The organism is Paenibacillus sp. FSL W8-0194 (assembly GCF_037969745.1).
GTDB lineage: Bacteria > Bacillota > Bacilli > Paenibacillales > Paenibacillaceae > Paenibacillus_AQ > Paenibacillus_AQ cookii.
Map to the genome: position 1 here is coordinate 115,344 of NZ_CP150205.1, position 115,343 is coordinate 230,686.

A 115,343-nucleotide genomic window follows, 5' to 3' on the forward strand; every position below is an offset into this window, starting at 1 on the left:
AGCTTGGCCACCTGCGGATCATCGTTGATTTCCGCCAGCATGCGGATCGATTCCAGGGTGTTGTAGATGAAGTGAGGATTGATCTGGCTTTGCAGCGCCCGCATGTCGGCCAATTGCTTCCGCTTTTCCGTGGCCTTGATTTCGTTCAACAGTTCTTTGACCCGCAAAATCATCCGGTTAAAATGGCTTCCGAGCATGCCGATTTCGTCCTCGTACCGGGTGGTGATCCAAACGTTCAGGTTCCCGTGCTGCACCTGCCTCATATAACGCACCATCGACTTCAGCGGCTTGGTCAGCGCATGGGAGAAGAAGGTGGCGGCAATCAGCGCAATGCTGAGCAGCAGCAGCGTCGTAACGATCAGCGTGGTGCTGTTTTGCTTGACCTTATACAAAATTTTGGCGAGCGGAATCGAAACCGACGTGGTCCAGCCCGTCTGCTCCGACACCACATAAACGGTCAAATAGCTTTTTCCGTCGATTTCCGATTCGAAATAGCCGGTTTGCCGGCTTAGCCTCATCGACATCAGTTCCGACTGCCGCGCGTTGACGGTCCCGGGATCCCCGCTGGCATAGACCAGCTTGCCCTGTTCATCCAGGATTAAGGAGGAGCCTTGCGTGACCCGGTCCATCGGCTCCGCGATGTCTTTGAAAAGCTCGATGTCGATGTCGAATACGATAATCCCGATATCCTGAAGGGTGCTCGCCGATTTCACCGTGCGCAGCACGCTGAAAACGGCCTTTTCCTTGTTGCCGTTCACCCGGATCGAATGCCTTCCCATCAGAATGGGGTGCGCCCCGGACTGCTGGTCAACGAGCCTTTTCCAGGTGCCCAGCTGATCTTTCGTGGACAGCTCCGTAATATCCGGCCTTTTGTCGAAAAAGATATGCTCGTAACGGTCGACCAGATAAACGGCGGCGATCTCTTTTTTGGTGTGGCTCAAATAGCTGAGGAACATCCCCATGGCAACGTTTTTTCCCCAGTCGGTCGTCTCCTGCTCCAAATAATATTGGACGTCGGAATTGTAAAGGGGAAGGGCGGTCGAACGCTTCAGGTCGGCAACGTACCTGTCGGTCGTGTTCGACGCGTTGACGGCCATTTGGATCGCATTGTTCGTGGCGTTTTGCAAAACCGAATCGAAGGTGGAGCGCGCCGAAAGATAGCTGACGTAGGTGATGGGCAGCGACAGCAGAAAAACGAAAATAAGAATCAGCTTTTTCTCCAGTGAAAGGTTGGCAAGAAATACCCATCCCTTGCGTATCATCCGGCCGATCCGACGAATCATGCGAGTTCTCCCCCTGATGCTTTGATTTATTTCACCGCTCCGCTGGTGACTCCTTCAAAGATATACCGCTGAAGGAAAATGTACAATATGACCGTCGGCAGCAAAATAAGCAAAATGGCGGCGCAGATCAAATTCCAGTCGGCCGTGTTGACACCCTGGAACCGCATGAGGACGGTCGTGACGACGCCCAGGCTTTGCTTCGGCATGTAGAGGTACGGAATGTACATGTCGTTATAGATGCTGATGGTCTTCAAGATGACCAGCGTGGCGGTTGCCGGCGTCAGGAGCGGAAAAATGATGGACCGGTAAATTTTGAACAAGGAGGCTCCTTCCACCATGGCGCTTTCGTCCAAGTCGTACGGGATGTTTCGGATGAACTGCAGATACAGGATGATTTGAATCACGTCCGCCCCGATGTACAGCACAATGGGCGCGGCCAGCGTGTTGTACAGTCCCATGCCTTTGATGATGCCGAAGGTGGCGACCTGGGTCGTAATGCTCGGAATGATGGTGGCGATCAGGTACGCGCCGAACACGACGGGCTTCAGCTTGAAGGAGAAGCGGCCGAGAGCGTAGGCGACCATGGTGCCGAACAAAATATTCAGGGCAAGGGAAACGACGATGATGACGAGGATGTTGCCGAAGCCGCTGAGCAGGCCGCCGCGTTCAAACACGATGTTGAAATTTTCGAAATTGAAAAAGCTGTGCGGCAGCGAAATGGAGCTGCTGGCGTTGAACTCGTCCTTCGATTTGAATGCATTGACGATGACGACGTAGGGCGGAAAAAAAACGACAAAAACGCCGATCAGAAGCGTGATGTATTTAATCAGGTCCTGCACGCGAAAACGGGATGGTTTCATCACTTATTGCCTCCTCTGCTGAGAACGAACTGTTGTACGGCAAGCACGATCACCACAAACCCGAGCAGGACGACGCTCATGGCTGATGCAAGCCCGTAATTGTTGTAGGCGAAGGCCGTATCGACGACCCGCTGCACGTAAGTTTCGCTGGCGCCTGCCGGGCCGCCTTTGGTCAGCACGAACGGCAGATCGAACACTTCCAGCGCCCCCGTGACGGTGAGGAACAAATTCAGCTGGATCACGGGTTTCATGTTCGGGAGCGTGATTTTCCATAACGTCTGCCACGAATTGGCCCCGTCGATTTTCGCCGCCTCGTACAGATCCCGCGGGATCGCCTGCAGCGAAGCGATATAGATGACCATGTTATATCCCATAAAACGCCATAATCCCGTCGAAGCCAGCGAATAGTTGACCAGCCCATCGGTACCGAGCCAGCTCGTCTCCCCGAGACGGGTCAATCCGAGGCTGTTCAGGAACAGGTTCAGCGAACCGTTGGTCGTGTCGAACACGTAACCGAACATAAAGGCAACCGCAACGCCGTTCATGATGTAGGGCAGGAACAGGAGAATCCGAAACAGGTTGCGGCCGCGAAGCTTGCTGTTCAAGACCACGGCAAAATAAATGGCGATGATGTTTTGAATGATCCCCATGACAAAATAAGCGAAGTTATGCTCAAAAACCTTGAAAATGTCCGGATTGGAAAACACCTCTTTATAATTGTCCAGTCCGACCCAAGGTTTTTCCGGGCTGTATCCGTCCCAATTGGTGAAGCTGTAATAAATGAGCTTTACTGCCGGATAATACGTGAACGTCGCCAGAAGGATCAACGGAATGAGCAGGAAAGAGACGATCACGATCGTTTTTTGTTTGTTGTACGAAAGCGATGAAAACATCTTGCATACCTTCTTTCTGCAAAAAGCTTTTGCTGTGGCCGCGCCGAAAAAGGGAAACAAAATGGATTATCGCCGTGACGGATAATCCATTTTGCTTCGAACCGTTATTTAAAGCGGGCAGGGTTGATATTGGCGAAATGCTTATTTGCCGAGGTCCTTTTTGGCTTTGGCCCAGGCTTTGTTCCATTTGTCGAGCACGCTTTGCGGATCTTTGGCAAGCACGAATTCCTGGGCGAGGGCCGGCAAATCGAGTTGGGCTTTGTTGGAAATGTTGGCGACGTCCATGTTGTCCGGAGTGCCTTCCTGAAGCTCGACGCCGGTGGCCTTGAATTCTTTCAATTGGGCCAGCGTGGATTCCTTATCCTTCAGCGGCGGAATGAATCCGGCGAAATCCGCGTATCCGGAGTCTTCCAGCATCCATTTCACGAAGGCTTTGGCCGCTTCCGGGGACTTGCTGTTTTTCGAGACCGCGTAGAAGAAATCCGGGCTCAGGGCCGCTCTCACCGTTCCGGAATTATCGTAAGGGAGAGGGAAAAATCCGACGTTGTCGGCCGTCGTTCCGGCTCCGATCACCTGGTTGATGACCCAGTTTCCGAGGAAATACATCGCGAACTTGCCTGAAGCGACGTCCTTTTTGGACTGCTCCCAGTTGGTGGAGTTGATGTCTTTTTCAAGATATCCTTTTTCATTCAGCTCGCGGATCAGGCTGAGCGCCTTGCCGTAACCGTTATCCATCGTAAACGGCGTATCGGTGTTCAGCTTGGCGTTCGGGAAATCCGGATTGTTTTCGATCACCCGGGGCAGGTCGTAAACCCAGTTGTTAAGCGGCCATTTGTCTTTGAAGTTCGAAGCGAGCGGCACGATGCCTTTTTGCTTCAGCTTCTCGCAAGCGGCGAGGAATTCGTCCCAGGTTTTTGGGATTTCGGTGATTCCCGCATCGGCAAAAGCCTTTTTGTTGTACACGATGCCCGAAGTGGAGTTGCCGCTGGAGAGGCCGTACACCTTTCCGTCGAAGGCTTTGAAATCTTTGAACGTCATGTTGTCGTTCAAGCCCAAATCGTCGAGCGGCAAAAAGTATTTCGGAAGATCGGAGTTCGGAATGTTAGGGATAAACATCACGTCGGGCAGTTCGTCGCCGGCCATGCGGACTTTCGCCTGCTGGTTGTAGTCCGTCTGGGAAGCTTCGAATTCGACTTTGATGTTCGGATATTTTTCGTTGAAGCGTTTCAAGTATTCGTCATACTCTTTGCCGATCATGTCGGTACGGTTGGTCAGGAACGTTATGCTTCCGCTGATATCGGTTCCGTTCCCTGTTTTCGCTTCGCCTCCGGTTTTGGTTCCCTCTGTCGGGGTGGAGGATCCGCCTGCGGTTTCAGAGGTTTTGCCATCGCCGCCGGAACCGCAGGCGGATAGGATCGTAGACAGGATAATAACAAAAGCTAACAAGTAATATGATCTTTTTTTCATCCTTGTTCTCCCCATTTCTTTGTTTGATAGCGTTTACAGGCTTATTTTAACGTTTGTTCGCCGCATTTGAAATGTACTCGTTTGTTATTTATTGTCTATTTTTGTGCAAAATGAAATCGTTGACATGCAACTTGAACTAACAAAATAATAACAGGGTACGATAAAAAAGCAGTTCATAACCATAAAGATGATCATTCAACCATGATATGTTGGGAGGGACCGCCTGGCAAGGGGAAGACCCGTCGCCGTCCGCAAGCCGCAAACGGCAAACAGCCCCCGGCACGCCTGGAGCGCACGGGGGCTGTCGTAAGTTCGCCGGTTCGGGGAACTTGTTGAAGTATGTTCTTAATAATCGGACCAGTCCCGGTCGCCCGACAGGAATTTTTCCGTCAGGATCGACAGGAGCTGGATTCCGACCTCGTTTTGTCCGCCTTCGGGGATGATCAGGTCGGCGTATTTTTTGGAAGGTTCGATAAAGGCTTCGTGCATCGGCTTCACCGTCGTCAAATACTGCTGGTGCACCGACTGGATGGAGCGGCCGCGCTCCTCGATGTCGCGCACGACGCGGCGCAAAATGCGGACGTCCGGATCGGTGTCGACGAACACCTTGATATCCAGCATTTCTCGGAGCTTTTCGTCGGACAATACATGAAGGCCTTCGATGATGACGATGTTGTTCGGTTTAAGCTCAACCGTTTCCGTCTCCGAACGGGCATGGACGGTAAAGTCGTACACCGGAGCATACGCCGGTTGGCCGTCGCGGAGAAGGGCAAGATGCTCTATCAAAAGCTCGTTGTCGAAAGCGAACGGATGGTCATAGTTGATATGCGCCCGTTCCTCGAGCGTGAGATGCTTGTGGTCTTTATAATAATTATCCTGGGATATGAACGTCACTTTGCCCGTACCTAGACGGTCGATGACGGAGCGGGCTACTGTCGTTTTGCCGGACCCTGTTCCGCCGGCGATACCTATAATGAGCATGGCTTGAATATAAACCTCCCTGATCGATTTGCCGTCCAGTATTGTAGCATAGCCCGGCCCTTTTTTCACCCCGAAATCGCATTTGCGGCGCCTTGCGCCGAAAATCGAGACATCAATTCGACGAATGCATTAAACGCGCTGGTGCGGAACAAATCGCGCCGGAACACGAAGCTGACCACGGAGCGCCGGTATTTTTCCGGAATGGGGAGGACGCTGATTTTGCCCGCCTCTTCCCAGGTTTTAACGGAGGAACGGGTGACCAGCGATACGCCCAGACCGGCCGACACGCCCCCCAAAATCGCCTCCAGCGTCCCGAACTCCATGCTGTTCAGCGACCGCTGATGCTCTTCCTGCAGCCATCGTTCCAATGTTTTGCGGTGATAACACCCTTTGCCGAAAAACAGCTGCGGTTTGGCAAGCGCCGATTGCAGCGATGTTTCGCCGGGTTCCGCGATCAGGACCATCTCTTCCTCGAACGTATACAGCTCCTCCAGATCGGGATGATGTTGCGGCCCGTTAACGAAAGCGGCGTCAAGCTCATACTCCAGCACGCTTTTGACCAGGTCCGAGGTATGCCCGGTGGACAGCGATAACTGGACGTCCGGGTAACTCCGGTGATACTCCAGCATCATCACGGGAAGCTGGACCGCGGCGGTCGTTTCAAGCGATCCGATGCGCAGCGTGCCGCTCGGCGTCTCCGAGTTCCGGGTGGACTTGACCGCCTCATCCAGCAAATACACGATTTTGTCGGCATATTTCAGCAAATTTTCGCCGGCCGGCGTGAGCGATACGCCGCGGCTTTGCCGGTACAGCAGCGAGGTGTTCAGCTCCGCCTCGAGCTGCCTGATGCGGGCCGTGACGTTGGACTGCACGTATCCGAGCCGGGCCGCCGCTTTCGTGATGCTGCCTTCCCTTGCTACGGCTTGGAATATTTTCAAATCGGCGCTTTCCATGCGTTAGCCACCTTCCTTCCACAGTGTCAACATTCAAAGCAGGGTTGTTTATCTTATCATCATTTCCAGTGATGAAATGCATCGGTTTTAATCATTTTACATGATAACATGCCCTGAAATACACTGTACATAATCCTTAAAGAAAAGAAGGTGGCATACGAATGCGAAACTTGCGCATCATGCTGTTGACCGTGTTTGCGATGCTGGTTTCCGGCCTCAATTTTCCCGTCGGCAAAATGGCTTTGGCTTTCGGTTCCCCGTTCGTGCTGCTGGCGATCCGGTTCATTGCCGCGGGCCTGCTGATGCTGCCGTTTATTGCGAAGCGTCCGCATCCCCGCCGGGCGGCCGACTGGCTTAAAATCGCCGTCATCGGCCTTCTGCAGTCTGCGCTGGTGATGGCCGGCATCTATTTGAGCATGAAGACGATCTCTTCGGGAAGCTCCTCGATTTTATCTTCCACGAATCCGATCTGGTTTATTATTTTCAGCTTCTTGTTGTACCGTGTTCGTTACCGGGCCGTGCAATGGGCCGGCGTGCTCATCGGTTTCGCCGGCGTTGCCGTCGCGCAGGGCTTTACCGTGCAGCTGGAAAGCGGCTTCTGGTATGCGATCGGGGCGGGCATGGCATGGGGGCTGGCAACGCTCCTTACTTCCCGCTGGGGCAAGGCATACGACACGTGGGTGATGGCCGCGTATCAAATGCTGATCGGGGGAGTGCTTTTGCTGGCTGTCGGTCCGTTATTGGAGCAGCCGCATTTTATCTGGGATCCGGATCATCTCGGCAAAGAGCTGTTCGTTCTTGGGTGGATGATTCTGATGAGCTCGATCGCCCAATTCGTGGCCTGGTATTACGTCCTGATGAACAGCGACCCGGGGAAAGCGAACGTGTATCTGTTCCTGATTCCGCTGTTTGGCTTATGTTCCGGATGGCTCTTGCTCGGTGAGCCCCTTCATGCGTACGTGCTGGCCGGAGCCGTTTGCACGGGGATCGGCATTTTTCTCGTCAACAAGCCAAGGCCCGCAAAAGCGGTTCAAGCGGCGGCGGAAGGCAGCGGAACGGGAGCGGGAAAACGGCAATGCCCTGCCGGGTAAAAACAGCTTTTCCTTGCCATTCCCATGGAAGTTGCTCTTTTCATGCCCGTAGGCTATCGTTGGAATAGGAAATGATTTCAAGTACCGAAGGGATGGACTTTGGATGAAAAATAAAGTGATTTTTCTGACGACCGACAGCCTGGGCAACGGGGAACGCGAGCTGGGATCGCAAATTTTGGAGACTTTCTTCACGCTTCTGAAGCAGCGGGAGCAGCTGCCTGCAGCCGTTTTTTGCGCCAACCGGGGCGTGCTGGCCTTAACCGAACAATCGCTGGCCTCCGTTCATTTGAAGGAGCTTGCGGACCGGGGGGTTCCGGTGCTGGCCTGCGCCACCTGCGTCGACTATTACGGCGTGCGTGAACAGCTTATGGCCGGGGAAATTTCCAGCATGGGACATTTTATGGAACTGGCGGAAGCCTTCGAAGTGATGACCCTGGCTTAAGCAAACGAAAAGCTCTGTGCCGGCGTTGGCGCAGAGCTTTTTTTCATCGCGTAGGTTCGGTTATATCGTTAATTTGCGCTTGTTCGATGTTGTAACCGCTGTCAAATCCGCTGCAAGAAACATGCCGATCGCTACAACCACTTTTCGGCCCATTTCTCTACCGCCTGCAGCGCTCTCCCCAGTTCGGTTCCTTTTCTCGTCAAGGAATACTCAATCCGCACGGGCCGGTCCGAAATGACGTTGCGAATGACGATCCCGTTATCCTCCAGTTCCTTGATCCGTTCGTTAAGCATGCGTTTGCTGAGGTCCGGAATATAGGCGTGAATTTCGCTGAAACGCTTGGGCTCTTCCATTAACGTATGAACAATAAGATTAACCCACTTTTTCCCCGTGATTTGGTGCGCCATTTCGATTTTTTGGCATAAAGTTTCGTATTTTTCATCGTTCATCCTCCGCTCACTCCTTCGCCCCATAGATCAAAACCATGGTTACTAAATATTATCAGGTTACACATTTTGCAGGGATATGACAAACGTCACAGCGTGCTAAACATACGATGGCGACTTGACAATTAACACCATCATATCACGGAAAGCGCTGTCATTAAAGGGGGAAGGATGCCGTTCATAATTTCGACAAAAAAAGTTTGACAGTTCGACAAAATAGGTTTAATATGGGCGATGTTAAAGTAAACGGGTTATTAAAAGTAACCATACTGTACTATGCACGGAGAAAAAGAGAGAGCTGCTGGTAACAAAGTATTTGGGTGGAATGGAGGAATCGAATAATGGACAATATGACATTTGTCTTGTTTGGCGGGACGGGAGATTTAGCGAAGCGTAAAATCTATCCGGCCTTATTTAATTTGTATATAGATAAAAAAATGCCAGAAACGTTTTCGATCATCGCGTTGGGCAGAAGAGAGACGACCCATGCCGAGTTTCAACAAGTCGTGGCGAAATCGCTGGAGACTTTTTCGAGAAGAGCGGCAAGCGACGAGGCGCAGTTGAATGCTTTTCTTGAAACCGTCCGTTATGCGGCGCTGGATGCCGGCAACCTGGAGGATTTCAACAAGCTGCGTACCCTCGTGGAACAGCGCGAACAAGAATTGAACATTCCGGACAACCGTTTGTTCTATCTGTCGGTAGCGCCCGAGTTTTTCGAAACGATCGCCTTTAACATCAAGGACAGCGGACTAGGCTCCACCACCGGCTGGAAGCGGCTGGTTATCGAAAAACCGTTCGGACGGGATCTGCAATCGGCGCGTCATCTGAACGCGCAGCTCAGCAAAGCTTTCGACGAAAGCGAAGTATATCGCATCGACCACTACCTCGGCAAACCGATGGTCCAAAATCTCGAAATCCTCGAATCTTCGAACCCGATTCTCAAGGCGCTTTGGTCCAATCACCATATCGCCAACGTCCAAATTACGGCCAGCGAAACCGTCGGCGTTGAAGAAAGAGCAGGGTATTACGATCATTCCGGAGCGATCCGCGACATGGTGCAAAACCATATGCTTCAGCTGCTGATGATGATTAGCATGCGCCTTCCGCGCAAAGGAGATGCAAGCGAAGTCCGCATGAAGAAAAGAAACGTCATGGAATCGCTGCGTCCGCTTAATAAGGAAACCATCGCCCAAAACGTCGTGCGCGGCCAGTATGCAGCCGGGGAAATCAACGGCAAACCCGTTCCGGCCTACATCGACGAACCCGGCGTTCCGGCCGGATCGAAAAACGATACCTTCATCGCGCTCCGCTTGTGGATCGACAACTATTTCTGGAGCGAAGTTCCGTTCTACATCCGTACGGGCAAACGCATGAAGGAAAAATCTACGCGCATCGTCATTGAATTTAAAGAGCCGCTAAAAGGACAGAATACCAACAATGATCCTAATCTGCTGGTAATCGAAATTAATCCGAACGAAGGCATCTTTATTCAATTGAACAAAAAAGATCCGCTGGACAACGAAAAGCTTGAACCGATGCGGATCAACTTCTACGAATGCGGCAACGATTTGCCGGAAGCTTACGAAAACTTGATCCACGATGCGGTTCGCGGGGATTCCACGTTCTTTGCGCATTGGGACGAAGTGGAGCTGTCCTGGCAGTACGTGCAGCCGATTTTGGACGCGTTCGAGCAAGACTTGATTCCTCTGTCTTATTATCCTGCTGGCTCCAATGGACCGGAAGCCTCCGATCAGTTGGTTGCGGCGGACGGATTCAAATGGTGGCTGGATAAACCCGTCGAAGGCGAAAAAGCCGAAGAAAAAGAACTGGCGGTTCAGCGCTGATTTTTTAGAAATCATACTGTAAGAGGCAAAAAACAAAAAAGGCTCGGGATAAATTAGTGATTGATATGAAGCATGGGTAGCGAAGGGGACGGAATCGATTCTTTCGAAGCGACAGCGATCGGAGGCACGATCCGTAACCGCAGCGGCTAACATGCGCATGATCAAGGGCTGGTTTCATCATGAGCCCAAACCAATAGAAAATATGGTGTGGAGGGAATACAAATGAAAGTCGGATTAATCGGATTAGGTAAAATGGGATTGAACTTGGGACAAAACTTGATGGATCACAACCACAGCGTCGTTGCATTCGATTTGAACACAGCCGCTGTTGAAGACATGAAGAGCAAGGGCGCCGAAGGCGCTGCAAGCATCAAAGAGCTTGTGTCCAAGCTGGAAACACCAAGAATCGTGTGGATCATGGTGCCTCACTCCGTTGTAGACTCGGTTCTTGACGAGCTGAAACCACTGTTGTCCAAAGGCGACATCGTGATCGAAGCCGGCAACTCGCACTACAAAGAGTCGATTGCAAGATACAATCAAATGAAGGAATTCGGCGTGAGCTTCCTTGATGTGGGCACTTCCGGCGGCATGGAAGGCGCACGCAACGGCGCTTGCTACATGATCGGCGGCGACCAAGAAGCTTGGAACCATGTCGAGCCGATCTTCAAAGACACGGCGGTTGAAAATGGATACCTGTATGCAGGCAAAGCCGGCAGCGGCCACTTCCTGAAAATGGTCCACAACGGCGTAGAATACGGCTTTATGGCTGCCATCGGCGAAGGGTTCGAAGTGCTTGAGAAGAGCGATTTCGATTTTGACTACGAAAAGGTAGCCCGCGTATGGAACAACGGTTCCGTTATCCGTTCCTGGCTGATGGAATTGACGGAAAAGGCATTTGCCAAAGACGCAAAATTGGATGAAATTAAAGGAATTATGCAATCTTCCGGCGAAGGTAAATGGACAGTGGAAACGGCTCTGGATCTTCAGGCTGCCACTCCGGTTATCGCTATGTCCCTGCTGATGCGTTACCGTTCCCTGGAAAACGACACGTTTACGGGTAAAGTCGTTGCAGCGCTTCGCAATGAATTTGGCGGCCACGCTGTAGTGAAGAACTAATTCCAGATCCAAAACAATACACATATATGGAGGTTATGCATCATGAAATTTTTTATCGATACTGCCAATCTTGAGGACATCAAAAAAGCTTACAAAATCGGCGTGCTTTCCGGCGTCACGACCAACCCTTCCCTGGTAGCCAAAGAAGGCGTGAAGTTTGAAGACCGCATCGAAGAAATTTTGAAGGCTGTTCCTGAAGTGGAATCCGTATCCGCCGAGGTCACTCCGGATGCCGAAACCGCTGAAGACATGATCGCGCAAGCCGAAGAGCTCATCAAGATCAACGGCGGAGACAAAAATATCACGATCAAGCTTCCAATGACGCTGGCTGGTCTTGAAGCTTGCCGTTACCTCACCAAAAAAGGCGTAAAAACGAACGTTACCCTGATCTTCACCGTGAACCAAGCGCTCCTCGCTGCACGCGCAGGCGCAACTTACGTATCCCCGTTCCTGGGCCGCCTCGACGACATTTCTGAAGACGGCGTGCTGCTCGTATCCAAAATCGCCGAGCTGTTCCGCGTCCACAACCTGGATACGCAAATCATCGCGGCATCGGTTCGCCATCCGGACCATGTTACCCGCGTAGCTATGGCCGGCGCTCACATTGCGACCGTTCCGTTCAGCGTCATCGCGCAGCTTGCGAAGCACCCTCTGACGGATCAAGGCATCGAGAAGTTTGCTGCCGACTGGAAAAACGCAACAAAATAAGCTTGTTATATTATAAGTAAGGATTTCGCGAATCCTAAAATAAAAGGCTTCCCTCGAGTCGAATGGCATCGGCTTGAGGGAGGCCTTTTTTGCGGGCGCAGGGGGCTTTATCGGGCAGTCTGGGGCTTCATTTTCGCCCTGGCTTTCCGCTGCTTTTTTCGGACGAAAAACCGGCTGTAAAGATAATTTGCGTTTAAAGAAAATTTTCCCTTTATTGGAATCGGTAAAGAGTGTATTATAATTCGTACCTAAAACAAATGAAATCCACATTAATCCAAAAAGTCGGAGGGCAAATGGATAAGCTTCCAGAAGAAATCGGAAAGGTTCTGCAGCGGCATGGCGCCGATCCGGAAGGCGTTTTGTGCTGGATGCTGTGCGATCGGACGCTGGACGGAGGATTCTCGGATACGTACGTGCTGCTTACCCGCGAGCATGTATGGATCCTGGCCAGCTTGGAGGAGCCTTTGCAGGAGAAGACGTACGGCGGTTATGCCGCGGGTACGCGTGCAAAACAGCCTCCCGTTCCGCGGGAGCGGAGATGGACGTTCGAGCGGCTGCCGATCGGGGACATCGAGTCCCTGACCATCGTCAACCTGGTCGCGTCCGGCATGGTGGTGTTGAAGGCGCCGGAGGAACGGGCGATCGCCGCTTTTACGAACGGCCACATGAGGGAGGCAGCGCGGCTGGCGGGGATGTTTGCCAAGGTGAAGAAAAACGAGGAACCGGAGGAACAGGAGACGGAGGACGGCGACGAGCGCGCCGCGTGCCCGAAATGCGGCATGATCTACCCCGAGGAAGGGCGCAAGGTTTGCCCCAAATGCATGAAAAAACATGCGGTATTCGGGAGGCTGCTGTCATTTGCGGGCAGGTACAAGGCTTCGATGTTTTGGATCGTGCTTTTGATGCTGCTCGGTTCCGGAACGGGGCTCGTCATCCCTTATTTGCAGGGGACGCTGCTGTTCGACCAGGCGCTTGGCGGAGAAGGGGCTTTTGCTGGCAAAATCGGGCTCGTCATCTTGCTGATCATCGTGTTTCGGACGTTGTCGCTGCTGTTCGGTGTGCTCTACGGGGTGATTAACGCGAAGATGGCCGCGAACATCGCCTTTGATTTGAAATCGAGCGTGTTTCAGGCGATGCAGCGGCTTTCCTTGAGCTTTTTCGAGAAAAAGCAGACGGGACAGCTCATGACGCGGGTGAACAATGACGCAACCGAGCTGCAGTATTTTTTCGTGGACGGCATTTCTTATTTCGTCGTAAACGCGATGAACATCGTCGGGATCGTCACGGTGCTGCTCATCATGGATTGGAAGCTGACGGTGCTGTGCCTGCTGCCGCTTCCGCTCGTGTTTTGGCTTGTTCGGAAAGCGTTTCCCAAGCTGTGGCGCCTGTCCATCCGCAGGCATAAGCGGGTCGCGGCGATGAATGCCATCATCAGCGATACGATCCGCGGGACGCGCGTCGTCAAGGCTTTCGGGAAGGAGCAGATGGAGAATGCCCGTTTTGGCCGGGCCAGCGGCGCTTTCTCCGAGGCGGAACAGTCGTTTAACAAAATGGGCGTCACGTTGTTTCCGGTATTAAACATATTAACGCAGGTCGGCGGCATCGTGATTTGGGCTTTTGGCGGCTGGAAGGTGATGCAGGGCGATTTTACGTTCGGGAAAGTGATGACCTTTATTAACTACATGCTACTATTGTACGGTCCGATCCAGTTCATGAACAACATCGTCAACTGGTGGTCGTATTGCATGTCCGCTGCCCAGCGGATTTTCGAGATTCACGACGCGGTGCCGGACGTTGCGGAAAAGCCGGATGCCGTCCAGCTTTCGGAAATGAAGGGCGAAATCGAGATCAAAAACGTCACCTTCGGCTACGAGCCGAACAAGGCTATTCTGAAGGGAGTATCCCTGCATGCGCGTCCCGGCCAGATGATAGGGGTCGTCGGACACTCGGGGGCAGGCAAATCGACGCTCGTCAACCTCATCCCAAGGCTTTACGACGTTAATGAGGGAGAGATCCGGATCGACGGCATCCGCATCAAGGATCTGTCCATGGCTTCGCTGCGCAAGCATATCGGCATCGTATCCCAGGACGTGTACGTCATGTCGGGCAGCATCGCCGAAAACATCGCCTATGCCGACCCGGACTGCACGCTGGAGGACTTGATCCATGCCGCCAAGATCGCCGGAGCGCATGATTTCATCGAAAAGCTGCCGGAAGGCTACGACACGATCGTCGGCACGGGCGGGCATAACCTGTCAGGGGGCGAAAAGCAGCGGCTCAGCATCGCGCGGGCGATTTTGCATAATCCGAAAATTTTGATATTGGACGAAGCGACCGCTTCCCTCGATACGAAAACGGAGCTGCAAATCCAGGAGGCGCTGGACACCCTCATTCGGGGCCGTACGACGATTGCGATCGCGCATCGCCTCTCGACGCTGCGAAACGCCGACTACTTGGTCGTGCTTGAGCAGGGAACCATCGTGGAGGAAGGAACCCACGAGCAGTTAATGAAAAAAGAAGGGGCGTATTACGGCCTGGTGCAAAAACATGACGAAGCGCTGAAAATGAAAGAGGTGATCACGGCATGACCCAAAACGAAACGGGAGCGGCACGAAGCCCGGGGAAAAGCAGCGCCGGCATGGCGGACGCGGCCCAAATCCGTTATCTGTCGCCGGCGGATGCGACGTTCACCCGGACGGAAGGGCGGATGTTAAACGTGACCGTCGGGGGTCAGGCGCATGCGGGCGTATATATCCATTGCTCTTTTCCCCATACGAACAAACGGATCTATTTATCGGTCCGGACCGCGGAAAACGAAGAAATCGGCATGATCCGCTCGCTGGATGAGTTTCCGAAGGAAACGCAGGAGCTGCTGGAGGAGCAGGTGCAGCTGCGGTATTTTGCCCCGGAAATCACGAAGGTGCTGTCGGTGAAGGAGGAATTCGGCTATTCCTATTGGGAAGCGGAAACCTCGTCGGGGCTGTGCCGGTTTACGGTCCGGAGCGGCGGCGGGAACGTCAAGCTGATGACGCCGAACCGCCTGCTCGTCGTCGACGTGGACGGCAACCGGTTCATCATTCCCGAACTGGACCGTTTGAGCGACAAGGAATACCGGATGATCGAAGTATGCATGTAGGCTTTGAAAAGCCTGCAAGCAACCGAGTGCGAGGACGGAGGTATCCATGAACCTTAATTTTACGCTGCCCGAGGAGCAGCTGTTTGCCGCGAGGCAGGCCGTCGGGGAGTCCATCCTATATTGCGTCCCGGCCGATCTGACGTATGGCGGAAGGCGGACGGAAAACTATTTTGTCGTCGGCGAACACCGCTGGGCGCTGCTGGAGGACGGGGTTGTCATCGAAAGCCGGGCGATAGCGGACGCCGAAGAGTATAAGGTGGTTCCGCTGATCGGCAGCGCCGTATTGGAAGGGGACGAAGCCGGGACCAAGTTCATCCTGACCCGGCTGTCGATGAAACATGCGGCCCGATACGGATATATCGCGCAAATTTTGAACGACATATCCCGCAAACGCAAGGTCCGGATATACAACGACGAGGATGAGCCGATCTGCGCGACCTGCGGCGGGCCGCTCGTTCCCGGAACGAGGGTATGCCCGAAATGCATGAACAAAGCCGCCGCCCTCAAGCGGCTGCTGTCCGTTTCGCTGGCCCATTCCAAAACGTTCGCGATCGGGCTGGCGGTCATTGTCGCGGCTTCGGCGATATCGATGGCCGGGCCCTATTTTCAAAAGCTGCTGGTCAATTCTGCGCTGCAGCCGCCGGCGGGGCAGTCGCCAAGCGTTCCGATGTTCTTTCTGGGCATCGCGGGCCTGCTGCTCGTGCTTGTCGGCGGCGAAGGGCTCGGGATCGTCAAAGGCCGGATTATGGCGCGGGTCAGCTCGGAAATCGCCGCGGATCTGCGCAAGCTGGTGTATGAGCGGATTCAGAGCCTGTCGCTCGGGTTTTTGACGTCGCAGCGGGCCGGGGATATCATGAACCGGATTACGTCGGATACGGAGCGGATTCGCAATCTCGTGCAGGAGCTCGCCACGACGGCGATCTTTCAGCTGATCATCCTCGTCTCCGCGAGCGTGCTGCTGTTTTCCGCCGATTGGCGGCTTGCCTTCGTGGTGCTGCTGCCGGCTCCGCTGGTCGCCTATTTGCAGCGTTACATATGGAAAGGCGTGCTGTGGAAGCTGTTCCGCAAGCAGTGGCGGGTCTATGACAAGGCCAATTCCTTCCTGCATGACGTGCTGAGCGGCATCCGCGTGGTGAAGGCTTTCGGCAAGGAGGAGCGGGAGGTCAAACGTTTTCGGCAGTATAACGGCGAGTTTGCTGCGGCAACGATCCAGACCGAAAAGGTATTCAGCATTTTGGCGCCGATTTCGAACTATTTGATCCAGATGGGGCAGTATCTCGTGCTCCTGATCGGCTGCGGAATGATTTTGAATAAAGACATGACCTTGGGCGAGCTCGTGCAGTTCAGCGGTTATGCCGCCATGATCTACGGGCCGATCACCTGGCTGATGTTCATGCCGAGATGGGTGTCGAACGCGATCATTTCGATTGACCGGATTTTTTCGGTGATCGACGAGCAGCCGGAGGTGATCGATTCGGAGAGCTCCGTCAAACATTCGATCCGGGGGACGATTACGTTCCGCGGCGTTTATTTCGGGTACAAATCGTATGAGCCGGTATTGAAGGACGTGAACTTCGAGGTGAAGCCCGGAGAAATGATCGGCCTTGTCGGGCATTCGGGTTCGGGCAAATCGACGCTGATCAACCTGGTTTCCCGTTTTTACGACGTAAACGAAGGGGAGATTCTGATCGACGGCGTGAACATCCGCCGGATCGAGCAGGCCCACCTGCGTTCGCAAATCGGCGTCGTCCTGCAGGAGACGTTCCTGTTCGGCGGCACCATCCTGGACAATATCCGATATTCCAAGCCGGATGCGACGTACGAAGAGGTGCTGGAGGCCGCGAAGATCGCCAATGCGCATGACTTTATCCTTCGTTTGCCGGACGGATACGACACGCGGCTGGAGGAAAACGGCAGCAACCTCTCCGGCGGGGAGCGGCAGCGGCTGGCGATTGCCCGGGCGGTGCTGAACGATCCGCGGATTCTCATTCTGGACGAAGCGACGGCATCGCTGGACATCGACACGGAGACGGCGATCCAGGAAGCCTTGCAGCGCGTCACCCGCAACCGCACGACGCTGGCCATCGCGCACCGGCTGTCGACCCTGCGCCATGCCGACAGGCTCATCGTGCTCGACAAAGGCAGAATCGCCGAAATCGGCACCCATGCCGAGCTGGTGGCACGAAAAGGCATTTATTATAACCTCATTACCGCGCAGCGCAACATGGCGAAGGCGAAAACGGAGGCGGCCGTGGAGTCGGTGGTGTAGATGCGATGAATTTTTTGGCTCAACGGCATAATTAGTGCAATGCAGGACGCTGGTGCAGCCGATGGGTGGAAACGATTTAAAGACAACAGCAATCGGAAGATCGATCCGTAATCGCAGCGGGTGCCTTGCACATGGTTAAGAATTAATTTGGAAAGAAATGGGATGCGGATTTAAGCCGATTCCATGGTTTTTTACGCTCGACCTAGGTGAGAGCAGAAAAAGGGGGTGTCCCAAAAAGTCTAAAGTGACTTGGAACACCCCCATGTACTTATAGGGTGGCCCGTTATAAATTCAATCAGAGCATACTGGCAAGATCAGCTCTTCTTCTCTTGATTCTCTTTGTCATCCTTATTTTTTTTATCCCGCTCCATTGCCTCAGCTACGTAATCACGTGGTGGGCGTGGGGGAATTTTATTGTTGATATTAATAAGCAGGATTATGGCAATGATCAATAAAATTATGATTAGAATTAGCAATAATCATTCATCTCCTTGGTGTCAATATTGCCAGGAATTCCGGCCTGTATTTAAATGTATAACAACTAAAAAAGGAAAAAGTTCCCCTTTTATGGATTTTATATTTTTTATCAATTCGATAATTTCTCCGGAAACCGTCGAGGTTTAACTTGGAAGTACAAAAATCAGCCGAAAGTCGGATCGGGTTTCTTTTTGAGGTAGAATAGCGTTCCTTATAGCCTTTTGGTTACGATAAGCGAGACCATGGTTGAGCAGGACAATAACCACGTACAGACAGCGTTGAAGATCTTTTTTAAATTAGGTCTTGAATGTCTTCTGCCATCAGGTAAACTGGAAGTCATTAGAGCGCGGATTTTGCATGATTCCACCAAGAGTCTCCAAGCAGCCTGAATTGCGAAATCCCTGAAAACAAGGGAGGAAGGATTGTATGACGCAAAAGCTTGAAACCCGCATTCTCCATTCTTTAGTAAAAGTGTTTCCCGATGAGGAGCTGCAGGCGGCTCCAGGCAAGACACAGGGTGCTGCGCTCCTGAACGAAGTGTTTTCGTATCAGGTGGCCTATCGCTCGCCGCATCTGATCCCTGCCGTGAAGGTCAAGGCCGAATCGGAGCTTGGAGATCTGGTGACCCTGCGCAGCGTCGGCTTGGTACCGTCCGAACTGCCTATTTACTCCGACCACGACGACAATGTGCTTCGGTCCACGCCGGGTTTATATCCCGATCCCTTGTTACCGCTTACAAGCGGGGAGCTGAGAGCTTATCCCGGGCAATGGCGTTCGGTATGGGTTACGGTCGATCCGAAAGGACAGGCGAAACCGGGATTGTACCCGATCACGGTTCGTTTTGAGACGGCATCCGGGGAAACGCTTGGGGAAGAACGATTCGAACTGGAGATCATCGGAGCGGAGCTGCCGAAGCAGCAGCTTTTGCATACGCAGTGGTTTCACGCGGATTGCCTGGCGACCCAATACGGCGTGGAAGCGTTCAGCGAACGGCATTGGGAACTGCTCGAGCAGTACATAAGAACCGCTGCCGATCATGGCATCAACATGCTGCTGACGCCGCTTTTCACCCCGCCGCTTGATACCGAAGTAGGGGGAGAACGGCCGACGGTGCAGCTGGTCGACGTTGAGGTAACGGGCGAAGGCCAATACAGCTTCGGTTTTGACCGGTTGAAGCGCTGGGTGGATCTGTGCCAAAAGTGCGGCATCGAATACTTCGAATTTTCGCATCTGTTCACGCAGTGGGGAGCCAAACATGCGCCGAAAATCATGGCTGTCGTGAACGGCGAGACCAAACGCATTTTCGGCTGGGAAACCGATGCTTCCGGCGAAGAATATCATACGTTCCTGAAACAGCTGCTGCCGCAGCTGAAAAAGTGGATCCAGGATCACGGCATCGAAGACCGCAGCTACTTCCATATTTCCGACGAGCCGAGCTTGGAGCATATCGATTATTATGCCAGCGCCAAACAGATGGTCAACGAGCTGTTGTCCGGTTTCCCGGTGATCGATGCGCTTTCCGACTATGATTTTTACGAAAAAGGCTTGGTGCAGACGCCGATTCCGGCGAGCAACCATATCGAACCATTCCTTGAAAATAACGTGACGCCGCTGTGGACATACTATTGCTGTTCGCAGTACAAAAACGTCGCCAACCGGTTTTTCTGCATGCCTTCGGCGCGCAACCGGATTCTCGGATACCAGCTGTACAAATTCGACAACGCCGGATTTTTGCAGTGGGGATATAACTTCTGGTATACGCAATATTCGAAAAAAGTCATCGACCCGTTCCGCGTAACCGATGCCGGCGGCGGCTTCCCTTCGGGCGATGCTTTCCTCGTGTATCCGGGCGAGGATGGGCCGATCGAGTCCATCCGCATGGAGGTCATGCAGGAAGCGCTTCAAGACCTGCGCCTGCTGCGCCAGCTGGAGGAATGGATGGGCCGCGATGCCGTTCTTGCCGCGCTGGAAGAGGGCCTTGAGGAACCGATGACCTTCAGCAGCTATCCGAAGGACGCCGAATGGATTTTGTCCAAGCGCGAATGGATGAACGAAAAGGTCAAGGAGCATATCGGCAAAAGCGCGGTCATTTCTTAATCCGCAGCATGGGAACTTCCGATTAAAAAATCGCAGCCTGATTCAGGTTTTGGAAAAAAAGCACCGCTTTAAGCCGATTTTTTTGGCTTAAGCGGTGCTTCTTCGCGTTTGTTGCGCACCCTTCAATTCGCGGTAACGTTTTTGGCGGCCGGATTTACCGCATCGGAATTTTAGGGTTAAGCCGGGCAAGTTCCCGTATCCGTCATTGGGTTTGAAGCTCGTAAGCAAGGGAAGGGTCGGCCGCTTCCCCGCCGGCCATGTCCGCGACAGCCCGGTATAAATGCGGCGGATATTCGGCGATCCGGTGACATAGGTACAAAAACCACTCTTGTCCATAGGTGATGTAGATGCGCACGGGGAAGCCGGCTGCCCTCAGTTTCGCGGCCAAATCCGGGCGGAAGCCGTATAGCATATCGAATTCAGCGTTTCCGGCGTCGAGCCATCCGCGGCGGATCGCCTCGTTGATGATTTGCTCGTCATGGGTCGCAATGGATACGTGATGGCCTTGTCGGATCGCGTCGTGAACCAGTTCCAGATAACGATCATTCAGTGCAGCCGAGCGGGGCAGAGCTTGTCCTTCCGGCTCCCGGAAGGCCCCCTTGACGATCCGTATGCGGCGAGGCGAATGGCTTAGGTCCGCCAAGTCCTGCCGGGTGCGGTGCAAATGCGCTTGCAGCGTGATGCCGATGTTCGGGTAGCGGGAGGCGGCCTGCCGGTAGACGTCCAAAATGCGATCCGTTTTGGCAGACTCCTCCATGCTGATCAACAGCTCCGCCTCGGCCCTCCTGGCTTCTTCGGCCAATTCGGTCAACAGACGATAAGCCAGATCCGTGTCCACCGACAGACCGATATGGGACAGGTCGAAGCAAACCCGGTCGCCCGCTCCGTTCAACTCCCGGATCATCGTTTTCAGCTCTTCGGCAGCCGCCTGGCATGCCGCTCGATCCATCGTATTTTCGCCGATGTATTCCAGGGAAGTCCTGTACCCCATGTCTGCAAGTTTGCCGGCGGCATCCAGGCCGTCCCGGCGCTCCTCGCCGGCGACGTACTGCCTCGCTGCGCGCCGCAGCAGCTGATAGAGCCAAGGCGTTTGCTCAACAAATGATTTCACGTCCGGGCGTCTTGCCACCGATTTTAAGGCGTCCGCCAGACGCCGCTCCCAGTCGGGTTCATGGTTCATATCGCAAGCCTCCTTTTCTTTATGCCTTTAAAGTATACAAAGGCTAGGTAGGCTCGTATTGTAAATTATTGCTCTATGGCATCCGCATGGAGACGTACCGCTGGGGCGTCACGCCGACGATTTTGAAAAAAGCCTTCGAAAAATGGCTCTGGTCGTAATACCCGGTCTCAGCAGCAATATCCGCGATCGGCCGCCTTTTCAAAAGTTCGGTCTTCGCATGGTTGATCCTCAGCAGGTTTTGGTAGGCGTGAGGCGGCATGTGCGTGCCTTTCTTGAAAAGGCGTATGAGATGGAATTTGCTGACCCCCACCGCTTCCTCCAGCCTTTGGAGCGTAATCCGCTCATGATAGTGGGCATGAAGGTATTCCTGAATCCGGCGGATGTATGGCTGATCGTACCCGGATCCTGATGGATGCTCCAGGTCGAGCGTATTTCGGCTGGCGAGCGCATAAATCAGTTCAACGGCAGCGGATTCGGCGGCCAACGGTTCGTCCGCCCCGGCGAGAGCGTCCGCCACCCGGTTGATCAGGCGGCGGCAGTATTGATTTTTGTGTCCTTCCAATAAAAACGGGATGCGAAGCGGTTCCGCCATGGCCGGCTCCAGTTGGTCCAGCCACTGCGGCTTGATGAACAACATTTTATATTTCCATGACTCGAGGGAGGCGGGGCGGCAGGCATGCAGCATGCCTGGCGGAAAACTGATCGCCCTGCCCGTCTCTACCCGATACGCGTGTCCGTCGCACCAGGCTTCCGTTTCGCCTTCGTCGATCAAGCCGATCGAATACTCTTCATGAAAATGCTTCTGATAGGCCAGATCGCTTCGCGTGCATCGTTTGGCCTCCAGGAAAGGCAAATGTTCGTTTCTATAAAAGGTTACATTCGTCATAGAATTCTCTCCATCTGGTGTCCAACCAAAAAATTACAAACGAGATGACTCCGTGAGCGTAAGGGCTAATAGAACGGATGATTCCTCCTTTACATAATTAGACAACGATGACATGCGCACCTGCAAGCTCGGGCAATCGGCTGGCCGCTGTTGCTGCGTACAAGCTGATCGTCAGGGACAACCATCCCGGGCGGCTTGAGGAGAAACGAAGATGGCGCAGGCTTTCTTGTGAAAAAATGAACAAATTATGAACTTCGTGCTTGAACCTATTGATTTGTGAAAAAAATCACAGTATACTGTAAATGTGAAAAAAATCACAACTAAAACATTACAATTCGAAGGTTGAAATGCAGCAGCTTCAAGACAGGCATGAACTTTTAAATTTCTTTAGATGAAGAACCATCGGATTTACCGATTATATTCGAGGAGGAATTACGATGAGAATTGCAGTGATTGGATGTACCCATGCCGGAACGGCAGCGGTGGCGAATGCCGCCAAGCTTTACCCTGATGCCCAAATTACCGTTTATGAACGCAACGACAACATTTCGTTTTTATCCTGCGGCATTGCTTTGTATGTAGGCGGCGTCGTGAAGGATCCGGAAGGCTTGTTTTATTCGTCGCCGCAGCAGCTGGCGGATTTGGGCGTCGTGACCCATATGCGCCATGAGGTGCTTGCGGTCGATACCGATGCGAAAACGATGCAGGTGCGTAACCTGCTGACCGGAGAAGTATTCAAAGACTGCTACGATAAATTGATCGTCACGACAGGCTCTTGGCCGGTCATTCCGAAGCTTCCGGGCATGGAGCTCGGCAACATTCTACTCTGCAAAAACTACGAACATTCCAACACCATCATCGAAAAAGCGAAACATGCGAACCACATTACGGTGGTCGGCGCGGGTTACATCGGCGTTGAGCTGGTGGAGGCGTTCGAGCAAAGCGGGAAGCGGGTGACTTTGATCGACAGCGCGGACCGGATTTTGAACCGGTATTTGGACGGCGAGTTCAGCAGCCGGATCGAAGACGCGTTCCGCGGTCATGGCATCGAGCTGGCGCTGGGGCAAACGGTGAAAGCTTTTGAAGGCAAAGATGGGCTTGTCAGCCGCGTCATCACCGACAAGGGCGAAATCGAAACGGATATGGTCATTCTTTGCATCGGTTTCCGTCCGAATACCGAACTGCTGAAAGGCCAGGTGGATATGCTGCCAGGCGGCGCCATCATCGTCGACCAATATATGCAAACGAGCAAAAAGGACGTGTTTGCGGCCGGCGACAGCTGCGCCGTGCATTACAATCCGACCGGGAAGGCGGCTTACATTCCGCTGGCTACGAATGCGGTGCGGATGGGACTGCTGGCGGCCCGCAACCTGATGGGGCCAACGACGAAATATTTGGGCACGCAGGGCACGTCGGGCCTCAAAATCTACGATCTCAACCTGGCTTCGACGGGACTGACGGAAGGCGCCGCAGCCGACGAGAAGATCAATGCCGAAGCGGTGACCGTCAATGACGCTTACCGTCCGGAGTTTATGCCTACGGCCGAGACGGTGATGCTGAAAGTCGTATATGACAAAGAGAACCGCCGTCTGCTGGGGGCGCAGATCATGTCCAAGGTCGATCTGACGCAAGCGATGAACACGTTGTCGGTATGCATCCAGAACGGGATGACGATCGACGAGCTGGCTTTCGTCGACTTCTTCTTCCAGCCTCACTTCAACAAGCCTTGGAACTTCTTGAATACGGCCGGCATCGCCGCGCTGCCGAAGCTCGCAGCGGGCGAACTGCAGCACGCTTGACCTGACCGCACGAAAAAGGTCATCGGGTCATCTTTAGGGATGACGCCGATGGCCTTTTTTACGCCGTTTTGAAGGAGTAAGCGAACGCAAACATCTGCGGACGATAAAGCGAAAGCCTTAATCCTCCGAATGTTGTTTTTTCTCTTTGCCTCCCACCTGGAAGCCGACCTGGCCGTCATGGCTGCCGACGTTGCCGCCGACCTTGAAGCTTACGCCTTGGCCCCCGCCTACTTGGGCACCCGCGTGGGCGCCAAGCCCGTGATCGCCGCCGATCTGCGCTCCCGTGCTGAAGGCTGCGCCTTGACCGCCGCCGAGCTGGCCTTTCACATGGGCACCGAGGCCGTGATCGCCCCCGATCTGGGCTTCGGTGCTCAGTCCGATCCCTTGCTTCAGTCCGGCATGGCCCTCAGCTTGCACCTGAATGCCGTATTTGCCGCCGAGATTGCTTTCGGTTTCGAATTGGAAGCCTTTTGTTTTGTTATCCAGGTTCGCCCCTCCCTGGACGTTCAGACCGTATTCCTCCGCGCCGACGTGGCTGCTGACCTGGTTGCTTACGCCATGTTTGTCGACCTGGGTTTCTGCCTGGAAGCCGGCGCCGTGTTTGCCGCCAACTTCGATGCCGGTGTTCATTTTCACGCCCGTATGGCTTTTTTCCGGTTTGGCCTTTTCGGGCTCAACCTGTTCCGCCTGGACGTTTTCCGCTTTTACTTCGGCGGGTTGCGTCTCGGTCTCCGGCTGGAGTTTAATCTGAAAGCCTTTGGGAGTCGGTTCGACCCGGGTAGGGTCCATCGCCGAATAAGGCGCGTCATAAGGGATGCCGGGGTACGGAGCGGCCGGGAACGGCGCGTAAGCCGGGTAGGCTGGATACCCCGTATAGGCCGGATACCCGGTGAACCCGCCTCCGTAAGGAACTACCCGTTCCGGCATGGGCCAGAAATAAGGCGATGGAGCAAACGGGCCGCGGAATGTATAGGCAAACGGATAATAGGCGAATGGAACCGGATGTATGTGCTGGAAGCCGGGCCCGAAGGGATAGCTGCTTGTCGTCATGAGATAGAACCTCCAGATCAAATTTGATGATATAGCCTATTCAATGGGGCGAGAAATGACACATATATTATGTTTTGCTTTTGGGGGAATCGGGAGCGCTGCAACCGGCACCGGGCAAAAGAGAGGACGAAAGGCGGGGGCCGGATCGCATCTGGAAAAAAAGGGTTGTCAACGTGAGTGCGAATCTGCTTAAATCAAATAAAAAAGGGTGATGACGAATGCCGCTAGTGGATATGCCCCTATCGGAGCTGAAAAAATACCAAGGGATCAATCCCAGACCGCATGATTTCGACGCTTATTGGGAGAAGGCGCTTGAGGAGATGCGCGCCGTAGACCCGCAGGTCGAGCTTGTCCCGGCTGAATTCCAGCTTCCGTTCGCGGAATGCTTCCATTTATATTTCACGGGTGTAAGCGGTGCCAGAGTGCATGCGAAATATGTTCGGCCTAAAGGGAGCGCCGAACCGCATCCGGCCGTGCTGCATTTTCACGGGTACACCGGACATAGCGGCGATTGGATGGACAAAATGGTGTATCCTGCGCTCGGCTTTTCCATCGCGGCGCTGGACGTTCGCGGGCAAGGAGGCCTGTCCGAGGATACCGGCGGCGTATCGGGCAACACGCATCACGGCCATATCATCCGCGGACTCGATAACGAGGATCCGCACCGTTTGCTGTTCCGGGACATTTTCCTCGATACGGCGCAGCTGGCTTCGATCGTCATGAACATGCCGGAGGTCGACGCGGACCGCGTCGGGGCGACGGGTTGGTCGCAGGGCGGTGCGCTTACGATTGCTTGCGCTGCGCTTGAACCGCGCATCAAAAAAGCGGCGCCGGTTTATCCGTTCCTGAGCGATTACCGCAGAACCTGGGAAATGGATTTGTGCAAACACGCGTACGAAGAGCTAGGCAAATACTTCCGCATGTTCGATCCGCAGCATCAGCGCGAGGACGAAATTTTCACGAAGCTGGGATACATCGATATTCAAAACCTGGCTCCGCGCATCAAAGCCGAGTGCCTGGTCGGGGTCGGCCTGATGGACACCATTTGCCCGCCTTCCACGCAGTTCGCCGCCATCAACAAAATCCCCGGGCCCGTGCAGCTTGAGATTTTCCCGGATTTCGGCCATGAAGGCTTGCCGGGGCTGAACGATAAGATCATTCAATTCATGAAGGATCTCTAATACGGACTTAAACTAGAACAGATCGGAAAGGGAGCCGTTCCCCCCAATAACCTGGGGTCGGAAGCGGCTCCCTTTTGTTGCACATGATTACGGATTCGACGCCTGGTCCCAAAGCTCTTGCATCGGCCCCAAATCGCGCGTCGCATCGTACGGATAACGATTAAGCGCCTGCAGGAGAAGCTTGCGCAGCTTTCCGTTGTTCGTCTGCTGCAAAAGCTCATCCATCTGCGCAATCAGCTGCTTGTATTCCTGAATATGATCCGGGCCGTACACCTCGAATTCGAAGAAGGAGTTTCCGAATACGGTGGCGCGTTTGATGCCCTGGAATTTAACGTAACGCGCCTCCTGCGGATCGAAGGCAATGATGTCCAGGGTGCCTTTGGAGGCTATAGTTCCATCCCCGCCGGAAACGTTCGTCCAATTCTCCTTATCCGTCGATACGAACAATTGGTATTTCTCCGCGTAGGCTCCCTGCCACTTGATGACGACCTTGCTGACGTCTTTCGGTTCGCCGAGATCGACGATAAACCAAGCGTCATCCACGTAAGCGCTCGACCATCTGGAGAGCGGGGACAGGTCCCCGTCCACGGCTTTGTCGGGCGAGTAATACGGGAATTCGGTTTCGGACGATTCCGCGGCTTGATGAAGGGCCAAATTGTCGCTGCTAAGCAGATCGATCGGCTTGTTGTAGATCATGACGTTGTCCAGCATGCCCTTAAACGCGTTCGTATCGCTTCCGATCCGGAGCGTCGGCAGCACGAGCGTATGCAGTTTGGGGGCTTGTTCCTCCAACCTTTCCACATATTCGTCCAAGTTAACGAACAGCGTCACGCCTTTTTTGTCGCCCTTCAGCGTGATATGCGTCCACTGGCCTTCCGGAACCGCATAGTTGAACGTGCTGTCGTAATGCTCTTTCGTAAACCCGAGCTTTCCGGAAGCGCCCTGTCTCAGCTTGAGCGTACCGGCAGGGGATTCCATCAGCACGGCATTGTCCGGGTTGCCCGGGTCGGGTTTGATCCACATCGATACCGTCCAACCGAAACCTAAGGACTCGATCGGCGTTTGGATGTAGCTTTTCCCGCCGTTCAGGCGGACGCCTTTGCCGTATTTCCCGTCGGCCGTGTCGACGTTGACGCCCTTGCCGTCGAAGCGGTTGCCGGATTCATCCTTGAACCGGTTTTCGAAAAGGTATTGAACGACGCTGTTTTCGTCGTTATCTACGGCGATCTTATGGGACAGGTCAGCGTTCGGCGCATCGGCTATCGCTTTCGCCCGCTGCTCGAATTTCTGGAAGGCTCGGTCCTCCCGCGTTCCGGTCCACATTTTTTCCGATACGGCTTGAATGCCGGGAAGCAGCCGCTCATGCGAATCGTCCATCGATAAGCCGTTGGCGTCGGACACGTCGTTCCATAAGCAGAACATGCCTCCTTTGACGCGCGGATGCCCGTAAGGGAGCGTGGTCGTTTCCCATTTGACCGGCTCCCACTCGTTATAGATGAATTGGGAATTCAAATAGTCGCCGTATAACGTAGGAACAATGTACATGTATACGTTTTGGGCATTGACGACGTCGTAGCCGAGATCGACCGCCTGCTGCGCCGAACCGTAAGGCTCATGCCAAATGTCCATCGTCGCGTCGGTGCTGATCGGGGTCACGCCGTTGTATTGGGTGAGCCCGCCCCACAGATGCGGACGTTTGCCTTTGCTGTTGATATGCTTGATCAGCGTATCCATGTACCCCCGGAAAACCTCGACATCCGGTCCGTGGTATTCGTCCGTGCCGATGTTGACGTCCGGGCCGATGAACGTCGGGTCGCTTTCGTCCAAATATTCATCGAATAACGATTTCACGAACCGGACGGTTTCCGGTTTGGAAATATCGAGGTTGCGGCTCTCTCCGAGCGCCGGATTGTAGGAAATAAACGCGCCGGAATGCCCCGGCGTATCGATCTCCGGAATGACGTTGACGCCGTATTCCATGCCAAGCCGCTGCAGGTCTTTGAACTCCTGCTTCGTATAATGGCCGTTTGGACTCGCAAGTCCCGGATAGGTGGTGCTTTCCAAACGGAAGGCGGCGTTCGTTCCGTCCGCGAACGGCGTGCCGACATCATCGTTCAAATGGATTTGGAACGTGTTCATTTTGTACCAGGACAGCAATTTGACGTAGCTCCGGAGAAAATCGATCGTGTAAAATTTGCGCGCGACGTCGATCATCAATCCGCGCTGCGCATATTTCGGATAATCTCTCGCTTCTCCCTTCGGGATAGTGCGGTCCGGATGCTGCTTGAGAATCTGCAGCGCGGTCCGGGTGCCGTAAAACGCCCCTTTGGCGGAAACGGAGGAGATCGAAACGTAATCCCCGACCCGGAACAGGTTGCCTTCTTCGCCGAGCCACGCGAGGGACGGATCGATGGACAAATACAAATCGCCGGTTTTCGGTTTGCCGGCGACGACTTTGAGATCGTATCCGGTCACGTCGAGCACATCCTCGCGGGTCAGCTCGGCCGCGTTCCGCAAAGCCGCTTCGTCCTGCGGATTCACGACGATGCGCGACGATTTTTTGAGCGCATACCGGCCGCTGTCTCCGTACCATTCCTGCAGGGACGGGATGACGTCGGGCTCGGCGTTCCGGTCCGGGGTTTGCTTATGCAGTCCCGGCACCACGACCGGTATGTTCCCCGAGAGCAGCTTCCGGTCCGGGTCTTTCCCGTCTTCCACCTGCACGATCAAATGGACTTTGGCATCGACCAGCGGCGTGCGGATTTGGCCGTCCATGCCGATCACCGGCAGGCGGTCGCTTCCGTACAAGCTGACCCTGTACCCTTCCGGCACGCCGGCCGCCGACCAGTCCAGCTGCGTTTGCCCGGGCCGGACGGTTAACGCGGCGGCGACGTTGTCGATGATCGATTGCAGGTCGTGCAGCTGATAAACCTCGAATTCATAGAAGGAATACCCGTACAGCGTGCCTTCCACAGGCGCCCGTTTGACGCCTTGGAATTTGACGTAGCGCGCTTCGCGCAAAGCGAAGTCGATCGTTTCGACGCCGCCTTTGCAGGAGATGATGCCGTCGTTGGCCCGGACGTTCTCCCAGTTTTCGCCGTCGACCGATACGAGGATTTTATAAGAGTCGGCAGGGGTTTGCCAACGGATCACGACGCGGTCGATCTCCTGGGGTTCGCCGAGATCGACGTAAAACCATTGATCATCCCGCAAGGCGGAGGACCATCTTGTGTTTCCTTTTCCGTCCACGGCCAGCTCCGGATTCAGATAATCGACTTCGTTGCCGGAAGCGAAAACGGGTTTGTGAAGCGCCAAATTGGTTCCGCCGAATGCGGATGCCGCGGCGAATCCGGTTTCGTCTGCCTGCGGCCCGTTTGCAGATGCGCCGGGCTCCTGTCCGTATACGTCGTCGGTGACGCCGGCAGGTTTTTCGGTATCGTGTTCTCCGGGAGCCGGGGGCGGCAAGTCCTTTGAGGCGACGGCAGACATGTCCTGAAATTCAGGTTTCGCGAGCACCGCCGCCGGGTGGACGGCAGGCATCAGCAGGATGGCGGCCAACAACAATGAAAAGGCTTTCATTTTTGTTTTCTTCATTTGTCCCTCCATAATGGTTTTGTTTGATGGAAAAGCCATACACAGCAAAACTTGCAGGGAATTTGCCTTTCATGATGAGAAATTGGATGATAAATCCGCCTTTATAGTATAACGAGGTTGATTTTACCGGCAATATACAGTTAATGACATTGGCAAGGAAGGTAATATTCCCCGGCCGTTGAATAAGATAAAACAAGTTATTTTACGGTATGGGGGGAATCGCGCATGCAGCGCAAATGGGTCAATTCGCCGTACATCTTCGCCCTCGGCATGTTTGCCATGATGGTGCCGAGCCAGGCGTTCAGCTCATTTTACAGCTTTTTTTACGTGGAGAAGTTGGGTCTCGGCATCGGACTGGCGACGCTGGCCCGCACTATTTTTCTCGTCTGGGATGCGGTCAACAACCCGCTGTTCGGGCACTGGTCGGACCGGACCCACACCCGCCTCGGAAGGCGGCGGCCTTGGGTGTTCGGCGCCATGCCGCTGTTTATGCTCACGTTCATCATGGTGTTTTCCCCGCCGGGAGGGCTGTCGCAGAACGGCTTGTTCGCCTGGTTCCTGACGGCCTTGGTTTTGTTCGAAGCCGTTTCGACGGTGCTGTGGGTCAATTACGGGGCGTTGTTCCCCGAGCTGTACCACGGCGACCGGCTGCGCGCCAAAGCCTCCGCGATCCAGCAGAGCTATCAAGTCGTCGCGCTGTTGATCGGTTCGGCGCTCACGCCAATCGTTTTTAATGCGCTCAATTTTACCAGTATGTCGATCATTTACGCCTTCGTGTTCGGCATTGCGATGCTGGTCTGCATGCTCGGGGTCCGGGAGCGCGAGGAATACAGCGCCGGCGAACCGCTGAAGCTGGTGGCCGCGTTTCGGGAAACGCTCGGCAACAAAAAGTTTTGGCTGTTTAACATTTCGAATTCATTTGCCCAGACGGTGAACGGCTTGATCAGCTCGATCATCCCTTTTTACGCAAAATACGTGCTGAAAATCAGCGACCCGCAGGTGACGCTCATCATGGCTGCCGTATTCGTGTCAGTCATCCCGCTCGTGTTCGTCTGGTATTGGATATGCCGCAAGCTGGACGGGGTGACGGTATGGAGGCTGTCGCTCGCCGTTTATGCCGTTTCCGTGCTGCCGCTTTGGTTCGGTTTTAACCTGGTCAGCGGATTGCTGGCGGGCATCGCCGTCGGCTTCGGCCTGGCCGGTTTTTTGGTGACTCCGGCGATGGTGAGCGGGCGGATCATCGACGAAGACGCCGAAAAGACGGGGCTGCGCCGGGAAGGTATCTATACCGCCGTCGCCGGATTCATTACGCGTTCCAGCGGGTTGATATCGGCGCTTGCGTTTTTGGTCGTGGGTCTGGTGTTCGGGTATGAAAGCGGCGACAAACCGGGCCCGAATCCGGAAATGACGTTCCGCGTGCTGATCAGCGCGGTGCCGTTCTGTTTGCTGCTGATCTCGATCGCGATATCGCTGCTGACCCGGTTTGAATTTACGACGCATCGGAGAGGGGATGTAACGCATGGGGAAAAAACTCATCCTCAATTGTGACGATTTCGGGCAAAGCCCGGCCTTGAATCAAGCGATCATGGCGCTGCTGGAGGAAGGGAAGGTATCGTCGGCGACGATCATGACGGTGGCTCCCGGCTTCGAAGAAGCGGCCGCCTGGACCGCCAAACGGCGCCAGCCCAATGTCGGACTACATCTGACGATGACAAGCGAATTCGAGGCGCTGCGCTGGCGCAGCCTGACGGGCGACCCGTCGCTGCATGACGACAGCGGATATCAATACCGCACCGTAAAAGAGTTCGAGCAGGGCGCGGCTACGAGGGCAGTCATGAAAGAAATCGACGCGCAGTACGTGCTGGCGCGGAAGGCCGGCATTGCGGTCAGCCATGTCGACAATCACATGGGGAGCCTGTACGGCATGGAAACCGGGCGCAGCCTGCTCCCCCAGACGTTGTGGAAAGTATCGCGCTGGAAGCTGCCGATGCGCTTTTTTCGCCACATTTACAAGGAGGATCCGCTGCTTGGTTCCTTGGAGGGCATCGAACGCCCGGTGGCCCAAGTCGCGGCGCTGGCCGACGCCTTCGGCGTGCCGATTCCCGATTACTTGCTGTCGCATCCTTTTGCGATCGAGGACGGGGAAACGTACGACAGCTTCAAGCAGTCGATCATCGCCAAGTTATACCGGTTGCCCGACGGCGTCTGCGAAACGTACATTCATCCCGGCGTTCCCGATCCCTGGATGGAGGAGCATATCCCGAATTACGAAAAAAGAGTGTGGGAATACCGCCTTCCTTTTGATGACGACTTTGCTTACGCCCTGCGCGACGCCGATGTCGAGTTGACCGATTACCGGTACGTGCAGGAGCATTTAAAGCGGCCGCGGCTGCGTTCCGGGCTGAGGCTTGTGAAGCTGCTGCGATAAGGGGGACGACATCGGTTTATCCAAGCCTGAAAGCAAACAGGTAAATCCCGAAGGCTCACAGAGGTTCGGCTGGTCGAGGGTTTGGAATGGCGAAGGAGATGCGACAATGAAATTTTTCCCTTCATGGCGAGGCAGGGGTTTTTGCGCGTGCGGACGCCTATCAATTCAATTTTTCAGATCGACGCGGATTTAGTATGCTTAAGAAGAATGAGGTTGACCGAAGGGAGAAACGATGATGAGCGGCGGTAAAACATTGATAGCAGCATTCGAGCAGGCGGCCTATCCGCTGGGCGGCCACGGGCCGCGTGATGTTCAGGTGCTCCGGCAAGCTTTTGAAGAGGTTCCGGGCTCCATGAGCAGCGATATGTACGGCAAGGGGAATGTAATCGAGGATTTTCAGGATAAAATGGCGTCCTACCTCGGCAAGGAGGCTGCGGTATTTTTCCCGAGCGGGACGATGGCGCAGCAAATCGCGCTTCGCATCTGGTGCGACGAAAAAGGGCTCAAACGCGTGGCCTACCATCCGCTTTGCCATTTGGAAATCCACGAACAGGACGGAATGAAGGAGCTGCATCATATTGAGGCAGTTCTGCTTGCGGATAAAGAACGGTTGATCACGCTGGACGACGTGCGGCAGATGGAAGGCGAGATATCCTGCCTGCTCCTGGAGCTGCCGCAGCGCGAAATCGGCGGCCAGCTGCCGCCGTACGGGGAGCTTGAGGCGATCTCCGCCTATTGCCGGGAAAAAGGAATCCGGCTGCATTTGGACGGGGCGAGATTGTTCGAGATTACCCCTTATTACAATAAATCGGCTGCGGAAATTTGCGCGCTGTTCGACAGCGTGTACGTATCCTTTTATAAAGGAATCGGCGGGATCGCGGGAGCGATTTTGGCGGGAGACGCCTCGTTTACGGAGCAATCGAAAATTTGGAAAAGGCGCCACGGCGGCGATCTGATCAGCCTGTATCCGTATATCGTCAGCTCGGAATACTATTTCGACCGGCGGATCGGTAGCATGGCGCGGTATTACGGGGAAGCCAGGGAGCTTGCGGCTCTGTTCAACGCCTGCCAAGGCGTGTCCACCCGGCCGGAAGTGCCGGTATCGAACATGTTCCATGTGCATTTCAGGCTCCCGGAGGAGAAGGTCGCCCCGATCCTGGCGAATATCGCCGAAACGACGGGCGTCGGGTTATCCTCGTGGCTGCGTGAAAAGGAAGCGGGGCCGTGCTTTTTTGAGATCAGTATCGGGGATCGGTATGCTAACGTGCCGAAGGAGAAAATCGAAGAAGCTTTCCGGTTGTTGGGAGAGCAGCTGGAAGAAGCGATAAAGTAGTCTGGTACCCACTGCAACAATATCCTTGACAGTACGGCTTGGGAGGTATGCGACTTGGACGATCATCATCACACCGAAACCGCCACGCTTGCCATGGGCTGCTTCTGGGGGCCGGAGGCGCTTTTCGGCGCCTTGCCCGGCGTAGTGAGCACCAGAACAGGTTATGCCGGGGGAACGGCAAGCGAACCGACATATCGCCATATGGGCGACCATACCGAGACCGTCGAGGTAGATTTCGACCCGGCGGTTTTGGCGTACGACGACATATTGCGCGTATTCTGGAACGGCCACCGCCCGGAAAATATCAACGGTTATAAAGGAAGACAATACCAATCGATGCTGCTGTACCGGAGTCCGGAACAAAAGGACGCGATTGAACGGGTGTTGGAAGAACGGCGCGTTTCGGGCAAGGGGGAGCCGGCGACGGAAATACGCCCGTTTTCCGTTTTTTATGCAGCGGAAGAGAGGCACCAGAAATATTATTTGAAGCGGTACCCGCATGCGGTGGAACGACTGCTGACGCTGTATGGCTCCATCGCCGAGATGGACCGCTCCACGCTGGCGGCTAGGCTCAACGGCCTGGCCAAAGGTTATGCCAACCGATCCGGGGTGCTGGAGGAAATCAGCCGCTGGCCGTTGCCGGAGGAGGAACGGGAACGCATCGCGGCCTGCGTCGGAAGCATTCGCTGGTAGCCGCGTTTACAGCACTTCCCGCAGCAGCGTTTGCAGCCCCCGTTCGATTTCCTTTTCCGTTAAGCCGGCGAAACCCAGCAGGAGCTGAACGCGGCCATCGTTTTTGGGCGTTTCATAGAACATGGAGGCTTTGTACACTTTCAAGCGGCGGTCGGCCGCTTTTTTGATGAGCTCGTCTTCCGTTAGGTCCGTTTGGATCGTCAGAATGACATGCAGCCCCAAGGTCGTGTCATTGACTTGGACGAAAGGGGGAGCGTAATTCCGCACGGCTTCCCTGATCTTCGCCATCTTGCTTTTGTAGATGCTGCGCATTTTTTTGATGTGGGCTCCGAAATGACCTTCCTCCATAAAATAATGCAGCGTCCGCTGGTGGATGCCCGAAGCGCAAGGCTCGAACAGCAGCTTTTTTTTCTCATAATGCGGCAAAAGCGCGTTCGGCAAAATCAGGTACCCGATCCGAACCGACGGCAGCAGCGCTTTGGAGAAGGTTCCCACGTAAATCACCCGCTCGTTGTCGTTCAAGCTGAACATGGCCGGAATCGGCTTTTGTTTATAGCGAAATTCGCTGTCATAATCGTCTTCGATCAGATAGCCGTCTTTCTCCTCGGCCCAATTCAGGAGCGCCAGCCGATGTTGGATCGGCATAATCATCCCCAGCGGAAACTGGTGCGAAGGCGTGACGTACAACAGCCTGCTCCCGACCTGACGGAGACTTTCGAGATGCACGCCGTTCGGGCCGACGGGGACGGGCTCGATCCGGTAAGACAGCTCGCGAAACACGTCTTTCGCTCCCGCGTACCCCGGCTCTTCGAAGCCGACGGAATCAAAAGTTCCGCCCAAAATCGCGCCCAGCAAATACATCAGCTGCTGCGTGCTGCTGCCGACGATGATTTGCTCGGGGGTCGCCCGGACGCCGCGCGATTGAAACAGATAGGCTGCAATGGATTGCCTGAGCAGAAGATCCCCCTGACGGTCCCCGTAAGTGTAGATGGAGGAATCTTTTAACGCGCGGTTGGACAGGAGCCGCCATTTTTCGATGGGGAAATGTTCCGGATCCACGGCCCCGAGGCGAAAATCGATCCAATCCGCCGGAGCTTCCTCCTCCGTCTGCGAGCGGACTTGTCGAAAGTCGGGCGGCAGGGCTTGGCTTAGCGGCAGCGGCTCCACGTAATAGCCCTTTTTGTTTTCGCTGCGGACATAACCTTCGGCAAGGAGCTGCTCGTAAGCAAGCTGCGTCGTGTTGCGGCTCAGGTTTAGCGAAGCGGCCAGATTCCGGATGGAAGGCAGCCGGGCGTCGGGAAGCAGCCGGCCCTGCATGATTTCGTTTTTTAAATGCCGATATACCTGGACGTACCGGGGAACCGGGCTGTCGGGGTCGATGTGGAAAATCAGCTCTTGCATGCAACGTTGCACCTCATCTGTCATTTTTGAAAAGTATAAACTATCCCTTTTTGAAATGACAATTGTCGGGTATGGTAGGTCTATACTTGAACAATGAACGAGGGGTGCATGGAACTGCTGTGGTGGAGTAGCGTCATGTTGGGCTTGTCGGTAGCGATTCCGGTTGGACCCATCACGATCGAGATGATTCGGCAAGGATTAAAAAAGGGCTTTTTCCATGGCTGGAGCGTGGGACTCGGCGGGATGACGGTGGATGTGCTTTTGATGATCCTCCTTTATTGCGGCGCATCGGCGTTTTTGACGACTCCGGTCATTCAGCAAGCGATGTGGATCGTCGGGGCGGTCTTTTTGTTTGTTGTCGGATACGGCAGCATCAAGGAAGCATCGGCTTTTCATGCCGGCGGAGAAGGAGCGGCCCCTGACAAAACCTGGTTATCTTCCTACGGGAACGGTTTTATGGTCGCTGTATCGCCGGGGAACATCGTGTTCTGGCTGAGCGTATTCGGCACGCTGCTGGCCGACAGGCTGGGAAGCACGGGGCAAGCCCATTTCTGGACCATGGCCGCGGGCGTCATTTGCGGCATTGCGATCCATGACGTGGTTTTGATGCTGCTTGTGACGCATGCGCGGAGGCTGATCGACGGGAAGTGGATGAAGCGGGTTTCGATTGGCGCCGGCCTGGCGTTGATGTATTTCGGGGGCATGTTCGTTTGGCGGTTTGTGCAGTCCCTGCAGCTGTAAGTTTGAACAAGAGGCTTCCCGCCCCAAGAAGGGAGGAGCCTTTTTGCGTTTCGCAGGGATGCCCCGCGCCATTCGCCGCCGGACCGCAGCAATCGGCTGCATGAACGAAGCGAACGCCAAGCTGCAGATGATTATGATACAATTCAACGAAATCAGATACATATTCCGGATACCGATTTTCAACTTCGGAACGGAATGGTATGATGATTATGCCAATTTTTACCTACGACATTAAAAATTCTCACGAGCCCTTGAGCTCGATCATACCGTTTTTTTGCTCCCGATGTGACATTTTTCTGCTTGCAGCAATGCTCTCCCAACGTTCTTCTACTGAATCTCAGCAACGTTTGAATCTACAGCAACGTTTCCGAACTCTCCACCACAATTGAAAACGCTAACATGTAGGAGAGACAAGCTTGGTTTTCCCGACTTTTTAACGGATTTACATTCCAGCCCGCAAACGGAATCGGCGTTTCTTCCTTCGTTTATGCAGGTCAGGCCGGGTATTTCCGTAGTTTTGCCGTGCCGACATGGTTACTTACATCCCTTTGACATAAAGCCAGGAGTTTAAGGAAAAGGAGGTGGCCGGAGCAGATTCAGGACGGTTCGACCGGAAGCATGAGAAGCAGAAGTTAAACAAATGAAGGAGGCGTATCGATGAGAAATGCATGTTCCCCGAAAAGCAAGCTGATTCGCAAATTTTTGCCGCTGCTGATGATGATGGTGCTCGTCGTCGGATTGGCGCCGTCCATCGCCGCAGCGGCCGACCGCGGGGCTTGGGCGCCCAATGTCGCTTATGCGGTTAATGATACGGTGACGTATAGCGGAAGCACGTACAAAGCCATCCAGCCGCATACTTCCTTGGTCGGCTGGGAACCGCCGAACGTGCCGGCGCTGTGGCAGCTTGTCGCTGGAGGCGGGGGAGGCGGCACGACGGATACCCAGGCGCCGACGATGCCGACGAACCTTGCCGTCACGGGCACGACATCCTCAAGCGTGTCCCTATCCTGGACGGCTTCGACCGATAATGTCGGCGTCACGGGCTACGATGTTTATCAGGGCACGTCGAAGGTCATGACGGTTGCAGGCACGACGGCGACGGTTACCGGCTTGTCGGCAAGCACGGCTTATACGTTCCGGGTTGCCGCCAAAGACGCCGCCGGCAACGTATCCCCGCAAAGCGCCGCGGTGACGGCAACGACGCAAAGCGGCAGCGGCGGCGGAGGAGGCGGAGGCGGTCAGCTTCCGAAGCATGTGCTTACCGGTTATTGGCATAATTTCATCAACGGATCTTCCAATTTGAAGCTGAGCGACGTGCCGGACCAATACGATATCATCGTGCTGGCTTTTGCCGATATGGACCCTTCCAAGCCCGGGGGCGTTACGTTTAACGTCGATTCTTCGCTGTCGAACGCCCTCGGCGGATATACCAAGGCCGACCTGATCAACGACATCCAGGCGAAACACGCGAAAGGCAAAAAGGTCATCATCTCCATCGGCGGGGAAAAAGGAAACGTCAATCTCGGCAGCGCATCGCCGAACATCGCCAACTTCGTCGACAGCATGTCCAACATCATCACGACGTACGGCCTTGACGGGATCGATATCGATTTGGAGAACGGCATGAACGTGGCCAACCTGACCACGGCCGTCAAGCAGCTGCAGCAGCGGTTCGGCTCCGGTTTTATTTTGACGATGGCCCCGCAGACGATCGATATGCAGAGCCCAAGCACGACTTATATGCAGCTGTATAACAACTTGAAGGACATCACGACCGTCATTAACGTTCAGTATTACAATTCGGGCTGCATGCTGGGCCGGGACGGCAAATGTTATTCCCAGGGCACGGTCGATTTCCTGACGGCGTTGTCCGATCTGTCCCTCCAGTGGGTGGCCCCGTCGCAGCTCGGCATCGGGGTACCCGCCGTTCCGGCTGCCGCGGGCGGCGGCTATGTATCCCCGTCCGTCGTCAACAATGCGCTTAACTGTCTGGCTACCGGCACGGGCTGCGGAAGCTACAAACCTGTCGCAAAATACCCCGATATCCGCGGCGCTATGACGTGGTCGATCAACTGGGATAAAACGAGCAACTACAACTTCGCGGGCACGGTGAAGCCATTCCTCGTTTCCATGCCTTAGTTCCTTTTCCGACAACCCTCGGCCGCACAGGCCGGGGGTTGCGGCATGAGAAAGATACAAATCAACGAAATAAGATACTTATCCCGAAACCGATTTTCGCGCGGGAACATGGGTGGTATGATGAGGCTGCAACGATCTTCATTCGCGATCCGCAGAACTTCCCCGAGAACAGCTTGTACACCGCGTAATGCTGCGCCGCCTGCCATAAGCGGCCGATGCCGTTTTCCATGACAAATCTTTATGGCGGCTTCGCATATTTCCTAACGTTCAATCACCATTGCCAAAGGCGCTTCAACGAAAAATCTCGAAACTTGTTGCTTGCTGCAGTTTTCCCTATCGGGCCGGCCCGATAGGGAACATACCGTCTGCGATTAAGTCCGGTCCAACGACCGGGTTTAATACTCATGCCATACGCCCCCCGTTCCGAAGCCGAAGGAGGTGGAATATGCGTTTGACGAAGGAGGGAAGAAAGGGCGCGTGGCCAAAAAAGGATAGATAGGGGTGTAATATGAAAGCGCTTCATAACAGGATGGAATGGAAGTGGTTTATTTGCTTCGTCTGCGCCGCCGTCATCGTATCTTCATTCGCTTTTGCGGGACGGGCTGCAGCCGCCTCGTCCGACGTCAAAGGCCATTGGGCGGAACAGCTTCTTGCCGGATGGCGGGATCAAGGCCTGCTTAAAGGGTATCCCGACGGCTCCATGAAGCCGGATCGGGCGCTGACCCGAATCGAGCTGATGGCCATGATCAACCGGTATTTTCATTTGACGGCCGAGAAAGCGGCCTCCTTCCCCGATTTGAAATCCGGGCAGTGGCAGTATGCGGAAGCCGCGAAAGCTTTGGAGGCGGGCTATGTCTCCGGTTACGCCGACGGTTCCGTCCGCCCGGATCAGCCGGTTACACGGGAAGAGGCGGCCGTGATGCTGTTTAAGGTTTTGAAGGCCGAAGCGGACAGCGATCCGGGCGTCCTCAAAGCGTTCAAGGATGCCGGTAACATTGCTGATTGGAGCCGACAGGCGCTCGCTTATCTGGTTCTGAAGGGCAAGCTTGGCGGATACCCCGACGGCACGCTTCGTCCGCAATCGGCACTGACCCGGGCCGAAGGGGCGGTGCTGATCAGCCGTTTGCAGGTGAGCGTGCCTAAGACGCTCCAATCCTATGGCAAAGCCGGCACCTACGGTCCCGCATCGGGAACCGAAACGGTTGGCGGGGATGCCGCCGTATCCGCCTCCGGCATCACCCTGCAAAATATGGTCATCCGCGGGAACCTTACCCTCGAAAAGGGAGCCGGTCCCGGCACCGTAACGCTGAAAAACGTGAAGGTGGAAGGGAAATTGGTCATTTTGGCAGAGGGAGTGGAGCTGGTCATCCAGGGAAGCCAACTGGATTCCGTCGTCGTGGACGGACAAGGCAATACGCTGCAGCTCGGCAGCGATGCGGGCATCGCCCATTTGGTGCTGAATGCGAAGACCAAGGTTCTTGGCTCCGGCAAAATCCAAAAAGCAACCCTTAACGAAGGGGCTAAAGGTTCTTCCTTCCAAACCGCTCCGCAAAGCGTCGACGGTCCGCAGGCCGGATCTATCCAAACGGGTGTACCCGGCAGCAGCAGCCCCGGCGGCAGCTCCGGAGGAAGTTCCGGCGGCTCCGGCGGGGGATCGGGCAGCGGCGGCGGAAGCGGGGGCAGCCCCGGCGGCGATTCGACCGTTCCGCAGGCGCCCGTCGTTACCGGAGTCGCCAATGGCGAGATCTATACTTCGGGCGTGCTTCCGAACTGGACCGACGCCGCGGATACGACCAGCAGCGCCACGCTGAACGGATCGGCCTACGTCAAAGGCACCGGCATTACCGAGGCGGGACAATACACGCTGGTCGTCACCGCCATCCACAAGAACAGCGGCAAAAAGGCAAGCACGACGGTCAACTTCACCATGAAGCCGGAGGTTAAGCTGATCGGCTACGTGGCGGGCTGGAAGGATTGGTCATCGGCGCAGCCGGTGGACGCCGCCAAGCTGACGCACATCAATTATGCTTTTACGCATATCAAAGACAATAAAATCATTCCGATCGAAGGCCAAAACGATGACGCGAACTATGCGTACCTGCAAAGCCTGAAAGCCCAAAACCCGAACCTCAAAATTTTGAACTCGGTCGGCGGCTGGGGGGCGGACGGATTTTCGGATGCGGCAATGACCGAAGCTTCGCGGAACGCCTTTGCGGACAGCATCATCGAATACGTCAAAAAATACGACCTGGACGGCATTGACCTCGACTGGGAGTATCCGACCCAAGATGCAGGCGGGATCGTGACGGGAAGGCCTGAAGACAAAGAGAACTTTACGCTCGTGCTCAAGCTGATCCGCGAGAAGCTGAACGCGCTGGGGCTGGAGAACAACAAATATTACGAGCTGACCATCGCGGCCGGAGCGGGCTGGGGGTATTTGAACGGCGTCGAGATCGGCAAAATCACTCCGCTGCTCGACAACATCAACGTGATGACGTATGACTTTGCCGGAGGCTGGGTGCAAAATACGGCCCATCACACGCATCTGTACGGAACGAACATCAGCACGGATTTATCCGTCGACGTTTTGCTGAAAAACGGAGTGCCTGCCCATAAGATCGTGATTGGCGGCGCTTTTTACAGCCACAAGTGGACGGACGTGGCCGGCGACGGGCCGGTGGTGGGACGCAGCGCCAAAGGCAGCGAAGACACGCCGTCGTACAGCGCAACGATTGCGGCCTATAACGAGGAAACCGGATTTACCCGGTATTGGGACGAAAACGCCAAGGCGCCTTACCTGTTCGACGGCAGCACGTTCCTGTCCTATGACGATCCGGAATCCTTGGCGGAAAAGGCAAAATACGTGCTGGACCGCGGACTGGCAGGAGCGATGTTCTGGGAATACAGCCAGGATACGACGGGCGTGCTGCTTACAGCTTTGGCGGACGGCTTAAAGGGCAAACCTTACGAAAAAGACACGACCTCCGTTCCGGATGCACCAGTCATTCGCCCCATTACGGAAGGCGGGGAGTATGATCCGGGCGTCGCGGCAGACTGGAACGATGCGCCCGGAACCGCTAGCGCAGCTTTCCTGAACGAAGCCGTCTACGAAAAAGGAACCCCGATCACGAAAGCCGGAAGCTACACACTGACCGTGATTGCGGCACATGGCAAAAGCATGAAAACCGCCAAAACAACCGTTCATTTTACAGTCAAAAGCAAAGAACAGCCGCCTGCCGGGCCGAAGCTGATCGCCTACGTGCCGGGCTGGGTTGCCTGGTCCGAGGCCAACCCGATCGATGCAGGCAAGCTGACTCATATCAATTATGCCTTCACCCATATCCGCGATAACCAAATCGTGCCGATGGCGGGATCTTTCGACGAGGAGAACTATGCTTATCTGCAGCGTTTGAGAGCGGAACATCCGCATCTTAAAATTTTGAACTCGGTCGGCGGTTGGGGAGCGGACGGTTTTTCGGACGCCGTACTGACGGAAGAGAGCCGGGAGATTTTCGCTTCCAGCATAATAGACTATATCAAACGTTACGATTTGGACGGCATCGACCTGGATTGGGAGTATCCGACCCAAAGCGCGGACGGCGTCATGAAGGCAAGGCCCGAAGACAAACAAAACTTCACGCTGATCCTCAAGCTGCTGCGGGAGAAGCTGAACCAATTGGGTGCCGAAAACGGAAGGTATTACGAGCTGACGATCGCCGCCGGGGCGGGCCCATCTTATCTTAACGGCGTCGAGATCGGGGAAGTGGCCAAATACGTGGACAATATCAACGTGATGACGTTCGATTTTGCCGGAGGCTGGAGCCCGTCCACGGAACACCATACGAATCTGTACGGCGGCAATTTTAGCGTGGATGCGTCCATTCAGCTGTATTTGAACAGCGGCATTCCGGCGAATAAGCTTGTGATCGCGGCCGCATTTTACGGGCATGTTTGGACCGACGTCGAAAACGCCGGTTCCGACGGCCTGGGCCAACAGGCGAAAGGTTCGCCCGACACGCCGACTTATACGGACATTTTGGCCAAATACAACGCGCAAACCGGGTATACGCGCTATTGGGATGAGACTGCCCATGCACCTTATCTGTTTGACGGCAGCACCTTCATTTCCTATGACGATCCCCAGTCTATCGCGGCGAAGGCCAAATACGTTCTTGACCGCGGACTCGCAGGGGCGATGTTCTGGGAATACAGCCAAGATGCGTCGGGAAGTTTGCTGGCCGCGCTTTCGAACGGGCTCAAAGGCATTCCTTATGAAACGGATGCAGCTGCGGTTCCCGTCGAGCCGGTTATAAACGAACCCTGAGCTAAATAATTCAGCAAGTCCCCCGTAAAGCAGTGTGACATGGCATGATGGTCATGCCCGCTTTGCGGGGGTTTTTCATTGGAACGCGTTGCGGTACAGTAGGGGCAGGTTGACGCTTTATAGTTGCATGATCGTACATAAAGTCGCTTCAGGCGTTCTTTTATACTCCATATACAGACAAATCGATCCGGCCGCCGATCCCGACTTCGACCCCTTCGTCTTCCAGCAGGGCCTGCTGCAAAAAGTGGGACTCGTCGTCGCGCAAGGCGATCTCGCCTTTGGCATTGACCACCCTGTGCCACGGAAGATCGTATTTGGCGCTCATGGAATGCAAAATTCGGACGACCTGCCGGGCGGCGCGCGGACTGCCCGCAGCGGCGGCGACGCCGCCGTAAGTCATGACTTTGCCCGGCGGTATGGATTGGATCTGCTCGATCACGGCCTTTGTAAATGGCTGCATCGTTCCTCCTTTGTAGCCGGACTCCGGCCCGTCTTCCAAAAATATAACATGCTTATGACAACATCAAAAAACCTCTAGTGAAGGATTCATTTTGAATGGTATGATATAGGGGTGGGCAAATAATTCTTACTATAATAAATGATCCGCTTCCAAACGATCCAATCACTAGGTAAAGTATATAACAAAATGAGGTGTGCTGCATGGGCGAGCCCTTATATCAATTGAATGATGCACACGCCATCGAGGTGTCCAAACAATATTGCATACATACGGGACTTGATCCGAGTGAGCCTCCGAGGTTCAATCAGAGATACAGTCCAGCGGAGCTGGCCGCCAAGCTGGTAAAGTACAAGGAGTACATCGAAGTCATTCATTTTTTCATAGGCAAATTTTTATCTTCCATTTCAGGCAGTCCCATCACGATCACCGTTACGGACGATCAGGGATATGTGCTGGAGTTTGCCGGGGATGAGACGATTATTAAAACGGTTAAACAATTAGGGATCGAGGAAGGCGTCCGGTTCAGCAAAGATGCGGGCACCAATTCCATTGATCTGTGCCTGACCCATGGCCGGCCGTTTCAGCTGCTGGGACAGGATCATTACCATACCATATTGCACAGGCTGGCTTGTTACTCCACGGGATTCCGCAGCGAAGACGGCCGCATTGTCGGGACGATCTCGCTGATGACGGAACTCGGGTTCGCCCATCCGCATTTACTCGCGCTTCTCTGCACGATGGCCGATTCTGTGGAGCGCGAGCTTTTGCTGCGAAGGCAAAACACCCAGCTGCAAATGCTGAACCAGTTTTTGCTGGATACGAATTTTTACGGTGTCGTCATTACGAACCATCTGGGCCATATCCTTGAAATGAATGAACGCTGCCGCTCGATGCTGCTTTTGGACGGGCAAACCGATTATGCAGGGACGTCGGTATTTAACATCGATTTGATCAGCCCATATTTTCAAAGAGCGATCAGGCGTCATGAGGAAACCATCGGGGTAGAGCTGAGCCTGGCGGTAAAGGACGACGAACACCGTTACATGCTGGACGTGCTTCCGGTGTACGACACGGACCGGACGATCATCCGTGTGGTCGGCAGCATCCGCGACATCACCGAAATGAAGAAAACGGAGGAAATCCTCCGCAATACCGAAAAACTTGTATTCGCCGGTCAGATCGCGGTGGGCATCGCCCATGAAATCCGCAACCCGCTGACCACGGTCAAAGGCATGCTGCAGCTCCTCGGCAAGGACAACTGCCTGCGCCATTATAACCTGATCATGTCGGAGCTGGAGCGGATGAACGTGATCGTGAGCGAATTTTTGATTCTGGGCAAACCTCAAGCGGTGCTGTTCCGGAAGGATCGTTGCTTCCCGGTTCTTCAGGAAGTGCTCAACCTGTTTGAAATTCAGGCCGCTTTGAACTGCATCACGGTCGATTGCGTCGTTCACGCCGATCATCCCATCCGCTGCGACCGAAATCAGATCAAGCAGGTATTCATGAACATCGTAAAAAATGCGATCGAGGCTCTGCCTCACGCTGGGAAAATACATATACTTCTTGAAACCCGCGAGGGATACCAACGGATACGTTTCGCCGACAACGGCGTCGGCATGAGCGAAGAGATGCTGCAGCGGATCGGCGAGCCCTTCCATACCACCAAGTCGGAAGGCAACGGCCTGGGCATGATGATCGTCAAAAAAATTATCGATGCCCACCATGGACGGATGGACATTGCCAGCGAAGCGGGGAAAGGGACGATCGTGGATATTTACTTGCCGCTGAGCGAGGACTAATGCAGAAAGTCGAATAGGGGCTTCCCACGGGCAACCCAGCCCTTTAAAACAGGAGGAAGAACATGCGTATGGAAAACGGACTGAAAAGCAATTTCGGAAAATACGCCGTCCCCAAAGCGCTGCAAGTTCTGGCCGAAATCGATCAGGGCTTAAAGGCGAAGGGCGGCAATTTGTATGACGGGTTGTCTTTTTATCTCGTGCATGAGGAGAGTTTCCGTTACTTTAACACGCCATGCGATGTCGTGGTGTTCGGAAACATCGGCGCGGACGGAATCCATTACGGGCTGTTGACGGATTTCGGAACGGCGGCGGCGCTGGATGAAGCGCCTGTTGTTTGCGTCTCGCCCATGAGTTTTGATCGTCCGGTTCACATCGTCGCCGAGAACCTGGAGCATTTTTTGAGCTTGAACATGAACGATTCGGGGCTTTTTTACAATCATTTTCGTTCCGAGGAGGACTATGCCCGGTTTTTGGGGGAACAGGATGATTTGCCTTATCGCCCAAGCGAAGAGGAAGAGGAGCGGGCTGAGCACATTCGGCAGCAGGTTCGGGATCGGCTTCATCTTCCGCGGATCGATCACCCCTACCGATATGTCCGGGAGCTGCAGGCAAAGCGGGACCGCGATGCCTGGATTCGTGTTCGAGGCGGGCTGCATGTGCTTCGGCCCCCGGGACGGCATGCCCCGTTTTCGGGGGAACGGTTTCACGTCGATCCTGAGGGAAGGTTCGGGACTGAGGAAATTTTCCGTTTTCTGGACGATGCCGAACCTCCGGCCGTGATGGCGCTCGTGCGGGATTTGCAGCTGCATGCGCTGAACGGCATGACGGACTTGCAACACAGGCTGTGGCATGCGCTGGCCGACATCGGCCTTCATGACGAAGCAGAACGGTTGCGGATCAGCATGGAATGAACGGGAGCCTCAGCTATCCTGCACCATCCGTCGGTATTCATCGGGCGTGCAGCCGACGACCGCTTTAAAATCTTTAATAAAATGGGGCTGGTCATGGTATCCAAGCTCCGCGGCGAGCCGGGACAAATCAACGGGAAGGCTTCGGTCCATCGTTTCGGCGGCATTTTGCAGGCGATAAAGGCGGATGACCCATTTCGGACTGATGCCGACGTATTGGTCGAACAGCCGCTGCAGCTTGCGGATATGAATCTGAAAACGCTCGCATACCTGGTCTACCTTGGAAATTTCCCGTTCGTCCGCGATAAAGTCGATGATGCGGTTGATCCGCAGCACCTCGTCGTCCAGCGGAGGAAGTTTGGGCAGCAGCAGCTTTTCCATGGCACGGACCATATCCTGCTCGTCGCCCATGGATAGAATCGTTTTTTCGAGTTCGGATCCGTCCGCGCCCAAAATGCCGCGTACCCCAAGCGGCTGATCCAGCAGGCTGGACACGGGCCGCCGCAGGAAAGGGTAAAAACCGCCGGGCTTGAATTTGATGCCAAAAACGACGCCCTTTCCGTGGATCGGGTAAGAAAATTTTCCGGGAGACGGAGCATAAATAAGCGTTTTACCGGGCTCGACGACCAGATTGACGCAGGGATTCGGGACGACATGCTGCATGTACGGCTCCTCGTCCCGGCAATCCCAACGGATGATCCAGTAATGTTTAACAAAAAAGCCCAGCGCTTCCGAAGCGGCGTGGCGGGACAACGCAAACCTTTTTTCGCCGCCCTGCGGGTTCAGAATTCCCATGCTTGGTTTGATTGCACCGGAAGACATGTCGATCAGCTCCTGAAAATATTTATGGAACAGGCGTTCTTGTCGCGTTTTTACAATACGTGGCATTCTATCAAAGGTATCATGAGTTTAGCATACAATTCCCGTTTGGGGAATTTTGCGGCAAATGAATAACGAATACGAATTCCAAGGGAGCGTGAACGCATGAACAGCCTGAAATATGAATTTTATATCGGAGCCGAGCCGGAAAAGGTGTGGGATCTGCTTGTGGCGCCGGAAGGAACGAAAAAAACGTTTTTTAACTGCGTGCTTCAGTCCAGCTTTAAAGCCGGGGAGCCTTTCGCTTACGTCGGACCGGGCAATGACGGCGATGAAACGGTGCACGTGTACGGGGATATTTTGGCGTATGAGCCGAACAAAACGTTGAGTTATCTTGAGCATCCGGGGCCGTCTTATCATGCTAATCATGAGGAGTTGACTTCGCGGGTGACCTTTACGCTGGACACGGTGGGCAAATGCACGAAGTTAACGCTCGTGAACGATCAGTGGTCGGACAACCATCCCGCTTTTCAAAACGCCGAAGGCCATTGGTGGATGATTCTGAGCAACATCAAAACGGTGGCGGAAACGGGAAATACGCTTGATTTTGGCTGGTAAAAGGGAATAGCGAATCGGACAAGGGCGGCTGCGGATGGCAGCCGCTTTTTTTTTATCTATAAACATGTCCCGCTTCCGGAGATATTTTGCATTTTTATGCATAGCAACCAGGCCCTTGATCATATAAGGTGTAGAGAAAGCTCTAAGGATTTTAGTAAAATAATCCAAAAAATGGGTACAAACCTAGAAAACTTGCAAGTTGAAGCAAAACCGTGCATAAAATAGCAGAACTAAGGACGCCTTCTGATATGTCAGCCAATTTTCACATCTCGTTATCACAAATCAGCTTCTCATTACATATTAGAATGGTATATGGGGGAATCCAATCATGCATTGGACTGATTTCGCGGTGATCATAGCGTCAGGTTCATTCGGCGGTCTTTTGTCAAGTTTGTATATCCACGACGGATCCCTTATACTGCCCAAAATCATCGAACTGGAACTCAGCGACGGATCCAGAAGGAAAAATTATCATATCGGCTTTCTTTCGGATATCATTTTGGGGGCTGGCGCAGGCTTGATTTCGGCACTTCCGCTTGGACTCGAGTTCCCGAAATATATTTACGTGGCGATGATCGCCGGCTTCGGCGGCGGCAGCTTTATCGCGAAACAAGCCAAGCTGACGGCCGAAGAAAAAATATCCTCCCAGGATAAGCTGCCGACGATCATTGCGTCCAGCGCTCCTGATACGGACGGTTCCGATGAAATGACGTTTGAACTTGCTATCCCAGACCGTAAAGGAGAGAAGTTGACATGACCCTTGGTAAGATCACGTTAACGAACGACGAAATCAACGAGTACAACAGGCTGAAGAAAAAAATCAGGGATGCCCGAACAAGGCTGGAAGTCTCGTTGTACACGAAGCAGGCAGAGCAAATCCTTGAAAGAGGGCGTCTTCGTTACGTCAGCAAGCTCGAGCAGAATAAGCCGCAAATCAAAGGCATCCAGGAAAAAAGCAAACCTCAGGTAAAAAACCAACCCCAGGAAAAGAAAGCGAAGCTTTCGGCGTACATGGCGGCAAATCAGAGTTATGCCCTTCCGCAAAGCATCAAACGTACCGCGTTTATGGGGAAATTGGCGAAATCGAATTCGGGCCGGTAAGGCTCTTTTTATTTTGAAAAATGAACCGGGGAAGTCCGCGTTACAGCCGCGTTTCCCGGTACTGCCGCGGGGAGGCGCCGGTGACCTTCTTGAACATTTTGGAAAACAAAAACGGATCGATATACCCGACGGAACGCGAGACGTCGCTGACGGAAAGCTCGGGATTGCGCAGCAGGACTGCGGCCCGCTTCATCCGGTATTCCAGCAAAAAAGCCTGAAGTGACACGCCGTACTGTTCCTTGAATAATCCGGACAGATACGTGCGGTCGAGGCCGACCGAACGGGCGATGTCCAGCACGGACATTTTTTGGCTGTAGCTGCTTTCAATATATTCAATTGCCTTTCGGATATAGCCTTCACGCGAATGCCGCGGCTTCTGCTCGTCGGTCGGCTCGGGAGAGCAGCGGATCAGATCGGCAAGGACCCGGTAGAGAATGCTATGGCCGACGACATCGCTGCCCCGTTCGCCTTCCGCTGCCTTCAGGTCATGATAGAAGCTGCCGAGACTGTTCTCGGAAAGCTCGGTAAATACCGGATGCCCGGCGTGAATTTGCGCACGCTGCAGCAGCGATTTCGCGTTCAGTCCGGCGAACCCGATCCAAGAGTACGTCCAGGGGTCCGCTTCGTCTGCGCTGTAATGGACAAGCATTTCCGGAAAAATGACGAAACCCTGCCCCGCCTCCAGCTCATATGCCTTCTCGGTTGTGCGGAAGACGCCGCAGCCGCTGTGGACGTAATGCAAAATATACGAATCGCGGAGCCCCGGACCCCATGTATGCCCAGGCAAACATTCCTCAAAGCCAAAAAAAAGCAGATTTAGATCCATTTGTCCCTGGATCGCGGGTACGGTAAGGTATTCGTCAACGCGGGCCATAAAACGGCATCCCCTCCTTTTTCATAAGGAACTTACTCTATATTATAACAGGTGAATCGTCATATTTCCCTATTGTAAACGGATACGAAAATGGGATTATGACATGTTTTGCTTTGTTTGCTCCATGTTGCTTCCGCGGGCGGAGAGGTATAGTTAAAACCAAGTTGAAGCGAATCGCGAAAGGGAGGAATCATTCCATGTCCAAAATTACGTTCATCGGTGCGGGCAGTACCGTTTTCGTCAAAAACGTGCTTGGCGACGTCATGACGACGCCGGCGCTTCAGGGCTTCGAGCTCGCCTTGTTCGATATTGATCCGGAGCGTCTCCAGGATTCCGAGCGCCTGCTGAACAGCATCAAAGCCACGCTTGGCAGCACCTGCGTCATCAAAGCCTACTCCGACCGCAAAGCCGCGCTGAAGGGCGCCAAATACGTCATCAACGCCATCCAGGTCGGCGGCTATGATCCCTGTACGATCACGGATTTCGAGATTCCGAAAAAATACGGCCTGCGCCAAACGATTGCCGACACGGTCGGAATCGGCGGCATTTTCCGCAACCTGCGTACGATCCCGGTCATGCTCGATTTTGCGAAGGACATGCAGGAAGTGTGCCCGGACGCGCTGTTCCTGAACTATACGAATCCGATGGCGGTGCTCACCAACGTCATGAACACGGTGGGCGGCATCCAAACCGTCGGCCTCTGCCACAGCGTGCAGGTGTGCGTACCTCACCTGTTCGAATCGCTTGGCATGGACCCGACCGGGGTGAAGGCGAAAATCGCTGGCATCAACCATATGGCATGGCTGCTCGAGGTGTCGAAGGACGGGGTCGACCTGTATCCGGAAATCAAACGCCGCGCCGCCGAGAAGCAAAAGGAAAAACATCACGACATGGTGCGTTTCGAACTCATGAACCGTTTCGGCTACTACGTGACGGAATCCTCCGAGCATAACGCCGAATACCATCCGTATTTCATCAAAAAGACGTATCCCGAATTGATCGAAAAATACAACATTCCGCTCGACGAATACCCGCGCCGCTGCGTCAACCAGATTAACGGCTGGAAAGAGATGCGCGAGAAAATTTTCGCCAGCGAAAACATCGAGCACAAACGTTCCAAAGAGTATGCGTCCTACATCATGGAAGCGATCGAAACCGACGTGCCGTTCAAAATCGGCGGCAACGTCATGAACACCGGGCTGATCACGAACCTGCCGAAGGAAGCTTGCGTCGAAGTGCCGTGCCTTGTCGACCGTTCCGGCATTACTCCAACGTACGTCGGCGATTTGCCTCCGCAGCTCGCCGCGCTGAACCGTACCAACATCAATACGCAGCTGCTCACGATCGAAGCGGCCGTAACCGGCAAAAAGGAGCATATCTACCATGCCGCGATGCTGGATCCGCACACCTCCGCCGAGCTGTCGCTGGACGATATCGTGGCGTTGTGCGACGATTTGATCGAAGCTCACGGCAGCTGGCTGCCGGAGTTTAAATAAGGAACGGCCGACCATTCGCGAGGCCGGTTGATATTGAAGACACACTTTGCCCCTTGATTTCAAGGGGCTTTTTTATTTGGAGAAAAAGCAGGGGACTTCGAAATCGTCATTACCGATGCCGGGAAAAATGCGTCTAACAAGGAAAGGGCCGTTGTGGGCGATTCTCTTTTATACAAAGGAGGAGTTAAGGTGGGCATTCGGAGGATTTTTGGCTTAGTCTGCATTGTCCTGATTGTTTTGTTGGTGTTGGAACAGATTCCGGGCGTGCAGCGTTTTACGGCTGCAAACGTTTCTCGGGTTTATGTTTATTTCACCTATGGGCATGACAAATTATTTTTTAAGAAGATAGAGTATGTACCGCAATTCGGAGATTATTTTGTTACCTATGAGAACAAGCTCGGTGAAAAATATTCATTTATCATCTCGCCCCGTTTTTTTCCTGTGCTTGTAAAGTATGATCCGATCAAACAAGAAGCGGCTGGGTATGGAAGGTTTCAGCACCGTAAACTTGAATAACATAATACAAGGTTAAGCGGGGGGCTTATATGATTTGCCTTGAATACGAATTCGGAAAGTCCGGCAAGGTGCCGGGCTAATTTGCGTTTCATAAAAAAACACAAGCCGTACGCAACCCTCGCCATGGAGGAGAAGTGCTGCCGGTAGTAGCATGAAGGAAAGACGGATAAACGGGAAAGGGGAGGTTGTTTTGTGAAAGCGCTTTTAGTGGGATTGGGCGAAGCCGGAAGCGGCTGGTACCGAAGAGTGCGGAGCATGCACGGAGAACTGGAGCTGGCTGTTTCGGACCCGGACGAAAGCAGGCGGGAGCAGCTGCAGGCGGACGGGGTTCCTTTTTATATGGATGCGAAGGAAGCAATCGAGCGGGAAAAACCCGACTTTGTCATTAATGTGACGCCGCGCCATGTGCATACGGCCATCAACCATTTGGCTTTCGATTATAAGCTGCCGGTGCTTTGCGAAAAGCCGATCGCCGAAAACTACGAGAAAGCCCTCGAAATCGTAAAAAGAGCGGAGGAGGAGCGGATTCCGTTCATGATTGCGGAAAATTACCGCACCTTCGCACCCTTGCGCAAGCTGAAGCAGCTCATCGAGGCAGGCGCGGTCGGGGAGCTGCAGTCGCTGGAATGCGAGTTTTTCCGGAAGCGCCAAAAGGTGGCACTAGAGCCGAACGACGAACTGGAGGAAGTGATCATCCATCATTTCGATCTGCTGCGCCATTTGTCGGGACGGGAGGTCGGCAAGCTGTATGCCGTCAAACGCCACGTGTTTCATATCGTGATGGATTTGCAGGCAGGCATCCAGGCCTCCTTTCGCTGTTCGCTGCACAGCGCGGGGCGCGAAACCCAGTGGCCGGGCGATTGGCGGATCGAAGGGACGAAAGGCAGCCTGATCTTCAAGGATGGCGGGATCGAGCTGACGACGCCGGAAAGCGTGCAGCGCTGGGACGACTTCAGCGATGTTTCGGCCCCGACCGCTTTGCAGGAATTTCTGGCTGCGCTGGCGGAGAAACGTCGCGGCGAAACCGATGCGAAGGAATATTTAAAAAATCAGGCGCTTGCCCATTATACGCGCTTATCACTCCAGCAGGGGGAGCAGGTGGATACGTCGGCAAGCTGGGGATACGGCCCGGCGGACATCCGCAATTTTTTGCGGGCCGAACGGAAGCTGTCCCAAAGCCACGGGGGCCGGGGGATGGTGGAAGGCGCCCGGCTGTTCGGCGAAGGGGATTTCGAGACGCCGCTCAAGTTTTTATATTATTCGGTGCTGCCTCCGGGCGCGTCGATCGGGTACCACGGGCATCGCGAGGATGAAGAGGTTTATATCATCCTGGAAGGCACCGGCCTGATGACGGTGAACGGGACCGAAATCCGGGTAGGTCCGGGGGATATCGTCGTCAACAAGCCTTGGTGGAAGCACGGCCTGTTGAATGACGGCAGCGAGCCGATCCGGGCGATCGTGTTCGAGGTGGGCAAAGGCGGTTGATGCGGGAGCCGAAAGAGCGTTGGCTTTGGAAGGGAGGATTTCGGGAAAGTGAGAGCGGCAAACGAGCGGGAATGGAAGGATGGGCCGGAGGCAAAAGAGGGAGCTCAAGCAAAATTTGACGGAGGAAACGGAATTGAAGCCAAAATCAATACCGCCAGGCACGGCCGCCCGCTGCGGCTGTGGTATGCCGCGCCGGCGGCCACGTGGGAAGAAGCGCTGCCGATAGGCAACGGGCGTCTGGGCGCGATGGTGTACGGTTCGACGGGGCTCGAAACGATCCGCCTGAACGAAGATTCACTGTGGTATGGCGGACCCGGGCGGGCGGCTAACCCGGATGTCCGGCCGTATCTGGACGAAATCCGCGGCCTGCTGCGGGACGGCAGGCAGGCGGAGGCGGAGCATCTTGCCCGCATGGCGATGACCGCCTCTCCCAAATACGAGCAGCCTTATCAGCCGCTTGGCGATTTGATGCTGAAGCCTTTGAATGGCGCCACTCAGGTTGAAGACTATGAGCGGGAGCTGGACCTGGAGCGTGCCGTCGTCAACGTATCCTACCATGCGGACGGCGTCAATTACCACCGGCAGTATTTCGTCAGCGAACCGGACGGGGTGTTGGTCATCCGTCTGACGGCAGATCGCCCCGGCGCGCTGACCTTTGCCGTCAATTTGATGCGCCGTCCCTTCGACGGCGGCTGCCGGGCCCTTGCAGACGGCACAGGCACGGTCGTCATGAACGGGGAATGCGGCGCGGACGGCGTTCGTTTCAGCGCCGCGTTCCGCGCCGCCCATGAAGGGGGAGTGGTGCGGAACATCGGGGATTTTGTATCCGTGGAAGGCGCGTCCTCGGTGACGCTGCTGCTGGCCGCGCAGACGTCCTTCCGCGCGGACGATCCGGACGCAGCCTGCCTTGAGCAGCTTAAGCGGGCGTCGGAACGGCCATTCGACGAGCTGTTCCAGCGTCATGTCACGGAATACCGGCAAAGGTTCGACCGGTTCGAGCTGTCGCTGACGCCGGGCGGCGATCCACTGGCATGCCTGCCGACCGATCAGCGGCTGCTTCGGCTGAAAGAGGCGGAGAAGGCCTCGGGCAGCGAGCCGCCGGAACAAGCGAAAGCATCCGCCGATCCCGGCCTCATAGCCCTCTACGTGCAGTATGGCCGCTACCTCCTGCTATCCTGTTCGCGACCAGGTTCTTTGGCCGCAAACCTGCAGGGCATTTGGAACGACAGCTTTACTCCGCCCTGGGAGTCGAAATATACGATCAACATCAATACGCAGATGAATTATTGGCCCGCCGAAAGCCTAAACCTTCAGGAATGCCATGAGCCGCTGTTCGACCTGATTGAACGGATGCTGCCTAACGGGAAAGCTACCGCCCGCGACATGTACGGGTGCCGCGGGTTCGTTGCCCATCACAATACCAACCTATGGGGCGAAACCCGGCCCGAGGGCATCCTGATGACCTGCACCGTCTGGCCGATGGGCGCCGCTTGGCTCAGCCTCCATCTGTGGGAGCATTACCGCTACGGAATGGACGTTTCGTTTTTGAAGCGGCGCGCTTTTCCGGTCATGAAGGAAGCGGCCCTTTTCTTGCTCGATTACATGACGGAGGACGAGGACGGCATGCTCGTCACTGGCCCGTCGGTATCACCGGAGAACCGCTTTTTGCTCCCGAACGGCCAAACCGGCAGCTTATGCCTGGGGCCGTCCATGGATTCGCAAATCGCGCTGACCCTGTTTGAAGCTTGCCGGGAGGCGGCGAAAACGATCGGCCGGGCCGAACGGACGGCTTCCGGTGAGGAGTTTGGCGGCGGCTATATACCGCAAGGGGAAGCTGAATTCGTGGCCGAACTGGAGCGGGCCATCGAGCGTATCCCGAGGCCGGCGATCGGGCGTTACGGGCAGATTATGGAGTGGCGGACTGATTACGAAGAAGCCGATCCCGGGCATCGCCATATCTCGCAGCTGTTTGCGCTGCATCCGGGCGAGCTGATCGACGCGCTTGAAACCCCGGAGCTGGCGGAAGCGGCCCGGACGACGCTGGCCCGCAGGCTGGCGTCCGGGGGCGGACATACGGGCTGGAGCCGAGCCTGGATCGTCAACTTTTATGCGCGGCTGATGATGGGCGGCGAAGCGCATGGCCATTTGGAGAAGCTGCTGTCGCATTCCACGTACTCGAATATGCTGGACTGCCATCCGCCGTTTCAAATCGACGGCAATTTCGGCGGCGCTGCCGGGGTGGCGGAAATGCTGCTGCAATCCCATGCCGGGGAGCTGCGGCTGCTGCCGGCGCTGCCGCCGCAGTGGCCCGCGGGCGAGGTGCGCGGATTGCGTGCCAGAGGCGGCTGCAGCGCCGATCTGAGCTGGAGGGATGGGGCGCTAATGGAAGCCGTCATCCATCCGCAGCGCAGCGGAACCTGCCGGGTCTGGTCCTCCGTGCCGCTCCATGTGCAGGACCCGCACACCGATTGGCGCGAAGAAAGCGGCGGCGCCGAAACGCCGGGATACCGTTATCTCATCGAGGCTGCCGAAGGGCAAAGCATTATGCTCGTAGCCAAAAAGGACCTGCGGTAACATTCATGCTTCGGCCGAAAGAAAATAATAAAACACAAGCCAGCCGACAAATCCCCATTCCGGCGCAAGGACCGCGAACGTTAAGATAATCACGAAGGCAAGGGATCGTTCCGAACGTGGGCCGGCCCGACCGAACCGATCGAACGGGAGAACGGCAAGTTTCGGCCGATCGGTTTGGATAACGCTTTCTTTTCCAGAATACATTCCTGAACCGGCCTTACCAAGCGAGCCATCCGGCTTTCCGAACCGGTTCAAAAGCGAAAAAGGAGCGATGGACATGTCAGGACAGGCGCCGACGGCCCCCCGGGCAAGCCTCAAAACACCCAGCCGGTTCGCCAGGCAAATGAGCAATTTCCGCAAATACAAAGCGCTCTATTTGATAACGATTCCGGGCATTCTTTATTTTATCGTGTTTAAATATTTGCCGCTGATGGGCTCGGTCATGGCTTTTCAAAATTACAACATTTTCAAAGGATTCACCGGCAGCCCGTGGGTGGGTCTGGACCAGTTCAGGCGGATGTTCACCTACACGGAATTTCTGCGCATTTTGGAAAATACGGTGCTGATCGGCTTGTACGATATCCTGTTTGCGTTTCCGGTGCCGATCATCCTCGCGCTGCTGCTCAACGAGCTGCGAAAGGTGCTGTACAAGCGCATTTTGCAGACGGTCGTTTATTTGCCCCATTTCCTGTCCTGGGTCATCATCGGCGGGATCATGATCGGCATTTTGTCGCCGACGACGGGGATCGTCAATCAGGTGCTGAACTTTTTCGGCTTCCAGTCGGTTTATTTTCTCGGGGAGGATTCCTACATCCGCAGCATTCTGGTCGGCACGGGGATTTGGAAGGACAGCGGCTGGGGGACGATCGTGTATCTGGCTGCGCTCGCCAGCGTGAACCCCGAGCTGTACGAGGCGGCGCGGATGGACGGGGCGAACCGCTGGAGGCAGACGTTATCCATCACCATCCCGGCGATTTTGCCGACGGTGACGATCATGTTCCTGCTGCATATCGGCAACTTCCTGGATTTCGGCTTCGAACGGGTTTTCGTCTTCGTCAATTCGCTGAACGAGCAAAAGGGCGACATTCTCGATACGTACATTTACCGGGTCGGCCTGATCGACCAGCAGTACAGCTATACGACGGCGATCGGCCTGTTCAAGTCGCTTGTCGGCCTGATGCTGATCATGATCGGCAACGCCCTCAGCAAGAAGGCAAGCGGAGAAGGACTTTATTAGGGAAAGGAGCATGCGACAATGAACATCAAAGGACGCTGGTTCGACTGGTTCAACTCGATATTTTTGGCGCTCGTCGGCTGCCTCATGGTTTTTCCGCTGCTCCATGTGCTTGCCAAGTCGTTCAGCAGCAGCAAAGCGATCAATGCCGGTCTCGTGAAGCTGTTTCCGGTGGATTGGACCTTTGTCAATTATCAGGTCATCTTGTCCGACAGCTCGATCTGGAGGGCGTTCCTGGTCAGCGTCATCATCACCGTCGGCGGCACGGTCATCAACTTGATCCTCACGGCATCGCTGGCTTACCCGCTGTCCCGTCCGGAGTACACGATGCGGAAAATGGTGCTGATCTTCATCCTGGTCACGATGATTTTCCAGGCCCCGCTGATCCCGAACTATCTCATCATCAAAAATTTGCATCTGCTGAACACGTTATGGGCGCTCATTATCCCGTCGGCGATCAGCGCGTATAACCTGTTTATCATGAGGTCCTTTTTCGTCGGGCTTCCGTCCGAGCTGATCGACAGCGCCAGAATCGACGGGGCCGGCGAGCTGCGGACGATGTGGAGCGTCATTTTGCCCCTGTCCAAGCCGGTGATGGCGACGATGGGATTGTTTTACGCCGTATCGCACTGGAACTCGTATTCCACGGCCCTGTATTACATCAATAACCGCGCCCTGTACCCGCTGCAAATGCGCCTGCGCGAAATCGTACTGAGCAACGATCTTGGCCAGGCCGGCAGCCTGCTGGAAGGCTTCAACGAAGTGTCTCCTGCGGGCGTGCAGATGGCGGTGATCATCGTTTCGGTGCTGCCGATCATCATCGTCTATCCGTTCCTGCAAAAGTATTTCATTAAAGGGATGCTGATCGGGTCGATCAAAACCTAGAACGCGGTACGTCCTGCCATTGAATGCGATTTCATAGTTGCGAAATTATGATAATATAGAGGTGTTCCGCACCAACGCGAAAAAGCGCCCGTCACGTCCTGCAGCGATACTCCGGAAGAAGAAAGTGGGGGAGGCCATGAAAAAATGGTGGTATGCGATCCTGACCATGATTGTGACGCTTGCAGGCTGTTCTTTTCCGGGAATGACCCATTCGCCGGGCACCTCCGAATCCTCCCCTGGGCAGGCGGCCGGCAGCGGCGCGTCTCCGGGGGCTTTATCGTTTTCCATCGTTCTGTCCACCGGTTCCAATCCATATGCGGCCAAGTCGCCCGACATTCAGCAGGATAAATGGGTCAAACAATTGGAAGCGCTGACAAACACCGATCTGCATATTACGATGCTTCCGCTGAAGGATATCGACAAACGCCTGCCGGTGCTGCTGACCGGGGACGATTTTCCGGACGTCATCCAGACCATCGGCGGGGCAAGCTCCGCGGCCATGGCCGGAACCGTGGAGGCCGGATTGTTTATGCCTTTGGACGACTTGCTCCATCAGTATGCGCCCCGCCTGCTTGCCCGAATTCCGCAGGAAGCGTGGCAGGAAACGAGCTACCAGGGAAAAATCTACGGCATTCCGGCCTGGCTGGATAATCCGTCGCGGCGGGGCACGTACATCCGTACCGATCTGCTGAAAAAAACGGGGCTTCCGGCGCCGAAAACGGTGGATGATTTTTTGAACGTGCTGCGCGCCTTCAAAAAGCTGGGCGTGGAAAATCCGTACCAAATGCGTGAAAATTTCAAATACGCGGACATCATTTTTGGCGCTTTTGATGTGCTGGGATACCAGTTCGAGCTTCAAAACGGCGAGGTCGTTCCGAAGTTTTTCGACGAAAAACGCATGATGCAGGCGCTCTCCGTCTATAAGACGATGCTTGACGAAGGCCTGATCGCGAAAAATTTCGCCACGGTCAGCATCAGCGAATACAGCCGCAACATCAATAGCGGCAAGTCCGGCATATGGACGGCGAATGCCGCAGGACTGCTCGAATTCCGGACGAAAGTAAAGGAATCGGTGCCCGAGGCCGAGGTGGATATCATTCCGTCTCCCATAGGGCCCGAAGGTTCGAAAGGTTACGGGCTTTACAGCTCGGTGATCAACTCCTATTTCATCAATAAGCATGTTTCGAAAGAAAAGGCCGTCGGCATCGTGCGGTTTTTCGACTGGATGTTGACCGACGAGGCCGAACGTTATTTTTCCTTTGGCATCCCGGGCGACACCTACACCATCGAAAACGGAAACATCAAATACCGGTTCCCGCAAAACCGGGAGCAGCAGGATGAACAAGGCTTCCGCGAGCTGCTGTGGCTGACCCATGATTTGACGATCAACCGCCAGCGGATGAAGCTGCTTCCCGGCGGCGGCGACGTGATTCATGCGATCGATTCGACGCTTGCGAAAGAGGGGCTCGGCAATATCGTTTTCGTTCCCGAGCTGGAATCGTTCGGCATTTATCCCGAACTTGCGCCGAACAATCCGAACCAGCCGCCGCCGCTGATCGTCGACCATATGGTCCGGATGATTTACGGCAAAGAGCCGATATCGGACTGGCCCAAGGTGATTCGGGAATACAGGGACCGCGGAGGGGATGCCATTATCCGCGAGGCGACGCAGCGCTATCATGCCCGGGAGGGCGTTCTGGTTTTGCCTAGCCGCTAAAGTCGTGAAACAGACAGGCGCATAGCGCCGCAGCTTTCTTTTCAAATCCGGCGAGAAAAGGGGTTATGGATCCATGCGTGTGCTGATTGTGGAAGATGAACCTGTCATTCAAAAAGGGCTTGTCAAAATGGTGCAGCGGTATCCCGCGTCGTTTTCGGCCATATATACGGCAGACGACGGGGAGTCCGCCCTGGAAATGATCCAAAGCGTGGAGCCGCATCTGGTGTTGACCGATCTCAGGATGAAGCGGATGGACGGCCTGGAGCTGTGCGAGCGGATCCACCGGGAATTCGCGCATGTGCAGGTCGCGGTTATTTCCGGCTACAACGATTTCGGGTACGCCCAGCGGGCGATCGAATACGGCGTCAAACGGTACCTGCTCAAGCCGGTGACCCAGCAGGACGTGCATAACGCGCTCCGCGAAATCATCGCCGGCATGAACGAAAACATCGTTCCCCTGCAAAAATACGTGGAATGGTCGGAAAAACTGGAGCAGAGCATCTGGATGCTGCAAAAAAGCGACATGGTCCGGCTGCTCGAAGAAGGCGAGCGGGAGGGATTGTTTGCGGGGCTGCATGTGCCCGGCATGAAATCCGTGCTGGAAGACTGCCTGCGCATGATCGCGGGAAAGCTCTCCCAGCGGGGATGGCAGCCGCAAATCTGCCTGGACATCCGCGGCACGGACATCAGCAAAAAGGAAACGCTCGCAGCATTCGGGGCGGTGCTTGAGCAAATGTATGCCCAGCTGCAGCTGACGCGCAAAGGCAAATTCAAGGATCCGATCGAGGAGGCGAAGGCGTTCATCGACCTGCATCTTTCGGAAGAGGTGACGCTGGAGGAGGTCGCCAAGCGGGTGGGCCTGACGCGGACCTATTTCAGCGCATTGTTCAAAAAGATGACCGGCGAAACCTTCGTGCATTACCGCATCAAAAAACGGATCGAGGAAGCGCGCAAGCTGCTTGCCGTCCCGACGCTGACCATCACGGACATCGCGGTTCAGGTCGGTTACGAGGATTATCCCCATTTTACGAAGACGTTCAAAAATTTCGTCGGCATGTCGCCTTCGGAATACCGGTCGTCTTTTGGCATCGAGTGATGCGCATGATGAAGCTTCGCCTGCGCGTCAAGCTGCTGATCGGATTTTTGGTCGTCATTTTGCTGTCGCTTTCGACCGTCGGGATCGCCTTTTACACGATATCGGCGAGGCAGCTGTCCCAAAGCGCGGAAAATCAGATGACGCAGATCGTCAATAACGCCGTCCATCATACCAACCTGTATTTATCTTCCTACCAGCGCTCGATGGTAGCCCTGCTTTCCAACCTGAACGTCAAAAAGTACATCGATCTGCCGTCCGACCGCGAGGAATACGAAAACTACCGCTACCTGACCGACATCCGCGATTCGATCGTGGAGCCGGTCTGGATCCGCAATCCGGAGATCAGCGCGCTGTACATCCTCGGCTACAACGGCAATGCGCTGTATTATTTCAACGGGGGCACCGAACCGTTCCTCGGCCCGGAAGATACGGCCAAACAAATCGATTACTTCAAGAAACATACGGACCCGTCCGGGCGCCTGACCATCGTCAATCACAGCATCCAGGGGGAAGGGGCGCCGATGCTGACCTTGATCCGCCGCATCCGCGGGCTGCGTTCCCCGGAGATGAAAGGTTTTGTCGGCATCGAGGTCAAGTCCGAGGAGCTGTCGACGCTATGGAAAGGGATCGATCTCGGGAAGGACAGCTATTTTTTTATCGTTGATAATGAGGGACGGATTCAATACCATGCCGATCCCGGGATGACCGGAAAGGTGCTTCCCGCCAGTTTGGCCAACCAGATTTCGGGGGCGGGAGCTTCGATGTTCCACAGCTCGGCGGAGGGCGAGAAACGGGCGTACATCAGCCGCAAGGCCGACTACTCGGACTGGAACCTGGTCGTGTCCATCCCCGACAGCCAGCTTACGAAGCCGCTCGAAACGACGCGGACGCTGATTTTCATCGTAGCGGGAATCACGTTCCTTTGCGCGCTGTTCCTGGCGAACCGCTTCGGCGGGGCGATCACGAATCCGATCCGCAGGCTGATGAAAGGGATGAGCCAGACCGAAAAAGGGAACTGGGAATTCATCCCCCTCCCGAAACGGCACGACGAAATTACGGAGCTGATCATCCGCTACAATTTGATGGTCAATCGGCTGTCGGAGCTGGTGGACATCGTCTACCAGTCCGAGCTGAAAAACAAGGAGATGCAGGCCGAGCGGCAGAAGGCGGAATTCCAGTCGCTGCAGCTGCAGATCAATCCGCATTTTTTGTACAACACGCTGGAAACGGTCGTCTGTTATGCCGTCATTCAGGACTCGGAGGAAATTTCCGAAATCGTCGGGGCGCTTTCCTATATGCTGCATTATTCGGTGCGGACCCATTTGGAGGAAATTACGGTCGCCAACGAGCTGAAGCACGTCATGTATTTTATGGTGATCATCAACCACCGCATCGGACGGACGTTCGAGATCGATTTGCGGGTCGCGCCCGAGCTTTTGCTGCGGAAAATGGTCCGCTTGACGCTGCAGCCGCTCGTGGAAAACGTGTTTCAGCATGCGTTCCGCGGCGGAATCGAGGATCATCATGCGATTGCGATCGATGCGGGCGAAGAGGAGGACTGCTTCTGGGTCAGCGTCGAGGACAACGGCTGCGGCATGGCGCCGGAGCGTCTCGAGGAGCTGCGCGCCAAGCTGCGCGAAAATCGGCTGGCCGACGGCGGCGGGGAAGGGCAAATTCACGGCGGCATCGGCGTCGCCAACGTGCACCGGCGCATTCAGCTCGTGTTCGGGGAGGATTATGGGCTGAGCGTGGAAAGCAGCCCGGGGCGCGGCACGAAAATGATCATGCGCATGCCGCGCACGGCGGCGGCTCACGAAAAGGAAGCGGCAGACGGAGCCGGAACATGGCTGCCTTCCGGCCGGTCCGATGGGGACGCGTGGCGGGCGGGGTGACCTTCTGAACGATAGAAATGGAACAGCCGGGAGACCGGTTGTTTTTTTGTTTGCCGTCCATTGCCTTCAGCTGCGGCCGTCACATCCTAAAAAAACACACCACCAGCATAATCCGCCCCATGGGTGCGCCCCGGGCTTTCGTTTTATCATGAGATCAGCAAGGAATGAATGCCTGTCTCTACAGTAACGGAAAGGGGAAAAGCCAATGAAGAAATGGATTAGCCTGGTTTTGGCATCGGCGCTTCTGACGGTTGGCGTCGCAGGATGCGGCAAAGGCAGCGGCTCCGAAGCGGCAGACGCTTCCGACGAGTCCAAGCCGCTCAAATTTTCGATCTCCCTGACAACAAGCGGAAACAGTTACGCAGAAAGCGCAAAGGATATCAACAACGACAAGTGGGTCAAAGAATTTGAAAAGAGGGCGAACATCGACGTAGACATCCGGATGATTCCGCTCAAGGATTTCGACTCCAAGATGTCGATCATGTTTGCGGGCGGGGAGATTCCTGACGTGGTGCAAAACGTCGGCGGCGCGACGGACAAATCGATGTCGGGATCCATTGAAGCCGGCGTGTTTATGCCGCTCGACGACCTGCTCAAGGAGTATGCGCCGAATATTATGAAAGCGGTTCCGAAGGAAGCCTGGGCCGAAGTGAGCTATAAAGGAAAAATCTACGGCGTGCCGACATGGCTGAGCAACCCTTCTCGCCGCGCGACGTTTATCCGGACCGACCTGCTCGAAAAAACTGGGCTTCCGGTGCCGAAAACGATGGACGATCTTCTGAACGTGCTGCGCGCATTCAAAAAGCTGGGCGTGCCTGCGCCGTACCAAGCCCGCGAGAACTTTAAATATGCGGACATCGGCTTCGGGGCCTACGACGCGCTCGGATACCAGTTCATGGAGAAGGACGGCGAAGTCGTTCCGAAATTCTTCAATGCCGAGAACATGGAAAAAGCGCTCAACTTCTATAAAACGATGTATGAAGAGGGCCTGATTCAGAAGGACTTTGCCACCATCCAGGCGCCGCAGTACACCGAGAACATCCAGGCGGGGAACGCGGGCATTTGGACGGCGAACGCCGCCGGCCTGCTCGATTTCCGCACCAAAATCCAGGAGGCCGTGCCGGATGCGAAGGTCGATATCATCCCGTCTCCCGAAGGAGACAACGGCTTGAAAGGCTACGGCCTGTACAGCTCGGTCAACACCTCCCTGTATATCAACAGCAAGGTCAGCAAGGAAAAAGCGATCCGCATCATCAAGCTGTTCGACTGGATGCAGACGCCGGAGGCCGTGAAGTTCTTCAGCTTCGGCATCGAGGGCGAAAATTACACCGAAAAAGACGGCAAGATCGATTATAAGTTCCCGACGGACAAACAAGGCAATGACGAACAAGGTTTCCGTTCCTTGCTCAGATGGGTGGGCGACGCAACGATCAACCGCGAGCGCACCGAGCTGCTTCCGGGCGGTACGGACGTGCTGAAGGCGCTGGACGAAACGCTGGCCCACGAAGGCATCGGCGGCATCGGTTTCGTGCCGGACCTGGAAACCTTCAGCCAATTCCCGGATTTGGCGTCCAAACGTCCCGACCAGGCGCCGAAGCTGATCATCGACCACATGGTGAAAATGATTTACGGCAAGGAGCCGATCTCGGATTGGCCGAAGGTCATCGAGGAGTATAAGCAAAAAGGCGGCAATGAAATTGTCAAAGAGGCGACCGAACGCTTCAAAAACAACGACGGCATTCTGAATCAATCGAGCCGCAACCAATAACATCCGCGGCAAGCGGGGAAAGAGGTGTACAGCATGGATACGGGTTCCGCGGAAGCATGGAGGCTGAAGCTCCTTACCCCGTCTTCCTGGTGGGGCGCTAGGTGGCGCGAAGCGCTTCCGGCCGGAAACGGCCGTCTCGGAGCGGCGGTGTACGGAGGCGTTCATCACGAGACCATCATGCTGACGCACGGCGATTTATGGTGGCAGAGCCGCACGCCCGAGCTGCCCGACGTCAGCGAACGGCTTGCGGAAATGCGCCGGCTGATGCTGGCGGGCCGGGAGGCGGAGGCCGAGCCGATGTTGATTCAGGAGCTTCAGGACCTTGGATACGATCCGGTGATGGCCGTTCCGCTTGCGCTGGGCGATCTGACGATCCGTTGCGAAGTAGGCGAAGGATTCAAACACTATTTCCGCGAGCTGGATATGCAGACCGGCGAAATCATCGTTCGCTGGCAGGACAGGGGGGCCGCTTTCGAGCGGGCCCTGTTCGTATCCCGCCCCGATGACATGGTCGTGATGGAGCTGCGCGCGGAAGAGCCTTCGGCCGTAAGGGCCGGTTTATCGCTGGGGCTCCATGACCCTGCCGATGTTAAACGGCCGCCGGGCCGGCCTGAAGCGCCGCTGCCGACGGACGCGGAGTCGGGGGCGGACGGCACTTATGTATGGTACGCGGCCCGCAGCGACGACGGCAGCGAATTCGGAGCGGTAGCCCGGATCGTTCCGGCGGACGGCAGCTTGACCGCCGACGGGGCGGAAACGGTGGTTGAAGGCGCCGGGAAGGTGCTCGTTTTGCTCCGCATGTTCGTTTCCGGCAGCAGGGAAGCGGAGTGGGCGAGACTGAAAGCTGAACTGGCGGCGGAGCAAAGAGGCTACCGCGAACTGCTGGCCGCGCATGTCCGCGAGCATCGAGGGCTGTTTGACCGGGTATCGCTGGATCTCTCCGCGGGCGGGCGGGATCGTTCCAATGAGGAGCTGCTGCTCGAAGCCTATCAAGGCGAAGCGCCGCTGGCCCTGGTGGAGAAAATGTGGGCGTACGGCAGGTACCTGCTCATTTCAAGCTCCCGCGAAGGCGGCAATCCCTGTCATCTTTACGGATTATGGTGCGGCGAGTACCGGGGCTTTTGGGCGTTCAACATGGCCAATGAAAACCTGCAGATGATGTATTGGCAGGCGCTGAGCGGCCGGATGCCGGAGCTGCTCCTGACGGTGTTCGATTATATGGAGCGGCTGCTGGACGATTTCCGCTTGAATGCCCGGCATCTTTTTGGCTGCAGGGGAATTTTTATCCCGGCGCCGACGGCTCCGGATTCGGGGCTCGTCAAAACGCTTGCGCCGCATATCGTCCACTGGACGGGAGCGGCGGGCTGGATCGCCCAGCATTATTACGATTATTACCTTTATACCGGCGACAGGGAGTTTCTTAGAAACCGGGCGCTCCCGTTTTTAAGGGAGGTTGCTTTGTTTTATGAAGATTTTTTTGTCGTCGGGGAAGACGGCAGGCTGCTTAGCTGCCCGTCCAATTCGCCGGAGAACAAACCCGGCAACGGGGCGGGGGGACCGAAAGGGACGACGGTCAACGCGACGATGGATTTTGCCATCGCGAAGGAGGTGCTGAGCCGCCTGGTGGCGGGGGCCGGGGAGGAAGGCATGTACCCGGGCGAAATTCCCGTCTGGAAGGAGCTGCTGCGGCGCATTCCGGATTACCAGGTGAATGAAGACGGCGCGGTCCGGGAATGGATGCATCCTTCATACGACGACGAATACCACCACCGCCATCAGTCGCATCTTTATCCGGTGTTTCCGGGCAAGGAGATGACGAAGGAGAAGGACCCTGCTTTGTTCGAGGCGTTTTGGACGGCGGTCCGGAAAAGGCTGGTCGTCGGGATCAAAGAGCAGACCGGCTGGTCGCTTGCCCATATGGCAAATTTGTACGCCCGCCTGGGCGAGGGGGATTTGGCGCTGGAATGCCTGGATTTGCTAAGCCGCTCGTCGGTGATCAACAACTTTTATACGCTCCATAACGACTGGCGGCAGATGGGGATTGGCCTCGCCATGGACTGGGCACCGGTGCAGCTGGATGCGAACATGGGCTGGACGGCGGCGGTGCAGGAAATGCTGCTGTATTCCGAGCCGGGGCTGCTGAAGATTCTTCCGGCGCTGCCTTCGAAGTGGCGAAGGGCGCGCGTGCAGGGGCTGTCGGCCTGCGGCGGCATCGAAGTGGACATCGGTTGGGATGGGGAACAAGGGTGGCTGGAGGTAAAGCTGGCATCGTCAACGGCCGATCAGCGCGTCTTGGTGAAGCTGCCTGAGGGGGCCGAAACGGTTGAGGGGAGTTGTACGCTCCGGAATACTGCCGGACAGAGGGCTTTGGCTGCCAAGCAGAGGATGGAGATTCCGTTGCGGCTTCATGCCGGCGAGGTGACGGTTCTGACAGCAACATTCAGGCCGTCGGCGAAGCGGAGTTGAGCCGGTTATCCGCCTATTTTCAGGCCGTATCATCGGGTTCCGGGCCGGCAAAAGTGATGTGCTTCGGGCGCGGCCCGGCGATGGACGAAGGATGAGCCGAAATGAAAACAATACAAACGTAAGCTGGCAACCGAAGGAGGGTTCCGGATGAAAGAGGCATCTTTGCTGGACGACATCATGGCGATGGACGTCATCGATACGCATACCCATCTGGCGGGCGACCATCTGTGCGCGGAAGACTTTTGGGAAATCGCCGACTATTTCTGGCTGAACCGCGAGCTTCAGAGCGCAGGGTATCCGCCCGGGGCAGGATCTTTGCCGGAGGAAAAGCGGATCGAAGCTTTCCTGAACGCCTACCATGTTTCGCGCAACACGCTGATGAACATCGCGTTCACCACGATCTTGAAGGACTTGTACGGGGTGAAGCTGACGGACGCGGCATCGGTCCGGGAAGCGGATGCGCGGATCAAGGCACATCGTAAAGATCCCGGCTGGGCGCAGAACGTTGCGGACCGGCTGCATGTACGCCGTTTTGCCGTCAATCATCCGCAGCATGCCTCATTCGAAGGCATGGCGCACGATGCGCTGCTGTTTCCGCGGATCGACGGCTGGCTGCCGAAGCTGGTCGGACAAATATTGCAGTCGGATCGGCGGGAAGAAGCGTTTGAACTGGCCAAGGAACAAGTTCGCAAACAGTTGGGCGAATATCAGGAGATGGGCTGCCCCGGCATCATGACCACGCTCCCGGAGTTTGAGGCGTCGGCGCATGAAACGTACCGGATCGGCAGGGACAGCCGGTCCGACGAGGTGCTGTTCATGCTTTTGCACGAAGCGTGCGCGGAGCTGGAGCGCCGCGGCATGTTTCTGCAGCTGTTTCTCGGCGTGGAGCGCAGATGGGGCATCGCTTCCGCGGCGCCGGTCAATGACCCGCTCCGGGTCGTCCGGCTGTACGGATTTTTTGAAAAATACTCCATCCCGTTTGAACTGGTCACCGCCGCGGAGCTGAGCAATCTGGACGTCGTGCAGGCGGCATGGAATTTCCCGAATGTTCACGTCGGCGGGATGTGGTGGTACAACTTCCGGGCAAGCACGTATACGCAAAGCATGCAGTATCGGCTCGAAGCGCTGGCCCCCGCCAAAAGCTCGCTGATCGTATCCGATGCCCGCTGCATCGAATGGACGTACGGCAAGATTCATGTCGTGAAGCGGCTGCTGGCGGGATTTTTGGATGAACAGGTAGCCAAGGGATGGATGGACCGCGAATTTGCGCTTTACTGCGGGGCGCAATGGCTGTATGGGAGTGCGGCCGGGCGGTACGGACTGAAGGGGTGGGAGGGAGCATGATGGATTTTTCGCTGATGGATCGGATGCTGCCCGCGCCGGTCAACGGCGGCTTTCGGATGGATGGCTGGTGGGTATGGTGCGGCTCGGTCGTACGCGGCGAGGACGGACGCTATCATATGTTTGCTTCCCGTTGGCCCGACTGGCTGCCGATGCATCCGGGCTGGCTGCTCCGCTCGGAGATCGTCAGAGCCGTATCGGATACGCCGGAGGGACCTTATGAATACGCGGAGACGGTTCTTCCGGCCCGGGGGGCGGAGTATTGGGACGGGCGCAGCACGCATAATCCTCATATTGTCCGGCATGGCGGAAAATATTTTCTCTACTACATGGGATCCACGCATCCGTTTGCGGAGGCGAAGCCCGGGGAAGAGCTTGGGCTGGACGACTGCCGCGCGATCGCGGCGAGGGCGAACAAACGGGTAGGCTTGGCCGTATCGGACAGCGTGTTCGGACCGTGGGAGCGGAGGGATTCCCCGATTTTGCCTGTGCGCCCCGGCAAGTTCGACAGCTACCTGACTTCGAACCCGGCGCCTTGCGTCAGGGAGGACGGATCGGTGCTCCTGATCTATAAGGCGCGGAAATATGAAGGACACGCGTACGGCAACATGACGCTTGGCGCGGCGGCGGCGGATGGACCGGAGGGACCTTACCGCGTCATCCGCGAGGAGCCGTTGTTTCCGCCCGACGTGCATGTGGAGGACCCGTTCATTTGGCGGACCGATAACGGATATGCCATGATCGCCAAAGATATGGAAGGCCATCTTTGCGGCGAGAAGCACGGCGGCATTTTGGCTTTATCGGACAACGGGACGGATTGGCGGTTAGCCGATGCGCCTAAAGCTTATTCGCGGGAAATTTTATGGGATGACGGACGGAAGCGGGTGATGGGCAGCTTCGAGCGGCCTTTCCTTTTGTTCCAGGACGGCCGGCCGACGCATCTGTTTGCGGCGACCGCCGACGGTCCGGGAGGTTTCCGTCATGCGCGGCAGACATGGAATATGGTGATTCCGCTCGCGGCAGACCCGCCGGGCGGCCTGTAGGAGGGAGAGCTATGCGGCATACGGATTGGATTCAAGCGGCGCCGGGCGTATGGAAGACGACCCTCGGCAGCCCGGAGGGGCTGACGCCGCTCACCTGCATGAACCGGAAGCCGAAAACGAAAGCGTTGGCCGGGATGCCGGATATTCCGCTTCCGATAGAATGGGAGGAAATCGCATTCACCGAGCTGAAAGCAGGCGGGAGCCTGCTGTCGTTTCCGCTCGACCAAAGCGAGGAGCTGTACGGCGCCGGCCTGCAGTTCATGCGGATGAATCAGCGCGGCCGAACCCGGTACCTGCGGGTAAACAGCGATCCCCGGCAGGATACGGGGGAGACGCATGCGCCCGTCCCTTTTCTGGTGAGCGGGCGCGGGTACGGCGTGCTGGTGGATACCGCGCGGGCCGTCACGATGTACTGCGGGTCGACGCTGCGGCAGCATGAAGGCGCCGCGGCAGAGGCACGCGACCGCAACACGGACCGCGGCTGGAAAGCGACGCCGGCGTCGGACCGGCTGGAAATCCGGCTCCCGCCGGAAGGGGCGGCGGTATACCTGTTTGCCGGTCCCGGCATGATGGATGCGGTGCGCCGCTACAACCTGTTCTGCGGCGGGGGCGTTTTGCCCCCGCGCTGGGGGCTGGGCTTCTGGCACCGCGTCCCGACGCTGTACCGGGATGAAGAGGTCGAGCGGGAGGCGATGGAGTTCCGCGCAAGGGATATTCCTTGCGACGTCATCGGGCTGGAGCCGGGCTGGCATTCGGCGAGCTACCCTTGCACCTATGAATGGGATGCGGACCGTTTCCCCGATCCGGCCGGATTCGTTTCCCGCATGCGGCAGGCCGGGTTCCGGCTCAATCTGTGGGAGCATCCCTACATATCGCCGCGGTCGGAATTGTACGGCGAGATGCAGGCGCTGTCCGGCGATTACGCCGTATGGGGCGGCCTCGCCCCCGACTTTGCGCTGGAGAAGGCGAGGGAGCTGTATGCCGCCCAGCATGAGCGGGAGCATGTCAGCCTCGGCATAGCCGGCTACAAGCTGGACGAATGCGACGGCAGCGAGCTGACGCGCAATTCATGGATGTTCCCGGCGCATGCGGCCTTTCCGTCCGGACATGACGGGGAGCAAATGCGGCAGCTGTACGGGTTGCTGCTGCAGGACATCACAAGCGGCCTCTATCGCCGGAAAAACCAGCGGACTTACGGGCTGGTCCGTGCCTCCAACGCGGGCGCGTCGCCGCTTCCGTACGTGCTGTACTCGGATTTGTACGACCACAGGCAATTTGTAAGGGCGCTGTGCAATGCATCGTTTTGCGGGCTGCTTTGGAGCCCGGAGGTGCGCCGGACCGAAAGCACCGAAGACTGGGTGCGGCGGATGCAGACGGTATGCTTCTCGCCGCTGGCGATGCTGAACGCCTGGGGGGACGGCGTGAAGCCGTGGAGCGATCCCGCAGCGGAGGCGGCGATCCGCCATTATATCCGTTTGCGGATGCGCCTGCTGCCTTATTTGTATACCGTATTCGCCGAATACGAGGCGAACGGGACGCCTCCGTTTCCGGCCATGCCGCTCGTGCTGGACGAAGCAAAGCGCACGAAGCAGCGCGCCGCATCCGCCGCCGGAGAAAATCCGGACGCTGCAGCCTTGAACGGCGCCTCCCCTGGAAGACCGGTCCAAGCCTTCGATGTGCTTGATACTTCGGAGGGAGCCTACGGAACCCGGCTTGGGCGCGAATGGGATGACCAGTTTTGCATCGGGCGCGATCTGCTAGTTGCGCCGATGTTTGCTGGCGAAACCGGAAGGGATGTGCTGCTGCCGGAGGGCGTCTGGTATGAAGCCGAAACCGGCGTGCGCCGCGAGGGGGGGCGCGTCATCCGCGTGGAGTGCCCGCTGGAACGCCTCCCGCTTTTCGTTCGCGAGGGTGCCGTCATTCCGATGATGCCTGCCCTAAGCCATGTGCCCGAAGGAGACATTCCGATCGAGCTGGTCCATTTTGGATCCGCGCCGGGCGAAAGCCTGCTGTACGACGATGACGGAGAAACATTTGATTACGAACAGACCGGCGGATGCTGGCGTAAAGTGACGGTGGCCAAAACCGCGGACGGGAGCTTTTCCGGCACCGTGGAGCCGGGAGGAGCGGGAAGCCGATACCGCGTCGCGGGCTGGCGTTTCGGGCAGACCAGCTTGCCGCCGGAAGCATCTGAACCTGCGAATAGAGGAGGAATATGCAATGAGTGAACAGATTTTACAACAAGCCGACGCCAAACCGCTGCAACCGGCAGAGATCCCTGCTTCCGTCCAAGTTTGGGCGGACGGCGCGTGGGACCGGATTCGCCACAAAATCGGGCGGACCAGCCGCCGCATCGGCGTCAGCTGCCCGCATGCCTCCGTGAACGGCGTATACGACGATATGCGCGTGTCCTGGTGGACGGCCGGCTTCTGGCCGGGCATTTTATGGCAGCTGTCCGCTGACGGCGGACAACCCGAATTCAGGGACATCGCGGAGCGGTGCGAAGAACGGCTCGATGAACCGCTGCATGCGCTGGCGGTGCACCATGATTCGGGGTTTATTTGGCTGCTTTCCGCCGTGGCCAACTACCGCATCACGGGCAATGAACGCTCCCGGCAGCGGGGGCTGATGGCGGCATCGCAGCTGGCGAGCCGTTTTAACCTGAAGGGACGGTATATCCGGGCTTGGCATGATGGGGAGAACATCAACCGTGCCGGCTGGTCGATCATCGATACGATGATGAACCTGCCGCTTTTGTATTGGGCTTCGGAAACGACGAACGACCCGCGCTTCCGGCATATCGCCGCCGCGCATGCGGAAACGGTCCTTGAGCATTTCATGCGTCCGGACGGATCGAGCTATCACATTTTGCGCTTTGACGCCGAAACCGGGGAACTGTTGGGCGCGGATGCCGGGCAGGGTTATGCGGAGGATTCGGCCTGGGCGAGGGGCAGCGCCTGGACGTTGTACGGGATGGCGCTTTCCTATAAATATACCGGAAACGAAGCGTTTTTGACCGCCGCCAAGCGGGCCGCGCATTTCTTTTTGGCCCATCTGCCGGAGGATTACGTCCCGCATTGGGACTTCCGGGCGCCCCGGAACGACGACACGCCGCGCGACACCTCGGCCGGCGCCTGCGCCGCCTGCGGGCTGATCGAGCTTGCGGCCCATCTTCCCGCAGGCGAAGGCCAAACGTATTTGGACGCCGCCGGAAGGCTTGTCCGTGCCCTGGATGAGCAATACGGCGCTTGGGACCGGGAGGACGAGGAAGGGTTGATTTTGTCGGGTACCTCCAATCTGCCGGGCGGGGTGCATATCGATACGCCGCTTATATACGGAGATTACTTCTTCGTGGAGGCCGTCTCGAGGCTGCGCGGTTCCAAGCTTGGTTTTTGGTAACGGATGTCCGAAATAGGCTATTGAACAGGACACGGGACAAGGAAAGGGGATCGGGAGAAGCATGGGGAATCGGAAGGGGCATCAGACGGACATCAACCTAACGGGCCGCGAGCATTCATCGGCCGTCCGCGGGGAAAATCTGCTGGATGATCCTCTGCAGGCCGTAAACGACGGTCCGGAGGCCGGGGACGAAGCCCATGAGCGAAGGATCGCCTGGTGGCGCGAAGCTAGGCTCGGCCTGTTCATTCACTGGGGGCCTTACGCGCTTCCGGCCGGTGAGTGGAACGGGGAGGAGGTTAAAGCCTCTTACAGCGAGCATATTATGCTGCGCGCCCGCATTCCGGTGCAGGCTTACGAGGAAATGGCCGAGCGTTTCAACCCCACCGCCTTCGATGCCGGCAGATGGGTGCGGACCGCCAAGCGGGCCGGGCTCAAATATATTATTTTTACCGCCAAACATCATGACGGATTTGCGATGTACGACTCGAAAATATCCGACTACTCCATCGTGCGGCATACGCCGTTCGGGCGGGACCCGTTGAAGGAATTGGCGGAAGCGTGCCGCGAGGAAGGGCTGGTTCTCGGCATTTATTATTCGCACGCCATGGATTGGCATGACCCGGACTCGCAGGGCAACACCTGGGATTATCCCGGCAATATCGGCGCCTACGACGAGGTGGAGAGCTGGATTCACGATGAAGACAAACGTTCCCGGTTCGACCGCTACCTCCGCCGCAAATCGCTGCCGCAGGTGCGCGAGCTGCTGACCGAATACGGCAAGGTGGGGCTGATGTGGTTCGACTGCGGGGGCAAGCTGACCCGGGAGCAGGGGGAAGCGTTTCTGACCACCGTTCACGCCCTGCAGCAGGACTGCCTGGTGAACAGCCGCGTCTGGAAAAGCCCGCTCGGGGATTACGCCAACACCTCCGACAACCAGCTTGAAACCCGGGCTTTCCGCAGGGACTGGGAAAATATCATCACGCTGAACGACTCCTGGGGCTATAAAAAATCGGATGCCAACTGGAAGCGGCCGGATGCGATCATTCGCCAGATCATCGACGTGGTCAGCAAAAACGGCAACCTCGTCATCAACGTCGGGCCGACGGCCACGGGCGAATGGGATCCCATCTCCGAATCGATCCTGCTGGAGGTCGGCGAGTGGCTGCAGGCGAACGGGGAAAGCATTTACGGCGCGGGAGCGTCGCCGACCGCCAAACCGTCTTGGGGAAGATGCACGTTAAAAGGCCGTACGCTGTACCTGCACATATACGACCGGCCTGCGGACGGACAGCTGGTGGTGCCGGGGCTGCTAAGTCGGGTCGAGCGGATCTATCCCCTGGCAGGCGGGGAGGATTTGGCGTTCCGGCGGCAGGGCGCACAGGATATTGTCGTATTCCTGGACGATGGGCTGCAGATTCCGGACGGAAGACCGGTCGTGCTGGCGGCCTTATGCGCCGAAGCGGTCCAAGGAAATCCCGTCCGGTTGCTGATGGATGGCCCGGGTTCGCCGCCGATGTACGAGCTGGGGGTTTTTGAAAGCGAAATTTCCGGCGCCACGCTGCGCTACGACACAGGCAAAAAGAACCGCGACAACCTGCTCGATTGGTCCGACCCTGGGGATTTTGCGTCCTGGAATATACGCACTTCAGGTCCCTGCACGTTTACGGCAAGCCTGGTTTACGGATGCGGCGGGGACGGGGGAGGTTCCTACCGCTTGGAGGCTTCCGCTCCCGGTCAAACGCTCCGTCAAAAGGTCGAGCCGACCGGAGGTCCATATGAATTCCGCGAATTCGAAGCCGGCATCCTTCATTTTCCGGATGCGGGCGAATATCGGATCGAGCTGCATGCCGAACGGATCGAAGGCGCGTATTTGATGCAGCCGCGTCAACTGAGGTTAACGCCGGCGGCCAAATCCTTTATATAGGAAGAACAGCCCGCTGCCGGCTTTCCGGTCCGGGTTGTTTCTTTTTTCTCGGGTTGACATGTGATGGCTCTATGAGTAGTATTTATAAATAATACTATGAAATTCGAAAAGGGGGTGAGTCCATGATCGAGGAATTGCGAAGCATCGGCTTGTCCGATTTGGAGGCGAGAATCTACCTTGCCCTGCTGGAGGAGCCGGAGATTTCGGGGTATGAAGTGGCGAAAAGGGTATCCGTATCCCGAACCAACGTTTATGCCGCTTTGCGCGCGCTTACGGACAAAGGGGTGTGCCGCACGATTGAGGCCGAACCCGTTTTGTACGATGCCGTTCCGATCGCGGAGCTGATCCGCACGATGAAAACGCGTTTCGACCAAACCTCCAGGCTGCTGCTGCAGGAGCTGGATGCGCCTCCGAAAAAAGCGGCGTCCTTTTATTCCTGGAAAGGAGAGCAAGCGCTGCGGCAGGCGATGGATCGGGTGATCGCCAACAGCGAGCGCAGCATTATCGTCGATGTATGGTCCGAAGATTTTCAAGCGATGGAAGAAGCGCTGCTGGATGCCGAAGGGCGGGGCGTTCGCGTCATCGTCATGACGATCGGCAAGGTTCATACGCCGCTGAAGGAAGTCATCACCCACCTAAGGAGTGCGGACTGGGAAGGGCATATATCCAGGAAATTTTCCGTTTTAGCCGACGGCAAGGCCGCATTGATCGGAAGCTTTGGCAAAACCGTCAAGTTGTCCGCGCTGGAGACGGACCATCCGTCGATCATCGAGCTTTTGAGAAACGGATTTTACCATGATCTGGTCGGCGAGTGGATCGAACGGGATTTTGGCGCTGCATTGGCGGAGAACTACGGCAAGGATTACGAAAAGATCATTGCCTCTTACCGGGAGCTGCTCACCTAGGGCCGGCTCCGCCTTTTTTGCGGATTTTGTAGTAGTATTTATAAATACTATTAAAATATCGAAGGAGAGGCATTTTGTATGATCCAAGTGAATGTCGATGAAATTCGGGACGTTTTAACCCGCACCGGGCAGCTGCTTTTGCAAAAATATAACCGCGAGCAGCCGCCGCAAACCCGGGAGCTTCTGATCGAACGTTTCAACGATGCCAACGGCTGGGCCGAACGGGAGATTCGAAAGGCTTTGGAGCCCCGTTATCCCGGCGTGCGCTGGTCGGAAGCCGAGCTGGATGCCGGCAAACAGGCCGCTCCCGAATTCGGCGGGGGCTATTGGGTGCTCGATCCGATCGACGGCGCGGTGCATCTGCACCAAGGGTTTGCGTTCTGGTCGACCTCTTTGTGCTTGATCGAAGATGGCGTTCCCGTCTTTGCCGCGGTATATGATGCGAACCAGGATGAGTTTTTTCATGCTCTTCGGGGTCAGGGGGCCTTTCTGAACGGAAAACGGATCGGGGTGGCGCGGAAAACGAACCTGAAGGATGCGCTGCTGCTGACGGCACCGCCGAACAAAGTCGACGTCGAACCGGAAAACGTCCGCTATACCTCCTGGAGCCTCGGCAAGCTGCTCCCCGAATCGACGGCCGTGCGCATGCTGGGTTCCGTCGCGCTCCAAATGGCGTACGTCGCCTGCGGCCGGATGGATGCTTACTGGGAATACGGGCGCGAAATCTACGACTGGATGGCCGGTGCCCTGCTGATCGAAGAAGCGGGGGGAAGCGTGTCGGACGTGGACGGCAAGCCGTTTGCCTGGGGAACTTCAGGCGTTATCGCCGGATATGAGCCATTGCGGTTCAGCATTCAAAACGTATTGGCGGAGTAACAAAGCATCAAAATTTTTTTCAGCGGAAAGAATCCGTCGGGGATGTGAACAGCGACGATGGATGCAGAGGCGGTTTTTCGTATGGGGGCAGAGGACCGGGGCGTTAGCCCCGGGTTTTTTTATTTAAACTACAGAGTCATTGCTTCCTGATATTGCATGAAAAACTACCTTTAAACGCTGTATGTCTTCCGTGAAAGCACGTCGATAGACGATTTTCATATTTTCAAGTTATACGTTTGGGCGGTTGAGATCATCGATTAGGTGCTTCTATCTTCAGGAAAAGAAAAGAAAAACATGTCGAATCAGGACTTTCGATGCAATCTTTTCTGGAACTATTTACAAATATTAGCATGGCATCTAAAATGGATATAGGCGCTAAAATTAAAGCGCTTTAATTTAAAGGAGGTGTTTGTACAGGCTTTTTTGATGTAACCGTTTTTACTTTCCAACAAGATGCTGCCTAATGTCATCCGGCATAAAGGTTATGTCACGGATCCAAAAATCGACTTTAAAGGAGAGTAAGGAAAATGAGAAAAAACAGAAAGTTTTCGCTTCGCGGCAAAGCTGTTATGATGAGTTGTCTCGCTTTTCTCTTGATTCCCGCAAGTTTCGCTTTCGCATCTCCTAACAAGCCGTTTCCGCAGCATACGACATATACATCCGGTACGATCAAACCGAGCAACGTCACGCAAAGCGCGATGGACAGCGCCGTCCAATCGAAATGGAACAGCTGGAAGGCGGCTTATTTGAAGCCGGCCGGAACCGGAAAATATTACGTGAAATACCAGTCCAACGGCGATACGGTGTCCGAAGCCCATGGCTACGGCATGCTGGCAACCGTGTTGATGGCCGGGTACGACAGCAATGCGCAGACCTATTTTGACGGGCTTTATAAATATTACAAGGAACATCCAAGCGACAACAATCCGTACCTGATGGCGTGGAAACAAAACAGCAGCTTCCAGAACATCGAAGGCGCAGATTCAGCCACCGACGGCGACATGGATATCGCTTATTCGCTGCTCCTCGCGGACAAGCAGTGGGGAAGCAGCGGCAGCATCAACTATCTCCAGGCCGCCAAAAATATCATTGGCGCCATCATGGAAAGCGACGTGAACCAGACCCAATGGACGTTGCGTCTCGGCGATTGGGCGACGGACAGCAAATATAAAGACGCGACGCGCCCTTCGGACTTCATGCTGAACCATATGAAGGCTTTCCAGGCCGCAACCGGGGATTCGAGATGGAACAACGTTATAGACAAAACCTACACGATCATCAACTCGATTTACAACAACTACAGCTCGTCGACGGGCCTGCTCCCGGATTTCGTGGTGTTGTCGGGCGGGGCGTACAAGCCTGCTCCGGCCGACTTCCTCGAAGGCGCCAATGACGGGAACTACGAATACAATTCCTGCCGCACGCCATGGCGGATTACGACCGACTACCTGATCTCCGGGGATAACCGCGCGCTTAATCAGCTGAACCAAATGAACACCTGGATCAAAGGCAAAGTAAGCAGCAATCCAAGCAGCATCAAAGACGGTTATAAGCTCAGCGGCAGCGTCGTCGGCTCCTACAACAGCGGCGCATTTTACGCTCCGTTCGGCGTCAGCGCCATGACCTCCTCGGCCAACCAAAGCTGGCTGAACTCCATATGGTCCAAAACGGCCGGCAGCTCGAACGAAGGCTACTATGAAGACAGCATCAAGCTGTTTTCGATGATCGTGATGTCCGGCAACTGGTGGACGTATTAAGGGACAGACCGGTTGAAGCCGGTAGTCTGCATAAAAAGACCCGATTCGCTTGTATTTCGCAGCGGATCGGGTCTTTGTCATGTTTTGAATCCGAAAATAAGCCGGTTTAATGCATGAGGTATTTCCAGATCAACCAGCAGATTAGCACCGACATCCACGAAACGAAACCAAAAATCATCACGATTTTGTTTTCGCTCCATCCGTATTTTAGCCTGAAATGAAAGTGGATCGGGGTCATCCGGAACAGCCGCAGCTTCGTGCGTTTATAGTACCACACCTGCAAAATGACCGACAGCTGCTCCGCCAAATAGATGATAAACAACATCGGGATCAAAATCTCGACCTTCTCGATCACGGCCAGCACGGAAAGGGAACCGCCGATCGCCATCGACCCCGTATCGCCCATGAACGCCCTTGCCGGATAAATGTTGTAAAGGAAAAGTCCGAGCAGGCAGCCGATCATGACGAGCGAAAAGGTCTGCACTTCAGGTTTGTCCGAAATCATGAAAAAGAAAAAATACGTCGGAACGGACACGTTGATGAGCAGGCCATCCAGCCCGTCCGTAAAATTGATGGCATTCGCGGAGCCGACCACAAACAGCAGGATGACCGCCACATACACGAATACCGGCAGGTGCAGCTCGTACCCTTGAAATAAAGCGATGTCGCTCGTGAGGCCGAAGAAGCGAAGAAGCAGGTACAGGATCGCCCCGGTAAAAAGAAATTGAAGCACCAGCTTCGTGCGGCCGGAGATGCCGGAAGGGTCCTGCCAGAAGGCTTTTTTAAAGTCGTCCAGGAAGCCGACCGAGCTGAACAGCAAAAACGTCGCGCACAGCAGCAGCATCAGCGGCACGGGGTGGAACTGTAGCGAAGTCGCTACCCCGATGAGCAGGATGAGCCCCGCCATCAGCGGCGTGCCCCGTTTGGCCTGATGATCCGCCGGAAGTTCGGCGCGAATCGGCTGCGTCAGCCGCAGTCTGCGCAGCGTCCAGATCAACAGCGGCGTCAGCGTCGCCACCAGCAGGAAGGACAGGCCGGAAACAGCCATAATTCCGTACATAAGATAAACTCCCTCATTTGAAAAATATGGTATCCCTATCATATAAATAATTCGGCAAGTAGACAAACATTCCTTTTATCGGGGCGCTGATCCGTTTTCAGGTCATTTTCCGTGTTCCGCGACGGGATATTCGTCCGCAGACGGATAATCCTGCATTGCGTGCCAGCGTCGAAAGTGGATTCCTAACCATGTTTGTTTGTAGTCCAAAAAACCCCGATTTACATCTTGCTCGATTTAAGCTAAGTTGAACGTAAATAAGTCATCTGATGTCGAAATACGCGATACGCGAAGTTCCCATATGGATGGGGGAGGTGCACAAAGGTGAATATTTTGATTATCGAAGACGATGCCAGCATCCAGATGCTGCTGAAGCTCAGCCTGGAGGTGGAGGGGTACCGGCCGTCCGTTGCCGGCAGCGTCGCCGAAGGCTTGGACATTCTTGCGGAAGGACAAACGGATCTTGTTTTGCTCGATTTGATGCTGCCGGACCGTTCGGGTTTTGAATTGCTCCAGCAGCTGCAGCGTCAATACCGGAACATTCCCGTCATCGTGCTGACGGCCAAAAACGAAATGAACGATAAAATCCTCGGGTTCCAGCTCGGGGCCGACGATTATTTGACGAAACCGTTCGAAACCCGGGAGCTGGTGGAGCGGATCAAAGCCGTCATGCGCCGGATGCGGGCCTCGCAGCCCCCGTCCGAGACGGTCGCGATCGGCTGCATCGAAATCGACCGGAGGGAGCGGTCCTGCCGGATCGCGGGCAAGCCGCTGAAAACGACGAGCAAGGAGTTCGACTTCCTGTGGCTGCTGTGCACGAATCCGAAAAAGGTTTTTACGCGGGAGGAATTGCTTGACCAGGTTTGGGGTTACGAATATTACGGCCATACCCGTTCCGTCGACATGATGGTGAACCGCCTCAGGGAAAAAATGAAGCCGCATGACCACCTGGTGGCAACCGTCCACGGTACAGGCTACAAGCTGGAGGTATAGGGATGGGGCTGCGCAATAAAATGTTTCTGCAACACGCCGTCACGATCGTAATGCTGCTGGCGGCGATGTATTTCGTCGTCAATTACACGCTGAACAAAAGCATGATCGAACGCGATACGCAAACCTTGAGCCAGTATTTTGCCCTGCACCGCATCGAGGCGCTTAAAATCGTCAGCGACAAAAAAATAAGGATGGACCAGCTGTTTTCCGGCACCTACGCGCCGTTTATCGCTTCCCACCTGGCCGCCAACAGCAATTTTCAGGTGCAGCTGTTTGCGCCGGACGAAACGATCGTCGGGAGCAGCAGCGACAAGGACAACCTGCTTAAACGGGGCGACATCGCGGCAGCGCTTCAGGGGCAAAACGCGACGGTCATCACGGAAAAGGAAGGCATGCGGACGCTCATTTATTCCGCTCCGTTTTGGTATGAGGGAAAAATCGTGGGCGGTTTTCGTTATTTGCTCGATTTAAGCCCGAACGCGGAGACGCTCCGGCAGATGCGCATCTGGTTTATCGGCGCGGCCGCCGGATGCCTGGCGCTGTCTTTGCTTGCAAGCTATTCCTTCGCTTCGTTTTTGATGAAACCTCTGTATGCGCTGCAGCGGGCGTTAAGGCGCGTTTCGGTCGGAGATTTCAGCAGCAAAATCGAAGCAAAAACCCGCGACGAGGTCGGCGACTTGGCCAAAAGCTTTAATGAGATGTCGCATGCGCTTCAGCATCACATCGAGCTGCTGCATTACGAGCAGGGGAAGCAGAAGGCTTTTTACGACAACATTACGCATGAATTCAAAACGCCGCTGACTTCGGTGATCGGGTTCTCCGAGCTTATCTCCAAAATGCAGCGGATGGAGGACATTCAGGAATGCAACCAGTACATCCGCAAAGAAAGCACGAAGCTGCTGAACATGGTAGAGGAGCTCCTGCAAACGTCGCTGAAGGGCGACGAGGCATGGCGCATCCGGCCGGAGAAAGCGGACCTCGGGGCCTTGATCGCGGACAGTCTCCGCATTTTGAAGCCGACGCTGGAAAAATCGATGATTTCGACGACGGTGAAGGGTTCGCATTTCGAGGTGTTCCTGGACCCGAAACGGACGCAGCAGGTGCTGTTCAACCTGATCGACAACGCCATCCGGCACAGCGAATGCAAACATCTGCACATCGAGCTGAAAGAGCAGGGAGGCCGCGGGTACGTCAGCATCATCGATAACGGCAAAGGGATATCCGAGCAGGATCAAGCCGCCTTGTTCCTTCCGCCGCAGGAAAAACCGGGCCGCGTCATTTCCAGGGATTCGCACGGCCTCGGTTTGCCGCTGTGCAAACAGCTGATGGAGCTCCAGGGCGGGGAATTGACGCTGAAAAGCCGCCCGGGCAAGGGGACGGAAGTGCAGCTTGGTTTCAGCAAAGAGATGCCCGGCATCGGGTTGTTACAAAACTGATACAAAGTTTCAATTTTTTTAAGAAAAAAGGAGGTTAAAGTGAATGCCAGAGGGAAAGAAAGGGCTTTCATGGTTTCGCCTCATTCTCGTCCAGGCCGTTATCGGCTGCGTTCTGATCGGCATTTGCTCCTATACCTTCCGGATTCCGCTGGATGTAGTCCGGACGATTCCGCCCCAGCAGGACCAATCGGACCGGTTTGCAGGCATCCCGATGCGGATCGACCTGAACTATCCGGGTCTCGGCCAAGTCGTTCTGGACGATCCGAAGGAGCTGCTTGCCCTGAAGTCGGCGTTTTCGGCTTTGCTGACGGCGGGCCGCGAGGAACGCTCCGTCAAAAATGCGCGCCTGCTGCTCAGCGGCAGCATCGCGTATTTGGATCAGGAGGATGTCCCGTTTCAGGTGCAGACGAGCGCATTCCGATTCGGGGACGTATCCGTCAATTCGTTAAATGTAAGCGCAAACATCCGCAAGCTGCAAAGCACGCTGATCGACAAGGTGTTTACGTCGTCATTGATCGGCGCGGCGGTCGAAAATTCCGGAAACGAAGTGTACGCGCTGAAAAGCGGCGTCATGACGCCGCTGTCCAAGGCGGAGCGCTCGGCGCTGACGGTGCAAATCCGCACTGCGGCCCGGGTGATCGACTTCAGCCGTTTCGAGGAGCTGTCGAGGCAGCCGGACCGGCATTTTGTTGTCTCGCTGCAGGCTTCCGAACAGGGGAAAAAGCATTGGCTGCACATCGACCGGTTTAACGGCGCTTACATGGTGGTATACGATTTGCTGGACGAGACGAACCAAAGAGCCTATTTCAAACTAAACGTTGCCTCAGGAACATAAGTGAAGGGATGGTTTGAATCATGGCTTCCAGAAGGAAAAGCAACAGCTCGCTTATTATCGTGATGTTGGCGATCGTCGTTTTGGTCGGGGGATTTTTCTTATACAAAGCAGGGGTGTTCGGCGGCAAAAGCAAAGAGAAAATTACCGTATACTCCATCTTCCAGGAGGAAGAAGCGCGAAAGATTTTGGATAAGTTCAAGGAAGAAACGGGCATCGATTACGACATTTTGCGCCTGCCGAGCGGCGAGGCCGTCTCCCGCGTGCAGAACGAAATGCTGAATCCGCAGGCTGACTTCCTGATGGGCGGACCTGCCGATTCGCATGAGGTGCTGAGAAAAGCCGGAGCGCTGGAGGCTTACGTTTCGCCGAACGCATCCGACGTGCCGGACAACATGAAGGACAAAGACGGCTACTGGACCGGATTTTACCTGAATCCCGTCGCGATCGGCATCAACGAGGAACGCTGGAAAGAAAAATACGGCAGCGATCCGTATCCGGAAACGTTCAAGGATCTGCTTGATCCGAAATTCAAAGGCGAAATCGGCATGTCCGACCCTGCCACTTCCGGCACGGCGTACACGGCGGTCGCATCGCTGGCCCAGGTATGGGGAGAAGACGAAATGCTGAACTACATGAAGGAGCTTCTGCCGAACCTGAAGGAAAGACCCAAATCCGGGATCGAGCCGATCCAAAAGGCCGCCAAAGGAGAGTACACCATCGGCATCACCTTCCTTGGCGACCAGCTGAAAATCAAAAACCAGGGCAATCCGATCCACAGCATCGTGCCGGAAGCAGCCGGATACGAGGTAGGCGGCCTGTCGATCGTGAAGGGCGGACCGAATACGAAAGCCGCGAAAAAGCTGATGGACTTCATGCTCACGAACGAGCCGGGCGAGCTGTACACCAAGTCAGCCTACGCCGTATCCGTGAAACCTTCCGTGCCTATTCCGCAGGGCGGCATCGACATCAAAACGACCAAGTACAATACGGCATACGATCTTTGGAAAGCGGCCGAGCAGCGCAAAGATCTGCAGAGTGCCTTAAAAAGCTTGAGATAACCGGACAGCCGCCGGGGGGCATGCGGCACCCATCACGGGTGATGCGCTGCCCCTTCATGGATAGACAGAAGAAAGGTGGGAGCCCTACCCCATGAAAGAGAAAAAAGGCACCCGGGAGTCGCTGAGCCGGCTTCTGAAAGATCCGTCCTCCCTGGTTTTGGTGTTGACCAGCTTTATCGTGTTGATTCTGTTCGTCATTTACCCGCTGATCGTCGTCGTGTTCACCTCGGGTTTTGACAATTGGGGCACGTTTTTCAGCAAACCCCGCTACGGCCGGGCGCTGCTCAATACGGTCGTCAGCTCCTCGTTGTCCGCGGTGACGGCGACGGTCATCGGTTTCGTGTACGCTTATGCGATCCACTACAGCAACATCGCGGGCAAAAAGTTTTTCCGCATCATCGCGTTTATCCCGCTGCTGGCCCCGTCGGTCATGAGCGGCCTGGCGTTTCTGCTGCTGTTCGGCCGCGGCGGCATGATATCGCAGTGGATGAATTCGGTATTTCATATCGAGCTTGATTTGTACGGCCTGCCGGGGCTGTGGATCGTGCAGACGATCTCCTATTTCCCGCTGGCTTACATGACGATTACGGGCGTGCTTCGCTCCATTTCGCCGAATCTCGAAATCGCCGCCCAAAACCTGGGCGCCAGAGGGTTCCGGCTGTTCCGGACGATTACGTTCAAGCTGGCGCTGCCGGGCGTCATCAACGCATTTTTGCTGGTGGCGATCAACTGCTTTGCCGACTTCGGGAATCCGAAGCTGATCGGCGGCAACTACTCCCTGCTTGCGGTCGAGATTTACGGGGAAATCATCAACAATGAGCCGGGCCTGGCTTCCGTGATGGGGATCATTCTCGTCATTCCGGCGCTGCTCGTGTTTTGGCTGCAGAACAAAGTGCTGTCCAAGGGTTCCTATTCGACGGTAACGGGCAAGCCGGTTTCCGGGCTGAAGCGGATTACGACCTCCCGGAGCACCGACGTGCTGCTGTTCATTTTTAACGCTTTGATTTCGGTTTTCATCATTTCGATGTTCGCCATTACGGTGTTGTTTGCCTTCACGAAAAACTTCGGGCGCGACAACACGTTTACGCTCGATCATTTGATGAAGGTCGTGTTCAGTTCCTCCAGCCCGGCGGTCATGAACAGCTTGGTGTTATCGCTGGTGAGCGCGATCTTGGCGGTAGCGTTTGCGCTGGTCCTGGCGTATATCGTCGTCCGCAAGCCGTTTCCCGGCAAAAAGCTGCTCGATTTCAGCGCGGTGCTGCCGATTGCGCTGCCGGGCACGTTTGTCGGCCTGGCCCTCATCGTTACCTTCAGCAAAGGCCCGGTCGTGCTGCAGGGCTCTGCCGTGCTGATCGTCATGGCGATGCTGCTGAAGCAAATGCCCGTCGGCTACCGCGGATTGACCGCTTCCTTCAAGCAGGTGGACAAATCGATCGAGGAGGCGGCGACCAACCTCGGGGCGAACAGCCGCAAGACGCTGACGACGATCGTGTTCCCGATGCTGCAAAAAACGATCGTCGCCAATTTCGTGTACGCCTTCATGAAAAACATGAACACGCTCAGCACGATCATTTTCCTGATTACCCCCAAATGGGTGGTTGCGGCCGTGTCGATCTTCAATTACGCGGAGACGGGAACCTACTATTGGGCGGCAGCCGTTGCCGTCGGCCTCATGGGCGCCACGCTCGGCACGCTGGGCATCATCAAGCTCATTTTCCGCTCGAAGGTGAAAATATTCGATTTCTAAGCTGCATGAGCCCCGCGGCAAAACTGGAAAAACAGGGAGTGGACAAAAGTGGAATCACAGGTACTGCTGGATTTGAAAGACGTCAACAAGGTATTCGGGCAAAATCACGTCCTTAAACATATCAATCTGCAAATCGAACGCGGCAAATTCATCACCTTTCTCGGCCCGAGCGGCTGCGGCAAAACGACGCTGCTGCGTTCGATCGCCGGGTTTTACACCGTCGACCAAGGGGAAATATGGATCGACGGCAAAATGGTGAACGACCTGCCGCCATACAAAAGGGGAACGCCGATGGTGTTCCAGGAATACGCCCTGTTCCCGCATATGACGGTTTTCGACAACGTGGCGTATGGGCTGGACATGCAGAAACGCCCGGAGGCGGAGGTGCAGCAGCGGGTGCAGGCGGCTTTGGCTCAGGTGAAGCTGACGGGTCTGGAGCAACGTTATCCGCATGAAATGTCGGGCGGCCAGCAGCAGCGCGTGGCAATGGCGCGGGCGCTGGTCATGAATTCGCCGATCATCCTGCTCGACGAGCCGCTCAGCAACCTCGATGCCAAACTGCGCGAGGAGGTTCGCGTCGAGCTGCGCAACATCCAGCAGGAGCTGGGCCTGACCGTCATTTACGTGACGCATGACCAGCTGGAGGCGTTGTCGATGTCCGATTATATCGTCGTGTTCAACAAGGGGAAAATCGATCAATACGGCACGCCGCATGAAATCTACTATAAGCCGCGGACCCGGTACGTCGCGGATTTTATCGGGACGACGAACTTCATCGAAGCGGTCGTCGAACGCCAGGAAGGGGATCAAGCTGCCGTCGCTTACGGCCAAGGGCGCCGGGCAGTCTTGAAAACGGACGAATCGTGGACCGCGAATCAACGCGTGATCCTCAGCATCCGGCCGGAATCTTTGCGGCTGAACCCGCCTGAAGGGTATGCGTTTCAGATGAAAGGCAAGGTGAAATCGTCCATGTTCCTCGGCGAAAAAGAGCGGTATTTCATTTTGGATGATGAAGGAAAAGAGTGGATCGTCGATGCCTACGACGTCGGGCAAACGACTTACGACGGCGAAGTTGCTTTTGGGGCGGCGGCCGACAAAATTCATATCATTCCTGACGATGGGGATCAAGCTTAGTTTGAACTCCATGTAGAGATCGATTCGTTTCGATCTAGTTATGGATAAAAAAGGAAAACAATGTTGTTTTCCTTTTTGGCGTTTCAAGTTGTTTCAGGAGCTAAGGGCATGAGGGGGAGTTGTGGGGATGAAAAAAGGGAGCATGTTTTTGGTTCTGGCCGCCATTCTTGTTTTGGCAGCGGGATGGATGTATAAGGGCTACCCGGGGAAAACCGCGAAGCCGCCCCTGAAGGTGTACGTCATTTTCCAGGAGGACGAAGGCCGGATGCTGCTCGAAAAATTCAAAAAAGAAACCGGCCAGGCTTACGAGGTGATCCGGATGTCCAGCGGGGAAGCCAGCTATCATCTGCTGACGATGAACAAAACCGGGATCGACGTGGTGCTTGGGGGACCGGCGGATTTGCATGAGCAGTTGAAAAGCAGCGGCAAACTGCTGCGGTATTCGCCCCGGATGAGCGACAAAATCCCGGCCGCCTACAAAGACAAGGAGGGATATTGGACCGGCATGTACATGGGGGCGCTGGCCATCGGCGTCAATGAGCAGGCGTGGAAGGCGGATCCGAAGCTTGCGCGGCTTCCTTACCCCGAGCGTTATGAGGATTTGCTCCGCCCGGAGCTGAAGGGGAAAATCGAAATCCCCGATCCGGAGACGTCCGGCACCGGCTATACGCTTCTCGCTTCGCTGGCGCAGCAGCTGGGGACGGACGAGGCGCTGAAGCTGATGCATGCGCTAAAGTCGCAAAGCTCCACGACCACCTTTTCGGGCATCTCTTCGGCGCAGCGTTTGGCGGTCGGGGACGTCGCGGCCGGCGTCAGCTTTTTGGGCGACCAGCTGCGCTTCGTCAGCTCCGGTTACGCGATCCGTACCGCCATTCCGCCCCAGGCGGGATGGGAGGTCGGGGCGGTATCGATCCTGAAAAACGGGGACAACAAAGCCGCGGCGAAAAAGCTGGCCGATTTCGTGCTTTCCAAAAGCGCGCAAACGGCATACATGAACGCGGCGTACTCCCTGCCCGTCATCCCCGGCATCCAGCCCAATCCGCTGCTGGCCGGCGTCAAATCCGAGGAGCTGCTTACCAGCTACCGGTTCGACGTGGCGGCAACGGCCCGGTCCGAGCTGCTGGCGCGGTGGAAGGAAGCAGGGCAAGGGAGCCGGTAGCTTGGAGTCCTGGGAGGTTTTGAAGGTCATGGGCGCGGTGCCCCTGACGTTTCGTAAGCCGGCCGCGACCCGGGCTAAAGTCTCGGGCATTCCGGCTGGTTCCCTAAAAAGATACGACCCTTTGCCTATAAAATCCGCCGCTACGAAATGGGACTATGGCTCGCCGAAAATAGGGACGGGTTCCCTTCTGCAATCGGGCATCGCGGCTTATGATAAAGAGGGGATTTCCGCCCCGCCTTTCGCGGAAGCATCATTCTCCCGCGGATGGAATAAATATCGTTTTAGCCATTATGAAATGCAGGAGGTGCAGTTTATGTCGCTGCTTCGCAAGCTTACGACGATCGTGTGCGCCGTGTTGATTGCCGGCGCGTCGCTGTTTGGCGCAAATCCTGGCCAGGCATCCGCCGCTTTGGACCCGTTCCCGGCGTATCACAAGGTGTTCAAGAAGGGACCGAAGATCCCGAATCTCGATACGAATTACGTGCCGCAAGGGTTGACCTATTATCCGGCCAAAAACTGGATCCTGATCTCGTATTATTACCATAAGAAAAACAGCAGTGCCGTAAAAGACAGCCTGATCGCCGTCGTGGACGCCACAACCGGAAAATTCGTCAAAAACGTGTATCTCGCCGACGAGAAAAAGTCGGGAGGCATTTACCACAGCGGCCACGTCGGAGGCATGGGCGTATCCAAAACGTATCTGTGGATCGCTTCCTCCGCGAAGTCTTCGGATACGAAATACAACATGCTCCGCTACAAGCTGAGCGATCTCGCCGCTGCCAAAAACAACAGCCATCTGAAACTGAACAAAGGCTTTAAGCTCAAGGCATCCTCCTACGCGACCGTTGCGGACGGAGACCTGTACGTCGGCAAATTCGACGAGAAAAACAGCTCCTCCTTGTACCGGTACAACCTGAACGGTTCGGAGAATCCGTCGTCGAGTCCGATCGCGACCTATAAAACGCCGGCCAAGGTGCAGGGCGTTGCCGTTACCGGCAGCCATTTGATTTTTTCGACCTCGTACGGCCGAAACAATCCGGGATACCTTCGCATTTACACGAAGGCGGCTTCCCCCAAGCTGAAGAAAACGATGAAAATCCCGAACATGTCCGAGGATCTGGCAATCATCAAGGGCAATCTGTACATCAACTTCGAGTCGGGAGCCAAATATTACAGCGATTCGAGTTACATCAAAAAGACGTTGTCCTATGCCAAGCTGAGCTCGGTCATTTAAGGCGACTTAACCAAGAACGAACCGCAATAAAATAAAAAGACTCCGGTCGGAGTCTTTGGGTGCCGGGAAGGTCCGCAGGACTTTCCCGGCTTTTTATGTTTTATGTCGCCTTTACCAGGCTTTCGTAGGCTTCCTCGGTTTCCGAGGCCTCGCCCTGCCACAGCAGCTGCATCTCGGAGCAGGTCGCAAGAAGCTCGGTCAAGGTGCCCTCCGCTTCGATGCGTCCGTCCTTCATGACGATGATGTGATCGGCTTCGGCCAGCGCCGCTTTGCGGTGGGAGACGGCGATGCAAGTCGCGTCTTGTTCCTCGAAGAGCCGCCCCCACAGCTGTTTTTCGGTTTCGACGTCAAGCGCGCTCGACAGGTCGTCGAAGATAAGCAGGTCGGAGTCCGTCATCATCATCCGCGCGGTGGCCGCCCGTTGGATCTGGCCGCCGGAGAGCATGACGCCGCGCGGACCGACGAACGTATCAAGGCCTTTTTCCAGGTCGCCGATATCCTTTTCCATCACCGCCAGCCGTACCGCCCGCGCGAGGCGATCCTCGCCGCCCGGGCTGCCCTGGATGATGTTTTCGCGAAGCGTGTCGCTGAACAGCCGCGGCACCTGCGGCGTATAAGCTGCTCTCGGCGGGATGAGGAATTTCGCCGGGGCAATTTTTGTGCCGTTCCAAAGCACGGAGCCTTCCGATGCGGGCAGCAGGCCGAGCAACGCGCGCACGAGCGTGGATTTGCCCGAACCGATGCGGCCGGTAACGACCACGAATTTTCCGCGTTCCAGCGAGAAGCTGATGTCGCGGATGCCGTTTTCCGAACCCGGGTACGTATAGGATAGTCCTTTGACTTCCAGCTTTTGCAGCCGTTCTTGCGGGTTTTTGCGTATCGCCGGCAGCTCGGGCGGTTCCTCGTAAAGATAGGTTTCGCTGAACTCCATGATCCGCTCCTGTTCGCCCGGACGGAACAACACGCTCATCCGATCGAGCGACACTTTTAACCGTTTATGCTGGAATACCATGAACCCGAACAGCGAGATGCTGAATGCAATGTTCGTCAAATAGGAGGTGAAAAGCGCAAAGTCGCCGACGGTAAACCGTCCGGCCTTCATCGCCGATGCGCACATCAGCAGAATGATGCCGGTGCAAATGCTGAGCACGTGCTGGTTCAGCGAGCGCATCCATTCCTTGAACAAATTATCCTTCAGCGCCGCCTGCCGGCGGGATTCGTTCAGCTGGACGAAGCGACGGTGAACGTGTTCTTCCGCCTGCCCCAGCTTCAGCGCCTGCACCGCCCCGAAGGATTCCGCAATAAAACTGGTAATGCGCCCGGTGGCTTCCCGGTTCATTTGGCCGTAACGTCTCGCCCGATTGCCCGACAGGTTGTTCAGCAGCGTCACCGCAAGCAGAGGAAGGAGGGCAACGAGCGTAATCTGCCAGTTGATCCGGGCCATGATGACCAGGGAGATGACCGCAAAAGCCAGCCTGCCCCAAAAATCGACCCAGGATTCGACGTATTCGACCACTTCGTCGACGTCCTCCCGGAACCGGCTGACCGCTTCCCCCGGAGAAGCCGGGAGGTTGCGCCCGGGCCAGCGCATAATGCCTTTCAGCATATTGGTGCGCAAAATCGCCTGGACGTCGTAAATGTAAGTTACCCATTTCCAGAACGCCCAGAAAAAGACGCCTACCCGCGAGACTCTCACGAGCGCGATGAAAATGAGCGGGACGGCAAGCCACAGATAGTTATGGGACTGGCTGGTCGCCCGGTCGAAAAACCATTGCATGCCGAGCCCGATGAATAGCGGGATGGAATGAAATAATCCCCAAAGCAGCCCGTTGACGATAAAAAGCGAAATATTATAGGTAAACAAACGTTGGATAAAGCGGGTTACGGTCATGCCAAATCCTCCTCTCGGCCCGTAATCAGGAGCTGGGCGTAATGCGAGGCGGGATCTTGGGCGAGTTTCTCCCTCTCGCCGAATTCAAGGATGCGCCCATCCCCCAGCACCATTATGTGATCCACCTGCTCCAGCGTGGAGAGCCGATGCGCGATCACGATGCCCGTGCAGTTCTTCATGAGCTGGTCCACCGCGGTTTGCAGCATCGCTTCGGTTGCCGCGTCGAGGCGCGAGGACGGTTCATCCAGAATGACGAGGCTCGGCTGGGTCAGGAATACCCGCGTCAGCGCGAACAATTGCGCTTCTCCGGCCGACAGGGATGAACCTCCCGCCTTCAGATGCGTGTCGAGGCCTTCCGGCTGCGAATCGATCCACTGCTTCAGCCCGAGGCGTTCCGTCGTTTCGAGGATGTATCCGTCGGAGATGCTGCCGTCAAACAGCGTCAGGTTGTCGCGCAGCGTGCCGTCGAAGAGCTGGACGTCCTGCGTCACCATCCCGACGCGGCGGTACAGCGCCGAGAGGCTCAAGTCCCGGATGTCCACGCCTCCGACCCGGATCGTGCCGCTGCCGATGTTGTACAGTCGAAGCAGGACGCGGCTCAGGCTGGACTTGCCGCTGCCGGTGCGGCCGATGATCCCTAAGCGTTCGCCGGGGCGAACCGCAAACGTAATGTCATGCAGCACCGGCTTATCCGGGCTGTAGCTGAAATGGACATGCTCGAATTCGAGGCCGAGCGCGCCTTCCGGCAGCGCGGTCTTGCCGCCCTCCACGATTTCGCTGCGGCTTTCCAGCAGCTCCTGGGAGCGCATCATGCCCGACTTGGCCTTCTGGAACTCCTGCACCTGATCGCCGAGCTGCTCGATCGGATCATTCAGCATTTGCGTGTATTGGTAAATCAGGAACAGCGTGCCGAGGGAGATGTTTCCGATCAAATAATAATGCACGCCCAGCAGCAGGACCACCGTCACGGCAAGGGCAAACAGCACCACCGTCGTGTTCCAGGGAACGACGCGCAGCATCCACGCTTTGCGGCCCTTCAGAAAAACATTGCGCATCGCGCGGTAAAACCGGTTCATGACGTATGGCACGTTCCCGTTGGCCTGCACGTCTTCGATCCCCGCGATCCGCTCCTCGATAAAGCCGAACAGCGCCGCGCTTGCCCCGCGTTCGTCCTTGGACGATTTGACGCCCATGTCGCGGACGAATACCATGGCCCCGATGGAGGCGAGCGTGAAGAGGGTCATAACCGCCGCAATCGGCCAATTGATCGTAAACATAAAGCCGAGAATGCCGGCGAGCAGCACGAAGCTGCCGATGACCTTGATGATAAACATGGAAAAAAAGTTCGACATATGGGTGACGTCCCCGTCGATGCGCTCGATCATTTCCCCGGGCGTTTTCAAATTGTGAAACCGCATGTCGAGCCGGAGGCAATGCTTCAGCAAGTCGCCGCGCAGCAGGTTGGTGGAGCGCCAGGAGACGTCGTTGCCCAGGTAGCTGACGGCCACTGTCAGCACCTGGTTCAAGGCGGCGAGCACGAGATAAATGCCGGCCAGCGTAAGCAGGCTCGACACGATGCCGTTGTCGGCGGCCGTATCGATAAAACGCTGCACGATCTGCGGATTGACGAGCTGCACGCCGGTCGAAGCCAGCAGAAGCAGCAGCAGGATCGCAAGGCGCCCCGCAACCGGGCGAAGGTACCGGAGCAGCCATGTCATGGATTGCCGTTTAGGTTGCATGTTTAAAACCCCCCAATTCCCAAAACAAAACCGTATGCATTGCATGTGATGGTCGCCTGGAACGTTACGGCCCAGACGCAAATAATACCCATCATACAATAATTTGGAAACGATTCAAGATAAAGTTTGACTAAAATAAAATCTTTCCCGGCGCCCCCTCTCCAAGAAAAAACGAGTCATCCGGTTCATGTTCGGTTCTTGCCCAGTTCATATTGAGTTCATGAAACGGGGTTATACTGAATACCGTTCGCAAGGCAGGCAAAATGATCATGCCGAAAGCGCAGAGGGAAACGACGTGATGTTACGATTGTCGGGGACGCCGATGTTTACGAGATCGGAGCGAAATCGGTAAAATGCACTTAGACATGGGTGTGAACGCATAAATTTTGGACGAATATGTTTCCAAGTAGAAAGGAGCGGAGGCTGCAATGGCCCATATCCTAGTTGTCGATGACGACCCCCATATCCGGGAGCTGGTCAGTCATCTGCTGAAAAATGAAGGTTTTACGGTAACGGAGGCCTCCAACGGTCTGGAGGCGCTCAGCGCGATGGAATCGGCCAAGGCCGATCTCGTCATTCTCGACATCATGATGCCGGGCATGGACGGCTGGGAGCTGTGCCGGGAGCTGAGCAGGGATTACGACATTCCGCTGCTCATGCTTACGGCCAAAGGGGAAACATCGCAAAAAGTGAAAGGATTTGAGCTTGGGACCGACGATTATCTGGTCAAACCGTTTGATCCGCTGGAGCTCATCGTCCGGGTCAAAGCCCTGCTGAAGCGGTACCGGATATCGGCTTCCCAGGAAATCCAGTTCGGCGATTTGCGCCTGAACCGGAAAACGTACGAATGTTATGTCGGGTCCGATCCGCTGACTCTGCCGCTGAAGGAATTCGAGCTGTTGTTCCTGCTGGGCAGCTATCCGGGCAAAACGTTTTCCCGCGACCAGATCATCGAACAGATTTGGGGATACGACTATGAAGGCGACGAACGAACCGTCGACGTGCATATCAAACGTCTGCGGGAACGGTTCGCGGATCAGCAGGACCAATTTTGCATCCGGACGATCCGCGGGCTCGGATATCGGCTGGAGGTGCTCTCATGAGCAACCGGGAGCGCAGGCAGCGGCGGCGCGAGCTGCTGGAGCGGGATCGCGAGCAGAACAAGGCTTGGCGGCGGATGAAGCGGCAGGAAATCGCGGCAGCACGGCTCGAAAAAGCGGAAAAGAAACGGAAAGCGCGCGAAGAGAGATGGTATCAAGAAAAGGACGACCCTGCTTTCAGCTTTTGGCTTCGCGTCAGAATCGTATTGTTTATGCTGCTCATTTTGTGCTCGCTTGCCATATGCTGGATTGGAGCATATTATATTACCCATTCCTTAAGATGGAACATGCAGCCGCTCGTCGGACAGCTCGTGAATTCGGTGCTCGGATTTGTTATTTTCGGAACGATCATTTCAATTGTTTCCAGATTCGGGAGAGGGAAGCAGCGGGAATATTGGCAGATGGTCATCGATGCGCTGAAGCGGATTTCGAAAGGGGATTTTAAAGTCAGCCTGCCTGTGCACTTTGGCGGTGGCGGTGACAAAGGTTGGGGAGAAGTCGTCCAGAGCATTAACAACATGGCCGCCGATCTAGACAAAATGGAGCATATGCGTCAGGAATTCATTTCGAATGTGTCCCATGAGATCCAGTCCCCGCTCACTTCGATCACCGGCTTTGCGCGGGTTCTTCGGGAAGAGCAATTAACCCCGGACCAGCGGAACCATTATTTGAACATCATCGAACAGGAAAGCGTGCGATTGTCGCGTTTGTCCGAAAACATGCTTAAGCTTGCGTCGCTCGATTCGGAGAAACACCCGTTCCATGCGGCTCCCTTAAGGCTGGACAAACAGCTCCAGACGCTCATTCTCGCCTGCGAACCCCAGTGGCAGGGCAAAAACCTGGAGATGTCGGTCGATCTGAAACCCGTGACCATCGAAGCCGACGATGACCTGCTGAGCCAGGTGTGGGTGAATTTGCTGCATAACGCCATCAAATTCACGCCCGAGGGAGGTTCGATCCATGTCACGCTGGAAACGGACGGGCGCGAGGCCGTCGTATCCGTCGAGGATACGGGGATCGGCATTTCGGCCGAGGACCAGGCGCATATTTTTGAAAGGTTTTTCAAAGCGGACAAATCAAGAACCCGCTCCGGCGGAGGCAGCGGGCTGGGCCTGTCCATTATCCAGAAAATCGTGCAGATGCATGGCGGAAGCGTTTCGGTGGCCAGTACGCTTGGCGATGGTACGCGCATGACCGTGAGGCTTCCGGTGGCCGCGGCCCGTGCCGGTCAAAAGCAAGCGCCTGCACAGGATGTCCCCGATCGGGGTGCTTTTTCGTAGGGATTCTTAATGAAAAAACGGCCGGTGTAGATGATTCTACAACAGCCGTGTCGTTGGCGGTTATGGCAGATGAATCGATTTGATATGGTCGCAGTGAAGGAAAACGGTTTTTCCTCCGGCCTCGATCAGTTCGATGATCCGGTTATCCACCTTTTTCAGCAGTCCTGCCTTTAAGGGGGATTCTCCCAAATCAAAGATGACGAGCTCGTTTTGAAATTTCTCCAATTGCTGCTCTAATGTACGGGAGAGGGGGACGGCCGGCTGCTGCAGATGGAAAGGATGCTGGCTGAGATAGAATGGCGTCATGTTGGGCGGAAGCGGGCAGATATATTTGACGTGATGAAGCGAAACATAAATCGAGTGGTACAGCGGCGAATAAAAAATAAAGTAATCGTTCATGATGCTTGTCACATAACCGTACACGGGATGAGGGCCTCCCAGGCCGATTTCCGTAAAAATGCCCCTGGAATTCATTAGCATTTTCCGGTAGGAAATGTGCACATGGTCCACGAGCGGTTCCCGGTCGGCCGGCGAGAAATCCTCGCCGTCATCGGCAAGTTTCAAATGCTGCAAATGGTGCACCGGCGCGTACACATACCGGGAGTCCGAGAACACGACGACAATGTCGCTGCCAAGATCGATGAGCTCTCCGGTGATGGGGATTTTGCAGCCGGATAGTTTGAGTTCGATTTTTTTGCCGAGGAGAGAACGGATCGACTCCATAATCTACCTCCTTTCACATTACGATCAGGGGGAAGCTGCATCCTATGGACAAGCCGTGTCGAAGCGGATTCGAAGATCATGAACGATACGGCTTGCATATACTCCTTTTAACGGTCTGCTAAACGGTAAGCCGTGTAAATAAGGACAGCTCCTGCGGAGTTGTGAATCTGCGGCGCGAGGAATGTAGATTCATGAGACTCCGCAGGGAGCGTCTATATTTTTTACGGCCCGATGACTAGATTAGGATAGAAGGTTCCAAGGCGAACCGGCTGCGGTTATTTGCGTCCGCCGCTGCGTCTGCTGGAGCTGCGTCCGCCATAGCTGCGGCTGCCGTAACTCCGGCTTCCACCGCTCCGGCTGCCTCCGTAGCTGCGACTGCCGCCGCTACGACTGCCGCCGCTGCGATTGCCGCCGCTGCGGTTACCGCTGCTGCGATTACCGCCCGATTGGCTGCCTCCGGATTTGTTGTTGCTATTTTGGTTGTTGTTATTGCTGTTGTTATTATTGTTATTGTTATTTTTGTTGTTCGAATTGCTGCTTACGACCGCGACCGATTTGATATGGTAGATCGGGATGCGGACGACTTCCTCTCCTTTTACGGCGAGCATGAGGTAGTTTTGGTTGGCGTCGGCGACGATCCCCTCGAGCTTTTCAGGGCCTCCGCGGTTCACCTGCACATAGCGGTAACGGAGCGCCTGCAGAAGCGAGCCGAAGCTGTAAGCCCGAATCGGACTCGTCATGGTCGTTCCCGTCATGGATTGATCTCCCGATTGGCCCGTCGAAGAGATGCTTTTGATGTGTTGGGTGTTCACGTACACGACATTGCTGTCATTTGTCCAAACAGCCATGTAGTTGTTCTGTACGCTTTGCAGAACACCTTCAACCGAATCATGCCCGCCACGGTTGATCTTCACGCTTTGGCCGACCAGGTTCATTAAATCATAACCGGCTAAAGACATTTCACATTCCCCTTCCTTGGAGTGATTAGGTAGACGAGAGAGGCGTCGATTCGTCCTTCAAGTCTATCTATGCAATATTTATATATGTCCTCGTGTTAGAAGGGACTAGCCGAATATACTAGATTATCAAAATTGAGTGAATATCCCTCTGCCCGGTTGCTAGAATGTTGCCAAGACAAGTTTAGGCATTTTCCCGGAACACCAAGGCATCCGCCCTGACGGCATCCGCCCCTTCGGCATAATATGGTGAAAAGCCCGCATCATAGGCTATTCTTCGTGTTGGAAAGGCGGTTGCTGCATGGGTCTGCCCGTATACCGGATCGCAATCAAGGATAAGGATTTGAAACAGATGGAGAACCACATTTGGTCTGACCGTTTTTTTCCGGCGACGTTGTCGAACGGGAACGGGTCGCCTCAAGCCATCCGGATTCGGTACCGGGGCGGCCATACGCGCGAATATCCGAAAAAATCCTATGAAATCCGCACATCACGCGCAACGTATCACTTTAATGCCGAGTATGACGATCCTTCCTTGATCCGCAATGCGCTTTCATTTCATTTCTTTAATATGATCGGCGTTCCAAGTCCCTCGACGCAGCACTGCGTCCTGCAATTAAACGGCGTGAACCAAGGCGTGTATTTGCGGATCGAGGCGGTGAATCAAACCTTTTTCCGCGTGCGCAAGCTTCCCGTCCGAAGCATCATTTATGCCGTCAACGACAATGCCACCTTCGATTTGAACAACGTCAGCACGAATACCCCGAAAACCTCGCTGTTTTCCGGATACAGGCTGATCAAAGGCCGCGGGGAAGACCGTCTGAGGCTGATGCGCTTCATTCGGAACATCCACGCCAAACGGGGGAAAACGCTGGAAAAATATTTGAACCAGCGTCTGTACATGGACAATTTTTTGACATGGCTGAGCGGGGCGGTGCTAACAGGCAACTACGACGGATTTCGGCATAACTATACGATTTTCGAATACAGGAAGCGGAAGGCATACGGTTTTCTGCCATGGGATTATGAGGGAACCTGGGGACGGAACTGCTACGGCAAGGAGGTCGCTTCGAATCTGGTCAGCATTAAAGGGCATAACAAGCTGACGGGAAAGGTGCTGGCCTACAGCGCCAATCGGCAGCGATACAAGGAGATTCTCGAGGAAATTCTCGCCTCCTCCTTTACCGCGCATCAATTGATGCCGGTGGTCCGGAACATGCTGCGCCAAATCGAAGACGACGTATACCGGGATCCGAAATACAAGTGGCCTCTCGGCATGTTTTTGAACGAACACAACGTCATTTACGCATACATCGAAAACCGCCGCCGGGACATCCGGCGCGAACTGCAGACGCTGTGAAGGCGGGAATCCGAAAAAAGACATCTGGAGCCGTTCGCCAAACGAACGGGCAGATGTCTTTTGTTTAAATATAATGAGCATTGATGCGTTACAAGATTTTTTGGTATAAATGGCTTAAATAACGCCAGCGGGTCACCAGGAAATAGACGACCTGAATGCCGAGAAACGTTGCGAATACGGCCAGCGTATGGGAGACGACGGAAAAGTCGACCAGGCCCTGGAGCGCGGTAAACGCCACGCTGCTGTGCACGATCGCCACGAGAAGCGGCAGGAAAAACATGAGGAAAAGCTGGCGGGTGACGGTTTTGGCAAGTTCCTTGCGGCTCAGCCCCACTTTTGAAATCATCCGGTACTGCTCCTCGTCTCTCGATAAATCGGCATAAAGCCTGAAATAGATGAAGCTGGCGGCAAACGTGAAAAAGACGATTCCGACCAGCCCGCTGACGATGAGCAGCAAGCCGTTTAACTGCTTCGAATGCATCCAATCCAGTACAAGCGCAGAGAAGTTATAGGCGTATTGCCGCTCGTTTGCTGAATCCGCATCCAGGGCTTTCCTTATTTCTTCGGCAACCGTACGCGTATGATGCCACTCCGGGACGACGAACACGACAACCCGGGTCTTATATTCATCGCCCTTCGCCAGCCGCTCGTAATCCGAATCCGTAATAATCCAAACATTGCCGTAATCGGGAATGACGATATGGGGCAGCGCCTTGACGATGGGAAGTGTCATGGTATGTTCGCCTTTCGTGATCGTAAGCCGATCCGTTTGAAGTCCTTCGAGCCTGTACTTGTCATTTTGCGTCACCGACGACGGAGAGGCCATGGTTTCCCCGCTGCGCAGCGTTTCCTGGGGATAACCGAGGACAGCGGCCAGCCCGTTATAGTCGCTCAGCCGGATCAAGGTTTTCCCGTCATCGGAGTAAGCCGGAACGAACGAAGCCTTGCGGTAGGCAAAACCTCCTTTTTTCAGCGTTTGCTCGATCAAACGGATATGCTTCTGCTCAAATGAAACGTCATCACCAGGTTCCGGAAAGGAGACGTGCGTAAAAGCGTACGGGTTTTTCATCGCCGCAAGTCCCGGATCGCCGATGGCAAGGGCTGTTCCGATGCCGGTAAAAGCGATCGCCGAAATGACTGCGACCATAAAAAACATGACCGCGTTATCCTTCATCCGGTAGACGAGCTCCGATACCGTCAGCAGATTGGTCCGTTTGAACACGAAGCGGGGCCTGTTTTTCAAGGCGCGGATGACGTACACGCTGAGCTGGGTGAAAAGAAAATAGGTTCCGATAATGACCAGCACCACGCCGCCAAACAGCAGGCCGAACGAATAGATGCGGCGCAGCACGAACAGGAAGACGCAGGCATAACCCAGCCCGATCAGCAGCACCGCCAGGATGGAAAGCGGGACGGATGCCTTGGGTTCCGGTTTCGGTTTATCCTCGGATTTGATGAGGTCCGCCAGCGTGCCTTTTTTGGTCATAAGCGACGTGAAGGCCGCAACGGCCATGAACAGAACCAGATAACCGCCCGCGGTCAGCCCAATCGCTTTGGCCGGCGGATAAAACGGAAGCCCGCGTTCGATCACCAGCATGGATGCGCAGATGAGCAGGATCAGCTTGGAGAAAACGATGCCGACGAGAATGCCCGTAACGATCGCCGCGACGCCGATCAAGACGTTTTCGATAAAAAGCATGCGGTTAAGCTGTTTGCGGGACATGCCCAGCAAAAGCAGAATGCCGAACTCCCTTTTGCGGACCTTAATGAAGGAACCGACGGAATAAAGCAGGAACAGGAATGAAAACACGAAGATGACGACTTGCGAAATATGCATTCCCATCGTTGCGAGGATGCTGAGCGTGATGCTGTCGGCCATGATTTGCCCCTTGAGGTCGGGATGGAACGCCAGCATGGCGTACGTAAAAAAGATCATGACCGAAAACGCGCTGCTCAGGAAATGGGCGACATAGGTCCGTTTGTTCCGGAAGACGTTGTTAAACGCGAACTGGCGGAAATTCATGCCCGTTTCCTCCCAGCAGCGACAAGACGTTGATGATCTTTTGATAGAATGCGGTCCGGTTTTCGCCGCAGTAGATTTCGTTGTACAGCTGTCCGTCTTTGATAAAAATGACGCGGCTGCAGTAGCTTGCCGCCACGGCGTCATGCGTGACCAGCAGCATCGTCACCTGATCCTCGCGGTTTCGCTGTTCTAAAATTTCCATGACTTCGCGCGCCGATTTGGAATCCAGGTTGCCCGTCGGCTCATCCGCCAGCAGCAGCTTGGGCTCATGGATCAGCGCCCGGGCGATCGCCGTTCGCTGCGCCTGTCCTCCGGAGATTTCATACGTCCGCTTGTCCAGGATCGGGGCGATGCCGAGCTTCTCCGACAGGACCGCCACCTTTTCGTTCATGTCCGCAAGGCCGGCTCCGTCCAGCGTCAGCGGCAGCACGATGTTTTCCTTGACGGTGAGCGTATTGAGCAGATTAAATGACTGGAACACAAACCCGAGCTCGCGTCTTCGAAACAGGGCCAGCTGATCCTGCGACAGCGCGTAAGGGTCTTTGCCGTCGATGCGGATTTCGCCCGTGGTCGGCTTGTCGATCGTGGAGATCATGTTGAGCAGGGTCGTTTTGCCGCTCCCGGACGGGCCCATGATCCCTACGAATTCTCCCCGCTGGATGGACAGGTCGATGTTGGAGAGCGCTTCGTACGAAACCATGCCCTTATATATTTTGCCGAGGTTGCGGACGGATAACATTTCCATGGCTTGGTGACTTCCCCTTTCGTTTTCCGGGCTTTTATCCTCAAAACCCTTCGTTCTCTTCGTATCCCCAGTATACGCCCCGGACAGGGGTTCCTCCTATCGACGCAGCTTTCACGCATCTTACAACGCTGTAAGAAATGCCGTTTACAACAATCCCGTGAATCGATTCCCGGATCAATCAAAAACGGATGCGGACAAGCGTGCCTTCGCCCTCAACCGATTCCAGCTCGATGCGGTGGTTCAGTTTGTCGATCACTTCCTTGACGATGTACAGCCCCATGCCCGTGGATTCCTTGAAACGCCTGCCGTTTTCCCCGGTGTAGAAGGGACGGAACACGCGGGGGAGATCCGCTTTGGGAATGCCGACGCCGCGGTCTTGTACGTTCAAGACGACGTCCCGGCCTTCCTTGACGGCCGACAGGGTCACTTTTTTTCCGCTGCCCGCCGAATATTTAATGGCGTTGTTCAGCAGCTGGCCCAGGATGAACTGCATCCACTTGGCATCGGTCCGTACCGAAATTCCTTCTTCGATCGAGACTTCCGGATAAACGCGGCTGCGGATGAAATACCGTTTGTATTCATGGACCGCTTCGTTCGCCAGCTGTCTCAGATCGACGGCATCCACGCTGAAATCCTGCTCGAAGGTGCCCAGACGGGCCGTGTACAGTGCCATGTCCAGCCCTCTCCGCAGGCGGTCCGTTTCCTCCGAAATGCTGCCCATCCGCTCGTCCCCGCCATCCTGCGTGATCATTTCGATCACGGACAAAGGGGTTTTCATCTGGTGGATCCATTGGTTTAAAAAGGTCATGTACTGCTCGTTTTTTCGTTCCCAATGCTGAAGCATGTTTTGGTACTGCCTGTATTGGTTTTCCAAAAGCTCGCTCAGGGCAGCGGGAAGCGGCGCCGGCTCATGCTTGTGCACGGAGTCGGCGAGGGAAGCGACGGGGCGGGACAGCCGGGCGTAAAACCCGCGATGCGTGGCATAACGCAGACCGAGGTATCCCGCGAAAATAAACAGCCCCAAAAACAAGGCGTACATGGCGGTCAGCGGATGATCGTATCCGTCAAACCAAAACACCGCCATGACGGCGAGCAGCTGCGCCAACGTAAATATCATCAAGGGGAGGTGCTCCCGAATGAACAGTTTCATTTACTTCGGCTCCTCCGCGTTCAAGTTCAGTCTGTAACCGAGCCCCCGCACGGTCTCGAGCGTTTCCTCCAGGCCAAGCTCGGCTAGGCGTTTCCGCACGCGCGTGATGTTGACGCTGAGCGTGTTGTCGTCCACGAAGGCGTCGTCCCACAGCTTTTCCAAAATGACCTCGCGGCTTGCGACCCGCGGGCTGTACTCCATCAGCGTTTCGATTAATATCGTTTCCTTTTTGCTGAGCGGCACGCTCCGTTTGCCGAAATGAAGCTCCATGCGTTCCGGGTACAAAATCAGGCCGCCCAATTCGACCGTGCGCTCGTCGTTTTTCACGGCATAGTCGCCGTACGCCCGGCGAAGCTGGCTGCGGATCTTGGCCATGACGATTTCATAGTAAAAGGGTTTCGTAATAAAGTCGTCCGCGCCGTTTTCGAGCGCCATCACCTGATCCATTTTGCCGTCGCGGGCCGAGATGAAAATGATCGGGCAGGTCGACACCTGCCGGATCTGGCGGCACCAGTAATATCCGTCAAAGCTCGGGAGATTGATGTCCAGCAGCACGATGTGGGGGGAATGCCGCTTAAATTGTTCCAGAACCCGGTCGAATTCATGAATAACAATGGCCGTATCCCCGTACTTTTCAATATGGGCTTTCAGCAGGTCGGCGATTTTCGGATCGTCTTCGACGATAAGCATTTTATACATAAAGGTCTCCTTCGTTCATTCGTCTCTCGCAATGGATAGGTTGCTTTTTTGAATATTATACACGTTGTCCGCCGTTTCACGATCATGGGGAAGCGCAGGAAGATTGCTTTTAACCATATGGTTGCCTGTACCCGGCATATATCGGCAAAAGAGCGCATACGATTAATTTAGAATAATTATAATTTAGTATTGATTTTCATTTTCAATGAGGGTACAATAAATGACGTCGAGTTGCTTGTTTAGAATTATTCTAATTTAAAAATAAATCAAGGAGGCACGATCCTTATGGCCAAACTTACGACGAATCAAGGCGCGCCCATCGGCGATAATCAAAATTCCAGAACGGCGGGGCAGAACGGACCTACACTGCTGGAGGATTATCAGCTGCTGGAGAAGCTGGCGCATTTCGACCGGGAACGCATTCCGGAACGCGTGGTGCATGCCCGGGGAGCGGGAGCCCATGGCGTTTTTAAGGTCATCAACAGCATGAAACGGTACACGAAAGCGGCATTTTTGCAAAAAGAAGGACAGGAAACGCCGGTATTCGCCCGGTTTTCCACGGTAATCCACGGTCAGCATTCCCCGGAAACGCTCCGGGACCCGCGCGGTTTCGCGGTCAAATTTTACACGGAGGAAGGCAACTATGATTTCGTCGGAAACAACCTGCCGATCTTCTTTATCCGGGACGCGATGAAGTTTCCGGACATGGTGCACGCGCTGAAGCCAGACCCCCGCACGAATATTCAAGAGGAAGACCGTTATTGGGACTTCATGTCCCTGTCGCCCGAATCGACGAATATGCTGGTCCACCTCTTTACGGACGAGGGCATTCCGGCCAATTACCGCCAAATGCGAGGCTCCAGCGTCCACGCCTTCAAGTGGATCAACGAATACGGCAACACGGTGTACGTGAAGCTGCGCTGGGTTCCGAAGCAGGGCATCAAAAACTTGAGCCGGGAGGAAGCGGCGCAAATCCAGGGCAAGGACTTCAACCATGCCAGCCGCGATTTGTATGAAGCGATCGAGCGCGGCGATTACCCGGAATGGGATTTGTACGTGCAGGTGCTTGATCCGGCGGATCTGGACAGCTTCGATTTCAATCCTTTGGACGCCACGAAAGACTGGTTCGAGGAGGACATTCCTTATCAGCTGGTAGGAACGATGACGCTCAACCGGAACCCGGAAAACGTATTTGCCGAAACGGAACAGGTGGGCTTTAATCCGGGCGTGCTTGTGCCGGGCATCGAACCTTCGGAGGATAAGCTGCTGCAGGGACGGCTGTTCTCCTATTCCGATACCCAGCGCTACCGCATCGGGCCGAACTATTTGCAGCTTCCGATCAACTGCCCGTTCGCGAAGGTAAGCAACAATATGCGCGACGGGGCGATGGCGTTCAAACAGCCGTCCGACCGGATCAACTACGAGCCGAACCGCTACCAGCATACGCCGAAGGAAGACCCGGCCTACAAGGACGTGCCGCAGCCGGTGCGGGGGACCGTTTCCCGCGAAAAAATCGACAAGCCGAACGATTTCGGCCAGGCCGGCCAAGTGTTCCGGAAATATTCCCCCGAGGTCCAGGAGCAGCTGATCGGCAATTTGGCCGCTGACCTGGAGCCTGTAGCGGAACAGACGAAACTGCTCGCGATCTGCAATTTCTACCGTGCGGACGCCGAGCTGGGCAAACGTCTGGCGGCGGCGCTGAACGTCGATTTGACGCCGTTTCTATCCCGCATGTCGTAAGCAGCAACAACAAGGGTTGTCCCCAGAAGCCGCAGGGCTTCGGGGCAGCCCTTTTTTTGATCCGTAAAATGTACTTTCGAGGCAAACGCAAACAAAAGAAACCGCCCTCCGGTTGAGGCCATGCTCCGGAAAGGCGGTTCGTCCGCATTCGCCCGACCGTTAACGCCGTTGCGTTATGAGTCGGCCGTTTCTTCTGAATTTTCGACGGGGATGATGCCCAGCTTTTGTTCCAAGTAGGCTTTGTTTTGAAGCACGGAGGGATGATCGGGCTGATATTGCCTTGCGGCTTCATTATGATGATAGGCGATCTGGTGCATGCCGAGCCGATCGTAACAGACGCAGAGCTGGAGGTGGGGGAGCCAGGTGGAACAGCTTAAATTTTGCATGCCCCAGGTGTTGGCCGGAGCCGGATTTTCCAGCGCTTGCCTATACCAATAAACGGCTGCCGCATAGTCCCCGGCTTGCAGAAAATGATATCCCATGCGGCAGCAAAATTCCGGCCGGGGCGCGCGGTATTCGAACGATTTCAGCGTAAAGGCCAGCGCATTGGCGTTGTCGCCCAGCTCGAGATAACAATCCGCCAGCTTGCCGCAGGCCGCGATATTGTCTTCGACCCACCCCTTTCCTTCATCCAGAAACTTCCGGTAATAGACGGCGGCCAGTTCGAAGAAGCGATGATCCTTGAGCTCATTGGCGAAATAATAAGTATCCCTCGGCGTGAAGACCTCTCCCTTGGCCTGCCGTTTCATATAAATGTTCAGGTTCCGGTCGCTGTCCCGCTCATCGCCGCAGTGCGTCACGGCAATGTCGCTGTCGATAATCCGCCCGGCGACTTCGAGATATTCATGGACAGCCCCAATCCAGCGGAAATCGTTGCTTCGTTTGACGAGACGGTTGCGCCGCAGGCTGGATATGACGTTGCCGTGCTCGTCGAACGCCAGATGATACTTCATCGTGACGGAATCGACGCCGGGGTCCAGGTTTTGTTTCAGTTCGAGCAGCTTTTCGAGATCTTCCTCCTTTAAAATATCATCCGCGTCCAACCATAAAATATAATCCATTTCCGCATGGCTGAACGCAAAGTTGCGCGCTGCGGCAAAATCGTCGATCCATTCGAAGTCGAAAACGTATCGGGTAAATTTGCGTGCAATTTGCTTGGTGTTGTCCGTGGAGCCGGTATCGACAATGATCATTTGATCCACCGCTTTTTGAACGGAAGAAAGGCAGCGCTCCAGCGACTTCTCCTCGTTTTTGACGATCATGCACAAGCTGATGGTAATCATCTTCTCACTCCTTTGCATGCAGGACGATTCAAGCACCCGAATTTCCCATCCCGGAGCGAAAACCGGGCGGCAAAATTTTTGCCAATGTACAAAGGCTGCAAATATGCATCTGCTGACTGGGCTGCGGGAAAAGGCATCAAGCGACTTCAGTCATATGTATGACGAAAATTCGGAAAGCAGACCGCCGCAGGCTCTTTTTACATGGGGCTCCAAGCATGAAACCGCTGAAGAGCTCATATATTGGGATGGGGTTTTCGACAATCTTCAGGTCAGGAGAGTGGCTATGCACCGTTTCTGGGAAAAGGTCATCAAACCGGTGATGATCGCCGCGCAGCCGGCGCATATCGTTGAAATCGGATCGCTGACGGGACTGAACACGTTCAAGATTCTGGATTATTGCCATCATACCGGCAGCAAATGCACGGTCATCGATCCTGCTCCGCAATTCGATGCCGATCTGTTGTCGGATTATTATGGGGAATCGTTCCGAATGGTCAAGGATTTCAGTTTGCAGGCGCTCCCGAAGGTAGAGCCCTATGACATGATCCTGATCGACGGCGACCATAACTGGTATACCGTATATCATGAGTTAAAGCAGGTGGAGCATATGGCCCTTTCGGCCGGCGCATTTCCCGTCGTCATGCTGCATGACATCGATTGGCCGTACGGCCGGCGGGATATGTACTATTTTCCCGAGAGCATTCCGGCGGAATACCGCAAACCCAGCGCCATGCAAGGGGTGGAACCCGGCAATCCGCTGCTCGTGCCCGGCGGAGGCTTCAACCATATGGTCCATAACGCCATATTCGAACATGGGGAACGCAATGGCGTGTTGACGGCCGTCGAGGATTTTTTGAAGGAAACGACATTTGACCTGTCTTGGCATGCTTTGCGTTCGAACAACGGCCTGGGGATCATGCTGCCTGGCGATACGCCGTACGGGCGGGTGATTCCGTTTATTTTAAACACATCGGGATTGTAGGCCATCCGTTCACATTTAAAAAAAGGGGGCGTTATCGATGCCGCTTACCTCGATCGTCATGCTCACCCGCAACGGTCTGGACCTGACGCGAAGATGCGTTGAAAGCGTAATGCGCCATACGGAAGAGCCGCTTGAATGGATTGCCGTGGATAACGGCTCTACGGATGGAACGCTGGAATTTTGGAATTCGATGGAGGACGTCAAGCTGATCGCCAACGCGGAAAACCGGGGGTTCGCCGCAGGCAACAACCAGGGCATGCTTGAGGCTTCCGGGGATTTTATCCTGCTGCTCAATAATGACACCGTCGTAACGCCGCGTTGGCTCTCCGGTTTGTATGCCGCGCTTTTCCGGGACCCTGACATCGGCATCGTCGGGCCGGTTTCCAATCATGTGGCTCCGATCCAGAGAGTTCCCCACGCAGAGTGGCCGACGCTTGAACATCTGGACGCTTATGCAGCCAGACGGCAGCAAGAGCAGGCAGGCTCCGGCTTTTACGCGCATAAGCTGGTGGGCTTCTGCATGCTGTTCCACCGTCGTTTGCTGGAGCGGATCGGCGGCTTTGACGAGCGTTTTTTTCCGGGCAACTACGAGGACGACGACTTTTCCATCCGGGCCCGCATCGGCGGCAAACGGCTGTGGGTCGCGCAGGATGTTTTTATCCACCATGAAGGGCAAGGGACGTTCGCATCGAACCGGCTCGACTACAAACGCTCTTCGCTGGCCAATGCCGAAAAATTCAGGGCCAAGTGGAGCACCGGATTATCGGCGCCCGAGATGGATTGCTTGGGTTATAATCCGTCCGACATCGTGGCGCGCGAGCCCTTTTTCATCCCGGAAAAGCATTTCGTCCCGCTTGGGGACCATACCCCTTCAAGGAATGAATAGGGGCCGTGCCTGTCGAAAGACCGGAGCCATTCCCGCGAGGGGGAGGGTTCCGGTTTTTTGCGTGTATAGACCGATTTTCCCGGATTTTGGCGAAAATTTCATGTTCGTGATGCAATAGACAATATATACCATATGGGTTATATTGGAATATATATTATGTGGTGCGCACGACGGGAGGCCTTGTTCTTTGGAGAAAAAAGTCACGGTTCTGATCAGCTTTATTATCGGATTTATGCTCATGCAGCTGTCATCGGAAGAGCCTTTGTCCCTTTTCAAAAGCTTTTTCGGGTCCGTTACCAAAATCGAGCCCTATCTCATTTACCTGCTGCAATTTGTCGGACTCATTCTGGTCATTTGGTCGATTTATCTGGCCTTTAACGAGCTGGTCAAGCTGCATAAAAACAAATCCTGAAAACAACAAGCTCTGCCTGGACGGCAGGGCTTTTTTCTGCTGCGTTTCGGCTTTGGAAAGCCAGGGCATTTGGCCGATATATTTTTTTCGGGATGGAAAACATTTCAACCCGTTCTCCCGTCAAATAAGTGTAGCCTTTTTTACACAAAACCAAGAGGAGGAGAACCGTGAAAAAGCTTTGGATTATGCTCGTGGCCGTGCTGATGGTCGTTTCCTTGTCCCTTCCGGCTGCAGCGGTGCAGGCGGCGGCTACACCGAAACCGATCAGCGTATACGTCGACGGGGTGAAACTGAACCCGCTGCAGCCGCCCACGATGACCAAGGGCCGGACCATGCTGCCGATGCGGGCCATTTTTGAGGCGTTTGACGCCAAGATTCTGTGGAATCAAAAAACAAGCACGGTCACGGCCATACGCGACGACATCACGATCGTGCTGAAAATCGGCGCCAAAACGGCGACGGTGAATCAGCAAAAGGTGACGCTTGACGTGCCTGCGCAAAACCTGAAGGGAACGACCATGGTGCCGGTCCGGTTCGTCAGCGAGACGTTGGGCGCGCAGGTGCTGTGGAATCAAAGCACGCAGACCGTCAACATCGTCACTTCGGACACTGCCGTAAATGCCGTTTCTTACGTGACCGCGCGCGTCATCGGGAAAAACGGCGACGGCCGCGACCTGGAGGTAAGCTTTCCGAAGGTTCAACGCGAGACGAACGTCAGCGAATACCGCGTCCTGATCGTCAAGTCCGCAAACGCGTACGGATATACGCTGTCCCAGGCGTTATCCACCGGATACTATACCTCGGTGCGGCCGACGGGCAACGATTTGGCCATCACCCTGTCCGGGCAATCGCGGGACGTCACCGGCGAGCTGCTGCGGGCCAATCAGCCTTACAACGCCTATGTGCTCACGGTAGCCAAAAAGGGTGCCAGCGCCTTGTCGGGCATATCTCCAACCGTCACGCTGTCGACGGCTTCGCCCGTAAACGCGGTCTCCGGCGTCAAAGCGGCGGATGTCGGCGATTACGGCGACGGACGGGATATCTCGGTCAGCTTTAATCAGCCACCCAATACGGCCAACATCCAGAACTACCGGATCATGGTCGTGAAGACCAAAGATGCCGGCAGCTTCAACCTGGATACGGCTAACAACGCGGCAAGCGCCAATTATACGACAGTAAACAAAACAAACGGCTCCACGATTACGACGACTTTAAGTTCGGGCGCCAGGGATACTTCCGGGGAATACATTAAAAACGGCGTTTCTTATACCATTTTCGTGCTTTCCGTCGCAAGCGGCAGCAACGCCTCGAACCAGCTTTCCGCGGGTTCGCCGTCGTTTTCGCTGGCATCGAATCCGATCGCCGCTCCTGTCATTACCAGCGTGCAGGACGTTGGCAATTACGGCGACGGCCGCGATCTGAACGTGCGGTTTAACCGCTCTTCCGACGAATCCCGGATCGGCAGTTACCGGATTTTCGTCGTCAAGGACAGCAAGGCGGGAAGCTTCTCGCTATCCGATGCAAGGAACCTGTCGAGCTCCTATTATACGGAAGTCGGCAAAACGGGTAATAACATCAGCAAAACCTTGTCCTACGGGGCCAGAGACGTAGACGGATCGCTGATCAGCTCCGGCGTCGCCTATCGCGTTTTTGTCATGGCGGTGGGAACGGGAAGCTACAATGGCAACTACGCGCTTTCGGCGCCATCGTATGCCGTCGTGCTGTACGGGAATTCCGGAGGTTCGGACGTCTATGCCGCAACGAACGTCGGCGTCAGCGACGTATCCGATTACGGCGACGGCCGCGATTTGCGCGTTTCGTTCAACCGGGCCGCGGATGAAAGCAATCTCTACGACTACCGGATCATGGTCGTTAAAGCCTCCGACGCTCCTTATTTCAGCTTGTCGGATGCAAATAACGTTTCCAGCTCGAACTACACATCCGTCGGCAAAACGGGCTATAACATTACGAAAACCCTCGCTTCGGGCGCCAGGGACGTGGATGGACATTCGATCCGCAACGGGGTCAATTACCGCGTATTCGTGCTTTCCGTGGGAGCTTACGGATCCAATGCGTTGTCTTCGTATTCTGCGTCTATTACTTTGACGGGGAATTCAAACGTATATCCGGCGACGAACGTGTCCGTCAACGATGTCGCCGACCACGGCGACGGCCGCGACCTGCAAGTTTCGTTTACGCGGGCTGCGGACGAAAGCAACTTGAGCGGTTACCGGATTATGGTTGTAAAGTCCTCCGACGCCAATAGTTTCAACTTGTCCAAAGCCAGCGCCGTTTCCAGCTCGAACTACACGTCCGTCGACAAGACGGGATATAACATCACGAAAACCCTCGCCTCGGGCGCCAGGGACGTGGACGGACAGTCGATCCGCAACGGGGTCAGCTACCGCGTGTTCGTGCTTTCGGTAGGGTCGTACGGGACAAATGTGCTGTCTTCGTATTCTTCGGCCATCACGTTGGCGGGGAACGCGAGCGTTTATCCGGCAACGAACGTGTCCGTTAACGACGTTGCCGATCACGGCGACGGCCGCGACCTGCAGGTTTCGTTCACGCGGGCAAATGAGGAACAAAATATCAGGGAATACCGGATCCTGGTCGTCAAAGATTCGGATGCCGGCTACTTTACCCTGGCGGATGCCTTGGCCGTATCCGGCTCGAATTATACGGCCGTCAGCAAAACCGGATCCAACATCACCCGCACGCTCGCCGCGGATTCGAAGGATGTCAACGGCCGGTTGATTCAAGGCGACACCAAATATAAGGTATTTATCCTGTCCGTAGGAAAGGAAGATGCCCATGCATTGTCCGCTCCTTCCCAGGCAATCGGTTTGTCGCAGACCTTTACGGTGGGACCGGCCAAAAACGTGGCCGTGAAGGATATCGGTGACGCGGGCAACGGCAGCGATTTGCAGGTCACCTTTACCCGCGCGGACCACGACGACGACGTGTCCCAGTACCGGATCATCGCCGTAAAGTCCAGCGAAGCGGGAAGCTTTAACCAAAAACTCGCGGCCAACCTGGGCTACTACAAAGCCGTGGAAAACGGCAATAAAGGAAGCTACGAGGTGGTCTTGGACGACAACGCCAGAGACTCCGACGGCCATTTCATCCGTAACGGAATATCGTACAAAATTTTTGTCCTTTCCGTCGGAAACCACAACAATTATGCGCTGTCTGCCGCTTCCGAAGCCATCACGCTGGATACGCTGCTCCCGGTTTCCCCGGTCAAAGAGCTGAGCGCGACGGATGCCGGAGACGAGCATAACGGAAAGGATCTGAAAATCTCGTTTACCCGCGCCGATCACGAAGCCAATATTAAAGAGTACCGGATTTTCATCGTGCCAGGGTCGAAAGACCTTAACCTTGAAAACGCGTTGGCGTCGGGTCAATTTACGAAAGTTCAGGTCGGCAGCGATTTTAGCGGGGCGATGAGCGATTCGACAAAGGATACGGATAATAAACCTTTGGCCGAGGAGAATCCTTACAAAGTTTATGTGCTGTCCGTGGCCAAAACGGGAACCGGCGCGCTGTCCAATCCTGTGGAGGTCGTTTTAAGGGATCTGACGCAAGTTCCAACGAATATTACGGCAAAATGGGCCGATGGCGGGATCGATGTCTCCTTCAAAAAGCCGGCAAACGAGAGCCAGGTTCAAAAATATGCCGTGATGGTCGTCCCTGCGTCTTTAAAGGATTTTACCCTGAAGACGGCGACGGCAAAAAGCATCGACTCGAACATGAAATTCATTAACGTCAATGAAGATTACTCCGTCACATTTAAGGCGAACGATACCGACGTAGCGGGAAACCGTCTAAGCGATAAAAATTCCTATTATGTCTACATCCTTAGCGTCGGGGAAAAGAAAAGCGTGCTGTCCAACCCTGTTTCGATTGTCAAAGCCGATGCGAAAGCAACGATTCAAGGAAAAAAATAACCTTTCAAGAGCGCATTCGAAAAAAATGCCGGGTCCATGGGTCCCGGCATTTTTGCGTCTTGTGAAAGGGAGAGGGGCGTGTTTCATAAAGAGCGGTTCGGATTTGCCAATGCATGCGTGGAAGCCGGATTTGCAATTTAGGGTTCTTTTTCGGAAGGGAAATGAGCTACAATAGATGGATATGAACACGGGGAAGAGGGGGCTCGGCCCTCCGGGCTTGGCAGAAATGCGGGGCGCCTATGTTGTAAAGAATTCAAAGGAGGAACAGTGACATCCTATGAGCAAACCATTAACGACGCGATCGGATCGAAGCGGCGGTCAAGAAGAAACGCTGACTGTGCGCCCGAGCGCAAGCAGGCTTTGGATGATAATCATTCTTGGGGCATTATCCGCTTTCGGTCCTTTTTCGCTGGACATGTATTTGCCTTCGCTGCCGATTTTGGCCGAAACGATGCATACGACGACGTCGCTGACGCAGCTCAGCTTGACTTCGTGCCTGATCGGGCTTGCGGTCGGACAACTGTTTGCCGGGCCGCTGAGCGACGTGCGCGGGCGGCGCATTCCGCTGTTGGCCGGCATGGTCGTATACGGCTTGTCCTCTTTGTTATGCGCGTTCAGCACGTCCATCGAAATGCTGATCGTGCTGCGATTCATTCAAGGGATCGCCGGTTCGGCCGGGATCGTCATTTCGCGGGCCATCGTCAGGGACATGTATTCGGGCTCGGAACTGACGAAATTTTTCTCCATGCTGATGCTGGTGAATGGCGCAGCCCCGATCCTGTCGCCGATCGTGGGGGGACAGCTCCTTCAGTTCACCTCTTGGCGCGGCGTGTTTATCGTGCTGGCGGGGATCGGTATCGTGATGCTGTTGGCGGTTTTTTTCGGCCTTCCGGAGACGCTTGCCGTAAGCAGACGTTCCAAAGGCGGTACCGCCAATACGCTTAAAACCTTTGGCGTTCTGCTGAGGGACCGCAAATTCATGGGGCTGGCGTTAAGTTCTGGATTCATCTCCGCCGCCATGTTTGCTTACATTTCGGGTTCGCCGTTCGTGCTGCAAAATATTTACGGGGTAAGCCCGCAGGTATTCAGCCTCATTTTTGCCATGAACGGCATCGGCATTATTATCGCGGGGCAAATCACGGGACGGCTCGCCGGAAAGGTAAGCGAAAAAAAGCTGCTTGTGACCGGCATTGCCTTGGCTACGGTCGGAGGCATGGCGCTTCTGCTGCTGCTTGCGGTCAAAGCACCGCTCGCCGCGGTGCTGCCGCCGCTGTTTATCGTCGTCTCCTGCGTCGGCATCGTCGGCACGGCCGGGTCGTCGCTGGCCTTGCAGGATTACGGCCATGCCGCCGGAAGCGCATCGGCGCTGCTGGGGCTTCTGTCGTACATTTTCGGCGGGATCGTCAGCCCTTTGGTCGGTCTGGGCGGCAGCACGTCGGCGCTGCCGATGGGGCTTGTCATCGCCGGGGCGGACGTATGCTCGATTTTGTGCTACCTGCTGCTGGTTCGAAGCTCGATCCATCCGGCCAAGACGGCGGATGCAGCCCCAACTGTGCATCACTAAGGAATATAAAAAAGAGACTGCCGCGGCAGTCTCTTTTTATGCATATATTCCATTAACAAGTTTCGGAGTCGGCTGTGCTGAAAATCAGGAAATGCCCGTCTCCGACGTTTTAAAAAATTGCGGCAAATACGCTTTGTTCGCTTCCAGCATTTCATCCAGCATCTTGATGGCGACTTCCACCGAAGGCACCAGCGGATGATGCGCCAGCGCCTGAATGGCAAGGCCCCGGTCGCCGGTGACGGCGGCCTCGATGGCAAGGCGTTCGTACGTTTTCACCGCATGGATCAAACCCGTCGCCATCGGCGGGATCTTGGTTAACGGCAGCGGCAGCGGGCCGTTTTGGGTGACGACGCAGTTCACTTCGATGCTGGCGTCGTCCGGCAGGAAATCGATGATGCCCTGATTGGCGACGTTCAATGTCTGGATGTCGTTTTTGCCGTTGTAAAGCGAACACATCAGATTCACGGCCGCTTCGGAATAAAACGCGCCGCCGCGCTGTTCCAGCTGTTTCGGTTTCTCGTTCAGGTCCGGGTCGTTGTACAGCTCGAACAACTCCTCTTCGACGCGTTTCACGACTTCGGCACGGTTTTCGCCTTTATGGAAGGATTCCAGCTGCTCTTCGAGCATGGCGTCCGTCATGTAAAAGTATTTCAAATAGTAGGAAGGCAGGGCGCGCAGCGACTGGAGAAACTCGGGATTCCATTCCCTTGCCGGGACGTTGCTTGCGCTGTAGCCGGCGGTGTCGGCAAGCAACTCATCCAGCTTGTCTTCGCCGTTGACATCGACGCGAGTCACCCAGTGCAGATGGTTCAGGCCGACGAATTCGGCATAAACCCGGTCCGTAGCGACGCCGTATTTGGCCGCGGTCCGCTTGATCAGCCCGATCGGCGCGTTGCACAAACCGATGCTGCGCACGTTCGTGTGCTTCAAAATGGCCTCCGTTACCATGCCGGCCGGGTTGGTGAAGTTCAGCAGCCAGGCATTCGGTGCCAGTTCTTCGATGTCGCGGCAAATGTCTAGCAGCACCGGAATCGTCCGCAGCGCCTTCATCATGCCTCCGGGGCCCGTCGTTTCCTGTCCGATGACGCCGTATTTGAGCGGAATGGATTCGTCGCGTCCGCGCGCCTCCAGCATGCCGACGCGCATCTGCGTGCTGACGAAGTCCGCGCCCCGAATCGCCTCGCGGCGGTCCAACGTGAGATGGACTTCGATCGGAAGGCCGGATTTTTCGACCATGCGTTTCGCCAAGTTGCCGACGATATTCAGCTTGCGCTTGCCCGGCTCGATATCCACGAGCCACAGCTCCCGGACGGGAAGCTCGTTGTAATGCTGGATGAAGCCCTCGACGAGCTCCGGCGTATAAGAAGATCCGCCGCCGATGACGGCGATTTTGAGTCCTTGTTCAGATGCCATGTCTGCACGCTCCTCACATGAATGAAATGGATGGATTCAAAAAGGGATTACCTTGTTGCTAACGGAATCTGCTCGAAGTCGCGGAAGGTCCGCATTTGTTCATACGCCTCCCGGCTTACCGGGGTCCCGTCGGCTTCCATGGCCGACCAAACCGCGCCGACGACAGGTTCCGTGGATAACGTAACGATCGTTGCGTTCGGAGCCGTGCCGGCAACGGCCTGCTCGATTTTGCCGCGAATCCAGCCGCGGTCGCCCCTTGTTAGCAGACTTCCCGCCAGCACGACGTCAAACGTATCGTTTTGCATGCCCAGCCGGCGAATGACCGCCACCGCTGATTTTCCGAGCTCGATCCCCTGGTGCGAAAGAATCTCCAAGGCTACCGCGTCGTCCTCGGCGGCTGCTTCGAACAGCAGCTTGGCGGCGTGCACGGGCACATGCTTCCCATGGTCCTGAAAGTCGTCGAACATGTCGCCGACGTTGTCGTATCCCAGGAATCCAAGCAGCAGCGGCGTCAATTTGGTCGGCTGTTCGCGCCCGTCCCAGGCCCGGATGACGGACCGGAAGACCTCGATATTCAGCGAACCGCCGCCGCCGAAATCGCCGTACATATAATCGAAGCCGCCGACTTGGACATGCATGCCCGCCGGGTTTCGCCCCGCGGCGTTGGTTCCGGTGCCGCAGATCAGCGCAACGCCGTACGGGCGGTTCGTACCGGCCCGAAGGCCGATCATCGTATCGCAATTAATGGTATAGTTCCGGGTAAAGCCGATGTCCTGTATAAGCGGATGCAGGATGCGGTAATCCGCTTCGCGGTCCGCCCCGGCGAGCCCGAAGTAGGCATGCGACAGCTGGCTTTTCGCAAGGCCAGCTTCGCTTAGCGCTCCTTCGGCGGCTTCGCGGATGCTTTGCGCGGCAAGGCTCCGGTCAATCTGATGATTGCCGTTGCCGCTGACGCCTTTGCCCAGCACGTTGCCGCGTTCGTCCGTCAGCAGGGCGTAAGTTTTGGTTCCTCCCCCATCGATTCCCAAG

At 55.5% G+C, this 115,343-nt stretch carries 86 protein-coding genes (2 of these 86 cut by a window edge); 59 read left to right on the forward strand and 27 right to left on the reverse strand.

Annotated elements, in window-relative coordinates; translation table 11 throughout:
• The 6 genes from MKY58_RS00495 to MKY58_RS00520 all read right to left on the reverse strand — a co-directional run.
• Nucleotides 1-1,283 carry the 5' portion of a sensor histidine kinase gene (locus tag MKY58_RS00495; RefSeq protein WP_339322992.1) on the reverse strand. Its footprint begins 523 nt before the window's first position, so the window shows 1,283 of its 1,806 coding nt (coding positions 1-1,283); it begins with the start codon at nucleotides 1,281-1,283; its stop codon lies beyond the left edge, outside the window.
• Between the two features lie 26 nt (nucleotides 1,284-1,309).
• Nucleotides 1,310-2,143: a carbohydrate ABC transporter permease gene (locus tag MKY58_RS00500; protein WP_052147203.1), complete on the reverse strand. Its 834-nt coding sequence runs from the start codon at nucleotides 2,141-2,143 to the stop codon at nucleotides 1,310-1,312.
• A complete protein-coding gene (locus tag MKY58_RS00505; RefSeq protein ID WP_339322993.1) occupies nucleotides 2,143-3,036 on the reverse strand; it encodes a sugar ABC transporter permease in 894 nt (297 codons plus the stop codon). Before MKY58_RS00505 ends, MKY58_RS00500 begins: the two co-directional genes overlap by 1 nt.
• A 141-nt stretch (nucleotides 3,037-3,177) precedes the next feature.
• On the reverse strand, nucleotides 3,178-4,503 hold the full coding sequence (locus tag MKY58_RS00510; RefSeq protein WP_339322994.1) for an extracellular solute-binding protein: 1,326 nt from the start codon (nucleotides 4,501-4,503) through the stop codon (nucleotides 3,178-3,180).
• A 345-nt stretch (nucleotides 4,504-4,848) separates the two neighbouring features.
• The gene (gene udk, locus MKY58_RS00515) at nucleotides 4,849-5,484 is read right to left on the reverse strand and encodes a uridine kinase (RefSeq protein ID WP_212949391.1); all 636 of its coding nucleotides are present in this window, start codon (nucleotides 5,482-5,484) and stop codon (nucleotides 4,849-4,851) included.
• A gap of 65 nt (nucleotides 5,485-5,549) precedes the next feature.
• Nucleotides 5,550-6,437, reverse strand: coding sequence for a LysR family transcriptional regulator (locus tag MKY58_RS00520; protein ID WP_339322995.1), 888 nt, complete (start codon nucleotides 6,435-6,437; stop codon nucleotides 5,550-5,552).
• 161 nt (nucleotides 6,438-6,598) lie between these two features.
• Between MKY58_RS00520 and MKY58_RS00525 the strand changes: the two genes are divergently transcribed.
• Both MKY58_RS00525 and MKY58_RS00530 read left to right on the forward strand, forming a co-directional pair.
• Nucleotides 6,599-7,528, forward strand: a complete 930-nt coding sequence (locus MKY58_RS00525; protein WP_339322996.1) for a DMT family transporter — start codon at nucleotides 6,599-6,601, stop codon at nucleotides 7,526-7,528.
• A gap of 103 nt (nucleotides 7,529-7,631) precedes the next feature.
• Nucleotides 7,632-7,970: a DsrE family protein gene (locus tag MKY58_RS00530; RefSeq protein WP_339322997.1), complete on the forward strand. Its 339-nt coding sequence runs from the start codon at nucleotides 7,632-7,634 to the stop codon at nucleotides 7,968-7,970.
• A 131-nt stretch (nucleotides 7,971-8,101) separates the two neighbouring features.
• Here MKY58_RS00530 and MKY58_RS00535 read toward each other — a convergent pair whose 3' ends face one another.
• A complete protein-coding gene (locus MKY58_RS00535) occupies nucleotides 8,102-8,419 on the reverse strand; it encodes a helix-turn-helix domain-containing protein (RefSeq protein ID WP_036713341.1) in 318 nt (105 codons plus the stop codon).
• 338 nt (nucleotides 8,420-8,757) lie between these two features.
• Here MKY58_RS00535 and zwf point away from each other — a divergent pair, with 338 nt between their 5' ends.
• The 7 genes from zwf (at nucleotide 8,758) to MKY58_RS00570 (ending at nucleotide 20,063) form a co-directional block, all read left to right on the forward strand.
• Complete coding sequence (zwf, locus tag MKY58_RS00540) at nucleotides 8,758-10,260, forward strand: glucose-6-phosphate dehydrogenase (RefSeq protein ID WP_339322998.1); 1,503 nt, start codon at nucleotides 8,758-8,760, stop codon at nucleotides 10,258-10,260.
• Between the two features lie 222 nt (nucleotides 10,261-10,482).
• A complete protein-coding gene (gene gnd, locus MKY58_RS00545) occupies nucleotides 10,483-11,376 on the forward strand; it encodes a phosphogluconate dehydrogenase (NAD(+)-dependent, decarboxylating) (RefSeq protein WP_036713338.1) in 894 nt (297 codons plus the stop codon).
• Nucleotides 11,377-11,418: 42 nt separating this feature from the next.
• Nucleotides 11,419-12,084, forward strand: coding sequence for a fructose-6-phosphate aldolase (gene fsa, locus MKY58_RS00550; RefSeq protein ID WP_036713337.1), 666 nt, complete (start codon nucleotides 11,419-11,421; stop codon nucleotides 12,082-12,084).
• A gap of 293 nt (nucleotides 12,085-12,377) precedes the next feature.
• The gene (locus MKY58_RS00555; protein WP_339322999.1) at nucleotides 12,378-14,672 is read left to right on the forward strand and encodes an ABC transporter transmembrane domain-containing protein; all 2,295 of its coding nucleotides are present in this window, start codon (nucleotides 12,378-12,380) and stop codon (nucleotides 14,670-14,672) included.
• Nucleotides 14,669-15,220 (forward strand): DUF1854 domain-containing protein, encoded by a 552-nt coding sequence (locus MKY58_RS00560; RefSeq protein ID WP_339323000.1) that lies wholly within the window; start codon nucleotides 14,669-14,671, stop codon nucleotides 15,218-15,220. The genes MKY58_RS00555 and MKY58_RS00560 overlap by 4 nt, the downstream gene beginning before the upstream one ends.
• Nucleotides 15,221-15,266: 46 nt before the next feature.
• Nucleotides 15,267-17,489 (forward strand): ABC transporter ATP-binding protein, encoded by a 2,223-nt coding sequence (locus MKY58_RS00565; RefSeq protein ID WP_339323001.1) that lies wholly within the window; start codon nucleotides 15,267-15,269, stop codon nucleotides 17,487-17,489.
• Between the two features lie 903 nt (nucleotides 17,490-18,392).
• On the forward strand, nucleotides 18,393-20,063 hold the full coding sequence (locus MKY58_RS00570; protein ID WP_339323002.1) for a glycoside hydrolase domain-containing protein: 1,671 nt from the start codon (nucleotides 18,393-18,395) through the stop codon (nucleotides 20,061-20,063).
• A 202-nt stretch (nucleotides 20,064-20,265) separates the two neighbouring features.
• Here the strand turns inward: MKY58_RS00570 and MKY58_RS00575 are convergent, their stop codons facing one another.
• Nucleotides 20,266-21,243: a proline dehydrogenase family protein gene (locus MKY58_RS00575; RefSeq protein WP_339323003.1), complete on the reverse strand. Its 978-nt coding sequence runs from the start codon at nucleotides 21,241-21,243 to the stop codon at nucleotides 20,266-20,268.
• 73 nt (nucleotides 21,244-21,316) lie between these two features.
• Nucleotides 21,317-22,129 (reverse strand): AraC family transcriptional regulator, encoded by an 813-nt coding sequence (locus MKY58_RS00580; RefSeq protein ID WP_339323004.1) that lies wholly within the window; start codon nucleotides 22,127-22,129, stop codon nucleotides 21,317-21,319.
• 437 nt (nucleotides 22,130-22,566) lie between these two features.
• On the opposite strand from MKY58_RS00580, the gene MKY58_RS00585 reads away from it, so the two are divergent.
• A complete protein-coding gene (locus tag MKY58_RS00585) occupies nucleotides 22,567-23,928 on the forward strand; it encodes an FAD-dependent oxidoreductase (protein WP_339323005.1) in 1,362 nt (453 codons plus the stop codon).
• Between the two features lie 117 nt (nucleotides 23,929-24,045).
• Here the strand turns inward: MKY58_RS00585 and MKY58_RS00590 are convergent, their stop codons facing one another.
• Nucleotides 24,046-24,978: a hypothetical protein gene (locus MKY58_RS00590; RefSeq protein ID WP_339323006.1), complete on the reverse strand. Its 933-nt coding sequence runs from the start codon at nucleotides 24,976-24,978 to the stop codon at nucleotides 24,046-24,048.
• Between the two features lie 218 nt (nucleotides 24,979-25,196).
• On the opposite strand from MKY58_RS00590, the gene MKY58_RS00595 reads away from it, so the two are divergent.
• Nucleotides 25,197-26,159 carry an acetylxylan esterase gene (locus MKY58_RS00595; RefSeq protein ID WP_339323007.1) on the forward strand — a complete coding sequence of 321 codons (963 nt, stop codon included), beginning with the start codon at nucleotides 25,197-25,199 and terminating at the stop codon, nucleotides 26,157-26,159.
• Nucleotides 26,160-26,246: 87 nt separating this feature from the next.
• On the opposite strand, the gene MKY58_RS00600 is transcribed toward MKY58_RS00595, so the two are convergent.
• Complete coding sequence (locus MKY58_RS00600) at nucleotides 26,247-29,753, reverse strand: discoidin domain-containing protein (protein ID WP_339323008.1); 3,507 nt, start codon at nucleotides 29,751-29,753, stop codon at nucleotides 26,247-26,249.
• A gap of 225 nt (nucleotides 29,754-29,978) precedes the next feature.
• Here MKY58_RS00600 and MKY58_RS00605 point away from each other — a divergent pair, with 225 nt between their 5' ends.
• The 4 genes from MKY58_RS00605 to msrA all read left to right on the forward strand — a co-directional run bounded on the left by MKY58_RS00605 (nucleotide 29,979) and on the right by msrA (nucleotide 34,207).
• Nucleotides 29,979-31,301: an MFS transporter gene (locus tag MKY58_RS00605; RefSeq protein ID WP_339323009.1), complete on the forward strand. Its 1,323-nt coding sequence runs from the start codon at nucleotides 29,979-29,981 to the stop codon at nucleotides 31,299-31,301.
• Entirely contained in the window at nucleotides 31,273-32,181 is a 909-nt protein-coding gene (locus tag MKY58_RS00610; protein ID WP_339323010.1) for a polysaccharide deacetylase family protein, read from the forward strand. The genes MKY58_RS00605 and MKY58_RS00610 overlap by 29 nt, the downstream gene beginning before the upstream one ends.
• Nucleotides 32,182-32,416: 235 nt before the next feature.
• On the forward strand, nucleotides 32,417-33,514 hold the full coding sequence (locus MKY58_RS00615) for a beta-eliminating lyase-related protein (protein WP_339323011.1): 1,098 nt from the start codon (nucleotides 32,417-32,419) through the stop codon (nucleotides 33,512-33,514).
• A gap of 54 nt (nucleotides 33,515-33,568) precedes the next feature.
• On the forward strand, nucleotides 33,569-34,207 hold the full coding sequence (gene msrA / locus MKY58_RS00620; RefSeq protein WP_339323012.1) for a peptide-methionine (S)-S-oxide reductase MsrA: 639 nt from the start codon (nucleotides 33,569-33,571) through the stop codon (nucleotides 34,205-34,207).
• Nucleotides 34,208-34,213: 6 nt separating this feature from the next.
• Here the strand turns inward: msrA and MKY58_RS00625 are convergent, their stop codons facing one another.
• A complete protein-coding gene (locus tag MKY58_RS00625; protein WP_339323013.1) occupies nucleotides 34,214-35,608 on the reverse strand; it encodes a PLP-dependent aminotransferase family protein in 1,395 nt (464 codons plus the stop codon).
• Between the two features lie 108 nt (nucleotides 35,609-35,716).
• On the opposite strand from MKY58_RS00625, the gene MKY58_RS00630 reads away from it, so the two are divergent.
• The 3 genes from MKY58_RS00630 to MKY58_RS00640 all read left to right on the forward strand — a co-directional run bounded on the left by MKY58_RS00630 (nucleotide 35,717) and on the right by MKY58_RS00640 (nucleotide 42,812).
• Nucleotides 35,717-36,349: a LysE family transporter gene (locus MKY58_RS00630; protein ID WP_339323014.1), complete on the forward strand. Its 633-nt coding sequence runs from the start codon at nucleotides 35,717-35,719 to the stop codon at nucleotides 36,347-36,349.
• Nucleotides 36,350-37,006: 657 nt separating this feature from the next.
• Nucleotides 37,007-38,488, forward strand: coding sequence for a glycosyl hydrolase family 18 protein (locus MKY58_RS00635; protein ID WP_339323015.1), 1,482 nt, complete (start codon nucleotides 37,007-37,009; stop codon nucleotides 38,486-38,488).
• A 508-nt stretch (nucleotides 38,489-38,996) separates the two neighbouring features.
• On the forward strand, nucleotides 38,997-42,812 hold the full coding sequence (locus tag MKY58_RS00640) for a glycosyl hydrolase family 18 protein (RefSeq protein ID WP_339323016.1): 3,816 nt from the start codon (nucleotides 38,997-38,999) through the stop codon (nucleotides 42,810-42,812).
• 160 nt (nucleotides 42,813-42,972) lie between these two features.
• Here MKY58_RS00640 and MKY58_RS00645 read toward each other — a convergent pair whose 3' ends face one another.
• Entirely contained in the window at nucleotides 42,973-43,272 is a 300-nt protein-coding gene (locus MKY58_RS00645) for an MGMT family protein (protein ID WP_339323017.1), read from the reverse strand.
• Nucleotides 43,273-43,472: 200 nt separating this feature from the next.
• Between MKY58_RS00645 and MKY58_RS00650 the strand changes: the two genes are divergently transcribed.
• The gene (locus tag MKY58_RS00650; RefSeq protein ID WP_339323018.1) at nucleotides 43,473-45,071 is read left to right on the forward strand and encodes an ATP-binding protein; all 1,599 of its coding nucleotides are present in this window, start codon (nucleotides 43,473-43,475) and stop codon (nucleotides 45,069-45,071) included.
• A gap of 62 nt (nucleotides 45,072-45,133) precedes the next feature.
• Complete coding sequence (locus tag MKY58_RS00655) at nucleotides 45,134-45,982, forward strand: hypothetical protein (protein ID WP_339323019.1); 849 nt, start codon at nucleotides 45,134-45,136, stop codon at nucleotides 45,980-45,982.
• 9 nt (nucleotides 45,983-45,991) lie between these two features.
• Here MKY58_RS00655 and MKY58_RS00660 read toward each other — a convergent pair whose 3' ends face one another.
• Nucleotides 45,992-46,801, reverse strand: coding sequence for a helix-turn-helix domain-containing protein (locus MKY58_RS00660; protein ID WP_339323020.1), 810 nt, complete (start codon nucleotides 46,799-46,801; stop codon nucleotides 45,992-45,994).
• Between the two features lie 162 nt (nucleotides 46,802-46,963).
• Between MKY58_RS00660 and MKY58_RS00665 the strand changes: the two genes are divergently transcribed.
• The 3 genes from MKY58_RS00665 (at nucleotide 46,964) to MKY58_RS00675 (ending at nucleotide 48,517) form a co-directional block, all read left to right on the forward strand.
• Nucleotides 46,964-47,416: an SRPBCC family protein gene (locus MKY58_RS00665; RefSeq protein WP_339323021.1), complete on the forward strand. Its 453-nt coding sequence runs from the start codon at nucleotides 46,964-46,966 to the stop codon at nucleotides 47,414-47,416.
• Between the two features lie 328 nt (nucleotides 47,417-47,744).
• A complete protein-coding gene (locus tag MKY58_RS00670) occupies nucleotides 47,745-48,173 on the forward strand; it encodes a hypothetical protein (protein ID WP_036715152.1) in 429 nt (142 codons plus the stop codon).
• A complete protein-coding gene (locus tag MKY58_RS00675; protein WP_339323022.1) occupies nucleotides 48,170-48,517 on the forward strand; it encodes a hypothetical protein in 348 nt (115 codons plus the stop codon). The genes MKY58_RS00670 and MKY58_RS00675 overlap by 4 nt, the downstream gene beginning before the upstream one ends.
• A gap of 40 nt (nucleotides 48,518-48,557) precedes the next feature.
• Here MKY58_RS00675 and MKY58_RS00680 read toward each other — a convergent pair whose 3' ends face one another.
• Nucleotides 48,558-49,391, reverse strand: coding sequence for an AraC family transcriptional regulator (locus MKY58_RS00680; protein WP_339323023.1), 834 nt, complete (start codon nucleotides 49,389-49,391; stop codon nucleotides 48,558-48,560).
• Between the two features lie 197 nt (nucleotides 49,392-49,588).
• On the opposite strand from MKY58_RS00680, the gene MKY58_RS00685 reads away from it, so the two are divergent.
• From MKY58_RS00685 to MKY58_RS00775, 19 genes are all read left to right on the forward strand, one after another.
• Complete coding sequence (locus MKY58_RS00685) at nucleotides 49,589-50,887, forward strand: alpha-glucosidase/alpha-galactosidase (RefSeq protein ID WP_339323024.1); 1,299 nt, start codon at nucleotides 49,589-49,591, stop codon at nucleotides 50,885-50,887.
• Between the two features lie 189 nt (nucleotides 50,888-51,076).
• Entirely contained in the window at nucleotides 51,077-51,403 is a 327-nt protein-coding gene (locus MKY58_RS00690) for a hypothetical protein (RefSeq protein ID WP_339323025.1), read from the forward strand.
• A 192-nt stretch (nucleotides 51,404-51,595) separates the two neighbouring features.
• Nucleotides 51,596-52,888 (forward strand): cupin domain-containing protein, encoded by a 1,293-nt coding sequence (locus tag MKY58_RS00695; protein ID WP_339323026.1) that lies wholly within the window; start codon nucleotides 51,596-51,598, stop codon nucleotides 52,886-52,888.
• A gap of 48 nt (nucleotides 52,889-52,936) precedes the next feature.
• Entirely contained in the window at nucleotides 52,937-55,462 is a 2,526-nt protein-coding gene (locus MKY58_RS00700) for a glycoside hydrolase N-terminal domain-containing protein (RefSeq protein ID WP_339323027.1), read from the forward strand.
• A 343-nt stretch (nucleotides 55,463-55,805) separates the two neighbouring features.
• Entirely contained in the window at nucleotides 55,806-56,699 is an 894-nt protein-coding gene (locus MKY58_RS00705; RefSeq protein ID WP_339325005.1) for an ABC transporter permease subunit, read from the forward strand.
• Between the two features lie 18 nt (nucleotides 56,700-56,717).
• The gene (locus tag MKY58_RS00710) at nucleotides 56,718-57,581 is read left to right on the forward strand and encodes a carbohydrate ABC transporter permease (protein ID WP_339323028.1); all 864 of its coding nucleotides are present in this window, start codon (nucleotides 56,718-56,720) and stop codon (nucleotides 57,579-57,581) included.
• Between the two features lie 136 nt (nucleotides 57,582-57,717).
• Nucleotides 57,718-59,298, forward strand: a complete 1,581-nt coding sequence (locus MKY58_RS00715) for an extracellular solute-binding protein (protein WP_339323029.1) — start codon at nucleotides 57,718-57,720, stop codon at nucleotides 59,296-59,298.
• Between the two features lie 73 nt (nucleotides 59,299-59,371).
• Nucleotides 59,372-60,394: a response regulator gene (locus MKY58_RS00720; RefSeq protein WP_339323030.1), complete on the forward strand. Its 1,023-nt coding sequence runs from the start codon at nucleotides 59,372-59,374 to the stop codon at nucleotides 60,392-60,394.
• A 5-nt stretch (nucleotides 60,395-60,399) separates the two neighbouring features.
• Entirely contained in the window at nucleotides 60,400-62,286 is a 1,887-nt protein-coding gene (locus tag MKY58_RS00725; protein WP_339323031.1) for a histidine kinase, read from the forward strand.
• 205 nt (nucleotides 62,287-62,491) lie between these two features.
• On the forward strand, nucleotides 62,492-64,054 hold the full coding sequence (locus tag MKY58_RS00730; protein WP_339323032.1) for an extracellular solute-binding protein: 1,563 nt from the start codon (nucleotides 62,492-62,494) through the stop codon (nucleotides 64,052-64,054).
• Between the two features lie 33 nt (nucleotides 64,055-64,087).
• Entirely contained in the window at nucleotides 64,088-66,520 is a 2,433-nt protein-coding gene (locus MKY58_RS00735) for a glycoside hydrolase N-terminal domain-containing protein (protein ID WP_339323033.1), read from the forward strand.
• Between the two features lie 147 nt (nucleotides 66,521-66,667).
• Entirely contained in the window at nucleotides 66,668-67,864 is a 1,197-nt protein-coding gene (locus MKY58_RS00740) for a glucuronate isomerase (RefSeq protein ID WP_339323034.1), read from the forward strand.
• On the forward strand, nucleotides 67,861-68,904 hold the full coding sequence (locus MKY58_RS00745) for a glycoside hydrolase family protein (protein ID WP_339323035.1): 1,044 nt from the start codon (nucleotides 67,861-67,863) through the stop codon (nucleotides 68,902-68,904). Before MKY58_RS00740 ends, MKY58_RS00745 begins: the two co-directional genes overlap by 4 nt.
• 11 nt (nucleotides 68,905-68,915) lie before the next feature.
• A complete protein-coding gene (locus MKY58_RS00750; protein ID WP_339323036.1) occupies nucleotides 68,916-71,132 on the forward strand; it encodes a TIM-barrel domain-containing protein in 2,217 nt (738 codons plus the stop codon).
• Nucleotides 71,125-72,303: a glycoside hydrolase family 88 protein gene (locus tag MKY58_RS00755; protein WP_339323037.1), complete on the forward strand. Its 1,179-nt coding sequence runs from the start codon at nucleotides 71,125-71,127 to the stop codon at nucleotides 72,301-72,303. Before MKY58_RS00750 ends, MKY58_RS00755 begins: the two co-directional genes overlap by 8 nt.
• Before the next feature lie 61 nt (nucleotides 72,304-72,364).
• Nucleotides 72,365-74,227: an alpha-L-fucosidase gene (locus tag MKY58_RS00760; protein ID WP_339323038.1), complete on the forward strand. Its 1,863-nt coding sequence runs from the start codon at nucleotides 72,365-72,367 to the stop codon at nucleotides 74,225-74,227.
• A 122-nt stretch (nucleotides 74,228-74,349) separates the two neighbouring features.
• Nucleotides 74,350-75,132, forward strand: coding sequence for a helix-turn-helix domain-containing protein (locus MKY58_RS00765; protein ID WP_339323039.1), 783 nt, complete (start codon nucleotides 74,350-74,352; stop codon nucleotides 75,130-75,132).
• 78 nt (nucleotides 75,133-75,210) lie between these two features.
• Nucleotides 75,211-76,008: an inositol monophosphatase family protein gene (locus MKY58_RS00770; RefSeq protein ID WP_339323040.1), complete on the forward strand. Its 798-nt coding sequence runs from the start codon at nucleotides 75,211-75,213 to the stop codon at nucleotides 76,006-76,008.
• A 527-nt stretch (nucleotides 76,009-76,535) separates the two neighbouring features.
• Nucleotides 76,536-77,765, forward strand: a complete 1,230-nt coding sequence (locus MKY58_RS00775) for a glycosyl hydrolase family 8 (protein ID WP_339323041.1) — start codon at nucleotides 76,536-76,538, stop codon at nucleotides 77,763-77,765.
• A gap of 106 nt (nucleotides 77,766-77,871) precedes the next feature.
• On the opposite strand, the gene MKY58_RS00780 is transcribed toward MKY58_RS00775, so the two are convergent.
• Nucleotides 77,872-78,825: a phospho-N-acetylmuramoyl-pentapeptide-transferase gene (locus MKY58_RS00780; RefSeq protein WP_339323042.1), complete on the reverse strand. Its 954-nt coding sequence runs from the start codon at nucleotides 78,823-78,825 to the stop codon at nucleotides 77,872-77,874.
• 321 nt (nucleotides 78,826-79,146) lie between these two features.
• Between MKY58_RS00780 and MKY58_RS00785 the strand changes: the two genes are divergently transcribed.
• From MKY58_RS00785 to MKY58_RS00820, 8 genes are all read left to right on the forward strand, one after another.
• Nucleotides 79,147-79,815 carry a response regulator transcription factor gene (locus MKY58_RS00785; RefSeq protein ID WP_036709467.1) on the forward strand — a complete coding sequence of 223 codons (669 nt, stop codon included), beginning with the start codon at nucleotides 79,147-79,149 and terminating at the stop codon, nucleotides 79,813-79,815.
• 2 nt (nucleotides 79,816-79,817) lie between these two features.
• On the forward strand, nucleotides 79,818-81,251 hold the full coding sequence (locus tag MKY58_RS00790) for a HAMP domain-containing sensor histidine kinase (RefSeq protein WP_339323043.1): 1,434 nt from the start codon (nucleotides 79,818-79,820) through the stop codon (nucleotides 81,249-81,251).
• A 43-nt stretch (nucleotides 81,252-81,294) separates the two neighbouring features.
• Nucleotides 81,295-82,086: a DUF3919 family protein gene (locus tag MKY58_RS00795; RefSeq protein ID WP_339323044.1), complete on the forward strand. Its 792-nt coding sequence runs from the start codon at nucleotides 81,295-81,297 to the stop codon at nucleotides 82,084-82,086.
• 20 nt (nucleotides 82,087-82,106) lie between these two features.
• Nucleotides 82,107-83,144, forward strand: coding sequence for an ABC transporter substrate-binding protein (locus MKY58_RS00800; RefSeq protein WP_052146951.1), 1,038 nt, complete (start codon nucleotides 82,107-82,109; stop codon nucleotides 83,142-83,144).
• A gap of 91 nt (nucleotides 83,145-83,235) precedes the next feature.
• Nucleotides 83,236-84,891 carry an iron ABC transporter permease gene (locus MKY58_RS00805; RefSeq protein WP_036709476.1) on the forward strand — a complete coding sequence of 552 codons (1,656 nt, stop codon included), beginning with the start codon at nucleotides 83,236-83,238 and terminating at the stop codon, nucleotides 84,889-84,891.
• Between the two features lie 48 nt (nucleotides 84,892-84,939).
• On the forward strand, nucleotides 84,940-86,025 hold the full coding sequence (locus MKY58_RS00810) for an ABC transporter ATP-binding protein (protein WP_339323046.1): 1,086 nt from the start codon (nucleotides 84,940-84,942) through the stop codon (nucleotides 86,023-86,025).
• A gap of 127 nt (nucleotides 86,026-86,152) precedes the next feature.
• The gene (locus MKY58_RS00815; protein ID WP_052146953.1) at nucleotides 86,153-87,184 is read left to right on the forward strand and encodes an extracellular solute-binding protein; all 1,032 of its coding nucleotides are present in this window, start codon (nucleotides 86,153-86,155) and stop codon (nucleotides 87,182-87,184) included.
• 1 nt (nucleotide 87,185) lies between these two features.
• Nucleotides 87,186-88,418, forward strand: a complete 1,233-nt coding sequence (locus tag MKY58_RS00820; RefSeq protein WP_339323047.1) for a hypothetical protein — start codon at nucleotides 87,186-87,188, stop codon at nucleotides 88,416-88,418.
• Nucleotides 88,419-88,518: 100 nt separating this feature from the next.
• Here the strand turns inward: MKY58_RS00820 and MKY58_RS00825 are convergent, their stop codons facing one another.
• Both MKY58_RS00825 and MKY58_RS00830 read right to left on the reverse strand, forming a co-directional pair.
• Nucleotides 88,519-90,309 (reverse strand): ABC transporter ATP-binding protein, encoded by a 1,791-nt coding sequence (locus MKY58_RS00825; RefSeq protein ID WP_339323048.1) that lies wholly within the window; start codon nucleotides 90,307-90,309, stop codon nucleotides 88,519-88,521.
• Nucleotides 90,306-92,048, reverse strand: coding sequence for an ABC transporter ATP-binding protein (locus tag MKY58_RS00830; protein ID WP_339323049.1), 1,743 nt, complete (start codon nucleotides 92,046-92,048; stop codon nucleotides 90,306-90,308). Before MKY58_RS00830 ends, MKY58_RS00825 begins: the two co-directional genes overlap by 4 nt.
• A gap of 428 nt (nucleotides 92,049-92,476) precedes the next feature.
• On the opposite strand from MKY58_RS00830, the gene MKY58_RS00835 reads away from it, so the two are divergent.
• Together MKY58_RS00835 and MKY58_RS00840 are read left to right on the forward strand one after the other, a co-directional pair.
• Nucleotides 92,477-93,151 carry a response regulator transcription factor gene (locus MKY58_RS00835; protein ID WP_339323050.1) on the forward strand — a complete coding sequence of 225 codons (675 nt, stop codon included), beginning with the start codon at nucleotides 92,477-92,479 and terminating at the stop codon, nucleotides 93,149-93,151.
• Between the two features lie 209 nt (nucleotides 93,152-93,360).
• Nucleotides 93,361-94,428: a HAMP domain-containing sensor histidine kinase gene (locus tag MKY58_RS00840; RefSeq protein ID WP_339325006.1), complete on the forward strand. Its 1,068-nt coding sequence runs from the start codon at nucleotides 93,361-93,363 to the stop codon at nucleotides 94,426-94,428.
• 60 nt (nucleotides 94,429-94,488) lie between these two features.
• Here the strand turns inward: MKY58_RS00840 and MKY58_RS00845 are convergent, their stop codons facing one another.
• Nucleotides 94,489-95,151, reverse strand: a complete 663-nt coding sequence (locus tag MKY58_RS00845; RefSeq protein ID WP_036709488.1) for a hypothetical protein — start codon at nucleotides 95,149-95,151, stop codon at nucleotides 94,489-94,491.
• A 275-nt stretch (nucleotides 95,152-95,426) separates the two neighbouring features.
• Nucleotides 95,427-96,110, reverse strand: coding sequence for a hypothetical protein (locus MKY58_RS00850; RefSeq protein ID WP_339323051.1), 684 nt, complete (start codon nucleotides 96,108-96,110; stop codon nucleotides 95,427-95,429).
• A 298-nt stretch (nucleotides 96,111-96,408) separates the two neighbouring features.
• Here MKY58_RS00850 and MKY58_RS00855 point away from each other — a divergent pair, with 298 nt between their 5' ends.
• Entirely contained in the window at nucleotides 96,409-97,467 is a 1,059-nt protein-coding gene (locus MKY58_RS00855) for a CotH kinase family protein (protein WP_339323052.1), read from the forward strand.
• Between the two features lie 88 nt (nucleotides 97,468-97,555).
• On the opposite strand, the gene MKY58_RS00860 is transcribed toward MKY58_RS00855, so the two are convergent.
• The 4 genes from MKY58_RS00860 to MKY58_RS00875 form a co-directional block, all read right to left on the reverse strand.
• Complete coding sequence (locus tag MKY58_RS00860) at nucleotides 97,556-99,490, reverse strand: ABC transporter permease (protein WP_339323053.1); 1,935 nt, start codon at nucleotides 99,488-99,490, stop codon at nucleotides 97,556-97,558.
• Entirely contained in the window at nucleotides 99,465-100,235 is a 771-nt protein-coding gene (locus MKY58_RS00865; protein WP_036709500.1) for an ABC transporter ATP-binding protein, read from the reverse strand. Before MKY58_RS00865 ends, MKY58_RS00860 begins: the two co-directional genes overlap by 26 nt.
• A gap of 178 nt (nucleotides 100,236-100,413) precedes the next feature.
• Complete coding sequence (locus tag MKY58_RS00870; protein ID WP_339323054.1) at nucleotides 100,414-101,385, reverse strand: sensor histidine kinase; 972 nt, start codon at nucleotides 101,383-101,385, stop codon at nucleotides 100,414-100,416.
• Nucleotides 101,386-102,084, reverse strand: a complete 699-nt coding sequence (locus MKY58_RS00875; protein WP_339323055.1) for a response regulator transcription factor — start codon at nucleotides 102,082-102,084, stop codon at nucleotides 101,386-101,388.
• A 285-nt stretch (nucleotides 102,085-102,369) separates the two neighbouring features.
• Here MKY58_RS00875 and MKY58_RS00880 point away from each other — a divergent pair, with 285 nt between their 5' ends.
• Nucleotides 102,370-103,824, forward strand: coding sequence for a catalase (locus tag MKY58_RS00880; protein WP_212949510.1), 1,455 nt, complete (start codon nucleotides 102,370-102,372; stop codon nucleotides 103,822-103,824).
• 173 nt (nucleotides 103,825-103,997) lie between these two features.
• On the opposite strand, the gene MKY58_RS00885 is transcribed toward MKY58_RS00880, so the two are convergent.
• A complete protein-coding gene (locus MKY58_RS00885) occupies nucleotides 103,998-105,107 on the reverse strand; it encodes a glycosyltransferase family 2 protein (RefSeq protein ID WP_339323056.1) in 1,110 nt (369 codons plus the stop codon).
• 283 nt (nucleotides 105,108-105,390) lie between these two features.
• Between MKY58_RS00885 and MKY58_RS00890 the strand changes: the two genes are divergently transcribed.
• The 5 genes from MKY58_RS00890 (at nucleotide 105,391) to MKY58_RS00910 (ending at nucleotide 112,901) form a co-directional block, all read left to right on the forward strand.
• Nucleotides 105,391-106,089, forward strand: coding sequence for a class I SAM-dependent methyltransferase (locus MKY58_RS00890; protein WP_339323057.1), 699 nt, complete (start codon nucleotides 105,391-105,393; stop codon nucleotides 106,087-106,089).
• A 37-nt stretch (nucleotides 106,090-106,126) separates the two neighbouring features.
• Nucleotides 106,127-106,975 carry a glycosyltransferase family 2 protein gene (locus MKY58_RS00895; RefSeq protein WP_339323058.1) on the forward strand — a complete coding sequence of 283 codons (849 nt, stop codon included), beginning with the start codon at nucleotides 106,127-106,129 and terminating at the stop codon, nucleotides 106,973-106,975.
• 187 nt (nucleotides 106,976-107,162) lie between these two features.
• Nucleotides 107,163-107,387, forward strand: a complete 225-nt coding sequence (locus MKY58_RS00900) for a hypothetical protein (protein ID WP_339323059.1) — start codon at nucleotides 107,163-107,165, stop codon at nucleotides 107,385-107,387.
• Nucleotides 107,388-107,554: 167 nt separating this feature from the next.
• Nucleotides 107,555-111,337 (forward strand): copper amine oxidase N-terminal domain-containing protein, encoded by a 3,783-nt coding sequence (locus MKY58_RS00905; RefSeq protein ID WP_339323060.1) that lies wholly within the window; start codon nucleotides 107,555-107,557, stop codon nucleotides 111,335-111,337.
• Nucleotides 111,338-111,701: 364 nt separating this feature from the next.
• On the forward strand, nucleotides 111,702-112,901 hold the full coding sequence (locus MKY58_RS00910) for a multidrug effflux MFS transporter (RefSeq protein ID WP_339325007.1): 1,200 nt from the start codon (nucleotides 111,702-111,704) through the stop codon (nucleotides 112,899-112,901).
• Between the two features lie 84 nt (nucleotides 112,902-112,985).
• Here the strand turns inward: MKY58_RS00910 and MKY58_RS00915 are convergent, their stop codons facing one another.
• Both MKY58_RS00915 and MKY58_RS00920 read right to left on the reverse strand, forming a co-directional pair.
• A complete protein-coding gene (locus tag MKY58_RS00915; protein ID WP_339323061.1) occupies nucleotides 112,986-114,314 on the reverse strand; it encodes a 6-phospho-beta-glucosidase in 1,329 nt (442 codons plus the stop codon).
• 47 nt (nucleotides 114,315-114,361) lie between these two features.
• On the reverse strand, nucleotides 114,362-115,343 hold the 3' portion of the coding sequence (locus MKY58_RS00920) for a BadF/BadG/BcrA/BcrD ATPase family protein (RefSeq protein ID WP_339323062.1). 11 nt of this gene lie beyond the right edge of the window; only the last 982 of its 993 coding nucleotides appear in the window; its start codon lies off the right edge, out of view; the stop codon is at nucleotides 114,362-114,364.

What these genes read in the sequence shown, in the direction of transcription:
- MKY58_RS00630 (WP_339323014.1), top strand. Translation starts at nt 35,717, where the DNA reads ATGGAACTGCTGTGGTGGAGTAGCGTCATGTTGGGCTTGTCGGTAGCG.
- MKY58_RS00580 (WP_339323004.1), bottom strand. Translation starts at nt 22,129, where the DNA reads ATGACGAATGTAACCTTTTATAGAAACGAACATTTGCCTTTCCTGGAG.
- MKY58_RS00790 (WP_339323043.1), top strand. Translation starts at nt 79,818, where the DNA reads ATGGGGCTGCGCAATAAAATGTTTCTGCAACACGCCGTCACGATCGTA.
- MKY58_RS00710 (WP_339323028.1), top strand. Translation starts at nt 56,718, where the DNA reads ATGAACATCAAAGGACGCTGGTTCGACTGGTTCAACTCGATATTTTTG.
- MKY58_RS00855 (WP_339323052.1), top strand. Translation starts at nt 96,409, where the DNA reads ATGGGTCTGCCCGTATACCGGATCGCAATCAAGGATAAGGATTTGAAA.
- MKY58_RS00505 (WP_339322993.1), bottom strand. Translation starts at nt 3,036, where the DNA reads ATGTTTTCATCGCTTTCGTACAACAAACAAAAAACGATCGTGATCGTC.
- MKY58_RS00725 (WP_339323031.1), top strand. Translation starts at nt 60,400, where the DNA reads ATGATGAAGCTTCGCCTGCGCGTCAAGCTGCTGATCGGATTTTTGGTC.
- MKY58_RS00715 (WP_339323029.1), top strand. Translation starts at nt 57,718, where the DNA reads ATGAAAAAATGGTGGTATGCGATCCTGACCATGATTGTGACGCTTGCA.
- fsa (WP_036713337.1), top strand. Translation starts at nt 11,419, where the DNA reads ATGAAATTTTTTATCGATACTGCCAATCTTGAGGACATCAAAAAAGCT.
- MKY58_RS00705 (WP_339325005.1), top strand. Translation starts at nt 55,806, where the DNA reads ATGAGCAATTTCCGCAAATACAAAGCGCTCTATTTGATAACGATTCCG.
- MKY58_RS00895 (WP_339323058.1), top strand. Translation starts at nt 106,127, where the DNA reads ATGCCGCTTACCTCGATCGTCATGCTCACCCGCAACGGTCTGGACCTG.
- MKY58_RS00520 (WP_339322995.1), bottom strand. Translation starts at nt 6,437, where the DNA reads ATGGAAAGCGCCGATTTGAAAATATTCCAAGCCGTAGCAAGGGAAGGC.
- MKY58_RS00645 (WP_339323017.1), bottom strand. Translation starts at nt 43,272, where the DNA reads ATGCAGCCATTTACAAAGGCCGTGATCGAGCAGATCCAATCCATACCG.
- MKY58_RS00885 (WP_339323056.1), bottom strand. Translation starts at nt 105,107, where the DNA reads ATGATTACCATCAGCTTGTGCATGATCGTCAAAAACGAGGAGAAGTCG.
- MKY58_RS00575 (WP_339323003.1), bottom strand. Translation starts at nt 21,243, where the DNA reads ATGAACCATGAACCCGACTGGGAGCGGCGTCTGGCGGACGCCTTAAAA.
- MKY58_RS00880 (WP_212949510.1), top strand. Translation starts at nt 102,370, where the DNA reads ATGGCCAAACTTACGACGAATCAAGGCGCGCCCATCGGCGATAATCAA.
- MKY58_RS00525 (WP_339322996.1), top strand. Translation starts at nt 6,599, where the DNA reads ATGCGAAACTTGCGCATCATGCTGTTGACCGTGTTTGCGATGCTGGTT.
- MKY58_RS00805 (WP_036709476.1), top strand. Translation starts at nt 83,236, where the DNA reads ATGAAAGAGAAAAAAGGCACCCGGGAGTCGCTGAGCCGGCTTCTGAAA.
- MKY58_RS00915 (WP_339323061.1), bottom strand. Translation starts at nt 114,314, where the DNA reads ATGGCATCTGAACAAGGACTCAAAATCGCCGTCATCGGCGGCGGATCT.
- MKY58_RS00845 (WP_036709488.1), bottom strand. Translation starts at nt 95,151, where the DNA reads ATGGAGTCGATCCGTTCTCTCCTCGGCAAAAAAATCGAACTCAAACTA.
- MKY58_RS00795 (WP_339323044.1), top strand. Translation starts at nt 81,295, where the DNA reads ATGCCAGAGGGAAAGAAAGGGCTTTCATGGTTTCGCCTCATTCTCGTC.
- MKY58_RS00565 (WP_339323001.1), top strand. Translation starts at nt 15,267, where the DNA reads ATGAACCTTAATTTTACGCTGCCCGAGGAGCAGCTGTTTGCCGCGAGG.
- MKY58_RS00850 (WP_339323051.1), bottom strand. Translation starts at nt 96,110, where the DNA reads ATGTCTTTAGCCGGTTATGATTTAATGAACCTGGTCGGCCAAAGCGTG.
- MKY58_RS00650 (WP_339323018.1), top strand. Translation starts at nt 43,473, where the DNA reads ATGGGCGAGCCCTTATATCAATTGAATGATGCACACGCCATCGAGGTG.
- MKY58_RS00600 (WP_339323008.1), bottom strand. Translation starts at nt 29,753, where the DNA reads ATGAAGAAAACAAAAATGAAAGCCTTTTCATTGTTGTTGGCCGCCATC.
- MKY58_RS00870 (WP_339323054.1), bottom strand. Translation starts at nt 101,385, where the DNA reads ATGAAACTGTTCATTCGGGAGCACCTCCCCTTGATGATATTTACGTTG.
- MKY58_RS00500 (WP_052147203.1), bottom strand. Translation starts at nt 2,143, where the DNA reads ATGAAACCATCCCGTTTTCGCGTGCAGGACCTGATTAAATACATCACG.
- MKY58_RS00835 (WP_339323050.1), top strand. Translation starts at nt 92,477, where the DNA reads ATGGCCCATATCCTAGTTGTCGATGACGACCCCCATATCCGGGAGCTG.
- MKY58_RS00535 (WP_036713341.1), bottom strand. Translation starts at nt 8,419, where the DNA reads ATGAACGATGAAAAATACGAAACTTTATGCCAAAAAATCGAAATGGCG.
- MKY58_RS00665 (WP_339323021.1), top strand. Translation starts at nt 46,964, where the DNA reads ATGAACAGCCTGAAATATGAATTTTATATCGGAGCCGAGCCGGAAAAG.
- MKY58_RS00740 (WP_339323034.1), top strand. Translation starts at nt 66,668, where the DNA reads ATGAAAGAGGCATCTTTGCTGGACGACATCATGGCGATGGACGTCATC.
- MKY58_RS00860 (WP_339323053.1), bottom strand. Translation starts at nt 99,490, where the DNA reads ATGAATTTCCGCCAGTTCGCGTTTAACAACGTCTTCCGGAACAAACGG.
- MKY58_RS00555 (WP_339322999.1), top strand. Translation starts at nt 12,378, where the DNA reads ATGGATAAGCTTCCAGAAGAAATCGGAAAGGTTCTGCAGCGGCATGGC.
- udk (WP_212949391.1), bottom strand. Translation starts at nt 5,484, where the DNA reads ATGCTCATTATAGGTATCGCCGGCGGAACAGGGTCCGGCAAAACGACA.
- MKY58_RS00830 (WP_339323049.1), bottom strand. Translation starts at nt 92,048, where the DNA reads ATGCAACCTAAACGGCAATCCATGACATGGCTGCTCCGGTACCTTCGC.
- MKY58_RS00590 (WP_339323006.1), bottom strand. Translation starts at nt 24,978, where the DNA reads ATGACGACAAGCAGCTATCCCTTCGGGCCCGGCTTCCAGCACATACAT.
- MKY58_RS00510 (WP_339322994.1), bottom strand. Translation starts at nt 4,503, where the DNA reads ATGAAAAAAAGATCATATTACTTGTTAGCTTTTGTTATTATCCTGTCT.
- MKY58_RS00685 (WP_339323024.1), top strand. Translation starts at nt 49,589, where the DNA reads ATGTCCAAAATTACGTTCATCGGTGCGGGCAGTACCGTTTTCGTCAAA.
- MKY58_RS00670 (WP_036715152.1), top strand. Translation starts at nt 47,745, where the DNA reads ATGCATTGGACTGATTTCGCGGTGATCATAGCGTCAGGTTCATTCGGC.
- MKY58_RS00840 (WP_339325006.1), top strand. Translation starts at nt 93,361, where the DNA reads ATGCTGCTCATTTTGTGCTCGCTTGCCATATGCTGGATTGGAGCATAT.
- MKY58_RS00605 (WP_339323009.1), top strand. Translation starts at nt 29,979, where the DNA reads ATGCAGCGCAAATGGGTCAATTCGCCGTACATCTTCGCCCTCGGCATG.
- MKY58_RS00560 (WP_339323000.1), top strand. Translation starts at nt 14,669, where the DNA reads ATGACCCAAAACGAAACGGGAGCGGCACGAAGCCCGGGGAAAAGCAGC.
- MKY58_RS00755 (WP_339323037.1), top strand. Translation starts at nt 71,125, where the DNA reads ATGAGTGAACAGATTTTACAACAAGCCGACGCCAAACCGCTGCAACCG.
- gnd (WP_036713338.1), top strand. Translation starts at nt 10,483, where the DNA reads ATGAAAGTCGGATTAATCGGATTAGGTAAAATGGGATTGAACTTGGGA.
- MKY58_RS00660 (WP_339323020.1), bottom strand. Translation starts at nt 46,801, where the DNA reads ATGTCTTCCGGTGCAATCAAACCAAGCATGGGAATTCTGAACCCGCAG.
- MKY58_RS00640 (WP_339323016.1), top strand. Translation starts at nt 38,997, where the DNA reads ATGAAAGCGCTTCATAACAGGATGGAATGGAAGTGGTTTATTTGCTTC.
- MKY58_RS00800 (WP_052146951.1), top strand. Translation starts at nt 82,107, where the DNA reads ATGGCTTCCAGAAGGAAAAGCAACAGCTCGCTTATTATCGTGATGTTG.
- MKY58_RS00585 (WP_339323005.1), top strand. Translation starts at nt 22,567, where the DNA reads ATGAGAATTGCAGTGATTGGATGTACCCATGCCGGAACGGCAGCGGTG.
- MKY58_RS00720 (WP_339323030.1), top strand. Translation starts at nt 59,372, where the DNA reads ATGCGTGTGCTGATTGTGGAAGATGAACCTGTCATTCAAAAAGGGCTT.
- MKY58_RS00765 (WP_339323039.1), top strand. Translation starts at nt 74,350, where the DNA reads ATGATCGAGGAATTGCGAAGCATCGGCTTGTCCGATTTGGAGGCGAGA.
- MKY58_RS00635 (WP_339323015.1), top strand. Translation starts at nt 37,007, where the DNA reads ATGAGAAATGCATGTTCCCCGAAAAGCAAGCTGATTCGCAAATTTTTG.
- MKY58_RS00625 (WP_339323013.1), bottom strand. Translation starts at nt 35,608, where the DNA reads ATGCAAGAGCTGATTTTCCACATCGACCCCGACAGCCCGGTTCCCCGG.
- MKY58_RS00680 (WP_339323023.1), bottom strand. Translation starts at nt 49,391, where the DNA reads ATGGCCCGCGTTGACGAATACCTTACCGTACCCGCGATCCAGGGACAA.
- zwf (WP_339322998.1), top strand. Translation starts at nt 8,758, where the DNA reads ATGGACAATATGACATTTGTCTTGTTTGGCGGGACGGGAGATTTAGCG.
- MKY58_RS00595 (WP_339323007.1), top strand. Translation starts at nt 25,197, where the DNA reads ATGCCGCTAGTGGATATGCCCCTATCGGAGCTGAAAAAATACCAAGGG.
- MKY58_RS00745 (WP_339323035.1), top strand. Translation starts at nt 67,861, where the DNA reads ATGATGGATTTTTCGCTGATGGATCGGATGCTGCCCGCGCCGGTCAAC.
- MKY58_RS00770 (WP_339323040.1), top strand. Translation starts at nt 75,211, where the DNA reads ATGATCCAAGTGAATGTCGATGAAATTCGGGACGTTTTAACCCGCACC.
- MKY58_RS00530 (WP_339322997.1), top strand. Translation starts at nt 7,632, where the DNA reads ATGAAAAATAAAGTGATTTTTCTGACGACCGACAGCCTGGGCAACGGG.
- MKY58_RS00615 (WP_339323011.1), top strand. Translation starts at nt 32,417, where the DNA reads ATGAGCGGCGGTAAAACATTGATAGCAGCATTCGAGCAGGCGGCCTAT.
- MKY58_RS00610 (WP_339323010.1), top strand. Translation starts at nt 31,273, where the DNA reads ATGGGGAAAAAACTCATCCTCAATTGTGACGATTTCGGGCAAAGCCCG.
- MKY58_RS00825 (WP_339323048.1), bottom strand. Translation starts at nt 90,309, where the DNA reads ATGACCGTAACCCGCTTTATCCAACGTTTGTTTACCTATAATATTTCG.
- MKY58_RS00730 (WP_339323032.1), top strand. Translation starts at nt 62,492, where the DNA reads ATGAAGAAATGGATTAGCCTGGTTTTGGCATCGGCGCTTCTGACGGTT.
- MKY58_RS00910 (WP_339325007.1), top strand. Translation starts at nt 111,702, where the DNA reads ATGATAATCATTCTTGGGGCATTATCCGCTTTCGGTCCTTTTTCGCTG.
- MKY58_RS00775 (WP_339323041.1), top strand. Translation starts at nt 76,536, where the DNA reads ATGAGAAAAAACAGAAAGTTTTCGCTTCGCGGCAAAGCTGTTATGATG.
- MKY58_RS00865 (WP_036709500.1), bottom strand. Translation starts at nt 100,235, where the DNA reads ATGGAAATGTTATCCGTCCGCAACCTCGGCAAAATATATAAGGGCATG.
- MKY58_RS00570 (WP_339323002.1), top strand. Translation starts at nt 18,393, where the DNA reads ATGACGCAAAAGCTTGAAACCCGCATTCTCCATTCTTTAGTAAAAGTG.
- MKY58_RS00815 (WP_052146953.1), top strand. Translation starts at nt 86,153, where the DNA reads ATGAAAAAAGGGAGCATGTTTTTGGTTCTGGCCGCCATTCTTGTTTTG.
- MKY58_RS00735 (WP_339323033.1), top strand. Translation starts at nt 64,088, where the DNA reads ATGGATACGGGTTCCGCGGAAGCATGGAGGCTGAAGCTCCTTACCCCG.
- MKY58_RS00655 (WP_339323019.1), top strand. Translation starts at nt 45,134, where the DNA reads ATGCGTATGGAAAACGGACTGAAAAGCAATTTCGGAAAATACGCCGTC.
- MKY58_RS00675 (WP_339323022.1), top strand. Translation starts at nt 48,170, where the DNA reads ATGACCCTTGGTAAGATCACGTTAACGAACGACGAAATCAACGAGTAC.
- MKY58_RS00760 (WP_339323038.1), top strand. Translation starts at nt 72,365, where the DNA reads ATGGGGAATCGGAAGGGGCATCAGACGGACATCAACCTAACGGGCCGC.
- MKY58_RS00890 (WP_339323057.1), top strand. Translation starts at nt 105,391, where the DNA reads ATGCACCGTTTCTGGGAAAAGGTCATCAAACCGGTGATGATCGCCGCG.
- MKY58_RS00780 (WP_339323042.1), bottom strand. Translation starts at nt 78,825, where the DNA reads ATGTACGGAATTATGGCTGTTTCCGGCCTGTCCTTCCTGCTGGTGGCG.
- MKY58_RS00875 (WP_339323055.1), bottom strand. Translation starts at nt 102,084, where the DNA reads ATGTATAAAATGCTTATCGTCGAAGACGATCCGAAAATCGCCGACCTG.
- MKY58_RS00750 (WP_339323036.1), top strand. Translation starts at nt 68,916, where the DNA reads ATGCGGCATACGGATTGGATTCAAGCGGCGCCGGGCGTATGGAAGACG.